The organism is Lentilactobacillus otakiensis DSM 19908 = JCM 15040 (assembly GCF_001434145.1).
GTDB classification, from domain to species: Bacteria; Bacillota; Bacilli; order Lactobacillales; family Lactobacillaceae; genus Lentilactobacillus; species Lentilactobacillus otakiensis.
In genome coordinates, this window is the sequence record NZ_AZED01000014.1 from 57,672 (window position 1) to 173,014 (window position 115,343).

At 41.8% G+C, this 115,343-nt stretch carries 121 protein-coding genes, 2 tRNA genes, 1 other RNA gene and 1 other annotated feature (2 of these 125 cut by a window edge); of the genes, 103 read left to right on the plus strand and 21 right to left on the minus strand.

Annotated elements, in window-relative coordinates; translation table 11 throughout:
• Both FD05_RS07780 and FD05_RS07785 read left to right on the plus strand, forming a co-directional pair.
• Positions 1–1,234, plus strand: the 3' portion of a protein-coding gene (locus tag FD05_RS07780) for a S53 family peptidase (RefSeq protein WP_039932438.1). The gene continues 611 nt to the left of window position 1, outside the view; the window shows 1,234 of its 1,845 coding nt (coding positions 612–1,845); its start codon lies off the left edge, out of view; it ends in the stop codon at positions 1,232–1,234.
• A 20-nt stretch (positions 1,235–1,254) separates the two neighbouring features.
• Positions 1,255–3,078 carry a S53 family peptidase gene (locus FD05_RS07785; RefSeq protein ID WP_020280509.1) on the plus strand — a complete coding sequence of 608 codons (1,824 nt, stop codon included), beginning with the start codon at positions 1,255–1,257 and terminating at the stop codon, positions 3,076–3,078.
• Positions 3,079–3,149: 71 nt separating this feature from the next.
• Here FD05_RS07785 and FD05_RS07790 read toward each other — a convergent pair whose 3' ends face one another.
• From FD05_RS07790 to FD05_RS07805, 5 genes are all read right to left on the minus strand, one after another.
• Positions 3,150–3,647 (minus strand): DUF5067 domain-containing protein, encoded by a 498-nt coding sequence (locus FD05_RS07790; RefSeq protein ID WP_020280508.1) that lies wholly within the window; start codon positions 3,645–3,647, stop codon positions 3,150–3,152.
• Between the two features lie 236 nt (positions 3,648–3,883).
• Positions 3,884–4,366 carry a hypothetical protein gene (locus FD05_RS07795; RefSeq protein WP_020280507.1) on the minus strand — a complete coding sequence of 161 codons (483 nt, stop codon included), beginning with the start codon at positions 4,364–4,366 and terminating at the stop codon, positions 3,884–3,886.
• A gap of 1,088 nt (positions 4,367–5,454) precedes the next feature.
• A complete protein-coding gene (locus FD05_RS07800; RefSeq protein ID WP_020280503.1) occupies positions 5,455–5,868 on the minus strand; it encodes a hypothetical protein in 414 nt (137 codons plus the stop codon).
• A 111-nt stretch (positions 5,869–5,979) separates the two neighbouring features.
• Positions 5,980–6,346, minus strand: a transfer-messenger RNA (tmRNA) gene (gene ssrA / locus FD05_RS11545).
• 51 nt (positions 6,347–6,397) lie between these two features.
• Complete coding sequence (locus tag FD05_RS07805; RefSeq protein ID WP_020280502.1) at positions 6,398–7,171, minus strand: Cof-type HAD-IIB family hydrolase; 774 nt, start codon at positions 7,169–7,171, stop codon at positions 6,398–6,400.
• Positions 7,172–7,294: 123 nt separating this feature from the next.
• Between FD05_RS07805 and FD05_RS07810 the strand changes: the two genes are divergently transcribed.
• The 3 genes from FD05_RS07810 to FD05_RS07820 are packed head-to-tail and all read left to right on the plus strand — an operon-like array spanning position 7,295 to position 10,197.
• Positions 7,295–7,993 (plus strand): cysteine peptidase family C39 domain-containing protein, encoded by a 699-nt coding sequence (locus FD05_RS07810; RefSeq protein ID WP_191980510.1) that lies wholly within the window; start codon positions 7,295–7,297, stop codon positions 7,991–7,993.
• 15 nt (positions 7,994–8,008) lie between these two features.
• On the plus strand, positions 8,009–8,737 hold the full coding sequence (locus FD05_RS07815; RefSeq protein ID WP_039932436.1) for a response regulator transcription factor: 729 nt from the start codon (positions 8,009–8,011) through the stop codon (positions 8,735–8,737).
• Positions 8,734–10,197 (plus strand): sensor histidine kinase, encoded by a 1,464-nt coding sequence (locus FD05_RS07820; RefSeq protein ID WP_020280499.1) that lies wholly within the window; start codon positions 8,734–8,736, stop codon positions 10,195–10,197. The genes FD05_RS07815 and FD05_RS07820 overlap by 4 nt, the downstream gene beginning before the upstream one ends.
• A gap of 69 nt (positions 10,198–10,266) precedes the next feature.
• Here FD05_RS07820 and FD05_RS07825 read toward each other — a convergent pair whose 3' ends face one another.
• Together FD05_RS07825 and FD05_RS07830 are read right to left on the minus strand one after the other, a co-directional pair.
• On the minus strand, positions 10,267–10,500 hold the full coding sequence (locus FD05_RS07825; protein WP_020280498.1) for a hypothetical protein: 234 nt from the start codon (positions 10,498–10,500) through the stop codon (positions 10,267–10,269).
• A 191-nt stretch (positions 10,501–10,691) separates the two neighbouring features.
• Positions 10,692–10,765, minus strand: a tRNA-Glu gene (locus FD05_RS07830).
• A gap of 121 nt (positions 10,766–10,886) precedes the next feature.
• Here FD05_RS07830 and FD05_RS07835 point away from each other — a divergent pair.
• Positions 10,887–10,958, plus strand: a tRNA-Gln gene (locus FD05_RS07835).
• Between the two features lie 190 nt (positions 10,959–11,148).
• Here the strand turns inward: FD05_RS07835 and FD05_RS07840 are convergent.
• Together FD05_RS07840 and FD05_RS07845 are read right to left on the minus strand one after the other, a co-directional pair.
• On the minus strand, positions 11,149–11,607 hold the full coding sequence (locus FD05_RS07840; protein WP_020280497.1) for an Ltp family lipoprotein: 459 nt from the start codon (positions 11,605–11,607) through the stop codon (positions 11,149–11,151).
• Between the two features lie 21 nt (positions 11,608–11,628).
• Complete coding sequence (locus FD05_RS07845) at positions 11,629–12,045, minus strand: TM2 domain-containing protein (protein WP_020280496.1); 417 nt, start codon at positions 12,043–12,045, stop codon at positions 11,629–11,631.
• 233 nt (positions 12,046–12,278) lie between these two features.
• Here FD05_RS07845 and FD05_RS07850 point away from each other — a divergent pair, with 233 nt between their 5' ends.
• Positions 12,279–12,632: an MmcQ/YjbR family DNA-binding protein gene (locus FD05_RS07850; protein WP_020280495.1), complete on the plus strand. Its 354-nt coding sequence runs from the start codon at positions 12,279–12,281 to the stop codon at positions 12,630–12,632.
• Between the two features lie 38 nt (positions 12,633–12,670).
• On the opposite strand, the gene FD05_RS07855 is transcribed toward FD05_RS07850, so the two are convergent.
• Both FD05_RS07855 and FD05_RS07860 read right to left on the minus strand, forming a co-directional pair.
• Positions 12,671–13,294 (minus strand): hypothetical protein, encoded by a 624-nt coding sequence (locus tag FD05_RS07855; RefSeq protein ID WP_020280494.1) that lies wholly within the window; start codon positions 13,292–13,294, stop codon positions 12,671–12,673.
• A 27-nt stretch (positions 13,295–13,321) separates the two neighbouring features.
• A complete protein-coding gene (locus tag FD05_RS07860) occupies positions 13,322–13,651 on the minus strand; it encodes a hypothetical protein (RefSeq protein WP_020280493.1) in 330 nt (109 codons plus the stop codon).
• Between the two features lie 165 nt (positions 13,652–13,816).
• Here FD05_RS07860 and FD05_RS07865 point away from each other — a divergent pair, with 165 nt between their 5' ends.
• Positions 13,817–14,833 carry a serine hydrolase domain-containing protein gene (locus tag FD05_RS07865; RefSeq protein WP_020280492.1) on the plus strand — a complete coding sequence of 339 codons (1,017 nt, stop codon included), beginning with the start codon at positions 13,817–13,819 and terminating at the stop codon, positions 14,831–14,833.
• A 54-nt stretch (positions 14,834–14,887) separates the two neighbouring features.
• Here FD05_RS07865 and FD05_RS07870 read toward each other — a convergent pair whose 3' ends face one another.
• Together FD05_RS07870 and FD05_RS07875 are read right to left on the minus strand one after the other, a co-directional pair.
• Entirely contained in the window at positions 14,888–15,592 is a 705-nt protein-coding gene (locus FD05_RS07870) for a type 1 glutamine amidotransferase (RefSeq protein WP_020280491.1), read from the minus strand.
• Complete coding sequence (locus FD05_RS07875) at positions 15,592–16,938, minus strand: Mur ligase family protein (protein ID WP_020280490.1); 1,347 nt, start codon at positions 16,936–16,938, stop codon at positions 15,592–15,594. Before FD05_RS07875 ends, FD05_RS07870 begins: the two co-directional genes overlap by 1 nt.
• Before the next feature lie 220 nt (positions 16,939–17,158).
• On the opposite strand from FD05_RS07875, the gene FD05_RS07880 reads away from it, so the two are divergent.
• The 34 genes from FD05_RS07880 (at position 17,159) to FD05_RS08045 (ending at position 47,686) form a co-directional block, all read left to right on the plus strand.
• On the plus strand, positions 17,159–17,731 hold the full coding sequence (locus FD05_RS07880) for a thymidine kinase (RefSeq protein ID WP_152436150.1): 573 nt from the start codon (positions 17,159–17,161) through the stop codon (positions 17,729–17,731).
• An 18-nt stretch (positions 17,732–17,749) separates the two neighbouring features.
• Complete coding sequence (gene prfA / locus FD05_RS07885) at positions 17,750–18,832, plus strand: peptide chain release factor 1 (RefSeq protein ID WP_020280488.1); 1,083 nt, start codon at positions 17,750–17,752, stop codon at positions 18,830–18,832.
• Entirely contained in the window at positions 18,825–19,673 is an 849-nt protein-coding gene (gene prmC, locus FD05_RS07890) for a peptide chain release factor N(5)-glutamine methyltransferase (protein WP_039932433.1), read from the plus strand. Before prfA ends, prmC begins: the two co-directional genes overlap by 8 nt.
• Positions 19,674–19,685: 12 nt before the next feature.
• On the plus strand, positions 19,686–20,708 hold the full coding sequence (locus FD05_RS07895) for an L-threonylcarbamoyladenylate synthase (protein ID WP_020280486.1): 1,023 nt from the start codon (positions 19,686–19,688) through the stop codon (positions 20,706–20,708).
• Positions 20,709–20,735: 27 nt separating this feature from the next.
• Entirely contained in the window at positions 20,736–21,986 is a 1,251-nt protein-coding gene (gene glyA / locus FD05_RS07900; protein ID WP_039932432.1) for a serine hydroxymethyltransferase, read from the plus strand.
• Between the two features lie 107 nt (positions 21,987–22,093).
• Entirely contained in the window at positions 22,094–22,723 is a 630-nt protein-coding gene (gene upp / locus FD05_RS07905; protein WP_020280484.1) for a uracil phosphoribosyltransferase, read from the plus strand.
• Between the two features lie 333 nt (positions 22,724–23,056).
• A complete protein-coding gene (atpB, locus tag FD05_RS07910) occupies positions 23,057–23,767 on the plus strand; it encodes a F0F1 ATP synthase subunit A (RefSeq protein WP_039932428.1) in 711 nt (236 codons plus the stop codon).
• 38 nt (positions 23,768–23,805) lie between these two features.
• A complete protein-coding gene (gene atpE, locus FD05_RS07915; RefSeq protein WP_013727677.1) occupies positions 23,806–24,018 on the plus strand; it encodes a F0F1 ATP synthase subunit C in 213 nt (70 codons plus the stop codon).
• Between the two features lie 42 nt (positions 24,019–24,060).
• Positions 24,061–24,570, plus strand: a complete 510-nt coding sequence (atpF, locus tag FD05_RS07920; protein ID WP_020280480.1) for a F0F1 ATP synthase subunit B — start codon at positions 24,061–24,063, stop codon at positions 24,568–24,570.
• Entirely contained in the window at positions 24,567–25,109 is a 543-nt protein-coding gene (gene atpH, locus FD05_RS07925) for an ATP synthase F1 subunit delta (RefSeq protein WP_020280479.1), read from the plus strand. Before atpF ends, atpH begins: the two co-directional genes overlap by 4 nt.
• A gap of 27 nt (positions 25,110–25,136) precedes the next feature.
• Positions 25,137–26,693: a F0F1 ATP synthase subunit alpha gene (gene atpA, locus FD05_RS07930; protein ID WP_020280478.1), complete on the plus strand. Its 1,557-nt coding sequence runs from the start codon at positions 25,137–25,139 to the stop codon at positions 26,691–26,693.
• Between the two features lie 21 nt (positions 26,694–26,714).
• Positions 26,715–27,626, plus strand: a complete 912-nt coding sequence (locus FD05_RS07935; RefSeq protein WP_020280477.1) for a F0F1 ATP synthase subunit gamma — start codon at positions 26,715–26,717, stop codon at positions 27,624–27,626.
• A gap of 29 nt (positions 27,627–27,655) precedes the next feature.
• Entirely contained in the window at positions 27,656–29,092 is a 1,437-nt protein-coding gene (gene atpD, locus FD05_RS07940) for a F0F1 ATP synthase subunit beta (RefSeq protein WP_020280476.1), read from the plus strand.
• Positions 29,093–29,105: 13 nt separating this feature from the next.
• Complete coding sequence (locus FD05_RS07945; RefSeq protein WP_020280475.1) at positions 29,106–29,522, plus strand: F0F1 ATP synthase subunit epsilon; 417 nt, start codon at positions 29,106–29,108, stop codon at positions 29,520–29,522.
• Between the two features lie 327 nt (positions 29,523–29,849).
• Positions 29,850–30,080, plus strand: a complete 231-nt coding sequence (locus FD05_RS07950; protein ID WP_039932425.1) for a DUF1146 family protein — start codon at positions 29,850–29,852, stop codon at positions 30,078–30,080.
• 16 nt (positions 30,081–30,096) lie between these two features.
• Positions 30,097–31,407, plus strand: coding sequence for a UDP-N-acetylglucosamine 1-carboxyvinyltransferase (gene murA / locus FD05_RS07955; RefSeq protein WP_020280474.1), 1,311 nt, complete (start codon positions 30,097–30,099; stop codon positions 31,405–31,407).
• A gap of 124 nt (positions 31,408–31,531) precedes the next feature.
• A complete protein-coding gene (gene mreB / locus FD05_RS07960; RefSeq protein WP_020280473.1) occupies positions 31,532–32,542 on the plus strand; it encodes a rod shape-determining protein in 1,011 nt (336 codons plus the stop codon).
• A gap of 11 nt (positions 32,543–32,553) precedes the next feature.
• Positions 32,554–32,829 carry a membrane protein insertion efficiency factor YidD gene (yidD, locus tag FD05_RS07965; protein ID WP_039932423.1) on the plus strand — a complete coding sequence of 92 codons (276 nt, stop codon included), beginning with the start codon at positions 32,554–32,556 and terminating at the stop codon, positions 32,827–32,829.
• Between the two features lie 21 nt (positions 32,830–32,850).
• Positions 32,851–33,075, plus strand: a complete 225-nt coding sequence (locus tag FD05_RS07970; RefSeq protein ID WP_020280471.1) for a DUF2969 domain-containing protein — start codon at positions 32,851–32,853, stop codon at positions 33,073–33,075.
• Between the two features lie 30 nt (positions 33,076–33,105).
• Positions 33,106–34,308, plus strand: a complete 1,203-nt coding sequence (locus FD05_RS07975) for an FtsW/RodA/SpoVE family cell cycle protein (protein WP_020280470.1) — start codon at positions 33,106–33,108, stop codon at positions 34,306–34,308.
• Between the two features lie 24 nt (positions 34,309–34,332).
• Entirely contained in the window at positions 34,333–34,626 is a 294-nt protein-coding gene (locus tag FD05_RS07980) for a glycine cleavage system H family protein (RefSeq protein ID WP_020280469.1), read from the plus strand.
• 344 nt (positions 34,627–34,970) lie between these two features.
• The gene (locus FD05_RS07985; protein ID WP_020280468.1) at positions 34,971–36,005 is read left to right on the plus strand and encodes a methionine ABC transporter ATP-binding protein; all 1,035 of its coding nucleotides are present in this window, start codon (positions 34,971–34,973) and stop codon (positions 36,003–36,005) included.
• Positions 35,998–36,693 carry a methionine ABC transporter permease gene (locus FD05_RS07990; protein ID WP_020280467.1) on the plus strand — a complete coding sequence of 232 codons (696 nt, stop codon included), beginning with the start codon at positions 35,998–36,000 and terminating at the stop codon, positions 36,691–36,693. Before FD05_RS07985 ends, FD05_RS07990 begins: the two co-directional genes overlap by 8 nt.
• 18 nt (positions 36,694–36,711) lie before the next feature.
• The gene (locus FD05_RS07995) at positions 36,712–37,542 is read left to right on the plus strand and encodes a MetQ/NlpA family ABC transporter substrate-binding protein (protein WP_020280466.1); all 831 of its coding nucleotides are present in this window, start codon (positions 36,712–36,714) and stop codon (positions 37,540–37,542) included.
• A gap of 81 nt (positions 37,543–37,623) precedes the next feature.
• Positions 37,624–38,493, plus strand: coding sequence for an SPFH domain-containing protein (locus tag FD05_RS08000; RefSeq protein ID WP_020280465.1), 870 nt, complete (start codon positions 37,624–37,626; stop codon positions 38,491–38,493).
• 123 nt (positions 38,494–38,616) lie between these two features.
• The gene (locus FD05_RS08005; RefSeq protein WP_020280464.1) at positions 38,617–39,369 is read left to right on the plus strand and encodes an ABC transporter ATP-binding protein; all 753 of its coding nucleotides are present in this window, start codon (positions 38,617–38,619) and stop codon (positions 39,367–39,369) included.
• Between the two features lie 20 nt (positions 39,370–39,389).
• Positions 39,390–41,216, plus strand: coding sequence for an FtsX-like permease family protein (locus tag FD05_RS08010; RefSeq protein ID WP_020280463.1), 1,827 nt, complete (start codon positions 39,390–39,392; stop codon positions 41,214–41,216).
• 31 nt (positions 41,217–41,247) lie between these two features.
• The gene (locus FD05_RS08015; protein ID WP_020280462.1) at positions 41,248–41,616 is read left to right on the plus strand and encodes a GntR family transcriptional regulator; all 369 of its coding nucleotides are present in this window, start codon (positions 41,248–41,250) and stop codon (positions 41,614–41,616) included.
• Positions 41,613–42,494: an ATP-binding cassette domain-containing protein gene (locus FD05_RS08020; RefSeq protein ID WP_039932420.1), complete on the plus strand. Its 882-nt coding sequence runs from the start codon at positions 41,613–41,615 to the stop codon at positions 42,492–42,494. The genes FD05_RS08015 and FD05_RS08020 overlap by 4 nt, the downstream gene beginning before the upstream one ends.
• Positions 42,481–43,254 (plus strand): hypothetical protein, encoded by a 774-nt coding sequence (locus tag FD05_RS08025; RefSeq protein ID WP_020280460.1) that lies wholly within the window; start codon positions 42,481–42,483, stop codon positions 43,252–43,254. Before FD05_RS08020 ends, FD05_RS08025 begins: the two co-directional genes overlap by 14 nt.
• A 124-nt stretch (positions 43,255–43,378) precedes the next feature.
• Positions 43,379–44,515, plus strand: a complete 1,137-nt coding sequence (locus tag FD05_RS08030; protein WP_020280459.1) for a D-alanine--D-alanine ligase family protein — start codon at positions 43,379–43,381, stop codon at positions 44,513–44,515.
• 60 nt (positions 44,516–44,575) lie between these two features.
• On the plus strand, positions 44,576–46,093 hold the full coding sequence (locus FD05_RS08035; protein ID WP_051990578.1) for a glycerophosphodiester phosphodiesterase family protein: 1,518 nt from the start codon (positions 44,576–44,578) through the stop codon (positions 46,091–46,093).
• Positions 46,094–46,125: 32 nt separating this feature from the next.
• The gene (locus FD05_RS08040; protein WP_020280457.1) at positions 46,126–46,704 is read left to right on the plus strand and encodes a DNA-3-methyladenine glycosylase I; all 579 of its coding nucleotides are present in this window, start codon (positions 46,126–46,128) and stop codon (positions 46,702–46,704) included.
• 70 nt (positions 46,705–46,774) lie between these two features.
• Complete coding sequence (locus tag FD05_RS08045; RefSeq protein ID WP_020280456.1) at positions 46,775–47,686, plus strand: helix-turn-helix transcriptional regulator; 912 nt, start codon at positions 46,775–46,777, stop codon at positions 47,684–47,686.
• A 171-nt stretch (positions 47,687–47,857) separates the two neighbouring features.
• Here FD05_RS08045 and FD05_RS08050 read toward each other — a convergent pair whose 3' ends face one another.
• The 5 genes from FD05_RS08050 to FD05_RS08070 all read right to left on the minus strand — a co-directional run bounded on the left by FD05_RS08050 (position 47,858) and on the right by FD05_RS08070 (position 51,378).
• The gene (locus FD05_RS08050; RefSeq protein WP_020280455.1) at positions 47,858–48,340 is read right to left on the minus strand and encodes a universal stress protein; all 483 of its coding nucleotides are present in this window, start codon (positions 48,338–48,340) and stop codon (positions 47,858–47,860) included.
• Positions 48,341–48,411: 71 nt separating this feature from the next.
• Positions 48,412–48,705, minus strand: coding sequence for a M48 family metalloprotease (locus tag FD05_RS08055; RefSeq protein WP_039932418.1), 294 nt, complete (start codon positions 48,703–48,705; stop codon positions 48,412–48,414).
• Positions 48,706–48,720: 15 nt separating this feature from the next.
• Positions 48,721–49,998: a replication-associated recombination protein A gene (locus FD05_RS08060; RefSeq protein WP_020280453.1), complete on the minus strand. Its 1,278-nt coding sequence runs from the start codon at positions 49,996–49,998 to the stop codon at positions 48,721–48,723.
• A 112-nt stretch (positions 49,999–50,110) separates the two neighbouring features.
• Positions 50,111–50,722: a 30S ribosomal protein S4 gene (gene rpsD, locus FD05_RS08065; protein ID WP_013727707.1), complete on the minus strand. Its 612-nt coding sequence runs from the start codon at positions 50,720–50,722 to the stop codon at positions 50,111–50,113.
• A gap of 191 nt (positions 50,723–50,913) precedes the next feature.
• Positions 50,914–51,378 carry a GAF domain-containing protein gene (locus FD05_RS08070; protein ID WP_020280452.1) on the minus strand — a complete coding sequence of 155 codons (465 nt, stop codon included), beginning with the start codon at positions 51,376–51,378 and terminating at the stop codon, positions 50,914–50,916.
• A gap of 164 nt (positions 51,379–51,542) precedes the next feature.
• Between FD05_RS08070 and ezrA the strand changes: the two genes are divergently transcribed.
• From ezrA to trxA, 40 genes are all read left to right on the plus strand, one after another.
• Positions 51,543–53,279, plus strand: a complete 1,737-nt coding sequence (gene ezrA / locus FD05_RS08075) for a septation ring formation regulator EzrA (RefSeq protein ID WP_020280451.1) — start codon at positions 51,543–51,545, stop codon at positions 53,277–53,279.
• Positions 53,280–53,444: 165 nt separating this feature from the next.
• Positions 53,445–54,590 (plus strand): cysteine desulfurase family protein, encoded by a 1,146-nt coding sequence (locus FD05_RS08080; protein WP_020280450.1) that lies wholly within the window; start codon positions 53,445–53,447, stop codon positions 54,588–54,590.
• Between the two features lie 8 nt (positions 54,591–54,598).
• Positions 54,599–55,816: a tRNA uracil 4-sulfurtransferase ThiI gene (gene thiI / locus FD05_RS08085; protein ID WP_020280449.1), complete on the plus strand. Its 1,218-nt coding sequence runs from the start codon at positions 54,599–54,601 to the stop codon at positions 55,814–55,816.
• A gap of 75 nt (positions 55,817–55,891) precedes the next feature.
• The gene (tpx, locus tag FD05_RS08090; RefSeq protein WP_020280448.1) at positions 55,892–56,401 is read left to right on the plus strand and encodes a thiol peroxidase; all 510 of its coding nucleotides are present in this window, start codon (positions 55,892–55,894) and stop codon (positions 56,399–56,401) included.
• A gap of 27 nt (positions 56,402–56,428) precedes the next feature.
• Positions 56,429–56,636, plus strand: a binding site (T-box leader).
• 61 nt (positions 56,637–56,697) lie between these two features.
• The gene (locus tag FD05_RS08095; RefSeq protein ID WP_020280447.1) at positions 56,698–59,358 is read left to right on the plus strand and encodes a valine--tRNA ligase; all 2,661 of its coding nucleotides are present in this window, start codon (positions 56,698–56,700) and stop codon (positions 59,356–59,358) included.
• 113 nt (positions 59,359–59,471) lie between these two features.
• On the plus strand, positions 59,472–60,803 hold the full coding sequence (locus tag FD05_RS08100; protein ID WP_020280446.1) for a bifunctional folylpolyglutamate synthase/dihydrofolate synthase: 1,332 nt from the start codon (positions 59,472–59,474) through the stop codon (positions 60,801–60,803).
• A 140-nt stretch (positions 60,804–60,943) separates the two neighbouring features.
• On the plus strand, positions 60,944–61,951 hold the full coding sequence (locus FD05_RS08105; RefSeq protein ID WP_275452782.1) for a rod shape-determining protein: 1,008 nt from the start codon (positions 60,944–60,946) through the stop codon (positions 61,949–61,951).
• 46 nt (positions 61,952–61,997) lie between these two features.
• Positions 61,998–62,846, plus strand: a complete 849-nt coding sequence (gene mreC, locus FD05_RS08110; protein ID WP_191980509.1) for a rod shape-determining protein MreC — start codon at positions 61,998–62,000, stop codon at positions 62,844–62,846.
• A 16-nt stretch (positions 62,847–62,862) separates the two neighbouring features.
• Positions 62,863–63,387 (plus strand): rod shape-determining protein MreD, encoded by a 525-nt coding sequence (gene mreD, locus FD05_RS08115; RefSeq protein WP_020280443.1) that lies wholly within the window; start codon positions 62,863–62,865, stop codon positions 63,385–63,387.
• A 15-nt stretch (positions 63,388–63,402) separates the two neighbouring features.
• Positions 63,403–64,086 (plus strand): septum site-determining protein MinC, encoded by a 684-nt coding sequence (locus FD05_RS08120; protein WP_020280442.1) that lies wholly within the window; start codon positions 63,403–63,405, stop codon positions 64,084–64,086.
• On the plus strand, positions 64,079–64,885 hold the full coding sequence (gene minD, locus FD05_RS08125) for a septum site-determining protein MinD (protein WP_020280441.1): 807 nt from the start codon (positions 64,079–64,081) through the stop codon (positions 64,883–64,885). Before FD05_RS08120 ends, minD begins: the two co-directional genes overlap by 8 nt.
• A 459-nt stretch (positions 64,886–65,344) precedes the next feature.
• The gene (locus tag FD05_RS08130) at positions 65,345–65,989 is read left to right on the plus strand and encodes an amino acid ABC transporter permease (RefSeq protein ID WP_013727720.1); all 645 of its coding nucleotides are present in this window, start codon (positions 65,345–65,347) and stop codon (positions 65,987–65,989) included.
• 12 nt (positions 65,990–66,001) lie between these two features.
• Complete coding sequence (locus FD05_RS08135; RefSeq protein WP_020280440.1) at positions 66,002–66,637, plus strand: amino acid ABC transporter ATP-binding protein; 636 nt, start codon at positions 66,002–66,004, stop codon at positions 66,635–66,637.
• A 10-nt stretch (positions 66,638–66,647) separates the two neighbouring features.
• Positions 66,648–67,511: an amino acid ABC transporter substrate-binding protein gene (locus FD05_RS08140; protein WP_020280439.1), complete on the plus strand. Its 864-nt coding sequence runs from the start codon at positions 66,648–66,650 to the stop codon at positions 67,509–67,511.
• 167 nt (positions 67,512–67,678) lie between these two features.
• Positions 67,679–68,944, plus strand: coding sequence for an EF-P 5-aminopentanol modification-associated protein YfmF (gene yfmF, locus FD05_RS08145; protein WP_020280438.1), 1,266 nt, complete (start codon positions 67,679–67,681; stop codon positions 68,942–68,944).
• Between the two features lie 2 nt (positions 68,945–68,946).
• Positions 68,947–70,245: an EF-P 5-aminopentanol modification-associated protein YfmH gene (gene yfmH, locus FD05_RS08150; RefSeq protein ID WP_020280437.1), complete on the plus strand. Its 1,299-nt coding sequence runs from the start codon at positions 68,947–68,949 to the stop codon at positions 70,243–70,245.
• An 88-nt stretch (positions 70,246–70,333) separates the two neighbouring features.
• Positions 70,334–71,407 carry a helix-turn-helix domain-containing protein gene (locus tag FD05_RS08155; protein ID WP_020280436.1) on the plus strand — a complete coding sequence of 358 codons (1,074 nt, stop codon included), beginning with the start codon at positions 70,334–70,336 and terminating at the stop codon, positions 71,405–71,407.
• Between the two features lie 17 nt (positions 71,408–71,424).
• A complete protein-coding gene (pgsA, locus tag FD05_RS08160; RefSeq protein ID WP_020280435.1) occupies positions 71,425–72,006 on the plus strand; it encodes a CDP-diacylglycerol--glycerol-3-phosphate 3-phosphatidyltransferase in 582 nt (193 codons plus the stop codon).
• A gap of 116 nt (positions 72,007–72,122) precedes the next feature.
• Positions 72,123–72,596, plus strand: coding sequence for a CinA family protein (locus tag FD05_RS08165; RefSeq protein WP_020280434.1), 474 nt, complete (start codon positions 72,123–72,125; stop codon positions 72,594–72,596).
• Between the two features lie 101 nt (positions 72,597–72,697).
• On the plus strand, positions 72,698–73,840 hold the full coding sequence (recA, locus tag FD05_RS08170) for a recombinase RecA (protein WP_020280433.1): 1,143 nt from the start codon (positions 72,698–72,700) through the stop codon (positions 73,838–73,840).
• A gap of 280 nt (positions 73,841–74,120) precedes the next feature.
• Entirely contained in the window at positions 74,121–75,701 is a 1,581-nt protein-coding gene (gene rny, locus FD05_RS08175; protein WP_020280432.1) for a ribonuclease Y, read from the plus strand.
• A gap of 81 nt (positions 75,702–75,782) precedes the next feature.
• Complete coding sequence (locus tag FD05_RS08180) at positions 75,783–76,577, plus strand: TIGR00282 family metallophosphoesterase (protein ID WP_020280431.1); 795 nt, start codon at positions 75,783–75,785, stop codon at positions 76,575–76,577.
• A 65-nt stretch (positions 76,578–76,642) separates the two neighbouring features.
• On the plus strand, positions 76,643–79,231 hold the full coding sequence (gene mutS / locus FD05_RS08185; RefSeq protein WP_020280430.1) for a DNA mismatch repair protein MutS: 2,589 nt from the start codon (positions 76,643–76,645) through the stop codon (positions 79,229–79,231).
• Position 79,232: 1 nt separating this feature from the next.
• Complete coding sequence (gene mutL, locus FD05_RS08190) at positions 79,233–81,164, plus strand: DNA mismatch repair endonuclease MutL (protein WP_039932490.1); 1,932 nt, start codon at positions 79,233–79,235, stop codon at positions 81,162–81,164.
• Positions 81,165–81,238: 74 nt separating this feature from the next.
• Positions 81,239–81,838 (plus strand): Holliday junction branch migration protein RuvA, encoded by a 600-nt coding sequence (gene ruvA / locus FD05_RS08195; RefSeq protein WP_020280428.1) that lies wholly within the window; start codon positions 81,239–81,241, stop codon positions 81,836–81,838.
• 18 nt (positions 81,839–81,856) lie between these two features.
• Entirely contained in the window at positions 81,857–82,885 is a 1,029-nt protein-coding gene (gene ruvB, locus FD05_RS08200) for a Holliday junction branch migration DNA helicase RuvB (protein WP_020280427.1), read from the plus strand.
• A gap of 4 nt (positions 82,886–82,889) precedes the next feature.
• Positions 82,890–83,930, plus strand: coding sequence for a tRNA preQ1(34) S-adenosylmethionine ribosyltransferase-isomerase QueA (gene queA / locus FD05_RS08205; RefSeq protein ID WP_020280426.1), 1,041 nt, complete (start codon positions 82,890–82,892; stop codon positions 83,928–83,930).
• A 12-nt stretch (positions 83,931–83,942) separates the two neighbouring features.
• Complete coding sequence (tgt, locus tag FD05_RS08210; RefSeq protein ID WP_020280425.1) at positions 83,943–85,085, plus strand: tRNA guanosine(34) transglycosylase Tgt; 1,143 nt, start codon at positions 83,943–83,945, stop codon at positions 85,083–85,085.
• A gap of 88 nt (positions 85,086–85,173) precedes the next feature.
• The gene (yajC, locus tag FD05_RS08215) at positions 85,174–85,560 is read left to right on the plus strand and encodes a preprotein translocase subunit YajC (protein ID WP_020280424.1); all 387 of its coding nucleotides are present in this window, start codon (positions 85,174–85,176) and stop codon (positions 85,558–85,560) included.
• Positions 85,561–85,652: 92 nt separating this feature from the next.
• A complete protein-coding gene (gene dinB, locus FD05_RS08220) occupies positions 85,653–86,741 on the plus strand; it encodes a DNA polymerase IV (RefSeq protein ID WP_020280423.1) in 1,089 nt (362 codons plus the stop codon).
• A gap of 82 nt (positions 86,742–86,823) precedes the next feature.
• Entirely contained in the window at positions 86,824–87,771 is a 948-nt protein-coding gene (locus FD05_RS08225) for a DHH family phosphoesterase (RefSeq protein ID WP_020280422.1), read from the plus strand.
• 8 nt (positions 87,772–87,779) lie between these two features.
• Positions 87,780–89,141: a DEAD/DEAH box helicase gene (locus tag FD05_RS08230; RefSeq protein ID WP_020280421.1), complete on the plus strand. Its 1,362-nt coding sequence runs from the start codon at positions 87,780–87,782 to the stop codon at positions 89,139–89,141.
• A gap of 269 nt (positions 89,142–89,410) precedes the next feature.
• Positions 89,411–92,053 carry an alanine--tRNA ligase gene (alaS, locus tag FD05_RS08235; protein ID WP_020280420.1) on the plus strand — a complete coding sequence of 881 codons (2,643 nt, stop codon included), beginning with the start codon at positions 89,411–89,413 and terminating at the stop codon, positions 92,051–92,053.
• Between the two features lie 108 nt (positions 92,054–92,161).
• A complete protein-coding gene (locus FD05_RS08240; protein WP_020280419.1) occupies positions 92,162–92,443 on the plus strand; it encodes an IreB family regulatory phosphoprotein in 282 nt (93 codons plus the stop codon).
• Positions 92,440–92,874, plus strand: coding sequence for a Holliday junction resolvase RuvX (gene ruvX / locus FD05_RS08245; protein WP_039932414.1), 435 nt, complete (start codon positions 92,440–92,442; stop codon positions 92,872–92,874). Before FD05_RS08240 ends, ruvX begins: the two co-directional genes overlap by 4 nt.
• 14 nt (positions 92,875–92,888) lie before the next feature.
• Positions 92,889–93,215 carry a DUF1292 domain-containing protein gene (locus FD05_RS08250; protein WP_020280417.1) on the plus strand — a complete coding sequence of 109 codons (327 nt, stop codon included), beginning with the start codon at positions 92,889–92,891 and terminating at the stop codon, positions 93,213–93,215.
• A gap of 91 nt (positions 93,216–93,306) precedes the next feature.
• Positions 93,307–93,549: a cell division protein ZapA gene (locus tag FD05_RS08255; protein WP_020280416.1), complete on the plus strand. Its 243-nt coding sequence runs from the start codon at positions 93,307–93,309 to the stop codon at positions 93,547–93,549.
• The gene (locus tag FD05_RS08260) at positions 93,550–94,068 is read left to right on the plus strand and encodes a CvpA family protein (protein ID WP_020280415.1); all 519 of its coding nucleotides are present in this window, start codon (positions 93,550–93,552) and stop codon (positions 94,066–94,068) included.
• Positions 94,065–96,431 (plus strand): endonuclease MutS2, encoded by a 2,367-nt coding sequence (locus FD05_RS08265; protein ID WP_020280414.1) that lies wholly within the window; start codon positions 94,065–94,067, stop codon positions 96,429–96,431. The genes FD05_RS08260 and FD05_RS08265 overlap by 4 nt, the downstream gene beginning before the upstream one ends.
• An 80-nt stretch (positions 96,432–96,511) precedes the next feature.
• Positions 96,512–96,823 (plus strand): thioredoxin, encoded by a 312-nt coding sequence (gene trxA, locus FD05_RS08270; protein ID WP_020280413.1) that lies wholly within the window; start codon positions 96,512–96,514, stop codon positions 96,821–96,823.
• Between the two features lie 182 nt (positions 96,824–97,005).
• On the opposite strand, the gene FD05_RS08275 is transcribed toward trxA, so the two are convergent.
• Positions 97,006–97,527, minus strand: a complete 522-nt coding sequence (locus FD05_RS08275; protein WP_020280412.1) for a DUF2507 domain-containing protein — start codon at positions 97,525–97,527, stop codon at positions 97,006–97,008.
• 157 nt (positions 97,528–97,684) lie between these two features.
• Between FD05_RS08275 and murI the strand changes: the two genes are divergently transcribed.
• The 4 genes from murI to cbpB are packed head-to-tail and all read left to right on the plus strand — an operon-like array spanning position 97,685 to position 100,134.
• Positions 97,685–98,455: a glutamate racemase gene (gene murI, locus FD05_RS08280; RefSeq protein ID WP_039932489.1), complete on the plus strand. Its 771-nt coding sequence runs from the start codon at positions 97,685–97,687 to the stop codon at positions 98,453–98,455.
• A gap of 14 nt (positions 98,456–98,469) precedes the next feature.
• On the plus strand, positions 98,470–99,066 hold the full coding sequence (locus FD05_RS08285) for an XTP/dITP diphosphatase (protein ID WP_020280410.1): 597 nt from the start codon (positions 98,470–98,472) through the stop codon (positions 99,064–99,066).
• Positions 99,066–99,581: a metallophosphoesterase gene (locus FD05_RS08290; protein WP_020280409.1), complete on the plus strand. Its 516-nt coding sequence runs from the start codon at positions 99,066–99,068 to the stop codon at positions 99,579–99,581. Before FD05_RS08285 ends, FD05_RS08290 begins: the two co-directional genes overlap by 1 nt.
• 22 nt (positions 99,582–99,603) lie before the next feature.
• Positions 99,604–100,134: a cyclic-di-AMP-binding protein CbpB gene (cbpB, locus tag FD05_RS08295; protein WP_020280408.1), complete on the plus strand. Its 531-nt coding sequence runs from the start codon at positions 99,604–99,606 to the stop codon at positions 100,132–100,134.
• Positions 100,135–100,199: 65 nt separating this feature from the next.
• Here cbpB and FD05_RS08300 read toward each other — a convergent pair whose 3' ends face one another.
• Positions 100,200–101,081, minus strand: coding sequence for a mechanosensitive ion channel family protein (locus FD05_RS08300; protein WP_020280407.1), 882 nt, complete (start codon positions 101,079–101,081; stop codon positions 100,200–100,202).
• 136 nt (positions 101,082–101,217) lie between these two features.
• Here FD05_RS08300 and FD05_RS08305 point away from each other — a divergent pair, with 136 nt between their 5' ends.
• Together FD05_RS08305 and FD05_RS08310 are read left to right on the plus strand one after the other, a co-directional pair.
• Entirely contained in the window at positions 101,218–101,634 is a 417-nt protein-coding gene (locus FD05_RS08305; RefSeq protein ID WP_020280406.1) for a DUF948 domain-containing protein, read from the plus strand.
• 21 nt (positions 101,635–101,655) lie between these two features.
• Positions 101,656–102,120, plus strand: coding sequence for a YtxH domain-containing protein (locus FD05_RS08310; RefSeq protein WP_020280405.1), 465 nt, complete (start codon positions 101,656–101,658; stop codon positions 102,118–102,120).
• A gap of 40 nt (positions 102,121–102,160) precedes the next feature.
• Here the strand turns inward: FD05_RS08310 and FD05_RS08315 are convergent, their stop codons facing one another.
• On the minus strand, positions 102,161–103,261 hold the full coding sequence (locus tag FD05_RS08315) for a M24 family metallopeptidase (protein WP_020280404.1): 1,101 nt from the start codon (positions 103,259–103,261) through the stop codon (positions 102,161–102,163).
• A 217-nt stretch (positions 103,262–103,478) separates the two neighbouring features.
• Here FD05_RS08315 and ccpA point away from each other — a divergent pair, with 217 nt between their 5' ends.
• The 15 genes from ccpA to FD05_RS08385 form a co-directional block, all read left to right on the plus strand.
• Positions 103,479–104,480 (plus strand): catabolite control protein A, encoded by a 1,002-nt coding sequence (ccpA, locus tag FD05_RS08320; protein ID WP_020280402.1) that lies wholly within the window; start codon positions 103,479–103,481, stop codon positions 104,478–104,480.
• Between the two features lie 177 nt (positions 104,481–104,657).
• Positions 104,658–105,389, plus strand: coding sequence for a YebC/PmpR family DNA-binding transcriptional regulator (locus tag FD05_RS08325; RefSeq protein ID WP_020280401.1), 732 nt, complete (start codon positions 104,658–104,660; stop codon positions 105,387–105,389).
• A gap of 224 nt (positions 105,390–105,613) precedes the next feature.
• Positions 105,614–106,585 carry a competence type IV pilus ATPase ComGA gene (gene comGA, locus FD05_RS08330; protein WP_020280400.1) on the plus strand — a complete coding sequence of 324 codons (972 nt, stop codon included), beginning with the start codon at positions 105,614–105,616 and terminating at the stop codon, positions 106,583–106,585.
• The gene (locus FD05_RS08335) at positions 106,515–107,576 is read left to right on the plus strand and encodes a type II secretion system F family protein (RefSeq protein ID WP_039932409.1); all 1,062 of its coding nucleotides are present in this window, start codon (positions 106,515–106,517) and stop codon (positions 107,574–107,576) included. The genes comGA and FD05_RS08335 overlap by 71 nt, the downstream gene beginning before the upstream one ends.
• A gap of 1 nt (position 107,577) precedes the next feature.
• Positions 107,578–107,892, plus strand: a complete 315-nt coding sequence (gene comGC / locus FD05_RS08340) for a competence type IV pilus major pilin ComGC (RefSeq protein WP_020280398.1) — start codon at positions 107,578–107,580, stop codon at positions 107,890–107,892.
• Positions 107,876–108,331 carry a hypothetical protein gene (locus tag FD05_RS08345; protein ID WP_039932407.1) on the plus strand — a complete coding sequence of 152 codons (456 nt, stop codon included), beginning with the start codon at positions 107,876–107,878 and terminating at the stop codon, positions 108,329–108,331. The genes comGC and FD05_RS08345 overlap by 17 nt, the downstream gene beginning before the upstream one ends.
• Positions 108,315–108,500, plus strand: a complete 186-nt coding sequence (locus FD05_RS08350) for a hypothetical protein (RefSeq protein WP_020280396.1) — start codon at positions 108,315–108,317, stop codon at positions 108,498–108,500. The genes FD05_RS08345 and FD05_RS08350 overlap by 17 nt, the downstream gene beginning before the upstream one ends.
• 85 nt (positions 108,501–108,585) lie before the next feature.
• Positions 108,586–108,918, plus strand: a complete 333-nt coding sequence (locus FD05_RS08355) for a ComGF family competence protein (protein ID WP_223602365.1) — start codon at positions 108,586–108,588, stop codon at positions 108,916–108,918.
• Positions 108,857–109,126 carry a hypothetical protein gene (locus FD05_RS11685; protein ID WP_152436148.1) on the plus strand — a complete coding sequence of 90 codons (270 nt, stop codon included), beginning with the start codon at positions 108,857–108,859 and terminating at the stop codon, positions 109,124–109,126. Before FD05_RS08355 ends, FD05_RS11685 begins: the two co-directional genes overlap by 62 nt.
• A 93-nt stretch (positions 109,127–109,219) precedes the next feature.
• Positions 109,220–110,230, plus strand: a complete 1,011-nt coding sequence (locus FD05_RS08360) for a class I SAM-dependent methyltransferase (RefSeq protein WP_020280393.1) — start codon at positions 109,220–109,222, stop codon at positions 110,228–110,230.
• A gap of 47 nt (positions 110,231–110,277) precedes the next feature.
• Positions 110,278–111,477 carry an acetate/propionate family kinase gene (locus tag FD05_RS08365; RefSeq protein ID WP_020280392.1) on the plus strand — a complete coding sequence of 400 codons (1,200 nt, stop codon included), beginning with the start codon at positions 110,278–110,280 and terminating at the stop codon, positions 111,475–111,477.
• Positions 111,478–111,581: 104 nt separating this feature from the next.
• Positions 111,582–112,961 (plus strand): amino acid permease, encoded by a 1,380-nt coding sequence (locus tag FD05_RS08370; protein WP_020280391.1) that lies wholly within the window; start codon positions 111,582–111,584, stop codon positions 112,959–112,961.
• Between the two features lie 134 nt (positions 112,962–113,095).
• Positions 113,096–113,704 carry a metallophosphoesterase family protein gene (locus FD05_RS08375; protein WP_020280390.1) on the plus strand — a complete coding sequence of 203 codons (609 nt, stop codon included), beginning with the start codon at positions 113,096–113,098 and terminating at the stop codon, positions 113,702–113,704.
• A gap of 22 nt (positions 113,705–113,726) precedes the next feature.
• Positions 113,727–115,118: a bifunctional metallophosphatase/5'-nucleotidase gene (locus tag FD05_RS08380; RefSeq protein WP_020280389.1), complete on the plus strand. Its 1,392-nt coding sequence runs from the start codon at positions 113,727–113,729 to the stop codon at positions 115,116–115,118.
• Positions 115,119–115,131: 13 nt separating this feature from the next.
• Positions 115,132–115,343, plus strand: the beginning of a protein-coding gene (locus FD05_RS08385; protein WP_020280388.1) for a YutD family protein. It continues 370 nt past the right edge of the window; the window shows 212 of its 582 coding nt (coding positions 1–212); its start codon is at positions 115,132–115,134; the stop codon falls past the right edge of the window.

Consider the following 115,343-nt stretch of genomic DNA (forward strand, 5'->3'; position numbering starts at 1 on the left):
TCTGAACAAATTGTATGATAAGAAATTGGATGGAACCGGTCAACGGATTGGCATTATTGATTTGGCTGATTTTCCGATGGACAGTGTCAGTAAATACCTTGAGCAAAATGGCATGAATGGCGACACCAGTCGGGTCCATAAGATTTATACCAACGATGGGGCATATAATCAGAAACTCTCAGTTGACATTTTGGTCAGTCAGACTGAATCTTCTCTTGATGCTCAGCAGGCAGCTTCGGTTGCCCCAGGTGCTCAAGTTGACAACTATATTGCCATCTCTAAGGGTGATACTACAATTGCGGATGCCTTATTCTTGAACGCCTTCGCCCATGCTGTTGGTGATAACCAGGATAAACAGTTGTCAACCAGTTTTAACGTTGGCTACGAAGTGCGTAAGTTGATCCAACCTGGTATGAGTGAAACTGCTAAACAATATAGTGATGCGATGAACCTCGTGTTTGAACAAGCTGCTATCCAAGGAATTTCGATTTTTAATGCGAGTGGTGATTATGGTCCTCACGAGGTCTTTAATAAGAAGCCCAATCTCTCAATTCCGACTTCCGCATACGTTGTTCAAGTTGGTGGGACATCGCTACCATTAGCAAGTATCATCAAGGGCCAAAAGGTTGATTTCCCTAAAGAACGGGCTTGGAACGATTTGTATTGGCGAGCATCTACCAAACCAACTTTGTATCAAGGCAGCGGTGGCGGTTTTGCTAAATTCAATGCCACCCCCGATTATCAACTTGGCTTCTCGGGCGTAAACACCTTCCGAGCAATCGAATGGCTGAAGTATAATCCTAAAGGCTACTTGGTCAATCTCCATCCCAAGACGATCACAGGAACCGGCACTGGTCGGAACGTGCCCGATGTCTCAGCTAACTCAGATAGTAAAACCGGCTACGCAACATATATGAATTATGGTCCAGGCAATAAAAGCACCGGTAATTGGGTCGTTTCTGGTGGTACCAGTTATGCAGCCCCACAGATGGCCGCAGCCAATGCAGTTATCAATAGTGGCTTATCTGAATCGGTTGGCTTCTGGAATCCACAAATTTACAAGTGGGCTGCTGAACCCGACACGCCGTTCACGGTGTTGGATGATGCTGATAACAACAGCAACTTGTACTATACAGGTCAACCAGGAAAGCTCTATAACCAGGCAACTGGCTTAGGAACGGTTAACTTTGAGAAGCTCTATAATAAATTTGAGACTCAAAACAGCTCGAATTAATCTGAGGGGAGTCATTGATTATGGTAAAATGGAAAATCGCATTACTTAGTTTGACTGGGTTCTTAACTTTGGGGGCAGCATCGACAACCGCTTCTGCCAAGACATCTAAAACGCCGGTGACGGTCAATCTTGTTTTTAATGTGCGTGATCAAAATGGCATGAACGATTATGTTAATCAAACAGTGGATCCAACTTCGCCGAATTATCATCAATATTTAACACCGGATCAGGTTGCTGATAAATATGGAAGAAGTAGTTCCCAAATTTCAGAATTCACGAAGTATTTTAGCAAGTATCATTTGAAATCAGCTGCTTATCCCGGCAACTTTGTCATGAAGGTTCAGGGTTCTCAAACTAATTTGGTGAAGGCGTTTAAAGCCAAGCCTGCTAAAACCGATAAGAATGGGGATGTGTCTCGAACTAGATTGCCCGGCAAATTATCCAGTCAGGTAGCGTCAGTTCTTGGACTGTATATAGAGAACAAAAAAACCAGTAGCAAGACTGATAAAAAAGCACTCAAGTTTACCCATCACTTGGTCAAGGATGACGCACCAATCGTTGCAAACACTAAAAATCAGTTTGCCAAGAAATATGGGTCAGTCAAGTTTTCTGATGCATATGGCGTCAACAAACTATATGACCAGAATTTGCATGGGCAAGGGCAACGCATTGGGGTCATTGTGACCTATGAATTCAATCCAAAGGATGTCGCTGAGTACTGGAAACAAATGGGTGTCAACAGTGATGTTTCAAGAATTCATAAGATTTACACGACTGATAAAACCGATGGCCCAAATCCAAAGACCAATGATGATGTGACTTCACAAGAAGAAGCCAGCTTGGATGTTGAACAAGCTGGTAGCGTTGCGGACCAAGCACATATTGATGCTTACGTTGGGGTTTCCAAAGATGACGTTTCAACCCCAGATGTCCAATATTTGGATGCTTTCGCGACAGCGGTTGGTGACAATCAAGATAAGCAACTCACTACCAGTTCCTCATTTGGGAATGAGTTAACCGGTTTTGGAGCCGGTGGCTTGAGTGAAACGCCAGCTGAATTTAACGATGCAATTAATTTGGTGTTTGAACAAGCTGCGATTCAAGGAACCGTTATTTTCAACGCTGCCGGGGATGCCGGCCCTTACGAAATTCCCAGCAAGACTCGCAGCTTATCATTCCCAACTTCCCCATATGCGGTTCAAGTCGGTGGGACGACATTACCGTATACTAAGATTATTGGTTCTCGATTGGTTCAAATTCCTAAAGAACGAACTTGGGGCGATTCCTACTCACAAGGGATCGTTAAAAAGCCAACCATCTTCCCTGGTGGCGGTGGCGGATTCTCCAATCTTAATCCAACTCCTTCATATCAACTCGGTGTTCCAGGTGTGAACACATATAATGCGTTTAACATGGTTAAATACACGAAGGGCGGCTACTTGAACAATCCAAATCCTGGAATGGTTTCTGGAACTGCTTCTGGTAGAAATCTTCCTGATATTTCCGGAAACGCTGATGAGAAGACTGGTTATGCTGCTTACATGTCATACAAGAACTCTTCAATTTGGGTCAATGCTGGTGGTACCAGCTTTGTGGCCCCTCAAATGGCGGGTGCCAGTGCCGTGATCAATAGTGGCTTAAAGACTTCAGCTGGATTCTGGAACCCACAATTGTATAAGTTCGCGGTTCAACCCGATACACCATTCCATGTTTTGGATGATGCGACGGTTAATAACACCAATTTGTATTACACGGGTCAACCGGGTAAGGTTTACAACCAGGCTAGTGGTTTGGGAACCGTTGATTTTAGTAAATTGTTTAACAAGTTCAATACACAGGGATAAACTCTGATAAAAAATAGCAGGACTCATACATGCGATGATAAATGCATGTGTGGGCTCTGCTATTTTTTGACTTATTTGATACTATATGTTTGGACGCCGATGGTTTGGTTGGTCCCATATTTGACACCATGAATTTTGATTGATGACTTGGTGTCATAGAGATTCCAGGCCATCGATCCTTTGGCTGATTGATTTTTCTTAATATTGATTTTGTATTTGGCAGCTAGGCTTTGATCAGGGAGTGGAGCGGCAACCAACTGCTTTTTTGATTTGGCAGGTTGGTAAGCCCTCAACACTGACGCGGCACTGACCGGTGAAACCTTTTTGCCACTGGTGTTTGTAATTGTGTACCAAATTGCAAAAATTGGCTTCTTACCAAACTCATTCCCACTTGTCCCAGCAGGAATCACGGCTGTTTTGGTGATTTTGAGATGAAAGTTTTTCACTTTGAGTGAATTCTTGCTGAAGTTTTGCGAGTTTGCTGAATTTTTGCTCTGTCCCAGCATGCCACAACCTGACAAAGAAATGAGGGCGGTTAAGGTCAGTAGAAATAACAATGTTTTTTTCATTTTCCGGTCTCCAATATTTATGTATTGAGTAAAAATGATACTTGGTTAATATTTTACATGATTATTGCAGAAAAGGAACATAAAAGTATTTGTGTGAGTGGCGATAGTTCAATTTTCTCAGGATTGGATTTCAATATACAAAAAGCAGCGCCATGAGTCGGCTCTGCTCGAAATTTGATTTGGATGAATTATCTTTTGTCAGTTGGCACTCAATGCGTTTGAGTTCCACAAGCAAACTATTGATCGGAATTACTCAACGCCCGCAACTCTGAAATAATATCCATCAACTTGGCATGATAAATGTCTGATCTCAAAGCATTATTTTGCTGGCTGAACCAGTATTGTTTAGCAGGGGCCACATAACTTTCCGGCACTTGATATTTATTGGCGATTTGCTGGAACAGTGCTGGATTATCCGCTGCTTGCTGAATCCGATAGAGCGGTTCCTCTTGGATAATCTTGACGACTTGCGGCCGGACTTCTTCAGGTAATTTTGGCTGAACAATTTTGACGACAGTATTTTTGATTGGTTTATCCAAAATGGTGTTGGTCTGGCGTTGTGCATCAGTTAGTTCATGAACTTGGTGGCCAACATATAAAAAGCCACCCAAGACAATGACAAGGATACTGATCCAGACAATTAGTTTGGTGTGCTTCGATTTCTTTTGTTCATGTTTAGTTTGTTTTTGTTCCACCCGCGATGGTGTTTGATTTTGCATTATCTGTTCCCCCTCGAACAATTTACGAGACGAGTATAACATTTCTGATTATGAATCAGTGCAGGGGACGCGCGAAGAACAGCATTTTAAAAGTTTCTTTAAACAAAAAAATGGCAAGCAGCTTCGACCTTCTGAACGCTTGCGCGCCGATCGTTACTTACTCACCGTGGTTTGGCACCAAAAAGAATTGTAGCATGAAAACTGAAATGCAGCAAGTTTCAGCAAATCTTTTCCATGTTCGTTCACTCTATGACAGAAAGCCAGACTAATGTATAATCATTTTTCATGAATTTTTTTGACTGTAGGAGAAAATAATGAGATCACTTAAAGCTCAAAGCTTTATCCTAATTTCAATTGGATTTATTTTGGGGATGAACGAATTTATTATCGTCGGTATTATTAATGATTCGGCAGGCACGTTTCAAATATTGGCTTTTGGGTGACCGTGTTTACAATTTCCAACGTGATGACGGCGGTGACTGCAACTGGTGGCATTTTGGTTAATCACTTAGGGTTGAAATCTTTGGGGTATAGCGGCGCTGTTTATACGGCCGTTGCCTTGGGAATATTATTGGTTTTGAACAAGGTACGAAAAGGGTTTGATTGATATTTGACTACGAATTTTTGAATTGTAATTAAAATAAAGAAGACAGTCACCACAACGGTTATAAAAGTTGTAGTGACTGTCTTCTTTTTTACTTGATTTTGCGTTGAAAGTAATGAAATCGATAAGGCAATAAAGTAATGCCGCTCTGGGATTGGGCAGAATTTAAAGAACGAAAGAAGCCAACCAGCAGATTGCCCAATGGTTAACTTCTTAATAACTAACTTAGGTTAGCGAACGATCGAATCGTTCTTTCCTTACTCCCAAGCTTTCCTGCTAATACGCGAAGCCTGGGCTCTGATACTGACTGTTTACTTTTGAAAAATTCTTTCGATAAGATGTCAACTCGAAATAATAGTTCTTTTGTTAAAGTGTCAGCTTAGGTTGTTGTTCACTGGCGATTTTAAATGTAAAGCCCTTTTCTTTCATGAGTGATCCAAACAGCATGCTAGCTTTTAACATCCTTTAGGAATGGGCGGAATGTTTAACGATAGTACACTCTGGAGAAATGTTTATCTGCATAGTTTGGAGTAATGATACGTTCTTTTAATTTGTAATGAGTTGCTCTTAATTTAACGTAATTCCATTTATGTGAGTACACATACTCCACTCCCCGCAATAGGTAGGTATAACGTCCGTAGTGTTTATAACTAACTCGATTCATGGAAAACGGATCGCCTAACCCGAAAGCTGTGTATGTTCTTCGAGTCATTTGCACGCCTTCTTTATAATTGAAGGCATATTTACCTCCGACATGTCGAGTCACTTTGTAAGTTCCTCTCAGTATCTTTGGTGTGCCATAGTGCCAGACGGCTGCGTGACTTTGGACTGTGTTTGCAGTTGTCGCAAATGTGATGCTAGATAATGCTAATAAACCATATTTTGTAATTCTGTTCATAGTTACATCCCCTCAAAAGACTGAATACCAATCAGTGAAATTTGCGAACTGATTGTAAAAAAATCAGTCATATCATCGCGTTAAGCGATAACATGACTAAATATTTGTTACTAATGGAGTCGGCGGGAGTTGAACCCGCGTCCGAGCATATCGCCACCTAGATATCTACGTTCATAGATCTATTATTTAAATTTCACCAACTGAAACGCCATAAATCAAGGCACCCACAGCAGGCTAACCTGATTAGTCTCTTCAGTCCGCTTCAGGTGGGAGCAAACTGCGTGAGCCCATTAAATTTAAGACCCAGATCTAACCCATGGGCGAAGTTAGGAGGATCTACGTTAAGCGCTTATTAGGCAGCTAAAGCGTAAGAATTGTTATTATTTTTTGCAGTTATAATAAACTGGGCGGTTTTACGTGGCGCTGCACGAAACGCAATCCAGACTCAACCTATACCCGTCGAATCCATAACGACCCCGATACATATAATATCTTATCATAAACTATCTAAACTTAGAAGGATTCTGTCTTACAGCAGGTCAAAATGCTTCAGACCATTGACAATTCCATGGTCGATATTCTTGGTAGTGATGAATTCTGCATATTCTTTGACTTGCGGCAAGCCATTTTCCATCACAACTGGGTGATCGACAAAGTCCAGCATCGGGATGTCATTGTTGCCATCACCAAATGCATATGTTGGAATGCCTTGCAATTTTGCGTTGGCAATTAATTCTTGAATACCTTTTTTCTTGGAACTGCCAGAATGGACAATATCCATACTGAAGGGCGTGTTTCTGAAAAACGTGAGAGTATCCTTGAAGCGATCAATATACTTTTCGTCTGGCCCCTTGGTGTTGATTAACATCATGACAACTTCCTGTTTTTCAATGAAGTCATCAACACCCAGGTTTGGCATCCGTGAGTTGATAAAGTTGTAATTTCCGCGAACAATATCGTTAATAAAATTAATTCTGGCTCCGGTGCTGTTCATGACGGTTGTGGCTTCATGATTGGATTTGGCGAATTCTACGAAGTCTTTGACCACTTGTTTGTCCAGCAAGGCTTTATAAACCGGCTTGCCTTCAAAGATCACGTAGCTTCCGTTTGCGGACACGACGGTATCAATGCCAGTTTGACGCATGGTGTTTGGAATTTCAAATAAATTTCGGCCCGTTGAGATAACAGGTAAGATATTGTTTCTTTTTAATTGGTGCATCGCATCGGCCACTTCGGGATCGACACGAGTTTGTTCGTTATACAAAGTATGGTCAAGGTCAAAGAACGCAATTCCTTTATACATAGTAAGCCATCCTTTTCGTTATTAATTTGATAATCATATACTTTACTATCATAACAATATTGCGAGTTTCCAAGCAAGTTTCTGCAATTATTGGTAAAATGGAGTATATATGGGGTGAGACGATTGGAAAAGACAACCATTGCGAATGAAAAAACCAGCCGATTCTTTGTCCGGCTACGCAGAATTCCCGGCGAACATTGGTACTTGGCAAACGGTAACGAAAAAAATGTTAATCCAAAAAATAAAATTAAAGTTCCTGATAGCATTAAGGCCCAAGATTTCTTAATTGATGAAATTAGTTTCTTCAATAAATTAGTCTGGTATCACTTCACATGTGGTGATCTTGAAGGTTGGCTGCCCAAGCGTAATATTCGAAAGACATTTAGGCGATTGGATGTTGAACCAATCAAGCAGGCAACCCAATCCGACATTGATAATCAGTGCACGGCGATTTTAATGATGCTCAAGAGTTCTGGAGCGGACGTGACCACTGATGATATCAAAGAAGCCGTTGAAAAATGGCACAATGAATCAGGAACGTTGATGGACTTAACGGAACTAATTATTTCGCAAACCCACTCAATTCGCGATTTAAATAGCGTTGATTTTAGAAAGTTAGATAAACAATTAATCCGTAGACGGCCTATTTTAGTAAAGGTTTCAGGAATTGATAATTTAAAATCAAGTCTGATTTTATTGACCGGATTTAACCGGAAAATATATTACTACAATGATCCATGGACTGGACGACTCGAATCAATTTCCCAAAACCATTTAAGAAAGCATTGGAAACGTGGGAACTTAGAAGCAATTAGTTATTGAAGGCGGGGCTTTATAATGAAACTGTTAATGATTGAAGATAACAAATCAGTATCAGAAATGATGCAGATGTTTTTCCAGAAGGAAGGGTGGGACGTCACCTTTGCTTATGACGGCATTGAAGCAATGGACAAGTTCAACGAAGATCCTGAAAGCTGGGATATGATAACGTTGGATCTCAATTTACCCAAAAAAGACGGTATGGAAGTCGCCAAGGAAATTCGAGCAAAATCACAAACTGTGCCGATTATCATGTTAACGGCGCGAGATTCTGATAGTGATCAAGTGTTGGGATTTGAAATGGGTGCTGATGATTATGTCACCAAACCATTTTCCCCAATCACCTTGGTTGCGCGAATTAAGGCACTTCAAAGGCGTGCTCACACTGAAAGTGATGAAGAAGAAACTGAGGAAAACGCAAAAAACGTCTTTGATATTCAAACTGACCATTTTAAATTGAATTCAAGCACCCGTGAAGTGTATTTGGATGACAAGCGGCTTTCTGATCTGACGCCGAAGGAGTTTGAACTCTTGAAAACGTTGGCCCAAAAGCCACGCCAGGTCTTTTCACGTGAGCAGTTGTTGGAAACCGTTTGGAACTATGAATATTATGGAGACGAACGAACCGTTGATGCGCACGTCAAAAAGTTGCGTCAGAAGATTGAACAGATTGGCCCCCAAGTGATCCAAACAGTTTGGGGTGTCGGTTACAAATTTGATGATAGTGAAGTGGACAAGAAGAAATGAAAATGATTTATCAGCAGCTATTGGCATTCTTTTTGGTAATTGCCTGCACCATCCTTCTGCTTGGATTTTCATTCGGACGGATGTCGAAAACGTTTGTTTACGATACGACGTGGCATAATTTAGAGAAGTATTCCGATAGTTTGATTCAACAATCATTGACAATTAGTTCAAAGAATAAGGCTAAGGTCACTTTTGATGAAGAAAAACTGAAAAATTCTGAAGCATTGTTAGAAAATCAGGCCGTCCATTTCACGGTTTTTAGTCCCCAAGATCAAGTCATTTATCCTAACAATGGCGTTGCCCCGCGGATCACTCAGAATGATTGGAAACATTTGCGACGCAACCAAATTGTCCGAAAAGTGAATAACAAGAACTTTAAGATGAGTAACGGCAAGACGCGGCCAGCAATGATTGAAGTTCTTAAGCCGTATTACTATAAGAAAAAATTAGTCGCTGCTGTAACAGTGGGGGCGTTTATTTCGGATGTTAACTCAAACGTTAAGCGAATTAATCGTGATTTGTTGAAGGCATTATTTGTTGCCTTAATTATTTCGATGTTTGTCAGTTACTTTATCGCTAGGAGATTGAACCGACGGATTAGTAAGCTGCGAAGCGCAGCCAATCAGGTTTCCAACGGGAATTACAAAATTCGTTTGAAACCGGGTGGTAAGGATGAGATTGGTGAGTTGATTGTTGATTTCAATCATATGACCCGATCACTTCAACAGGCTAATAACGAAATTCAGCGACAAGAGGAACGACGGCAAGAGTTTTTGGCTAATGCCGCCCATGAGATGCGGACGCCATTGACAACTATTTCAGGAATTCTTGAAGGCATTAAGTACGACGTCATTCCTCAGGAGTCTCGAGCAAAGAGTATTGACTTGATGAGCAGTGAAACGCAACGGCTCATTCGGCTGGTAAATGAGAACTTGGATTATGAAAAGATCCGATCGAACTCCATTCAGCTCGACAAGCGCCATTTTAACGCTGCTAAGGTTCTTGAAAACGTCATCGACCAATTAGGCAGTAAGGCAGAAGAATCGCAAGACAAGCTTGTTTTGAACGCTCCTAAGGACTTGTCAATTTATGCTGATTACGATCGATTTGTTCAAATTGTTTTTAACATTGTGACCAACGCTATTCAATTCACCAACAAAGGGACCATTACGGTTGTTGGTGAGCGGGGGTACAATGAAACGATCATTAAGGTTTCCGATACCGGAATTGGCATGTCTGACGATCAACAGAAAAACATCTTTGAACGGTATTACAAAGCTGATGCTTCCCGGAGAACCGGTAAGTACGGCGAATCAGGGTTGGGGCTCGCAATTGTCCATCAGTTGGTCAAATCACATGGTGGTAAGATTACAGTTTCATCCAAGCTGGGTAAAGGAACAACGTTTACAGTCATTATTCCCGATGCAACAGCTGCCGAAAAAGATCAGGAAAATAATTAAATTAAAAGCCATCACTTTGTATGATTGGGAATTTCCCAATTTCATCCAAAATGATGGCTTTATTTGTGTCTAGTTACTCGATTCTTTAGCGGCATGCTCTTCATAGGCTTTCGTGCCCTTGTCGGTCAAGCCGTTGATTTCGTTATGGTCAGTTACAATGTAGCCTGCATCCACCAATGGCTTTGGGTTGCCGCCAATCACGTTGTCACAATAATCAACAAAGTGGTTGACAGGTGTGCCGGATGATACTCGGCCAGTGTAAATTGCTTTTAAAATTTCATAGTCAGTTGAAGTTAATTCCATTTTGAAACCTCCTAATCTTGATGATTTAATGATACCACCTAGAATGAGATAGGCGTTTAAATTTGTTTCAATGAAATTTATCTAGACAATTTATCGAAACTGTCTAACGAATTTGTGGAAATTTTTGGATAAAAAAAGATGTTGGCTAAATTAACCAACATCCTCGCTTATCATTGTCGTATCAACGATTATCACCCGCACGGGGCTCGAACCCGTAACTCCGCCTTGAGAGGGCGACGTCTTAAACCAGTTTGACCAGCGGGCAATGCTATCAAACTCACTATAATAGTTTATCTAACTCAGACCTGTTTGTCAACAAGGGAAACTTAAATATAAAGTTGACAAAACGCCGAAAAATCTTTAATATATTTAGTTGTGATATTCATTGGGTATTCGCCAAATGGTAAGGCAACGGACTCTGAATCCGTAATTTACTGGTTCGACCCCAGTATACCCAATATCGAAGCTTTGCCCGGTTGCATAGGTTGTTTTAAAGCCTGTGATGCCGGGCTTTTTTTGTTTTTCGAGTTTTATTGATTGAAACTAAGCGTTAGCCAAGTACAGTGGAACAGTAGTGAAGAAAATCATTCTTCACCGCTGGTATGTACAACAGGCACATCCTCCGGGCAAAGGATGTGCCTGTTTAGCTTAGTCTAAATGATTAATTGCATATTGTGCCTGTGAGGCAGTAAAACTTTCACCATAACTCGAAGTTAATTGGTCATAAATAGCATTTTTTGACATTGACATGTCATCTCGGTATGATTTCGCTTTTTCTAAAGCATTTTGATTCCAATTAATGCCTGACAAATGTGTTGCTGCCCAGTAGGCAACTTTTGGCGAAAAATTTTCGCCTGATGCGGACTTCAATTGATCATAGATACCTCGTTTGGACATCGACATGGTTCTCGCATAGCTGTCAGCTTTATTGAGAGCTGCCTGATACTCAGCCGGAATTTTTTTGGCAGACTCCGAAGTAGCGGCAGCACTCGTGTGAGATGTCTGTTCACTGGGACTACCACTCTCAGTGGATGAACTGTCAGTTCCACAACCGGATAGCAGTAGTGTTGCTGCCAATCCGATGCTAATCAATGCAATTCGTCTCATATGGAAATTCCTCCGGTAAAATTAGTCTTTTTGATCTTCATTGACAACGTCTTCAATTATTTGGTCATGGCCATTTTGATCATCACCAACTTGTTCTGGTGCTGATTCTTTTAATTTTCGCCGGCCAAAGATTGTTTGTGCGGCTTCAGATTCAATGGTTTTAAGATCCTCTTGTAACCAGCCGTTAATTAAAAATAAATCAACAAGCGCCCAAATCCCAGTGATACCGATTCCAAGCCCCAATGTCAAAACGGTGATTAAAGTCATTGCAACTGCACTACCGGTTTTTCCCATGTAATACCGGTGACCACCAACAAATCCGGCAAAAAGGGCAAGCAGATACGCAACAGCAGGTGACTTCTGTCGTTTCTCGACTTCGGAATTAACCAACATCATCTCCTCAGTGGTCAATTGACTCACAAAATAATCATTATTCATAAACATCCTCCAATAATTTCAGCTTTTAATGACATCAGTATTTGGTCAGACCGTTTAACGTCACAATAATTAAATACGCAAAAATAAGCAGAAATTCCTTAAAATATTTGAACTAAATTAGTCGACGACTGCACAGGTTGATTTTTCACCCATGAGAACTTGCACCTTTTATTTTTTCTATCACAAATGTTATTGTGAATATTAAAGGAAGTTTGCAAAGGGAAAATTAGAAAATGGATTGTAAAGAAGTCGTCAAGTACGTGGACCACAAGTATCAGACACAACCAGAATATCTTTGGAAAAAATACCCGACTTACGCAGTGCTTAGGCATGCTGACAACCGCAAATGGTATGGATTGATTATGACTGTCGAAAAAGCCCAACTCGGATTGGACGGTAATGGTACTGAAGAGATCATGGATGTGAAACTCGATCCCAAGGAAGTTGAGTTCAGGCAGTCCACCCCAGGCTTCTTACCTGCATACCATATGAACAAAAACAGCTGGTTGTCGATTCGACTCGCTTTAGTTGATTCAAAGCAGATTCATGATCTGATCGACACCAGTTATCAATTAACTGAAAAATAAAAAGCAGCCGCGAATTTTCGCAGCTGCTTTTAAAGTCTTTATTTATTTTCGTAATAATGATCTGCTTTGGATTTTAATTGAGTGGTTTCCAGTTTGTTCAAATTTAATTTCTTTAAATTCTGTTTGGTAAACGTGCTTCTGACAATCGTCTGTTTTTTCCCGTTACCAACATTTCGATTAAAGATTATATTAAACCTCTCATACTGGTCATATTTAGAATCCTTGATGGCCTTCAAAATGGCCACGGTGGTTAATTTAAATGACTCGGTAGTATCCCGTTTATCGGTTACTTGAACCGTGAAAGCTGATTTCGATGACCGCAATTGATCTTGATGGTCGAACAGCAAAGCATGTGTGGTATCCAATTTGTGCTTAACCGCCGATTCAGTGGACTTCGTTGGCACTTTGGTTGGTTTCTTGACTGACTTTTCTGTGCGTTCAGCCTGTTCAGCGTTTCCTTTGCGGATCACTTCTTTACCTTTAGGAGAGTTAAAGAATAAGGTGCCAAAGACTGCCATTAAGACCAGAGAAATTAGAGCATATTTGCCATAAGGGTACTTGCCGTGTTTGCCGGTAACCTTAAAATACACAAACATGGCGAAAAAAATCACCATCGCATATGACGACAGTTTGGTGATCACATCAAACAACGTGCTAATCAAAGTGTATGTCTCCTTTAACCCTGGCCATTATTCAAATGACAGGTCGACTAAGTATTTGTGTTGATCCACCAAATGTGAGGTGGTAATCCACAACTCGTGATAATTGGCGTCCTTAACTTGGGTCATGTCATGGAAATAGTCCAGCAAATCACTATACATCGACATGAAATCAGACGACATCCGGTTAACCTCAAGTTTTTGCTGTGGGAAATAAATTTCTGGATTACCTAACTTGACTGTATCATCCAAATACATTTCGACAACGTTGTCGTAGGCGTCAGGCTTGGTGAGGACCTTGTCTGGGTGTGCTTTAATATATGATAGAACATGATAAATTGTATCTGAGTTACTTGCCACTTGAGTTTCCTCCGATCTTAAAAGTCTTACGTGTCCTATTGTAACAAATCTGGACTCACTAGGCAGAAAGTTTTGGAACCATTGAGGTTGGATAGATTCTTTAAACCACCAATTTTTAGCGGTACAATTAATTCAATTCATGTACATAATGAGAGGAAGCTGTCGATGGAATATTTAAAAACAGTTGCGAAGATGCATCAATTTGTGGATGCCGGGATCGTTCCCGGAGTGAGTTATGCGATTATTGATGACGATGGCATTCAAACCGATGTTTTCGGCAAACAAGAATTGCTTCCAGAACGGCTGGCACTTCACAAAGGCGAGTTGTATGATCTGGCGTCGCTAACCAAAGTCGTCGGGACAACTAATTTGATTTTGAAACTACTTGTATTAGGCGAAATTTCCTTGGACGATTCTTTTAGCAAATATTTTCCTGAGTGGCACTCTCCCCAAGTCACTATTAGGCATTTACTGACACATACCTCTGATATTGTTGGGTACATCCCCAACAGGAATCAACTTCCTAAATCCGAACTCATGGCAGCTATCCTAAGTTTAAAAAGTGGGCCTGACCTTGGTAAAGTGGTTCACTATCAAGATTATAACTTCATCTTCTTGGGCTGGGTCGCTTCTCGAATCATGGGGGAGCCGGTTCAACAATTGATTAGTAAGCTGGTTCTTCGGCCGCTGGAACTCCAACATGCCACGTTCACCCCAGATCAGATCGATAATGTTGTCCCAACCGAATTGATCCCCAGCAAGGGACTAATTCGCGGAACAGTTCATGATCCTAAAGCCAGAATTCTAGGGGCTGACTGTGGTTCTGCCGGCCTGTTTGCAACGCTTGATGACTTGATTCATTTTTCTCAGTGGCTTTTGGGGGATGTTAAGTATCCCGAATTTTTACCAAATGACTGGCTAGACCAGCTATTTGTTGATCAAACGCCAGGCCACATGAAGAATCGTTCATTTGGCTGGATTCTTAGACATTTCGACGGCCATCCGTATATTCTGCATACTGGATATACCGGAACGCTAATTGTCGTGGATCGAGTGACGCATAAAGCGCTCATCTTCTTGTCAAATCGCGTTCATCCGGATCCGAGTAACAAATTATTTTTACCGAACCGAAGTGAGCTGATTCGGACGTTCGTAACTGAAAATAGTCGTACAGTTAATTAATTGTCAATACCAAAAAGGGAGCCGCAACTGATGTTGTGACTCCCTTTAATATTCTTAAAATGTAGCACCAACTTTAAGTTCTTCTTGCGGTTCCAAATCTGCATCGGGATATTTTCGTTTTAAAGCATTGACCAAAACGTGTTTAGCGATGTCATTGTTTCTTGCTAGAATTGGGCCGTGAAAATATGTGCAGTAAACGTTCTTGTAAATGGCACCTTCGGTTTTATCCTGCCCATTGTTGCCGTGGCCTTCTAAAACTTTACCGAGTGGCCGTTCGCCTTTACCCAAGAACGTAATTCCCTGGTGATTTTCGAAACCGTGGTATTTTTCACCGGTTTCTTCATTTTCAATGACCACGTTGCCGATAAACCGATGATCCTTTTGCTTATCGGTGTAATGATCCAACGCACCAATGCCCATGAGTTTTTCGCCATTGGCACCGATGTAGTAATGACCCAAAAGTTGATAGCCACCACAAATTGCAACGACCGAGCCATTATCTTCGATGAAATCAGTTAATGCTTGTTTTTTAGATTGGATATCTTTTGAAATAATGGACTGTTCAAAATCCTGACCACCGCCAAATACGACAATGTCATATTTATCCGGGTCAAATTTCTGGTCCAAACTAATAACCTCAGAGGTTAATTCGACGCCCATTTTGTTAGCCAAATACTTGAGCACTAAAATATTTCCAAGGTCACCATAAGTGTTCATCAAATCACCATACAGGTGACAAACCTTTAACGAATATGCCATTAGCCCATGCCTCCTTTGATGAAGCCCTTTGCTGCAAATACTTTTCTTAAGTGTAGCATAGCTGTGTAAGTTGCGAGGATATAAACCTTTTTGGTTGGTGCTTGTGGGATCATCTCAACAACCTTGTCCAAATCTGGTTCGACTAAATGCTTACTTGGGTCCACACCGGCTACCTGTAAACGGTAGGTGATGTCTTTGTAACGCTCGCCTCCGGTAATAAATTGTTTGATGTTCATCTTCGGCAGTCGTTCAAAGTCGCCATCCCAGATCCAACTGGTGTCGATCCCATCAGCATAGTTGGCATTCAGCAAGCCGATAAATGTGAATGGATCTTTGTCGGTTGAAATCATGTCGATGACTTGGTTTAAACCGACCGGATTCTTCACTAAAATTAAGGTGACTTGTTTTCCGTCAACGTTAATTTCTTCTTGCCGGCCAAAAATCCGCTTACCTTTTTCAAATGCTTTCTTTGTCTGAGCAGGGGAGACACCCATGAAACGACCAACCGAATAGGCTGCTAACGCGTTGTATATGTTATAAACGCCGCCAATGCCAATCTTGATCGGCTCACCATCAATTTCAAATGTGGATGACTTGGGGGTCAGTTCGCTGATCTTGTTCAAGGCGAAGTTTAGCTCTGGGCGTTCAAAGCCACAGTTGGGGCAGAAGTATTTGCCCAGATTTGAATAACTAATGAAGTGATAGTGCAATACATGTTGGCATTGGGGACATAAGACGCCGTCGGTATTAGGAGTGGCCTTGATGTCGCCATCTTTTTGGTTATCGAATCCGTAATAGACGATTGGATTTGGCAACTGCTTTGAATGGAAAATTGGCGCATCACCATTGGCGATAATCGTGGCGTTGGGTGCCAGTGCCACACCATTTAAAATTTTATTGTAGGTTGTGTAAATTTCACCGTAGCGATCCATCTGATCACGGAAGATGTTGGTGAAGACAAATGCTTTGGGCTTGATATATTTGGTGACCATGATCACGTTGGCTTCATCAACTTCCAAAACAGCCAATGGCCGTTTACCTTTTGACTTTGGCGCGTGGAGGAAGGTCGTGATGATTCCCTGCTCCATGTTCGAGCCGGTGGGGTTGGTCAAAATGTTATCGTATTTTTCTTTGAGGACTTGAACGGTCAACGCCGTGGTCAACGTCTTACCATTAGTTCCGGTAATCACGATGACATCATAGTCACGCCCAAGAGTGGCTAAAATTTCTGGATCGAGTCGCTTGGTAATTTTACCGGGAAGCGAACTGCCGCCCTTGAAAAATGTATGCAGAAACCAATAAGAAGACTTACCGGCTGCAGTAGCAATTGAACTTTTTAATGACATAAGCTTTACTCCCTTAAATGAAGTACATAATGGTACTAATCAATCATTAAGTTTAGCATACGCCAAACCGTTTGAACATACATACGCTCACAGCTTAAGGCTTCGATAAAAAATTGGATTCCGAAAAATGTGTGATCGTGACAATTTTCTCATTATTATCGATTTTCAAAACTTTTTCTGTATAATAGAAGAGAAGCTCTTAAGGAAAAAGGTGGATATTTTGGCTCAACTATTTTATCGGTACGGCGCAATGAATAGCGGCAAAACAATCGAAATTATTAAGGTTGCTCACAATTATGAGGAGCAAAACAAAAGTGTTATTATTATGACCAGTGCGTTGGACACCCGCGAGAAGCAGGGGATGATCGAATCGCGAATTGGCCTGGAACGCAAAGCCGAACCAATTCACGAAGACACCAATGTTTATGACCTGGTGCAAGAACTCAATCCACATGCCAGCTGCATCTTAATTGATGAGGCCCAGTTTTTGAAGAAAAAACATGTCATGGAGTTGGCAAAGATTGTCGATGAGCTCAACGTGCCGGTCATGGCATTTGGCTTGAAGAATGATTTTCAGAACAATCTATTCGAAGGCTCCAAATACCTATTGCTGTATGCTGATAAGATAGAAGAAATGAAGACAATTTGCTGGTTCTGTGGCAAGAAAGCCATCATGAACCTGCGTTTCCATGACGGTGAGCCGGTATACGAAGGCGAACAAATTCAAATGGGCGGCAATGAATCCTATTACCCCGTCTGCAGAAAGCACTATTACAATCCACCTATTAAGTAACAAAGTGAGGAATATTAAATGGACGAAATTTTCGATAAATTACAATCGGTCGTTGATCGATATGATGAATTAAATGAGTTAATCAGTGATCCTGAAGTGATAGCTGATACCCAGAAGTTCATGAAACTCTCTAAGGAAGAAGCCGATCTTCGAGATACCGTGGCTGCCTTTAAGAAATACCAAAAAGTCAGTAAACAGCTCGACGATGATAAGGAAATGCTTCGCGAAAAGATCGATGCAGATCTTGAAACCATGGTTAAAGATGAAATTTCCAGCTTAACTGACGAAAAGCAAAAACTGGAAGACCAGATGAAGGTAATGTTGCTGCCAAAGGATCCCAATGACGAAAAAAACATTATTATGGAAATTCATGGTGCCGCTGGTGGAGACGAAGGAAGCTTATTTGCTGCCGATTTATTCAGCATGTACTCCAAATACGCCGAGCGTCAGGGATGGAAAGTTGAAATCATTGATAAGAACGAAACCGAAGTTGGTGGTTTCAAAGAAATCGTCTTGATGATTACTGGCGATAAGGTCTTTTCAAAGCTGAAGTACGAAAATGGTGCCCATCGTGTTCAACGGGTGCCAGTTACCGAATCAGCCGGGCGGGTTCACACTTCTACTGCGACAGTCGGTGTGATGCCTGAAGAAGAGGACGTTGATATTGATATTGATCCAAAAGACATCCGGGTTGACGTTTACCGTTCATCCGGAGCCGGTGGTCAGCATATTAACAAGACCTCTTCAGCTGTTCGAATGACTCATTTACCAACTGGAATCGTGGTTGCCATGCAGGATGAACGTTCCCAGCAACAAAACCGTCAAAAGGCCATGAAGATTTTGAAGGCCCGGGTTTACGATTATTATGCACAACAAGAACAGGACCAGTATAATGCTGAACGAAAATCAGCAATTGGAACTGGTGATCGGTCCGAACGAATCAGAACGTATAATTATCCTCAAAACCGGGTAACCGATCATCGAATTGGGTTAACCTTGAATAAATTGGATCGAATTATGAACGGTGAATTAGACGAAATTATTGATGCATTGATTGTGTCTGATCAAGCTAAGAAACTCGAGAATTTGACTAATGCTTAACGAAAAAAACGTCACCTACTTTGAAGCCCGGAAGTGGGCTTCTTTTCGTATTAAGGATTCAGCGGACTTAGATATGTACGCAGTGGACTTTTTACTGGAGAAGTTGTTTGGTTTATCGCCAACTGAGCTTTTGATCAATTACCAAACTAAAATGTCTGATGCGCAGTGGCAACAATTTCAAGCAGCCATCCAACAGTTACTGAAGGGTGTTCCACCCCAATATATTGCTGGCAAGGCTGATTTTTACGGTTTGACAATCGAGGTAACCCCGGCAGTTTTGATCCCACGGGTCGAAACTGAGGAACTGGTGGATTGGATTCTTGCAGAGAACTCACCGACTCATTTGACTGTCTTGGATATTGGCACCGGTAGTGGGGCAATCGCAATTGCATTGAAGAAGCAGCGACCAGATTGGGCAATTACCGCCAGTGACATTTCAGGGGCAGCAATTGACATTGCCCGTCAAAATGCAGAAGCTAATCACACACAGATCAGCTTTGTTCTCAGCGACATTTTTGACAATATCGACGATACTTATGACATCATCGTGTCCAATCCGCCATATATCGCCAAAGATGAGAAGGCAGATATGGACCAAAGTGTCATCAATAACGAGCCTGATCTCGCTTTGTATGCTGAAGATCAGGGACTTGCTATCTACAAACGAATTGCTGTGGGGGCATCTGAACACCTAAATTCATCAGGGAAATTATTTTTGGAAATCGGGTTTCATCAGGAAAAGCCTGTGACTCAGATTTTCCAACAAGCACTTCCGGAGGCTCAAGTAGTTCCAAAACACGATGTCTCTGGGCATCAACGAATGATTCAAGTAAAGAAATGAAGGTTATATAATATGGAAACTTTAATCTTAAAAGGGAATCAACTAGATAAGGCTGCTCAATTTATTCGCCAAGGTGAACTGGTTGCCTTTCCAACGGAAACTGTCTACGGGCTTGGAGCTGACGCGACGAACGAGGCTGCCGTCAAAAAAGTGTACGCAGCTAAGGGACGTCCAAGTGACAATCCTTTGATCGTGACTGTCTCTGACATTGCCATGGTTGAGAAGTACACGCAACCATTTTCAGATGAGGCTAAAGCATTAATGAAAAAGTTCTGGCCGGGTTCTTTGACCATGATTTTTAAATTAAAACCCAATGCTCTGTCGAAAACGGTCACCGGTGGTTTGGACACGGCTGCATTTAGATTTCCCAACAATCAGATGACACTTGATCTCATTTCGAAGGCAGGCGTACCAATTGTTGGCCCATCCGCGAATACGTCTGGCAAACCCAGCCCGACCACAGCCAAGCATGTTTATCATGACTTGAACGGAAAAATTGCGGCAATCGTCGATGATGGACCAACCACAGTTGGCGTGGAGTCAACCATTCTTGACATGTCCGTGGCAACACCGTCTATTTTGCGTCCAGGGGCCGTTACCAAAGAAGATATTGAAGCAGTGATTCATCGTCCGGTAATCGATGAACTTCATCACGTTGGCGCTAAACAGACTCCTAAGGCACCAGGAATGAAGTATAAGCATTATGCGCCCAACGCCCAAGTTTACATTGTGGATCCTGATGATGATTGGCACGATGTGGTCGCTTGGATTAAGCAGCATCCACAACCAATTGGCATCATGGCATTTGACGATGTAATCAAATCCATCAACTGGCCTGATGACGTTGATGTTATTTCGCTTGGAAAGGATGCGCAAACTGCTGCTCATGATTTATTTGCCGAGTTACGGGATTTTGATAACCACCCTGCATATAAAATTATTTTTACTCAAGGAATTGATCCAAAGGGAATTGGTGAGGCTTACATGAATCGGCTGAATAAATCAGCTGGGCAAATGCATTTCAAGCAGTTATGATTTATTTGTACCAAATAAATTAGTGAGGTGTTGCAGTTGAACTACGATTATAAACAGCAGGATCCAGAACTTTGGGATGCCATTGCCAACGAAGAGAACCGTCAGGAACATAATATCGAACTGATTGCGTCTGAGAATATCGTATCAAACGCTGTTCGAGCCGCTCAGGGTTCCGTGCTTACCAACAAGTACGCTGAAGGATATCCTGGCCGTAGATATTATGGCGGTTGTGAATATATTGATGTCGTTGAACAATTGGCGATTGACCGTGCCAAGGAATTATTTGGTGCCGAATATGCTAACGTGCAGCCTCACTCAGGTTCACAAGCGAATCAAGAGGTTTACGCAGCATTGCTGAAGCCTGGTGACCGAATTTTAGGAATGGGACTAGATGCCGGTGGCCATTTAAGCCACGGTGCCAAAGTTAGCTTCTCCGGTAAGCTGTATGATTCATTCTCATACGGTCTTGATCCAAAGACCCAATTGATTGACTACGATGAGGTCGCAAGAATTGCCCAAATCGTTCAACCAAAACTGATCATTGCGGGTGCTTCTGCATACAGTCGAATTATCGACTGGCAAAAGTTCCGCGACATTGCTGATTCTGTCGGTGCTTATCTGATGGTCGACATGGCTCACATTGCCGGTTTAGTGGCAGTTGGTCTTCATCCAAGCCCAGTGCCGGTTGCCGATGTTGTGACCACGACGACCCACAAGACTTTGCGTGGACCACGTGGTGGATTAATCCTGGCTAAAGAAAAATACGCCAAGAAACTTAATTCAGCTGTCTTCCCAGGTAGTCAGGGTGGTCCATTGGAGCATGTGATTGCCGGAAAAGCCGCTGCCTTTTATGAAGATTTACAACCTGCATTCAAAGAATACGGCGAGCAAATCATCAAGAATGCCAAAGCAATGGCAGAAGTATTCCAGAATTCTGGAACTGTTTCTGTTTTAACTGGCGGAACTGACAATCATTTGATGACTCTGAACTTAACCAAGACGTCTTTGAACGGAAAAGATTTGCAAAACGTTTTGGATTCGGTTCACATTACCACTAATAAAGAGTCCATTCCAAATGATCCTTTGCCACCTTCAAAGACCAGCGGATTGCGGTTGGGAACGCCAGCTATTACAACCCGTGGCTTTAAGGAAGACGATGCCAAAGCAGTTGCTAATTTGATTTTGCAAGTAATCGCTAATCCAACTGATGAGAATAACTTAAAAGATGTTTCTGCTAAAGTTGAACAACTGACTGAAGAACATCCAATTAATAAATAATTATCTTAAGGCTTGAAACTAATTGTGGTTTCAAGCCTTTTTGTGTGATTTTACATGCCTCATATGTGATACAATTATTCTGGAATATAAAAAGGAGTTGGAAGATAATGGGTAAGTTTCAAGTTATGGATCATCCGTTGATTCAACACAAGTTATCGTTGATTAGAGATAAGAATTGTGGAACAAAAGAGTTTCGGGAAATTGTGAACGAAATTGCCACATTGATGGCCTTTGAAGTTTCTCGTGACATGCCTCTGGAAGATGTTGATATCGAGACACCTGAAGGCATTGCTCACGCTAAACAGATTTCCGGGAAAAAGGTTGCCATTGTTCCTATCTTACGTGCCGGTATCGGAATGGTTGATGGAATTTTGGATTTAATTCCTGCAGCCAAAGTTGGCCATATCGGGATGTATCGTGACGAAATGACATTGGAACCTCATGAATATTTTGTCAAACTGCCTTCCGACATTGATCAACGTCAGATTTTTGTTGTTGACCCAATGCTTGCAACCGGTGGTTCTTCCATTATGGCAATTGATGCTTTGAAGAAGCGGGGCGCATCAAACATCAAATTTGTTTGTTTAGTTGCCGCACCAGAGGGTGTCAAAGCACTTCAAAAAGCTCATCCTGATGTCGACATCTATACTGCTGCACTCGATGAGAAATTAAACGATAAGGGTTATATCGTCCCTGGACTCGGTGACGCTGGTGACCGTTTGTTTGGAACAAAATAATTAATGACAGGCTGAGGCAAATGAAAAATTTGCCATCAGCTTTTTATTTTATTTACCAGAAGATTCTAGTTTTGATGATGAATAGATTAAGTCACATCAAAGAAACATGGCTCGCATTCATCCAACATGCCGTTCAACACTACTAATCATAGGCAGTTGCCTTGTCAATATTGCTTTGAATTTTGTAATGATTGGTGGTATGATTTCAATTGTATTTGAACACTGCTCTGTGTTCAGTACCATCGCAATGTTTCACTTTGGTATTAATGTCTTCTGGACCAAAACCAGATTGATTTGCATGCGTGATTATGTCGAGGAAAGAGGTGAGATTTTGTGGGAGAACCTGCTTCTACTTTTAAATTCTTAGGACTAACGTTTAACGTGGGTAATATGATTTCTATATTATTGGCTTGTTGTGTCGTGTTAGCCCTAGTATATGCGTTGTCCAGGCATCTAACTTTGAAGCCAGGCAAGGCACAAAACGTTTTAGAATATGCGGTGGACTTTACTAATGGTATTGTCCGAAGCTCAATTTCCGGTGAAACAAGTAGAACTCTAGGTTTATGGGGCTTTACACTGTTTATGTTCATCATTATTGCGAACTTGCAAGGACTCTTCTTGCATATCGATATTTCTGGTGTAACATATGTCAAAAGTCCAACTTCTGATCCGGTTATTACTATGACTTTGTCTCTTATGACTCTAACGCTTGCCCAATTCCTGGGAATCCGTCAATTAGGGTATAAGGGACATTTTGAGAATTATCTGAAGCCATTCGTATTTTTCCTACCAATCAATTTATTCGAAGAGTTTACTAATTTCTTAACGTTAGGTTTGCGACTATTTGGGAACATCCTTTCAGGTGAAATGCTTCTCGGAATCATTATTGGTATGTCGCATGGTGGAGCAGTTATGTGGATTGTTTCATTCATCCTTGAGCTGGTCTGGACAGGTTTCTCGGTCTTTATTGGATGTATTCAAGCCTATGTTTTCGTCACTTTATCATCCGTTTATATTTCACGAAAACTAGAGCTGGAAGATTAGCAAAAAATTTTGGAGACTATTAAGGAGGATTTTTAATTATGGGAGCAATTGCTGCAGGTATTGCAATGGCCGGTGCCGCTATCGGTGGAGCTGTTGGTGATGGTATTTTAATTTCAAAGATGTTGGAAGGTATGGCACGTCAGCCAGAATTATCCGGACAACTGCGTAGTAACATGTTCATTGGTGTTGGTTTGGTTGAAGCTATGCCTATCATCGCCTTCGTTGTTGCTTTACTAGTTATGAACAAGTAATAACTGGTTTAGTCAAATATACAAAGAAGGAGGTGCCAATTGATGTTTTCATATTCAGTAGTTGGAGCTCAGCTTTACGTTGGTGATATGCTGTTTGTCATGATCACATTCCTTGTATTAATGTGGTTGGTCAAAATCATTGCATGGAAGCCAATTACGAAGATGATGCAAGACCGTTCAGATAAAATTGTTAATGATATTGATTCTGCTAAGGAATCACGAACAAAGGCAGCTGAACTTGCACAAAAACGTCAGGCTGAATTAGACAAGACTCGTGATGACGCGAACAGCATTATTAACAATGCAAAACAGAATGGACAAAGACAACAAGAACAAATTGTTGAAGATGCTCGAAATGAAGCATCTAATCTTAAGAGTTCTGCTGAAAAGGATATTGAACAACAGCGACAAGAAGCTTTGGCTAATTCTCGAAAAGATGTGGCAAGTCTTTCTATTGAAATTGCATCCAAGATTATTTCAAAAGAATTAAACGAAGATGATCAAAAAGGACTTGTAGATTCTTACATTGAAGGGTTGGGTAAGCAGAAATGACATTAGATGATATTAGCGCTTCAAAAAAATATGCAAAAGCCATGTTTGAAGTTCTAAGCGACTCTAATGAACTTGAAACTGGTTACGCTGATTTGCTTGAACTACGTAAGATTTTTGCTGCTAATCCGAAGTTGATTGATATTCTCGATGATATGCGAGTTGCAGATGACGAAAAGAAGTCACTACTGGCTCCAATCACCAAAGATGCATCAGATTTTATTAATAACTTTTTAAAGGTTGTTACCAGCTATCGGCGTTTTCCAGAGATTCTGGACATTATTGATCAGTTCCAGAAGGTCTACGAAGACGATAAGAAGATTGTCCGGGCACAGGTTGTTTCAGCAACCCCGCTTGATGACGATCAACTTGATCGGTTGGCAAAAGCTTTTGAAAAACGAGTTGGTGCGGTTAAAGCCATTTTTGATACCAAAGTTGATAAATCATTGATCGGTGGTATTGTCATTCGATCATCAGATGTGATTATTGATGGTAGTGTTCAAACTCGAATTAATAAAGTTAAAGAATTATTGTTGAATTAACGATATCTATTTAAAGAGGTGAAACTTATGAGCATTAAAGCTGAGGAAATCAGTGCTCTTATTAAGCAACAATTACAAGGCTATAAGAACGAGCTCGACGTTCAAGAAACAGGTATCGTTACATATGTTGGTGATGGTATTGCTCGTGCTCATGGGCTCGAAAATGCGTTGTCTGGAGAGTTGCTCGACTTCGGTCACGGAATTTATGGAATGGTACAAAACCTTGAAGCTAATGATGTTGGTATCATGATTTTAGGTGATGACACCGGTATTCGTGAAGGTGATTCTGTAAAAAGAACCGGCCGAATTATGGAAGTTCCCGTTGGGGACGAAATGATTGGACGAGTTGTTAATTCACTCGGTGAACCAATCGATGGTAAAGGCCCTATTAAGGCCGACGATCACAAAGCTATTGAACATAAGGCTCCAGGTGTTATGGATCGTCAATCCGTTTTCGAACCATTACAAACTGGTATTAAAGCGATCGATTCTTTGATTCCAATTGGTAGAGGTCAGCGTGAGTTGATCATTGGAGACCGTAAAACTGGTAAGACTTCAATCGCCATCGATACGATCTTGAACCAAAAGGATCAGAATATGAAGTGTATTTACGTAGCAATTGGACAGAAACAATCAACTGTTCGTACTGCCGTAAGTACCCTTGAAAAGTATGGTGCAATGGATTATACGACTGTTATTTCAGCCGGACCATCCGAACCTGCATCATTACTTTACATCGCACCTTATGCCGGCGCTACGATGGGTGAATACTTCATGCACAAGGGTCAACATGTTTTGATTATCTATGATGATTTATCAAAACAGGCCGATGCTTATCGTGAACTTTCATTGATCCTTCGTCGTCCTCCAGGTCGTGAAGCTTATCCTGGTGACATTTTCTATACCCATTCACGTTTGTTGGAACGGGCTGCTAAGTTAAGTGACAAGTTGGGTGGCGGTTCAATGACTGCTATGCCAATTGTTGAGACCCAAGCCGGAGATGTTTCAGCTTATATTCCAACCAACGTTATTTCCATTACCGATGGACAGATCTTCTTGGATGCCGATAGTTTCTATTCTGGTGTTCGTCCAGCCGTTGATGCTGGTACTTCTGTTTCTCGTGTTGGTGGTGATGCGCAGGTTAAGGCTATGAAGAAAGTTTCTGGTACATTACGTCTTGATTTGGCTTCATATCATGAATTGGAATCATTTGCACAATTTGGTTCTGATCTTGATGAAGCAACTCAAAGCAAGTTAAATCGTGGTGCCAGAACTGTTGAAGTTTTGAAGCAACCGCTTCATTCTCCAATTTCCGTTGAAAAACAGGTTGTCATTCTTTATTGCTTGACCCATGGATTCTTGGATAAAATTGCAATTGATGATATTTTAAGATATCAAACTGAGATCTTTGATTTCTTCGATCAAAACCACAAAAATTTGTTGGATGAAATCGCTAAGACCGGTCAATTGCCTGATACAAGTAAGATGGATGCTGCAATTAAGGAATTTGACCAAACTTTCCAACCAAGCAAGCACGATGATCAACAATCAAATGATGATCAATCAGCTGCTTCAAATGACTAGTTTTAAGGAGGGTGAGATTACATGGGTGCTTCGCTAAACGATGTTAAACATCGGATTACTTCTACTAAGAAGACGCGACAAATTACCAATGCGATGGAAATGGTTTCTCAGGCAAAACTGAACCAGATCCAAAAGCATACGGTTAGTTATGCCGAATATGCAAGCCAAATCAAATCTGTTGTATTGCATTTAGCCCAATCTCACATTTTAGATGGGCTAAACAAAACCTCAGGTCATTCAGCTGACAAAGATCAGTCTAAGACTAAGAGAAGCGCATATTTAATTATCACCTCTGATCGTGGAATGGTTGGTAGTTACAATAGTAACGTTATCCGTGAAGCCAATGAGTTTATTGAAAAGCATTCGGGTTCGAATGATTATCAAATTCTCGCCGTTGGTGGAACTGGATCTGATTTTTATAAGAAGCGTGGCGATAACGTTGCTTATGAATACCGGGGTGTCAGCGATGTGCCAACCTTTAACGAGGTTCGTCAAATCGTCAAGATGGTTACATCAATGTATGATAAGGACCAATTCGATGAATTGTACGTTTGCTATGAGCATTTCGTTAACCGCCTGATTTCACGATTCAGAGCTGAAAAAATGCTTCCAATCGATGACGAAGCTATTGCATCTGCTGCCAGTCAAGACATTGTTGTGAAGCCAATGAGTGCTGAATACGATGTTGAACCTTCTGAAAAAGAAGTTCTGGATGTTGTGTTACCTCAATACTCTGAAAGTTTGGTTTATGGTGCAATTCTTGATGCCAAGACTTCAGAACATGCTTCAAGTTCTACCGCAATGAAGTCAGCATCTGATAATGCTGATGATTTGATTTCATCGTTGGAATTGAAGTACAACCGTGCACGACAGGCTGCAATTACCACTGAAATTACTGAAATCACTGGTGGTCAAGAGGCTCTTAGTCATTAGAAAAGATTTGAATGGAGGAATTAACTAACATGAGTTCTACTGGTAAAGTTATACAAGTTATTGGACCAGTTGTTGATGTTGAATTCTCCTTGGACGATAAATTACCAGAAATTAACACTGCTTTAAATATTCACGTATCAGATGACAAAATTCTTGTTGTCGAGGTTGCCCTTGATTTAGGTGACGGTGTCGTGCGTACTATTGCGATGGATGGAACAGACGGCCTTCGTCGTGGGATGACAGTAGATAATACTGAAGCATCTATCAGTGTTCCTGTTGGTAAGGATACTCTTGGTCGAGTATTCAACGTTCTTGGAGATCCAATTGATGGCGGCCCAGAATTTGGCCCTGACGCAGAGCGTTGGCCAATTCACCGCGATGCTCCAAAGTATGACCAATTAAATCCTTCAACTGAAATTCTTGAAACAGGAATTAAGGTTATTGATTTATTGGAACCATACACTCGTGGTGGTAAAGTTGGATTGTTCGGTGGTGCCGGAGTTGGTAAAACCGTTTTGATTCAGGAGTTAATTCATAACATCGCTCAAGGACACAATGGTATTTCTGTGTTTACCGGTGTTGGTGAACGAACTCGTGAAGGTAATGATATGTACTTCGAAATGAAGGGTTCAGGAGTTCTTGAGAAGACGGCCATGGTTTATGGTCAGATGAACGAGCCTCCTGGTGCACGTATGCGTGTTGCCCTGACTGGTTTGACAATTGCGGAATACTTCCGTGACGAAGCAGGCCAAGATGTTCTGTTGTTCATTGATAATATCTTCCGATTCACTCAGGCTGGTTCTGAAGTTTCTGCCTTGCTTGGCCGTATTCCATCAGCCGTTGGTTATCAGCCAACGTTGGCTACTGAAATGGGTCAATTACAGGAACGAATTACTTCAACCAAAAAGGGTGCCATTACATCTATCCAGGCCGTTTATGTGCCTGCCGATGATTATACCGACCCCGCTCCAGCTACAACATTTGCCCATTTGGATGCCACTACCAACTTGGAACGTTCATTGACTCAACAAGGTATTTATCCAGCCGTTGATCCTTTAGCTTCAACATCATCAGCTTTGGATCCTGCAATTGTTGGTCAAGAACATTACGAAGTTGCTACTGAAGTCCAACATGTGCTTCAACGATATCGTGAACTTCAAGATATCATTTCAATTCTTGGTATGGATGAATTGTCAGACGAAGAGAAAACGATTGTTAACCGTGCTCGTCGTATCCAATTCTTCTTATCTCAAAGCTTCTCAGTTGCTGAACAGTTTACTGGTTTACCTGGTAAATATGTTTCAGTTCAAGATACTGTTAAAGGCTTTAAGGAAATCCTTGAAGGTAAATATGATGATATCCCAGAAGATGCGTTCCGTAACTGTGGACCAATCGAAGATGTTGTTGAAAAAGCCAAGGCTATGAAGCAGGAATCAGAAAATGAAAAGCAGAGTGCTGCAAACTAAGGAGGGATTCTAATTGGCTGATAATTCAGTTATTACCGTTAGTATCGTTACTCCCGATGGAAAAGTTTACGAGCATACTGCTAGTATGATAGTTGTTTCAACTCAGTCGGGACAACTAGGAATCATGGCAAATCACGTTCCGATTATTGCAACACTTGACGTTGATGAGACGAGAGTCAAATATGACGACAAGGAAGACGATATTGCCGTCAACGGTGGCTTTATCGAATTCTCCAACAACGTTGCAACAATTGTTGCTGATAGTGCCGAAACTCAAAATGATATTGATATCGCTCGTGCTGAAAAAGCAAAGAAGAACGCGCAACAGAGAATTGCTGATGCCCGTCAACGACAGGATAAAGCTGCTCTTGATCGTGCTCAAGTTGCTCTTCGCCGTGCGGTTAACCGTATCAATGTTGCTGGAAAATAGTCGATCACTTTTGATCGTGGTTTCCGGAAACTTATCAAGATACTTCAAAAGCTGCAGCCTCAATCAGGTTGCAGCTTTTTTGATTGGTGAGAGTTATTCCTTGAAATCTTAGGTGAATCGGGTTAAGATTCCATTATCGTTATTTGTGAATGATGTATTTATGTTTCCACTTTGCCCCAATTTATTGGTTCTTTATGTGCTCTTAATTATGCAATTGCCTAAATACTATAGCAATTCATACTTATAATTTGGTAAAAGAAACCGAAAAGTTAAGACAAGTTCGCGTCTTTATGATATAGTTGTCTGTGAATTGGGGGAAGACTCAAAATGAATACAATTGGCATTCAAGCGCTGATTACATTGATTACATATTTTTTGTTTATCGCGATGGCGTTTTGGACAGTTCAAGAAATCCACATCGAGCGTTATATCCCATTGAGGGCAATGCCGGGGAAGTTGCTAATCGTGCTCGTTTCAATCGCAATCGGGTATGCATGCAGTTCATTTTTCCTCTCAGTAATATTTAACATTCAGAATTTGATGTACCTAATTAAGTGATGTAGGAGGCGTTCTTGTGGAAAAAATTATTGTACATGGTGGGAAACCACTGCGCGGAACAGTACATATTGATGGGGCTAAGAATGCCGTTTTACCGATTCAGGCTGCAACGATCCTTGCGGGCGAGGGAAAGACGGTTATTTCCAACGTACCATTATTGTCTGACGTGTATACCATGAATAAAGTATTGCGTTTCTTGAATTTAAAAGTCGACTTTGATGAAGCAAACAACCAAATTACGTTTGACGCTTCCAAAGATATCTCGAGTGAAGCGCCTTTTGAATACGTATCAAAAATGCGGGCTTCAATTGTCGTTATGGGACCACTTTTGGCCAGACTAGGCCACGCAAAGGTTGCTTTACCCGGTGGGTGTGCGATTGGTTCGCGACCAATTGATTTACATCTCAAGGGATTTGAAGCTTTAGGTGCCAAGATTGAGCAACACGATGGCTACGTCGAAGCCTATGCCCCAGATGGATTGACAGGTGCTGAAATATACTTGGACTTCCCAAGCGTTGGCGCAACTCAAAATATCATGATGGCTGCTACTTTAGCTCAAGGTAGAACTGTTATTCAAAACGCAGCTCGAGAACCTGAAATCGTTGATTTAGCAAACGTCTTAAACAAGATGGGCGGTAAAGTTGTCGGTGCCGGAACCGAACAAATCCGGATCGAAGGAGTCCCAGAACTTCATGGGACTGAGCACGCCGTTGTCCAAGACCGGATTGAAGCCGGAACCTTTATGATCGCTGCCGCCGTTACTCGTGGCGACGTCATGATTGATGGTGCAATTCCTGAACACAACAAGCCACTTATCCTTAAAATGCGTGAGATGGGTGTGACAATTGACGAAAGTGATGATGGCGTCCGCGTGATCGGCCATGACAACCTCAAACCGGTTGATGTTAAGACCATGCCTCATCCAGGTTTCCCAACTGATATGCAGCCACAGATGACAATTCTTCAGTTAACTGCCAATGGCAGTAGCTCAATGACTGAAACCGTCTTTGAAAACCGCTTCATGCATATGGAAGAATTACGTCGGATGAATGCCCAATACACCATTTCCGGCCGAACAGTTGTGATGGATGGACCGACAGATTTCAATGGCGCTGAAGTTGCTGCTACTGATTTACGTGCTGCTGCTTCATTAGTGATTGCCGGTTTGGCTGCCAGCGGGTACACCACCGTTACAAACCTTCAATACTTGGATCGTGGTTACCACGATTTCCACAAAAAGCTTGCAGGCTTAGGTGCAGAAATTAAACGCGTTAACGTTGAGGATGATTCAATCGTCTTAAACGAATCGCTCAAGAATCGTTCATAATTTTTCGGGGTTGGGATCGTTACTTGATCTCAACCTTTTATTGTTTGGAGTCTTATTAGAAACGCAAACTTTATGTGGTATAATTATTTTTTGAGATTAAAGTTTTTCAGGAGGAAGTACACAGATGGCAAAAGACATTGGAATTGATTTAGGAACTGCCAACGTACTCATTTACGTTGCCGGGAAGGGAATTGTATTAAACGAACCATCAGTTGTTGCGGTCGATACTCGGACTGGTAAGGTCTTGGCGGTCGGTTCAGAAGCATACCGGATGGTTGGTCGGACACCAAGCAACATACGTGCGATCCGTCCATTAAAAGACGGTGTTATTTCAGATTTTGATATTACTGAAGAAATGCTGACATACTTCATCAACAAGCTGGATGTTAAAGGATTCATGTCCAAGCCTAAAATTATGATCTGTGCACCTACAAACGTTACCGAGATCGAACGAAACGCCATCATGCAAGCTGCTGAAAAAGCCGGTGGTGGCCAAGTTTACCTCGAGGAAGAACCTAAAGTTGCTGCTGTTGGTGCCGGGATGGACATTTTCCAGCCTCGCGGTAACATGGTCATTGATATGGGTGGTGGAACTAGTGATATCGCGATCATTTCCTTAGGTGATATCGTTGCCAGCAAGTCAATTCGAGTTGCCGGTGATAAGATGAATACCGAAATTGCCAGTTATATCAAGCAAAAACACAACTTGATTATTGGTGAGCATACCGCTGAAAAGATTAAAATTGAAATTGGAACTGCCAAAAAAGATGATTCAGACGTTAAGACTATGGAAGTTCGTGGTCGTGATGCGGTTTCTGGTATGCCCCGTGCTGTCACAATTGACAGCAATGAGATTGCCGAAGCCATTCACGATACCGTTCAACTGATTATCAGCGGTGCTAAAGAAGTGTTGGAAGTCATTCCACCTGAATTAGCCTCAGATATCGTTGACAGAGGGATTATGTTAACCGGTGGTGGTGCCTTATTACGCAACATTGATCAAGTTGTTGCCGATGCACTAACTGTCCCTGTCATTATTTCAGAAAATCCTTTGGATAATGTTGCCAAAGGTGCCGGAATTCTTCTGGAACACTATATTAAGAATCCTAAATTGAAGGCCAAAGATCAAAAATAACAGGAGTCAAAGTGAAAAACATTCTGATTAGTCTTGTTCATGGTTATCAGCGGTTTATTTCGCCCTTATTTCCACCCACGTGCCGTTATTATCCAACTTGCAGTAGTTATATGGTAACTGCACTCAAAAAGCATGGCGCGTTTAAGGGAGCCATTATGGGCATCGCCCGGATTTTACGCTGTCACCCATTTGTTAAGGGGGGCTATGATCCGGTTCCTGATCACTTCACGATTTTTAGAAATAAAGATGCCCGTGATGAGTATCGAAAATCCATGCATCTAAAATGATCTTTGAACAAGGAGAATACAATGAGTAAAGCAAATAAAAGTATTAATGTTGAAATTAAGGACCGAACAGATTCAAATGGAGATAGCATCTCCGAATTATTTATCGGCAAAAAATTGATTGGCTCAATCAAACAATTGAGTGACGATAAATTTCAAGCCGTTAACACCCACGATGAAGAATTTCACATCAAGACTTTTGATGAGGGTGTCACACAATTAATCAAAGATTTTCATCTTCACCATTAATTTGGCGATCATGAACGAGGAGGATCTATTTTGGATACCAGTCGCAGAACCTCTAAAGACGACCAATCACGAATCGACTGGGGAATTATTTTCTGTGTCCTAATGCTGGCGTTGATTGGTTTAGCATCAATTTACGTTGCAGCCACGCATGATTCCAGCTCTACTAGTGTCTTGAGACAGGTAGTTTCTCAATTGGTCTGGTATGTGATCGGAATTATCGCCGTCGTGATTATCATGCAGTTTGACTCAGAGCAATTATGGAAAGTGGCTCCGATTACCTATTGGTTGGGGATTGCGCTGCTAGCCAGTGTTTTGGTGTTGTACAGTCGAACCTATTATCTTAATACGGGTGCCAAAAGTTGGTTCTCATTATTTGGACTCACGTTTCAGCCGTCTGAGGTGATGAAGCCGGCATACATTTTGATGATGGGCAGAGTGATCGTTCAACACAATGATACTTATCCGATCCGGACAGTCCGAAGTGATTTTCTTTTGATTGGGAAAATGCTTCTGTGGACGATTCCAGTGGCCGTCTTATTAAAGTTACAAAATGATTTTGGAACAATGTTGGTTTTCTTCGCTATTTTAGGCGGACTGATCATTGTTTCTGGCGTGACTTGGAAAATTATATTGCCATCGGTGGTTACCATATTTGGATTAGCGGGTACTGTTTTGGCGCTGGTTATTCCAGAATCCGGGCGGCATTTACTGGAAAAGTTTGGTTTCCAAGCTTATCAGTTTGCTCGAGTGGATACCTGGCTGAACCCATCGGCTGACACTTCCAACCAAGGATATCAGTTGTGGCAAAGTATGAAAGCAATCGGGTCAGGTGGTATTTTTGGAACCGGATTTGACCAGTCACATGTGTATGTGCCAGTTCGTGAATCTGATATGATCTTCTCTGTCATTGGGGAGAATTTCGGATTTATTGGCAGCTGTATTTTGATTTTGCTGTATTTTTTGTTGATTTATCAAATGATAAAGGTTACATTCGATACGAGAAATGTTTTTTACGCTTACATTTCAACCGGCGTCATTATGATGATTTTGTTTCATGTTTTTGAAAATGTCGGTATGAGTATTGGTCTGTTACCATTAACCGGTATTCCATTACCATTTGTCAGCGCCGGAGGATCGGCACTGATTGGGAACATGATTGGGATTGGTTTAATTATGTCGATGCAGTATCATAATAAGAGTTACATGTTTGGAGAAGACAAAGAATTCTCCTAAAAAATACAAAAGGTGGAATTAATGATGGATACAAAATATTATTGGACTGAAGACAACAACGGGGAAGTTACAGTTGGTTTGACCGAAGCAGGCAAAAACGAATTGGGCAACATCACTTTTGTTTCTCTTCCTAAAGTCGGCGCCCAATTAACTACCAGCGATACTTTATTGAATGTTGAAGCTGATAAAGCTGTCTCTGACATTCCCAGCCCAGTTGCTGGAAAAGTCACCGCAGTAAACAGCAACGCAGTCAATGATCCTTCAGTTTTGAACGGTGCCGACAAAGCAACTTCATGGATTGCTAAAATCCAAAAGTAAAAGCCCTTGACGGTTGAGCCGTTTTTAGGTAAACTATCTAATAGTTTGATGATAGAAAAATTACAAGATGAGTAGACAATTAGAGGTTGTCAAGAGAGCCCGGATGGTGTGAAAGGGTGAATTAAATTTGTCGAAGATGGTCTTGATTAAAAATGTATCGGTGAGCTAATGTAAGCCGATAATGGGTAACGACCATTATTTCGTTGAGTATAAACATACTCATGAGGTTATTATTGAAAAATAATAACGAATAAAGGTGGTACCGCGAGCTTTTCGTCCTTTATAAGTCGTTTACGATTTATAAAAGGATGAAAAGCTTTTTTGTATATTAAGGGGTGAAAAGATTGATTCGATTTAAAAATGTATCCAAGCAATACAGCACCAAAGACGGTGGTCTAACTGCCGTCAATGACGTTAATATTGAAATTAACGATGGCGAGATTTTTGGAATCGTCGGTTATTCCGGTGCTGGGAAAAGCACCTTGGTGAGAATGCTCGACGGACTGGAAGCACCATCTACCGGTGAAATTGATATTAATGGGACCGATGTCGCCAAGCTGCAAGGCAGTCAGTTACGTAAACAGCGTCAAAAGATCGGAATGATCTTCCAACATTTCAATTTATTGTGGTCCAGGACCGTTTTGGACAACATTGCATTACCACTTGAGATCGCTAAAGTTCCCAAGGCCAAGCGAAAGCAGCGGGCTGAAGAACTAATCAAATTAGTCGGTTTACAAGGACGTGAGCATTCTTATCCTTCAGAATTATCTGGTGGTCAGAAACAACGGGTTGGGATTGCCAGAGCATTGGCCAACGAACCAACTATCTTAATTTCTGATGAAGCAACTAGTGCTTTGGATCCCGATACTACTAATGAAGTGCTGGATTTACTGTTGAAGATCAACAAAGAAATGAACTTGACAATTTTGCTCATTACCCACGAAATGCACGCGATCGCTAAAGTTTGTGAGCGCGTGGCTGTCATGGATAGCGGCAGTGTGGTTGAGACTGGTTCGGTGTTTGAAGTCTTTCGTCATCCACAACAAGAGATCACCAAGAAATTTGTTAGCGAAGAATTCACACCGCAACAAAGTGACAACACAATGACGTTGGATGAATTAGTTCAGAAATATCCGGAAGGCCAAATTATTCGGTTGGTCTTTCATGGCCCACAGGCCGAATTGCCAATTGTTTCAGATGTTGTGAAACGTTTTCCAGACTTAACCGTCAGCATTATTTCCGGAGCGATTCATCAAACTCAGGAAGGGGCTCTGGGATCGTTGGATCTTCAATTTGTTGGTGATGAGGGCCAAATCAATGACGCCCTGGCATATCTTAAAAAGATGCGTGTTGGAACCGAGGTGATTCATCATGGGTAATACAACCGGATTTAAATCATATTTCCAATTTAATAATGTGGATTGGGGTTCGATGATGTCGGCGACTTGGGAAACAGTTTGGATGACCCTGCTATCAATGGTTGCAATTGTTATTTTAGGGATTATTCTTGGGCTCATCTTATACGAAACTCGCAATAAGCCTGGAATTGGCTATCGGATTTTGAACTGGATTGTCGGATTATTTGTCAACATTTTCCGGTCAATTCCATTTATCATTCTGATTATCTTGTTGCTGCCAATTACCATGAAACTGGCTGGAACGATTATTGGTCCGCGGGCCGCATTACCATCGTTGATCATTTCTGCTGCACCATTTTACGCACGGATGGTTGAATCTTACTTCCGAGAAGTCGATTCAGGCGTTTTGGAAGCTGCTGAATCCATGGGTGCTACTACCTGGGGAATTATTACCAAGGTGCTGCTACCGGAGAGTAAGCCGGCGTTGATTGCCGGTGCGACGGTGACCACGATTTCACTGATTGGGTACACCGCTATGGCTGGTGCTATCGGAGCCGGTGGCTTGGGAAACTTAGCGTATCAAGATGGCTTCCAAGCCAGTAACAATACCGTGACTCTGGTCGCAACTGTCATCATTTGTTTATTTGTCTTTATCGTTCAGTTTATCGGCGATGTTTTTGTTAAGATCACTGATAAACGGACACTATAATATTTGGGAGGGTTTCAAATGAAGAAGAAATTATTGAGTTTATTCGCAGTTGTCTTTACGGCCTTTTTGCTGGTTGGCTGTTCATCATCATCAAATTCTGGTAAAAAGATGACCACTTTAAAGATTGGTGCTTCCGCTGTTCCACACGCCCAGATTTTACGGCATGTTGCTCCTGAACTGAAAAAGGAAGGGGTTAACCTTAAAATCACCACGTTCCAAGATTACGTAATGCCTAACAAGGCACTTGCCAATGGTGAACTGGATGCCAACTACTTCCAGCACGTTCCTTTCTTGGAACAATGGAATAAGCAAAATCATGGTACCTTAGTTAATGCCGGTGGCGTTCATTTGGAACCAATCGCTGTATTTTCGAAGAAGGTTAAGAAGCTTCAAGACCTCAAGAAGGGTGCTACCATTATTGTCAGCAGCAACGTTCCTGACTATGGCCGAATCCTCCAGATCTTCAAGGATGCAGGCTTGATCACACTGAAGAAGGGCATTGATATTACGACAGCCAACTTTAGTGATATCGCTTCAAACCCACGTGACTTGAAGTTCAAGCATAGTTACGAGCCAAAACTTTTACCAACCATTTACAAGAACGGTGAAGGTGATGCGGTCGTCATTAACGCCAACTATGCTGTTGGTGCTGGCTTGAACCCAATCAAGCAATCAATTGCCATTGAAAAACGAGACTCACCATACGTCAACATTATTGCAACTCGCAAAGGTGACCAGAAGAAGCCAGCTATTAAGAAGCTAGTTAAAGTTCTCCAATCAACCAAGACACAAAAATGGATCTTGCATCACTACAAGGGTGCTGTGCTTCCAGAAAAGAATGTTAAGTAATTAATATCAATTAAAGGCTGTCCGCTATATACTTGAGTTAGTAGAACCATTACTAATTCGCTTATATAGGGGGCGGCTTTTTTGAAAGAAAAAAATGTATTTCATGTGAATGGTTATCTCGGATTAATTGCGGTCATCATATTATTGGGTGTTGGAGGTTATCTGCTCTGGGCCGGTAGTGAGAGTGGCTCGGTCATGTCCATTGTTTTGGGGAGTGTCATCATTATCCTTGATTTGTTGTTTGCCAGTTCTCTGACAATTATTCAACCCAACGAAGCCAAGGTGCTTACTTTCTTTGGTAACTATATTGGTACCATTCGGGCACCGGGTTTGTTTATGACTGTGCCATTGACCAGCAAACAAACAATCTCATTGCGAGTTCGAAACTTTAACAGTCAGATTATCAAGGTTAATGATTCAAAAGGTAATCCTGTCGAAATTGCGGCTGTGATTGTCTACAAGGTTGTTGATTCAGCCAAAGCCATTTTTAACGTGGAAGATTATGAACAATTTGTCGAGATTCAAAGTGAATCAGCAATTCGACATATTGCCAGTCAATATCCATACGATAGTTTTGATGAAAAAACCGATATTTTGACGTTGAGAGGTAATGCGACAGAGGTATCGGAAGCGCTGACTGCTGAACTGCAGGATCGACTTGAAGTTGCTGGATTGACTATCTTGGAGACTCGACTAACCCATTTGGCATATGCAACCGAAATTGCCAGTGCCATGCTTCAGCGTCAACAAGCAACGGCGATCTTGTCCGCTCGTAAAATAATTGTCCAAGGAGCCGTCGAGATATCCAAGGCAGCTGTTTCCCAGCTGCAGCACGATATCAGTATCGATATTCCAGACGAAAAAAAGATTCAAATGATTAACAATGTGCTAGTTTCGATTATTACCGAACGGGGAACCCAGAATGTGATTAACACGGACAATATCAAATAAATTAGAAATTGGCACCTACTAAAACCAGCAACTTCAAAATGTTGCTGGTTTTTTCTTGACAATTTGATTAGTTACTCATATAGTTAGTTACACAAGTAATTAACTAACACACGGAGGAAAACAATGACAACTAAAATCGTCCAAACAGAAGATTTACACAAAACATATGACAAAGACAGTGCCAAGCCTTACGAAGCTTTGAAGGGCATTAGCTTGTCGGTTAACGAAGGGGAGTTTGTTGGTATTATGGGTGCGTCTGGGTCCGGTAAGACCACTTTGTTGAATATTCTGGCCACTCTTGACCAACCAACCAGTGGTTCTGTTGAAATTGATGGTCAAGATGTCACTCATTTGACTGCTAACCAGATGGCCGATTTCCGTTCAAAAAAACTGGGCTTTATTTTCCAAGACTTCAACTTACTTGAAACCTTGACTGCCCAAGAAAACATTGCCTTGCCGCTATCATTACAGAATGCCAAGGCTGCCACTATTCAGACAGCAGTTAAAACCGCCGCCGGCAAGTTGGGGATTGAAGACCTGCTTGGAAAATACCCAACCCAATTATCTGGCGGCCAAAAGCAACGAGTCGCTGCTGCCAGAGCACTGGTGTCCAATCCGTCGATTATCTTTGGTGACGAACCAACTGGAGCTTTGGATTCGACAAATGCTCGCGAACTGCTTGATACTTTAACGAATATCAATCAGCAGGGCGTTTCTATTTTACTGGTAACCCACGATCCGTTCTCTGCCAGTTTCTGTAAGCGAATTTTGTTCATTAAGGATGGCAAAATTGGGGATGAAATCGACGCTGGTGACAAGAGTCGAAACGAATTCTACCAGGAAATTCTTGAAAAATTAGGAACGTTTGAACAGTAGTCAATCAAAGGAGCTTAGTGATGTTATTTAAAATTTCAATTTCAGGAATCAAGGCTCGTTGGAAAGATTATCTGGTGTTATTTTCTGGGATGATCATCACCACCGCCATTTTTTATATGTTTGAAGCCATTTCGACTAATGATAAGTTCACCACCAGCAGTCCGGTCGGGCAAAATGCCAAGATTGTTTTCATCTTCGGCTCAATTTTGTTGGCAATCATTACGTTGGTGTACGTGTTTTATGCCAACAATTTTCTGATGAGCATGCGGAAACACGACTATGGCTTGTTTATGATGCTGGGTGCCAAATCTGGCATCATCAGCAAGTTGATCATATTGGAAACAATTGCAATTGGTTTAATCTCATCAGTTGTTGGAATTATTATTGGCATTGGTTTCACTCAGGTTCTCAGTCATTTTCTAGCAAAACTGATTCACATGTCATTAACTAATTTCTCGGCATTCTACATGCCGGCAGTTTGGACAACGATCATCATGTTCTTGGTGCTGTTCATTGTCGCTGGCTTCTTGAACGCTAGAACTTTCGTCAAGACATCAGCTCTTGAACTATTACATTCTGGCCAGCAGAGTGATTGGAAGCAGCCTAAGTCACTGACCCTTTGGATTCAAGCAATCTTAGGAGTGGGCTTATTAGCTGGTGGTTACTATGCGATGTACGACATTCAACGCCTTAAATTAATGGCGATTGCGATTGGCTTGTTCACAATTGTTTTAGGAACTTACTTCGTGTTCAACTCATTTTTTGTGATGTTACTACAGGCATTCCAGCGTTCAAGCCTGAGTACCAAAGGGTTGAATAGTTTTACCCTGGCACAACTCAAATTTAGAATTCGGGATTACACCAAAATTCTCTCAGTTGTCTCACTGCTGTTTGCGTTGGCACTTGGAGCAATTACCGTTGGAACCGGTTTTCAAAACATGGTTCCCAAATTAGCCTCCGGGAATGGTTACTATTCAGTCGCCATTACTAATCCCAACGACCGGATGAACTCATTGGTCAATCAAATTAAAGATAAATCAACGATCACTTATCAACAAAAAGTTGATCCACAGGCCAAGCGAGTCTATTACCGTGCCGATCAGCTGCAACAACAACCTTTGAAGTATTCTGAGTTTGTCGATCGGGCAGCTCTGAAATCTAAAGTATCCACTTCAAAGCTTGCCGAATTTAAGCACGTTGATTCAGAGGCCTATCAGGAACTATCGAGTTTGCAGATACCTAAGGTAAAAGCCTACCAAATTAAGGTTGTGAGCGCCCAGACCTTTAACCAAATCAACACCCGAACCAACAAATTGCTGCTGGTTCGCGCAAATAACATGGACGCTGCCGCAACGCCATTGACTAAAATCACTAACATTCAATCTAAACAATATGGTGATCAAAACGGCCAATTGGTTGGTGGTTCATTCACGATGTACCAATTGTTAAAGAGTGTCTTCGGAAGTCTTGAGTTTATGGGGATTTTCTTGGGGATTGCCTTTCTTGCCATGCTTGCCAGCTGCTTGATGTTTAAGATTTTGAGTGGGGCAGCTAGTGATAAGGTTCGTTTTGACATGTTAAACAAGATTGGAACCCGGCGGGCAGTCTTGAATCGTTCAATTATTGTTCAGATTCTTGGCTTGTTTGCCCTTCCAGGAATTTTGGGGATCATCGATGTTGCCTTTGGCCTTCAAATGTTTTCACGTGGTGGATTACTGGTGGGTGGTGCTTACCAAACCTTTGGCATTACCACACTTGGTTTCTTGATTCTTTACCTGATTTATTTTGCGGTCACTGTATTGATCTATTCAAGAATTGTCGTCCCAAAGACAAAGGTGGAGCGTTAAATGAAAGAAATTATAGAATGGGTTGATAAATATGAAATTTGAATTTAACAGTTCGGAGCCCATCTACCGCCAAGTTGCTGAACAAATTGAGGACGCAATTGCTTCGGGCGGATTCGCTGAGGGCGATCAAATTCCATCTACAACCGAAATCTCGAAAGAATTTCACATTAATCCGGCGACCGTTTTGAAGGGTATGAACATTGTCGTTTCAAAGAATTTAATTGAAAAACGTCGTGGTCTGGGGATGTTTGTTCAAGCTGGGGCTCAAAAACGGATTCTGGCTGAGAAACGTGATACCTTTTTTGATGAATTTGTTGAAAATTTAGTTCGGGAAGCCCAGAACTTGGATATTTCTGAGGATGAGTTGTTAACATTAGTGAAAAGAGGGTACCAGCAATGAGTGTATTGGAAGTGAACCACATCTCAAAATCTTTTGGATCAAAACATGTCTTATCAGACATTAATTTGACCTTTGAAGATAACAAAATCTATGGGTTGCTCGGTCGAAACGGTGCCGGTAAAAGCACGTTATTGAGCATTATGACCAACCGGAATTTTGCCGACAACGGCGAAGTTAAAATTGATTCAGAAGATGTTAGCGATAATGACTCCAAGCTGGGCCTGATGTATTTGATGAGTGAAGTAAATCTGTATGCCGATGGCTGGAAATTGACGCAGATCATGAAAGATTCCGAATCATTATATGGCGGCTTTGATCATCAATTGGCCGATCATTTGATTCAGGAGTTTGGATTGGATGTTAATCAGAAGTTCGGTAAGTTATCTACCGGGTATAATTCAATTTTTAAATTAATTTTGGCATTGTGCCTTCCGGTGCGGTTTGTTCTTTTGGACGAACCGGTGTTGGGATTGGATGCAAATCATCGCGAGCTGTTTTATAGCGAGTTGATTCAGTCATATTCAGATAATCCACGGACCTTTATCATCTCGACTCATCTGATTGAGGAAGTTGCCAATATCATTAGCGACGTTATTGTCCTTGACCAGGGACGGGTGATTTTAAACCAGCCGGTAGAGGATGTCTTGGCAAAGACTCATTCAGTGGTTGGCCCACAAAAAGATGTTGAGCAGTATACCAAGGGCTTGAATGTCATTGGTCACGATATGATGGGCACAATCCGGGCCAACTATGTCTATGGCGATTTGGACGACCGCATTCTTCCCGACACCGTTCAGCTGTCAAACTTTGATTTACAAAAGTTGTTTATTTTCCTAACCAATCAATATGAGGGGAGTGGCAAGAATGAAAACAAATAAAGTTACTAAATTTTTGTTTCGCCGACAAGTCATCGGTTTGGCAGAAATGTACTTATTCTTGTTTGCTGCCTTCTTAATCCTGCCGTTTCTCTTTTCCGCTATTTCAGGCTCTTTAGACGACTATTCATTGTCACAACAGATGCAGGGATCTTGGGTGACAGCCGCCTTTGGTGTGTATATGTTTGCCATTTCAACACTTTCCTACGAAAACTTTAAATTCTTAATTCAAAACGGCATATCACGGCCGACGTTCTTTAATGCTCAAATTGTTGTCAATGGTTTGCTGATTTTGATTGGAAATACGTTTAACCTGGTCTACCAGTATTTGGTATTGATGCCGCTGGTTCACGCCCGCAACACCAACATTTTTATGTCTTCGTACTCTGGATACATTCATAATTCAATTCTGGACTTTATCGCAAACTTCATTTTTAGCGGCCTCTTATTAGTGGTGGGGGCGCTCTTTGGAATGGTAATCGGTAATTTCTTAACGCTTTTTTCAAAGTTTGTCCAACGGATTATCCTGATCGCCACACCGGTAATCGGCTATATTACATTGATGTATACTGCCTCCAGAGTGATTTTAGACCGTAATTTTCAAATGACCTGGGTCGCTAATTTTGCCAAATTTATTCTAGGCTATCGGGCCACAGGATCCTATGATCCATTTCCAATGATTGTTGCAATGGTTGTGATCGCAGTGGTCATGCTGCTGATTACCCGCTATCTGTTCAGTAAGAAGCAGTTAAAACGTGAATAATTGGTAACTATGAGGTCAAACTAAAAAAGCAATGAGAAGCGTTTGCAAATGTTTTCAACTATGAACTTCCGTGATATACTTAAGTTTCTGGAAACTATACGAATTTATAAAAGGATGAGAATTCATGGAAAAAAACAAAAAGCTTCACATTGGCTTAATCTTTGGTGGTAACTCCTCAGAACATGATGTCTCCAAACGTTCTGCCCATAACATTTACGATGCAATGGACAAAGATCGCTACGATGTCAGCTTGTTTTTGATGACTAAGAACGGCTACTTTTTGGACCATGACGCTTCTTCTCGCGTTTTCGACGGAGAACCTGAAGACGAAGTTGCCAAACAAGAATTAGCCAAACTGGATACCAAAAATCCGCTGGCTCGAATCATTAATTTAGCGGAAGAATCTGATATTGACGTTTTCTTCCCAATCATTCATGGTAACTTTGGTGAAGATGGGACGATTCAAGGGCTATTGCGCTTGCTGCACAAGCCATATGTTGGGACGGCTATTTTAGGCTCAGCAATGTCATTTGATAAAGACATTACCAAGAAAATTGTGAAGTTGGCCGGTGTGCCGACAACTCGTTATGAGGTTGTGACCCCTCTGACTGCAGAACAGTATTCATATGAAGGCCTCAGTGATGAATTGGGGAAGATCCTGTTCATCAAACCCGCCAACCAGGGGTCCTCAGTCGGTATTCATAAAGTTGAAAACGCTGAAGAATACGCTGAAGGACTTCGAGACGCCTTTCGATACGACAGCAAAGTGTTAATCGAAGAAGCAATTGAAGGCCCAGAAGAGTTGGAGATTTCAATTCTCGGTAACGATCATCCAATCGCTTCAAAGATTGGTGCCATCAGAGTACCTGCTGATGATGCCTTCTATACTTATGACAATAAGTTTGTCGATGCCAGCCAAGTTCAGTTTGACGTGCCGGTTGATATTTCAGACGCCTTGGCTCAACAGATTACCGAGATGGGCTTAACGACATACCGGGCTCTTGGATTAAAGGGGATGGCACGAATTGATTATCTGGTTTCAAAAGATGACAAGCCATACATGAGCGAGGTCAACACTTTACCCGGATTTACCAATATCAGTCTGTACCCACAATTGTTTGCAGCTTCCGGCATTTCATATTCGGAATTGATTGATCGATTGATTCAGTTGGCAATTGACGAGTTTGAGCGTCAATCAAAGATTTTATATGACTTCAAGCCATTGCCACCACGTGATCAGAACATTAATAAAAATAAATAAACACAATTAGACTGGGGCAGAATTCTGCTGCCGGTCTTTTTGCATACAGGGAAGTATATGATGGGGAAAAACGAAACCAAACTTTATTATTATCTGACAGGTGCACTGATTTGTCTGATTCTATTGATGAGAAGATTTTTGAGCACCTACCAACAATTCGCAGTCGTTGTATTTTGCTCACTGATGATGTTTTTACTGTTAGTGGCACTCTTTTACTATGGGCTGACACGGACGGCTCACAAGACAATTCAGGGCCGACTGTGGTCGTTGATGGCATCGCTTGGAAGTGGGATCTATTTATTTGTCCTGATGCTGCCGTTGGGGTTATTTGGTTTTTCAAATTACATCAAGTTTTCGGTGCCGATTTCAGGCGCTCAGTTTACTTGGATCACTGTGAACCGTTACCCAATTGCGATCTCGGCCGTTATCGTTTATTTTGTGTTGGCGATGATTGGTATTTATTTTTCCGGCTATGCTCGTCAGGTGATTGAAGCTGACGGTGATCGGCCAATTCAAGTTTTGAGAGACACCGTCATGACAATGACCGGCAAAGCTTTTTTCTTGAAGGTTGTCATGGTATTAGGGATGCTCTTTGGGGTCTGCATCCTGATTCTTGGCTTGGGATGGCTGAATCAATCTGTTCAAAACGATGTCGTATTCTTTTTGTCCCAAGGAATTATTGATATTGTCGCGCCTTTTGCCGAAATCGTGATCATCAGTCGATTGTTGAACATCGAATTTGACCATCTGGGACGTGACTATTTGTTCGGGGGCTTTGCCATGCTGTTGATCGTTTTTGCTGGGCTAATTGCTGGTCTAAATCCCAGTTTTTATCATCAACCAACTGACAAACCAACAATTATCGTCCATCGAGGAGTGATCAATCAGAATGCCCAAGCGAACACGATTGCCGCTTTGAAGCGTAATAGTCAATACCACTTTCCATTTATTGAAATGGATATTCAAGAAACCAAGGATCACCATTTTATTTGTGCTCATGATGATGATGTTCATATTCCAGGGCAGGGAGAACGAGAAATTAATCAGCTGGACCTTTCGACCATTCGAAAATATCATCATGTGGATATGTTCGGGGATTACCTTTCTACTGCTAATCAGCTGAAGCAGCCCTTAATCATTGAGTTAAAAGTGACCAACAGCAGTGATCGATTAATGGGTACTAGATTTGCAAATCAATTCCATTCTCAACTAACCGTTTTACCTGATCGCGTTCATTCGGTTGGCTATCCTTATCTCAGACAAATCAAGCAGCAGGTGCCGCAAGTGAAAGTCGGTTTGGTGACGATGCTTAATTTTGGTAATATCGGTCGATACCACGTTGATTTTTACACCCTGCAACATTTAACTGCCAATCCATTTTTGATTGCCTCGGTGGGCAAAACCGGCAGACCAGTCTATTCCTGGACCGATGATAGCAAGTTGGCAATGATTCGGATGGAGATGCTGGGAACCACTGGCCAAGTGACCGATCAAGCATTTCGATTGCAACGGCTTCACGTGAACCCACGACGTGATCGCTGGATTTTGCTGCTAAATTCGTTGCAGAATTATTTGTAGCTTATCGTATGTTTAAGGTAGGAGGTGCAGATATGGTTAAACGATGTGCGTGGGCAACTGACAGTCCGGAATTATTAGTCTATCATGATACGATTTGGGGTCGGCCGGAAAAAGATCCCCATAAATTATTTAAGGCTTTATGTCTGGAAACGATGCAGGCAGGATTATCGTTTTCGACGGTTCTAAAATTTGAAGACGGGATGGATCAAGTGTTTCATCACTTCTCCATCGACTATTTAGCAAAATGTGGACCAGCCGATGTAGAAAGGTTTTGTAATGACAAACGAATTATTCGCAATCATGCGAAAGTTGCTGCAGTCATTGCCAATGCCAAGGTTCTCCAACCGGATCCCACGGCTTTGGTAAAAGCAACTTGGGCGCCTGTGAATTATGTCCAAATGGATCATTTGCTGACAGAGGCACCGAAGCCAGCAACTTATAAAAAGTTTACCGAAAAGTTTGTGAACAGCTTTAAAAATATGGGGCTGAAACGGGTTGGCCCAATCACTGTATACAGTTATTTGCAAGCGGTTGGCGTAGTTAATGATCACTTGATAACTTGTGAATTTCATGAGGAATTACCCGTGAAAAATGAGGAAGAATCTTCTTGATTGTTTATTACGGATATAATATGATACTCGAGTTGTATGTTAAGCAGGTTAACTATAGGGGAGTAGTTGTATGGCAATGGTGATTACTGGGTCTTTGATCCGGAATGCAAGAAAAAATAAAGGGATGTCCCAAGTTCAGCTCGCTGACGGGATTTGTACCCAAGCAACCATCAGTTCAATTGAAAATCAAAATGCGTGCACGAGTGTCGAAATTTTATTTGCAATTTGTAAAAAGTTGGACGTGAAAATTACTGACGTTACCAAAAATACTCGGTATGGTGACAAAGTGTTTTCGTATATTGAAGAAGATATGCGCAACCATCTATATGCGGATGCTAACAAGCATATTGATCAAATTGATTGTAAGAAATTAAATACCCGCTACTTGAAGGGGAAATATCATTGTTACCGCGGCTTTATTGAGCTGTATATCAACGATGATATCAACGAAGCAATTTACAATTTTAATCTTCAATTGACTCAATATGCTGCTGAAGAATTCACGTTTTATCAAGCTTGGTCGAACCTTGGGATCCGTTTGGCATACCAGAAGTTGGGAAAATTGAATCGTGCGGAAGGCTTTATTGACTCCAGCGCCAAGATTTTAGCGAAAGTCAAAAAAGCCGGTAAGCACGACATGATCGTGATTGTCGACTTATATGTGGATATCATTGCAGCATATGCAGAATTGGAAAAATATGATCGCGCCTTGATGCTGATTCATGAGATTTTACATGAACTGACTCAACGGGATTTAATTTACAAGGTCGATGTCTTGGCAGAATTGGAATCTAAATGTTTGTACGCCAAGGGTGAGGTCGTTCAAGGAACCATGAAGCAGTTTGCGGCGATGTTTATTGCTGAACTGCGTGGGAATACCGAATTAGCGGAGAAAATTCTGAAACGAAACCAGGTCCACATTGTGGAAATGGTGAAAAATGAGTTGGCCAAAAATGAGGGCCATCCAACCTTTGTTAAGTAGTTTCTAGTCAGCCAATTTAATTTTGATACATAAAAACCAAAGATTAGCTGAAAGGCTTTTCTTTGGTTTTTTGTTGGAAACAAAACAGCAGTAATCGCTAAAACTGCGGTTACTGCTGTTTATGGATTAAAGTAATGTTCAGAATCACCCAAGGGCTTTCCGTTCACTATTTTAGACGTGTTTACTAGGATTTACTGCTGGTTTGTTATCCAAGTCGGTTCTAACAACTAAGACATCACAAACCGCTGTTCTGGTTACGTACTCAGTAACCGAACCAATTAATAGTCGTTCTACGGCATTTAAACCAGTAGCACCAATCATGATTAAGTCGATGTTGAGATTTTGTGGAATATCTCTTGCGATTACCGTCTTTGGTGCCCCGTATTCGATTGAATAATCAACGTCGTTAAGGCCTGCACTCTTAGCATCCTCGATGTATTTATCTAAAGTTTCCTTCGCGGTATCGGTTACTTGTTCAACCATTGATGTGTCAAAGCTTGAAATATTTTGAAATGCTCGAGTATCAACAACGTGAACTAAGTGAAGAGATGCATTATTACGGATTGCAACTGCGACACCTTTTTTGAAAGCTAATTCAGCCTCGTAGGAACCATCAACCGGCACCAAAATTTGTTTATATTGTTGTTGTAACATTATGCCCACCCTCATTTCTATCTGTTTAACTTAATTGTACTTTACTTTCCATAAAATACAAAGAAATAAATTCACCGCTGTTTATGATTGATGACATTGAGAATTGCAAACTCAACGACCAATCCATGTGCAGTCATCCACAAAAGAACGGCCAAAATTAGAATGTCGTTTTGAATGATGAGGGCAACGATTCCTAAAATTGCTAAGATGATGAACATTATCCCACCATTTTTGGCAGCGCCTTTCAAACGAGGATCGTCTTGAACGGAAATGTTGAACATTATTTTGTGAAGATGTGACAGCAGGTAGTAGCCGATGTATAGGGCGATTAAGACGGCTACGCCCACCAAAATATTAATTATCATAGTTATACTCCAATATTATTTATGACCGGCAGATTTTCTGAGCTTGTCATACTGTGCCTTAAGTGCAGTTTCAATCCGGCCGTTTTCTTTCGGGTGGTAATACTGTGCATTTTTGATTTTATCAGGTAAATACTGTTGTTTGACCCAATCATTTGGAAAGTCGTGAGGGTATTTGTATGTGACGCCCCGGCCCAGCTTCTTGGCACCTTTATAGTGGGCATCCTTGAGATGTAAGGGGACATCGCCATAATTACCGGTCCGGATATCACTTAACGCGCCATCAATGGCGGTCATTGCGGAGTTGGACTTTGGACTTAAGCAAAGTTCAATAATCGCATTTGCAAGTGGAATTCGGGCTTCCGGAAGGCCCAACTGGCGGGCGGCGTCAACCGCTGCAACCGTCCGTTGGCAAGCACTGGGGTTGGCCAAGCCTACATCTTCATACGCAATTACCAACAAGCGGCGCATGATTGAGACCAGATCGCCAGATTCAATAAGCCGTCCGGCATAATGTAAGGCGGCGTCTGTATCCGAGCCTCGAATTGATTTCTGGAAAGCTGAGATGACATCATAATGGGCATCGCCATCTTTATCTGAATTTAAGGCTTTTCGTTGGAGGCATTCTTCCACAATTGCTTGGTTGACTTCGATTTTGCCCTGGTCATTTTTCGGTGTTGATTTAACAGCCAATTCCAAGGCATTCAGTGACGAACGTAAATCACCGTTGGTAGCAGTTGCCAGAAAGTTTATGGCAGCATCGGAAATAGCCACAGGATAGCTGCCCAAACCTTTTTCCTTGTCAGTTAACGCACGGGTAAGGGCTTTTTTGATATCATCTGCTGATAGGGGATGAACCTCAAAAATCTGGGTTCGTGATCGAATGGCAGGATTGATATTAATGTATGGATTCTCAGTGGTGGCACCAATCAAGATAATTGTGCCACTTTCAAGCAGTGGCAACAGAAAATCCTGTTTCGTTTTATCGAGTCGATGAATTTCATCCAGCAACAAAACGACAGTACCACTCATCTTGGCTTCCTCAGCAACGACCTGTAAGTCCTTCTTAGTATCAGTCGCAGCGTTAAGCATTCTAAACGCATATTTGGTTGAACCGGCAATCGCACTGGCAATACTGGTTTTCCCAGTGCCAGGTGGACCGTAGAGGATCATTGACGATAGCATCTTTGCACGCACCATTCGGTCAATAATCTTTCCGTGCCCAACCAAATTTTGCTGGCCAACAATTTCTTCAAGCTTAGTTGGTCGCATTCTGTAGGCAAGGGGTTGTTGCATGTTGCGCCTCCTTTCAAATCGATTTGCTAAAAATTTAAACCTCATAAATTATAACATGATAATTGAGGGTACAAAAAAAGCGCTTTGCATAAGCAAAACGCTCGCTGAATGATTAACCCAACTTGTTGTAGTATTCAACAATAAGTGATTCGTCAATATCAGCATCAAGTTCTTCACGTTGTGGAAGACGTACCAATGAACCTTCAAGCTTGTCTGCATCGAAGCTAACGTATTGTGGACGACCCACAACAGCTTCAACAGCATCCTTGATAACTTGGAGATCTTTGGACTTCTCACGAACAGAGATTACTTGACCAGGTTGTACTTCATATGATGGAATATCAACACGTTTGCCATCAACAGTGATGTGACCATGATTTACTAATTGACGAGCTTGACGACGAGTAGTAGCCAAACCTAAACGATAAACCATGTTATCCAAACGCTCTTCAAGTAAGATCATGAAGTTAACACCATGCTTACCTTCACGGATCTTACCGGCACGAACGAACAAGTTACTGAATTGACGTTCAGTAAGTCCGTACATGTAACGAAGCTTTTGCTTTTCGTGTAATTGCAAACCATATTCTGAAAGTTTTGAACGACGGCCTTGACCGTGATCACCAGGAGCATAAGGACGACGTGAGAGTTCTTTACCAGTACCTGATAAAGAGATACCCAAACGACGTGAAATTCTCCAACTTGGACCTGTATATCTTGACATAAGTAATCCTCCAATATTTTTTTGGAGTAAAATAAGCCATTGCAGACTTAGTATTCGTGCATGTTGCTTTGCTCTTTCGCTCAAGCAGCCGATTGAGTTACTTGCAGAACCAATTGAATGGCAACAACATGTTGACGAGCTTACCGTCTACTGCTGCGTTATTTTACACAAACACCATTGTATAAAGATTTCTACACTAAGTCAACATGTTTAACGAAGATATTGGCAAACTCATTTAGAATTTGTTCGTCTTCTTCGGAAAAACGACCCAATGTAGGGGAGTCAATATCCAAAACACCAATTGCTTGACCGTCCTTAAATAGTGGGACAACCAGTTCGGAATTTGAATTGGCATCGCAGGCAATATGGCCTGCAAATTGATGAACGTCAGCGACCCTTAATGAATGTTGCTGTTTAAGTGCTGTACCACAAACCCCGTCACCATTTTTGATGTGCATGCAGGCAACATTTCCTTGAAAGGGCCCCAAGATTAATTCGTCGTTAGCCGGTACATAACGGTAAAAGCCAACCCAGTTAATATCTTCCAAACTAACTTGTAACAACGCAGCTGCATTAGCCATGTTTGAAATCAAATCAGTTTCACCTTCCAAGAGGGCATCGAGTTGTTGATTCACTAAATTAGTAACGTTTTGCATAATTGTTTTCCTCACTTCAAAAATAATATGGTCAAAGGGACCTACTATGATATAATTCAACTTAGAGCACATTAATTGACTATTCATACATATTAAATTGTTTTGGGCAATTTTACTACAATAATGTACAATTTTATATCTTTATTTCTGAAGGATGGGATCGAATGCTTACTTTGTTGATTGGAATTATCGTGTTGGTTGGGGCGGGTTACCTCGGATTTGTTTTCTATCAAAGAAGAACGATCAAGATGGCAACCGATGTATATGAGAACAAGCGGGATTTAAACAAAATTCCACTGGATGATGAGTTTGCACTGGCCAAGAAAATGAACTTAACCGGGGAATCTCACAAGAAGTATGACCAGTTGTACAACAAGTACCAGCACTACAAAAATCAGATGCTGCCAAATATCGATGAGGGGATCGAGGCAGTTAAAGAAGATGGCAAGGGAATCAACTTTTTGAAGACTAAGAGTGATTGGCAAACCGCCAACCAGGCCATTTCCGATGCCGATTCAACTTTAAAAGAGATTCAAGCCGGCTTGGCACAGCTTTATGATCTCAATAAGCAGCATAAGTTAGCTCTTGAAGAATTGGAAAAGAAATACAAACGTTTGCGAGAAGATATTCTCAACAAGAACCAATCCTTTGGGCCAAGTATTGATAATTTGGAAAAAATGTTATCTGATATTGAAGGTACTTTTGATGAATTTACCCAGCTTACCAAAAGTGGTGATCCCAACAGTGCCGAAGATGTTTTGAGTGATTTAAACACTTCAACGAACAAATTGGAATCATACATGGATCGGATTCCCAAGTTGTATCAATTATTATCCAAGGAATTCGTTGATCAGGTCAATGAAATTGAAGCCGGCTATCAAGAACTTAAAGGTAAGCAGTACAACTTTCCAAACGATAAATTTGCTGAGAACATTCAAGGCCTTCGCGACCAGCTCAAAGTCAACACAAATAAACTGAAGACTTTAGAAGTGGATTCAGTTGAGAAAGCCACAAAGGACATTGCTGATCGAATCGACAAACTCTACGATGCGATCGACAACGAGTTTAAGGCGCGCCCCAACGTTGAGAAAAACACCCAAGTTATTGGCGAGTATGTTGAACATGTTCGTAAGCAGAACAATGACTTGCAGCTCAGATTGGAATCCCTTAACAAAAGTTATGTTCTAAATCACCAGGAAATTGAAAATAATCATCAATTTGATCAACAAATTTCGACAATCGAAAAGAAATATCAAGATGAAGTGACCGCAATCCAAAACGGAGCAGCCATCTTTTCTAAGATTGACGCTGATCAAAAACAGATGATCAAGGATCTGGGCCAGATCGAGTCAGAGCAAAAGAACCTCTTTCAGGCAACTGTGAAGCTGCCCCAACAGGAACAGTCTGCTCGAAATGCGTTGGCTAAGTTTGACCTGGAAATGCGTAATAAGAAGCGCAGAATCGATAACCATAATTTGCCAGGTTTGTCAGACGACTACCAAGATGCGTTTACGGCAGTGATTCGTGAAATTAACCACTTGGATGATGCCATGAACCAGCCGCAGATTGATATTGACGACATCTCCAAGCAACTGATTATTATTCAATCTGACATGGATACTCTGGAAGAAAAGACTGACCAATTGATTGACGATGCAACGTTAGCTGAGCAGACAATTCAATATGCCAATCGATTTATCGGCAGCAACTCTGAAATTGCCGCTGCCAGCAAAACCGCGCAGATGTATTTTGACCAAAAGTACGATTATGAACAAAGTTTGAGTATTATTTCCAAGGCATTGGAAAAGCAATCATCAGGGATGTTTACCAAAATTAAGGACGATTACTTCAATGCCAAAAAACGTTTCAAGTCGGAAAAATCCGATGCAGACGACCAATAATTTTATTCATTAGACGAGGCTGAACGATTTATATCAGCTTCGCCTTTTGTTTTCTCATCAACGGCCCTGGTCCACAATGCTTGTGAGACACATGGTTTGGGTGTATCATCATGAGAGTTATATTTGTTGGAGTCGAACCAATAAATTTAGAGAAGAAGGTTTCAAATGATTTATTTTGATAATAGTGCCACCACAAAAGTCTTACCAGAAGTTCTTGACACTTATAATAAAGTGAGTGAGCAGATTTGGGGCAACCCCTCAAGCCTGCACAATTTTGGTGAACAGGCATTTAATTTACTGGAACAGTCCAGAAAGCAAATTGCCGGTTTATTAAATGTGCATCCGGACGAAATCTACTTTACGAGCGGTGGAACAGAGGGTGACAACTGGGTCATTAAGGGTACCGCAATTGAAAAACGTGAGTTTGGGAAACATTTGATCACGACTTCGGTCGAACATGCCGCTGTTCGAAATTCGTTTGAGCAGCTCAAACAATTGGGATATGAAGTGACCTACCTGCCAGTTGATAATGAAGGCCGAATTTCAATTGCTGATTTGAAAGCTGCCATTCGTCCCGACACAACGTTAGTTTCCATTATGGCCGTGAACAATGAAATCGGTACGATTCAGCCGATCCAGGAAGCTGCCGAATTATTAAAGAACTATCCGAAAATTCATTTCCATGTTGACGCGGTTCAAGGGCTTGGTAAAGGTATTCAAGATCAGATTTTTAATGATCGAACTGATTTTGCCGCCTTTTCCGGCCATAAGTTCCATGCACCTCGCGGGACTGGGTTCATCTATGGTCGCCGTGGTCGCCGGATTGCACCATTAATGAATGGTGGCGGTCAGGAAAAGAACCAGCGTTCAGGAACAGAAAATCTACCAGGAATTGCCGCAATGGCTAAAGCGATTCGGCTGGTGCTTGAAAAAGAGCCCAGTGCCGTCGAAACTGAACGCCAGATTAAACAGTTAATTATGGATCACATTAGTAAGTTTGATAAAGTGACGATTTTCTCAAAGAATGATGACACCTTTGCACCACACATCCTTTGTTTTGCAATTAAGGGTGTCCGTGGTGAGACGATCGTTCATGCCTTTGAAAAACAGGGGATTTATATTTCTACCACCAGTGCTTGTTCATCAAAAGATCATGCAGAATCCGGTACGTTAAATGCCATGCAGGTTCCAGATGATATCGCCACCAGCGCAGTTCGAATTTCACTTGGAGATCACAATACACTTGATGAAGCCAAACAATTCGTAAAAGTATTTGACACGTTGTATGAAGAATTTGACAAATTAAGTTAGGAGCAACTATGCACTATACAGAAATCATGGTTCGTTACGGCGAACTGTCCACAAAGGGCAAAAATAAAAAAGACTTTATTAAGCAGTTGGGTAAGAACGTCCGCGCTGTCCTTCATCCATTTCCCAAGTTGGAAGTCAAAGCTCAGCGTGACCGCCTTCACGTTGCTTTAAATGGTGAAGATGACAAACAGGTGATTGAAACTTTAAAGGGTGTTTTCGGAATTGAAAACTTTTACCCTTCTGTTCAGCTTGACAAGGATATGGACGTCATTAAACAAACTGCCTTGGAAATGGTCAAGGAACAGTATCACGATGGGGCAACCTTTAAGATCAACACTCGCCGCCAGGATAAACATTTTGAATACGATACCAACCAGATCAACAATATGTTGGGTGATTATATCCTTGAAAATGTTGACGGCATTACGGTTGACGTTAAGAACCCGGATATCTCAATTCGAGTTGAAATTCGAATGAACGGGGCTTTCTTATCTTCTGAGAAGATTCACGGTGCCGGGGGTCTGCCAGTTGGTACTGGTGGTCGGGCAACAATGATGCTTTCGGGTGGAATTGACTCACCCGTGGCGACTTACCTGGCAATGAAACGTGGCGTCAAAATTGATATGATTCATTTTTATAGCCCGCCATATACAGGTGAACAGGCTTTGAATAAAGCCAAGCAGTTAACGGCTGTCCTGGGTAAATATTCAGGCAACATTCAATTCATCCAAGTACCGTTTACTGAAATTCAAGAAACCATCAAGGAGAAAGTGCCTGAGGGTTATTTGATGACGATTCAACGGCGGATGATGTTGAGAATTGCTGCCCAAATCACCAAGAATCGTCACTGTGATGGTGTCTTTACCGGAGAAGCATTAGGTCAGGTCGCTTCACAGACGCTGGAAAGTATGATGGCAATTAACGACGTGACGACGATGCCAGTCCTGCGGCCACTCGTGTCGATGGATAAGACCGAGATCATCAAGATTTCTGAAAAGATTCATACTTATGATCTGTCAATCCTGCCATTTGAAGACTGTTGTACCATTTTCACCCCGCCAGCACCGAAGACCCGTCCTAATTTGGAAAAATCTCGTAAATTTGAACAATATATCGACGTTGAAGGACTCATGAAAAAAGCAATCGACAACATCGAAATCACTAATATCAAACCTGGTGAAGAATTTTTGAACCAAAATCAAGATGTTTTTGCGGAACTGCTTTAATCATTTGGATACTTGCGTATTTTGCTGGTTTAGGCTACATTATGTATAAAGTCGTTAGACCAAGGGAGTGCTTTTATGAAAATCACTATCAATGGTAAAGAAGAAAGTATGTTTGGTAATCCACCCGAAGTTGGGGAACAATTGCCAAAGTTTAAGCTTGAGGATGCAGATGGCAACAAAGTGAAAACTGCTGACATTATTGGCAGAATCACATTGATTTCAACTGTACCTGATATTGATACACCGGTTTGTTCTGTTGAGACCCGCAAATTCAATCAAGAAGCTGACAAGTTTCCAGATGTCCGTTTCTTAACGATTTCTAACAACACCATTGAACAGCAAAAGAATTGGTGTGCGGCTCAAGGCGTTGAAAATCTCCAAATGCTTTCCGATGAAAATCTGTCGTTAGGTTACGCAATGAAACTTTACCTGCCTAACTTTGGTGCTTTGGCACGGACAATTTTTATTGTGGATGCGACTGGTAAGATCATTTATCGCCAGGTTGTTCCAGAAATTGGCAACGAACCAGATTACGACGATGCACTGAATGCTTTAAAAAAAGTTGCTCAGCGTATTGACGATTAGCCAATATTTGGTTAAGATTAAAATTAAATTAAAGTGTTGAGCAAGAGAGTAACCGGTCAGTTGATTTCAGAAAGAAAATCATTGCTGTGAGATTTTTATCACTGATTGTGTGAAGGTAGCTTGTGAGCTGCTCGTTCGAATCTGAGAGCGAGTCGGTATTATCAGACCGTTATTATGATATTAAGTGGGGCTTTTAGCCCAATTTAGGTGGTACCGCGAACACTTCGTCCTAATTTATAGGATGGAGTGTTTTTTTGTTACATAAAATCGATTAGACCTTTGAAAGGGGCGACGTCATGTCAGACAAGAAGCAAGAAATGTCAACGAAGTATGATCCAACTGCTGTTGAAAAGGGCAGGTATAACGAATGGCTGGATGAAGGGGTATTTTCACCCAGTGGGGATAAGAAAGCCAAACCATTTTCAATCGTTCTGCCACCGCCAAATGTTACTGGTAAGCTGCATTTAGGCCATGCCTGGGATACCACGCTCCAGGATATGATTATTCGGCGTAAACGGATGCAGGGATACGACACACTTTGGTTGCCAGGGATGGACCATGCTGGTATTGCTACCCAAGCAAAAGTTGAAGCCAAATTACGCAAGCAGGGCATTTCCCGCTATGATCTAGGTCGCGAAAAGTTTGTTGAAAAGGTTTGGGAATGGAAAGATGATTTTGCCCGAACTATCAAGGAGCAATGGGCCAAGCTTGGCTTATCACTGGATTACAGTCGTGAACGATTTACCTTGGATAAAGGCCTTTCGAAAGCTGTACGTAAAGTCTTTGTGAGTCTGTACAACAAGGGTTTGATTTACCGTGGTGAATATATTATCAACTGGGATCCCCAAGCGCGAACGGCTTTGTCTGATATTGAAGTTATCCATAAGGATGATAAAGGTGCGTTTTATCACGTCAAATATCCATTTACTGACGGCTCAACTTTCAATGGTAAAGATTACATTGAAATTGCCACTACCCGTCCTGAAACGATGATGGGTGATACTGCGGTTGCCGTTAATCCTTCTGACAAACGATATAAGGACATCGTCGGCAAGAAGGTCTTAGTACCTTTGATCAACCGTGAAGTCCCAATTATTGCCGATCAATACGTTGATCCTGACTTTGGAACTGGAATGGTAAAGATTACCCCAGCCCATGACCCTAACGATTTTAAAGTTGGAAACCGTCATGATCTCAAACGGATCAATACGATGAATGAAGACGCAACCATGAACGAAAATGCTGGCAAATACAAAGGCATGGATCGTTTCGAAGCGCGTAAAGCGATGGTTAAGGATCTTGAAGATGAGGGCTTGATGCTTTCAATCGATCCCATCGTCCATTCAGTTGGTCATTCCGAACGGACCGGTGTCCAAGTTGAAGCCCGGTTATCAACTCAGTGGTTTGTTAAGATGAAGCCACTCGCTGAACAAGCAATTAAGAATCAAGATACCAATGACAAAGTCAACTTCTTCCCAGACCGATTTGAAGGGACCTTTGAGCAATGGATGGGAAACGTTCATGACTGGGTTATTTCCCGTCAGCTCTGGTGGGGACATCAAATTCCTGCCTGGTATAACAAAAAGACCGGCGAAACTTATGTTGGCATGGAAGCACCTAAAGATGCCGAAAATTGGGAACAAGATCCCGATGTTTTGGATACTTGGTTCTCATCTGCCCTCTGGCCATTTTCAACGATGGGTTGGCCTGATGATACTGAAGATATGAAACGTTACTTCCCAACCGATACACTGGTTACCGGCTATGACATTATTTTCTTCTGGGTTTCTCGAATGATTTTCCAAAGTTTGGAATTCACTAAAGAACGCCCATTTAAAGATGTTTTACTGCATGGCCTTATTCGAGATTCCCAAGGCCGGAAGATGTCCAAGTCACTTGGAAATGGAATTGATCCAATGGATGTCATTGACAAGTATGGTGCCGATGCCCTTAGATGGTTCCTTTCAATTGGTGGGACACCAGGTCAAGATCTGAAGTTCAGTTACGACAAGATGGATTCGGCTTGGAACTTTATTAATAAGATCTGGAATGCCAGTCGTTACGTTATCATGAATCTCGATGGCATCGACAAGCCGCAATTACCTGATCAGTCTGAATGGCAATTATCTGACAAATGGATTTTGAGCCGGTTGAACTCGACGATTAACCGTGTTTCAGAGTTGTTTGAAAAGTACAACTTCGGTGAAGCCGACCGCTACTTGTATGATTTTATTTGGAATGACTTCTGTGACTGGTACATCGAAATGAGTAAGGAAGCTTTGAACAGTGATGATGAGAAGCTGAAGAAGAACACCCAAAATATTTTGGCTTATGTTTTGGATCAAACACTTCGTTTACTCCAACCAATCATGCCATTTGTGACCGAATATATTTGGCAGATGATGCCTCATGAAGGTAAGTCATTGGTAACTGCAGCCTATCCAGTAGATCACAAAGAATTTGACGACCCAACATCTGAGCATCAGATGCAGTCATTAATTGATCTGATTACGGCTGTTCGAAACATTCGAAATGAAGCGAATGCACCATTGTCTTCACCAATTGATATGTTAATTCAAACGGATAATGATACGCTTAAAGACATTTTCGAATCTAATCGTGAATACATTGATCGCTTCTGTCATACACAGGAGCTTAAAATTGGCAAAGACATTGAAGCGCCAAAACTATCAATGTCAGCTGTAATCACTGATGCCACGATCTATGTACCATTGGCAGAATTGGTTGATTTGAAGGATGAACAAGCTCGAGTTCAAAAAGACGTTGATAAATTTGAATCCGAGGTTGCCCGTTCAGATAAGAAGCTTGCTAACAAACGCTTCGTGGATAATGCACCAGAGGCCGTGGTTGAAGAAGAAAAGACCAAACAGGCTGATTACCAATCCAAACTGGATGCAGCTAAGGAACGGCTTCAACAAATTTCCAGTGAGATGTAAAGGTGAATGATTAGACTGACTTTAATTTAAAAAAACGTGGGACGAAATGCTGTTTCCTAGCGAAGGTTAGGATCCGAACCGCATTTTTGCCCACGTTTTTTAAGGAGAAAAAGATGATTAACACATACGATGAAGCCTTGAGTTTTATTCATGGCCGGACCAAATTCAAGAAAATTCCAACCTTGAAGCGAATGCGGCGATTCTTAGATGAGCTTGGTGCGCCAGACAAACAGATCAATGCCATTCATATTGCCGGCACAAATGGCAAGGGCTCAACTTTGGCATTTTTGCGCAATATTTTTCAAGCAGAAGGGAAAACCGTCGGCAGTTTCACCTCGCCATTCTTGATCAAATTCAACGAACGGATCAGTGTCAATGGAGAAGGAATTTCCGACAATGAGATTTTACGACTGACGCAAGCAATCTATCCCACAATTATGAAACTTGATGCTGAGCTTCCTGAGGGTGGGCCGACAGAGTTTGAAATTGTAACCGCAATGATGTTCAAATACTTTGCTGAAGGACATGCGGATATTGTTTTGATCGAAGTGGGCCTTGGTGGGCTGTTTGATTCCACCAATGTTGTGATGCCGAAAGTGTCGGTGATCACATCGATTGGCTGGGATCACATGCACATTTTAGGTGATACCCTGCCCAAAATTGCTTTTCAAAAGGCTGGCATTATCAAGTCAGGCGTTCCAGTTGTTGTCGGCGGGGTTGACCCGGAACCGTTAGCAGTCATTGTTAAGCAAGCCCAAAAGAAACACAGCCCAATTAAGATTCTTGATCAGGATTTCAAGGCGGTCGATCTTGGCGAAAAAGACTGGCAGCAACATTTCGATTTCACATCAGATGATCTTCATCTTAAGGATGTGTCGACGGCCTTAATTGGTGATTACCAGGTTCATAACGCCGCTTTGGCGATCCAAGCGTATATTGAGTATCAGCAGCTTAATGAGCAGCACGTGGACGCGAGTGTGGTTCAAAACGGTATTCAGGCCACTAGGTGGGCTGGAAGATTTGAACGAATTTCCACTCATCCGACGATCGTACTGGATGGTGCTCATAATATTTCTGCAGTTAACTTGATTGTTGATACCTTGGAAAATGATTTTTCTACCGGACACGTCTACATTCTCATGGGGATTTTGGCCGACAAACAAGCGGATAGGATGGTTGAAAAAATTGCAACCGTTCCAAATGCATCAATTGTGTTAACTCAGTTTGCCGGACCGGGTAAACGGGCAGCAGCCAATCCGGAAACGTTGGAAAACAAACTGGAAACTCGACCGAAAAATGTGTCCGCAGTTGATGATTGGCAAGATGCTATTCAACAACTCAAACGGAAACTAACGGACGCTGATATATTATTAATTACTGGATCGTTATTTTTTATTTCGGATGTTCGAAAATATCTGAAGAATCAAAATCATAATTTCAAATAATCTATTAAATCAGCTTACGTTTCTCTTGATTTTATTTATTTTTGGACGCGTTATGATATACTTGTTTCGTTAAACAATAATAAATTAATCAATAAAAATCGAACTAAATTAAATTGATAGACAACGAAGGGATGGATAACGTGTTTGGATTTGGGGAAAAAAACATAGGAATTGATCTTGGAACCGCTAATACGATCGTTTACGTCGAAGGCAAGGGCATTGTACTTCGCGAACCTTCAGTGGTTGCTAAGAGCATTAAAAGTGGCGAGGTAATCGCTGTTGGTGCGGAAGCTCGTGCGATGATCGGACGGACACCAGCCAGCATTCAAGCCGTTCGGCCAATGAAGGACGGTGTGATTGCCGATTACGACACCACTGTTGCAATGATGAAATACTTTATCCAAAAGGCCCTTGGCCATTCATCCGGCAAACCGTATGTGATGGTTTGTGTGCCAACTGGCATTACTGCTGTTGAAAAGCGGGCTGTTATCGATGCCACTCGAGTAGCTGGTGCCCGTGACGCATACGTCATTGAGGAGCCCTTTGCGGCCGCAATTGGTGCCGGCCTTCCAGTCATGGATCCAACCGGTAGCATGGTCGTTGATATTGGTGGTGGGACAACAGATGTTGCCACCATCTCTTTGGGCGGCATCGTTTCGAGCCGTTCCGTTCGAATGGCCGGAGACAAGCTCAACGAAGCCATTGCGCAATACGTCCGTCAAAAGTACAATCTTTTGATTGGTGAGCGGACTTCAGAGCAACTCAAAATTGATATTGGTTCAGCTTCTGCCAAAGAAGCTAAAGAAATTAAAGCCGTTCCGGTTCGCGGTCGTGATTTGGTAACCGGTTTACCAACGACCGTTGAAATTAGCGGTACAGACGTCAATAAAGCCATCAATGAATCAGTGTTGGCAATTATTGCAACCATTAAGGAAACTCTTGAAGAAACATCGCCTGAAATTGCAGCCGATGTGATTGATCATGGAATCGTGTTGACTGGTGGCGGTGCTTTGCTCAGAAACATCACAGACGTGATTGCCGAGGCGACCCAAGTGCCGGTTTCAATTGCCTCAGACCCACTTGATTGTGTTGCCATTGGTACTGGAGAATCATTGAAGAGTATTAACGTAATGAAGAAAAAACAATAATCAATTGTTTGACAGTTCGATTATTGAATAACGAATGGAGGCAATTATGCAAAAATTTTTCTCCAGTCGAAAGCTTGTAATTGTCGTTGTGTGTTTGATTGTGAGTTTTGGTTTAATGTCATTATCGGTGGCCATTCGAGACCGGCGCAGCACACCACCGTTAGTCCAACAATTCGGAAACGATATTGTTGGTTTTGCTGACAGAATTGTGGCAGCACCAATGAATGGGATTCATCACGGATTTGTTTCAACTAAAAATCTGCTAAACACATACCAAGAGAACGAACGCCTTAAGTCAAAGGTTGATCAGTTAACGCAAACACAAGTTAAGGATCAGGTTTTGTCACGTGAAAACAAACAATTAAAGCGTCAGTTAAATGTCGGCAGTACTTTGACGGGATATGAAAAAATTAACGCAGCTGTGATTACCCGGACACCATCGTCATGGGCAAGTCAAATCATTATTAATAAGGGCCAAGCATCCGGAATTAAGAAAAATATGCCGGTAATTGCTGGACCTGGTTTGATTGGAACAGTTGCTGAAGTCAACAAAACCAACAGTAAGGTTGTTTTAGTTTCAAATACGGCTGAAAATTCCAACCGATTTGCGATTCAAGTTCTCGGTGATAATTCGAAGGTTGTCAACGGGATTATTACCTCATATGACTCATCTTCCAACCGAATCATTATGGGAAACATTACTTCAAAAGCAAAACTGTCAGTGGGTAACCGGGTAACTACGAGTGGACTCGGCGGCGTAATTCCTAAAGGGATTTATGTCGGGACAGTTTCTAAAGTTACTCAAGATGATTATGGCCTTGCTAAAAAAGTATATATTAAACCAGCTGCTAATTTAAATGACATCGAAGTTGTTTCAGTAGCGGTTAGAGATTGATGGGAGGGACAATTAGGTGAAACGAAAAGTTCCCATTGCAATATATTTTGTAATCGGTCAATTCATTGCGTTCTTTCTTGATGGCTCTCTCAGCCAAGCCATGTCTGGGGTCCTATTCAAGTATCCCAATTCAATGGTGCCGTATTTAACAGTTCTCTGGCTGATTTTAGCGGCATTCTTTGGCAACGTTAAGAAACTGCACTTGTACACGTGGGCTGCAATCATTGGCTTTATATTTGATATGTACTATACAGGCTTGCTTGGCGTATATGTTTTTATTTTTCCATTAGTTGTTTATTTATGCCAAATGGTATACCAAATTTTGCCACCAAACTTTATGAGTGGTTTTTTGGTGTATTTTTTAGGAATTACAGTTTTAGTTAGCCTAGGATACATGGCCAATGCGTTTATTGGGGAAACAGATTCATCTGTCGCTCAATTTTTAGTTAACACGTTGGCACCTACACTGGCTCTCAATCTGGTGTTACTTGCAATTGCATACTTTCCGATTGAGGCACTCTATAGGACTCATAGGCAATAAGAAGGGGAGTAGACAATGCAAGATGCAGCCGTTTTAAAGGGCACAAAGGATGGCTATGAAATCATTCTGGATGAAAATGCCAATCTAAAGGATATTTTCTCCTCACTTCGAAAGCTTCTGGACAATTTGAAAACCCAGACAGCTTCAACCAATCCACAAACCATCGCTTTTGATATTTATACTGGTATGCGCTTATGGCCAGCAGATGATCGATCAGAACTTGAAAAGATTTTTTCCGATTATTCATACTTTTCAGTTCACAAGATTACTTCTGATGTGATCACCAAGGAAGAATCCAATCGGATCATTGAACAATCAAGTGTCCATATCGTTGATAAGGTGATTCGAAATGGTCAAGAAGAGCATATTCAAGGTGATGTGTTATTTCTCGGAACGGTTCATGAAGGCGGCAAGTTATTTGTCGGTGGTAACATTTTCGTCCTTGGCAATGTTGAGGGAATCATTCAAGCTGGTGCGCCTGATCTTGAGGACAAGATGATTATTGGGGATGTACATAATGCTCAGCAGGTTCGGATCGGTGAGCAATTTGAAATTCTGGCAGATAGCAAACATGAGATGAACAGTGGCACAGTGATCTATGTCAATGATCTACATGTGTTGGACTATGGCAAAGTTGAGGATCTCAAACAGATTAATCCCAAGTTTTACAATCAGATAGGAGGAGTCATCAATGGGTAAGGCTTACGTTATAACATCAGGTAAAGGGGGAGTTGGTAAGACAACTTCGTCAGCTAATATTGGGACTGCACTTGCCATGCTTGGTAAGAAAGTGTGTCTCCTCGATCTTGATATTGGTCTGCGTAACTTGGACGTTGTGTTGGGACTCGACAACCGGATCATGTACGATATTGTTGACGTTGCAGCCGGTCGGGCAAAACTTAGCCAAGCGCTTGTTAAGGATAAGCGGTTTGATGATTTACTTTATCTATTACCAGCAGCTCAAAATACTGACAAGACCGCTTTAAACGAAGACCAGGTCCGCGAGATCGTTGATGAATTGAAGCCTGACTTTGACTTCATTCTGATTGATTGTCCAGCTGGAATTGAACAAGGATTTATGAACGCCATTGCTGGTGCTGACAGTGCGATTATTGTCACCACACCAGAAATTTCGGCTGTTCGTGATGCCGATCGCGTGGTTGGATTGCTGGAACAACATCCACTCCAAGAACAACCACATTTAATTATTAACCGAATTCGTCAGCATATGATGAAGGATGGATCGGTCATGGATGTCGATGAAATTACGCATCATCTAGGTGTCGAATTGCTGGGGATTGTGTTCGATGACGATGCTGTCATCACGACTTCCAACAACGGTGAGCCGGTGGTGCTTCAAGCGGAAAATCCTGCTGGTCAGGGTTATCGCGACATTGCTCGTCGGTTAGTTGGCGAATCGGTTCCTTTGATGGAAATCAAGGATGAACAGCAGCCATCATTCTGGCAAAAAGTAACCCATTGGTTCCGTAAAGGATAAAAAGCCTTGACGTGAAGCCAAATTAATATTATTATAAATTTAACTTAATTAAAGATTTTTAAAGACGTTGATCAGAACCGGTTATTCATTCAAATTACAGAGAGCTCATCAAGGTGGAAGTTGGGCATTTGATGATTAATCGTCACATCTGTGAGTCATTTTTCTGAATTTAGTAGGAAAAAGCGGTAAGCACGTTATTGCTGAAGTTTAGTGTTATCGAATACTAAACCCATTGAGGCTTTTCATGTGAGTGGAGAGCAAATCAGAGGTGGAACCGCGAAATAGTCGTCCTCTTAAGTCATTTATGGCTTAAGAGGATTTTTTATTTCTAAGAGGTAATTCTAAACTTCATGAGGCGGCGGGTGTGAACCTGTTGCGAATTGAGGTGGAACCGCGAAAACCATCGTCCTCTTGAGTAGTTAGAGTACTCAAGGGGATTTTTTTATGGAGGGATGTCAAATGATTCAATATATTCAAGAAATTTTACCTGCTTTATTGTCCGGAACCAAGATGACTTTATCAATTTTCTTCTGGACACTGATTTGTTCGATTCCATTAGGTGCTTTAGTCGGATTAGGACTGATTCAAAAGTTCAAACCGCTGACTTGGCTGTTGAACTTTTACGTTTGGATCATGCGTGGAACGCCATTGTTACTGCAATTAATCTTTGTCTTTTACGGCCTGCCAATTATTCATATTGTGTTCCAACGTTATGATGCTGCGATGTTTGCCTTTATTTTGAATTACACGGCTTACTTCGGTGAGATTTTTCGGGGCGGCTTCCAGTCAGTTCCAAAAGGTCAGTTTGAAAGTGCCAAGGTGTTGCGGCTGAGTTATGGTCAAACAATTCGCAAGATTGTGATTCCCCAAGTTTTCAAGATTGTCTTACCCTCAATTGGGAATGAGGTCATTAACTTGGTAAAGGATTCATCCTTGGTATACGTTATCGGTTTAGGTGATCTGCTAAGAGCCGGAAATGTTGCCACTGCACGTGATGTGACGCTGCTTCCGTTGATCTTAGTTGGAATTATTTACCTTGCACTGACGGCGGTATGTACGATTGTGTTGAAACTGATTGAAAAACGCGAAAATGTTTGGCGATAGGAGGGGATTACAATGTTAGAAATTAGGAATTTAACGAAACGTTTTGGCAGTCGGACCATTATTGATGATCTGTCAATGACCGTCAAAGACAACGAAATTGTGGCAATTGTTGGTCCTTCTGGAGCTGGTAAAACGACACTTTTGAGATGTATCACTGGGCTGGAATCCGTTAATACCGGCGAATTTTACTGGAATGGGACTCAGTTTGATCCAACTAATACCACACAAAAAGATACCATCATCGGGGTTGTCTTTCAGGATTATCAGCTTTTCCCTAATTTAACCGTTCTGGGAAATATTACCTTGGCACCAACGATGGTTAAAAAAGAACCAATGACTGAAGTCAAAAAATACGCTCGTGAATTATTGAGTCGTTTGGGATTGGAAGGTAAGGAAGATCTTTACCCCTACCAACTTTCCGGTGGCCAAAAGCAACGGGTAGCGATTGTTCGGGCACTTGCGATGCGACCAAAGATTCTTTGTTATGACGAACCAACTTCTGCCCTTGATCCCGCATTACGAGACGAAGTTGCCCAAATTATTCTTGACCTCAAGAAACAGGAAATGACTCAGATTGTCGTCACTCATGATATGGACTTTGCCAAAAATGTTGCTGACGAAATCCAACAGGTTAAACAAATTCAGTAGGAGGGGTAAAATGTTAAAATCATTTAAACGTTTATTATTGATTGCCAGTCTCCTACTGGTAACAATTGGCCTTTCGGGATGCGGCGTGCGGTACGTCAGCCGTCAGGGCTCTCAAGAAAATCCTGACACATGGTCGACTGTTTCTAAACAAAAAAAGATTGTCGTCGGTCTGGATGACAGTTTTGTGCCAATGGGTTTTCAAACCAAAAGCGGTAAAATTGTCGGGTATGATGTTGACCTTGCTCGAGCAGTATTCAAGCAATATGGTATTAAAGTCGATTTCCAGCCAATTGACTGGTCCATGAACGTCACTGAGTTGAGAAATGGCACTATCGATTTGATTTGGAATGGTTTTTCAGTTAATCCCCAAAGAGCTAAGAAAATTACGTTCAGCGAACCTTATCTCATTAACGACCAAGTGTTGGTTTCTAAAAAGAGTCAGCATATTAAGAGTTTTGCCGACATGAAGGGGAAGGTCGCCGGCGTTCAAAATGGTTCGGCCGGTGCGATGGATATTGATAACCAGCCAAAGCTCCTTAAAGATCGGATTAAGGGCCATGAACCGATTTTGTATGATACATTTACCGATGCATTTATCGATTTGAATGCCAATCGAATTCAGGGGCTCTTAATTGATAGCATTTATGCCGGTTATTATTTGGAGCATCAATCCAACCAATCAAGCTTTACTTCGGTTCCAAGTGAATTTCCTAAGGAGCAATATGGTGTTGGTATGCGAAAAGGTGACACCGTTTTGAAGAAAAAGATTGACCAAGGTTTAAACCGATTGGCTAAAAATGGTGAACTTCACAAAATTAACATGAAGTGGTTTGGAACCGATCGAGATAGTCCTTTAATGAAAAATGCTAAATAATTTTTTTGAAAACTCTCACTGAATTTGAGAGTTTTTTTATTTGAAGTTTTTGGTGGGCGCAAAGTGGGAAACAAATCTCTATTTTTCCTTATTATTCCCGGATTATATTGAGATTTTAATGATTTTATTTTATGATAAAATTTGTGACTAATTGAGGAGGAAACTCAGTGAAATACGAGATTGCAAAAGGGATTCGCTTGACGACGATCCCGACAACCAAATTTAAGAATACTAAAATAGTAATCAACTTTACTTTTCCGGCTCAACATCAGAATTATGCCAAGCTGGCGCTGCTAGCTGAACTACTTGAAAATTGTTCAGCTCAATATAACAGTGAGCTGCTGGTTTCCCGCCAACTCTCCAAGATGTATGGGGCAAGCTTTGGCGTCACCGTTTTGCGGTATGGAAATCAACATACACTTCAAGTTTCGATTACTTTTCCGAATGACAAATATTTGCCTCCCAAAAGTGAATTAACCAACGAGGTCTTAGCGTTTCTGAAGGAAATGATTGAGGATCCATTTGTTGATGGTGATCAATTTGATCAAGAATATTTCCGCATTCATCAAAGTAATATGGTTAATTATCTGGATTCTATTCAGGACAACAAAGAATTTTTCTCGACCCTTGAATTACAACGTTTGTACTACCCAAATGATCCAGACCATGGGGACTTTTTAATGGGAAACCAGCAGGAGATGGGGCAGATTTCATCTCCAGAATTGTATACCTTCTATCGACACGTCTTGGCGACTGCTAAAATTTCGATTTTAGTTGGTGGTGATTTGCCTGAAGCTGATGTTCTCAAAGGATTCAAACAATTCGAATCGTTTAATGATCGAACCCCAGCTGATTACCAGCTTCGGGTTCATCCGGCTCCCATCGCTGAGGTACAGCGCGGTGCTAAAAACATTGAAGGGTCTCAATCTGTCTTAAGCATTGCTTATGAACTGCCAATCTATTTTGGCGATGAAGATTACTTCCCCGCTGTGATTTTTAATCAATTATTTGGTGGTTCAAGTAGATCTTTGCTATTTACAAATGTCCGTGAAAAGCACAGTTTAGCCTATGACATTCACAGCAGTTACAATTCACTGGTGGGAATGGACTCAGTTCAGGCCGGAATCGATTTTCAGAATGAAGAGCAGGTGACGCAGATGGTTGCCGATCAATTGCAACAGATGGTTGATGGACATTATTCAGATGAATTGCTGGATGGTGTCAAGCATGCTTTGATTAACCAACATCGTTCCGAAGCCGACCACTTGGGCTCACTGATTGAAAAACAGTATATTCAACAAATCATGGGATTTAGTTTAAGTGACTCTGATTGGGAAACTCAAGTTGCCAATGTCACCCGTAGCCAAATTTCCGCAGTGGCCAAGCAGATGTCATTAAGGGCGATCTATCAGTTGAACAGTAGGGGGCATTAAAGATGGAATTAATTGACTATCCGAATTATGGTGAAAAGTTATACGTACAGACCCTTGCCAATGGTTTGACAGTTTATCTCCAGCCTAAAGCCGGCTTTAATAAAACGACCGCAGTCCTTGGGGTTAACTATGGTTCGGTTGACAGCGCATTTATGCTGAACGGCGAAAAAGTTGTTCAGCCTGCTGGAATTGCTCATTTTCTAGAACACAAAATGTTCGATAAAAAAGATTATGACGTTTTCGAACTGTTCAATAAAACCGGTGCCCGTTCGAATGCGTTCACCAGTTTTACCAAAACCAATTACCTATTTTCGACCGCAGAATCACTCAAAGAGAATTTGGATATTTTGTTAAACTTTGTCCAGATTCCATATTTCACCAAAGAAAAGGTTCAGCGAGAAAAAGGCATTATTGACCAGGAAATTAATATGTACAAAAACGACCCTGACAACCAGGGCTATTTTGAAACGATTGCCAGTCTTTACCCCAACTCAGTGTTGGCAAATGACATCGCCGGAGATGTCGCCTCAGTGGACAAAATTTCTCTTGACGACGTTGAATTGGCCTACCGGACCTTTTATCGTCCCGAGAACATGAGCTTGTTTATTACAGGCAAACTGGATCCTGATGAAACATTGGGGTGGATTGAGGCAAACCAGGCACATAAGGATGCGCCTGTTCCCGTTGAGGTCAAAAGACTAATGGTCTTACCACAGACCTCTTCTGAAACAATCAAACATGTTGAAATGGACGTTTCACGGCCCAAAGTAGCCTTAGGACTCCGGGGTAATGACCCAGTTCCTGTTGGTCGTGAAGGCTTGAAGTACGAAATCGCAATATCTATCATGTTTGACTTGTTTCTAAGTGAAAACGCCGTCGAGTATGATAAACTATATCATGATGAAATCATTGACGACTCGTTTTCATGGGAGTTTGAAAATGAACGGGGCTTTCACTTTGCAGTCATTAGTTGTGATACTGCAAAACCGTCAGAATTAATTCAGCGGCTTAAACAGATTATCGCAGAGATTCCTAACAAAATTAATGACCTGGCTGCAGAATTTCAATTGCAGAAGAATGAATTGTTCGGTAATTACATTGAGATGATGGATTCAGAAGAGGCAATTAGTGGCCAATTTGACGGGTTCTTAGGGGAACCTGTTACAATATATGATGAAGTCGAGATATTGAAATCGATGACTTTGACAGATGTGGCAACGATTGCGGACAGCTTTTTAGCACATGCAACTGTTCAATCAGTCATGATTCAAAATCGTCAACAATTTCCAATCGATTCATAATACTGACTTTATGAATTACTTAAAATAATTGCGGTTTACCTTATGATATACTTTATAGAGAATATAAAAAATTCAATGGAGAATGAGTATGAGCGACGAAAAAGATAATTTAACAATTGGACAAAAGCTGCATGACGCCCGAGTAGCAAAGGGCTATACATTAGATGATTTACAAAAGAACACTAAAATTCAAAAACGTTATTTGATTGCTATTGAAGATAATGACTTTGATGCGCTCCCCGGGGAATTTTATGTCCGGGCTTTTGTGAAGCAATATGCTGATTCGGTCGGCTTGGACGGCAGTGAGCTGTTGAGCCAGTTTGACACCAAATTGCCAGACACTGAAGATCCTGAGTATGTTGACAGGGTGAATAGTGATAATCCGGAAACTCGTTCGGCACAACGCAAAGTTGAAGAGCGTAATGATAAGCTGAAACGATATATTCCGATTATTTCAGTTTCTGTGGTTGTCTTAATCATTTTGATTGCCATTTGGGTTGCTGCAGCTAGAAGCACCCGAAACACTGCAAAGACTCAGATTGAGACCAGCAAAGTGTCTGTTTCTGGCGACAAATCAAGCAGTTCAAAGTCATCCAGCACTAAGAAAGCCAAATCACCTAAAAAGACTAAAGGGATTACTTTCAAGAAAGTGACTGCTTCAGGCAGTAATATTACTTATCAGGTAACCGGGACTTCTGGTAAGACACCATTGAAGATTGCAGCAACCGGAACTGGCAGCGCTTGGACATCTGTATCCGCTGATGGGACTTCGTTGTGGCAAGCTTCCTTGACGGGTGGCAATTCACACACAATTTCGCTTCCAAGTACAACCAGTACAGTTACCATCAATACTGGAAATGCGCAAGCAACCCAGATTACAGTCGGTGGTAAGAAATTAACTTTGGCAGCCCCACTTAACGGCGGCTCGACTCAGGTGCGTGTCGTAACCCTTCAGTTCGGCAAATCAAGTTCTTCGGCTTCTTCAAGCTCAAGTTCAACCACAACTGGTTCGTCAACAACCACATCATCTACAACCGGAACCACTGGGACATCCTCAACCACAGGAACTACTGGCACAACTGGTACGACAGGGACGACTAATGACACAACTGGCAGTACTGGTACGGATAACAGTAATACCGGCACCACCAATGGTTACTAGTCAGCTGGAGGTTGAACATGAATTTACCTAATAAATTAACGATGTTTCGAATTATCCTAATCCCGTTTTTCATTCTGATTCTGGCTGTGCCGATTTTTCATGGCGATGTCGTTTGGGCTGGGACGTCGATTAGCATGACCAGGCTAATTGCGACAGTGATATTTGTGGTGGCATCTCTAACCGATTTTCTAGATGGGCAAATTGCTCGCAGAAATCATTTAGTGACCAACTTCGGCAAATTTGCTGATCCGCTGGCTGACAAAATGCTGGTGATGACAGCTTTCCTATTTTTAGTTGGATTAGGCGATGTTCCAGCTTGGGTTGCCGCAATTATTGTCTGTCGCGAGCTGGCCGTGACTGGATTACGATTAATCATTGTCGAAAACGAAGGCCAAGTTATCGCTGCGGCATGGCCTGGCAAAATCAAGACCACGACCCAAATGTTGGCGATTATCTTGTTGTTTTTGAATAATGTTTTGTTTGATGCAATCAACATTCCAATGGGAATGATTTTGCTATACACCTGCTTATTCTTTACAATCTACTCAGGTGCGGACTACTTTATCAAAAATCGTTCAGTATTTTCAGATTCATTTTAAGTACAGCTGCCGGAAGGTTCATGAAAATGAGTCTTCCGGTATTTCTGTCTGAGCAAAGAAAAAAAGAAACTATTATGTGTATTTACCGTAGTTAAAACATAGAGGGAGCAGTCAAGATGACACTAGAAGAAACATTAGTAAATGAACTTTTATCCCGACACATTACGATCACTGCTGCAGAGAGCTTGACAGCAGGTGAATTTCAAAGCACTCTCGGTAATGTGCCTGGAGTTTCAGAAGTTTTTGAGGGGGGATTTGTCACATACTCAAATCAGGTGAAGGAACAACTGCTGCATATTCCACATGAAGTGATTGAAGAAAACGGCGTTGTCAGCGAACAGACAGCGATTTGGATGGCCAATCAAGCCAGAAGTATTATGGATAAGGACCTGGGAGTGTCATTTACGGGCGTTGCCGGGCCAGACACCCTTGAAGGGGATCCAGCCGGAACCGTGTGGATTGGCATTGCTTATGGGACGCAGCACACATACGCCAAGAAATTCCAATTCAAAGGCGAACGCAACGACATCAGAGCTGCGTCGGTTCAGGCCGGATTGCAGATGGCTTTGGATATGATTCATAAAAACTAGAAATAAGTCGAACTTTTGTTCGCATTTTGATTGCTTTTTTGGAAAATCATTAGTATAGTTAATTAGTAAACTTTTCCGTTTAGGATAGTGGGAGGAATTTAATGGCTGACCAAAGAAAAGTAGCTTTAGATAAAGCCTTAAAAAATATTGAAAAAGAATTTGGTAAGGGATCCATCATGAGAATGGGCGACAAAGCCGATACTCAAATTTCAACGATTCCATCAGGCTCACTGGCGTTAGATGATGCATTAGGAGTAGGTGGCTACCCACGAGGCAGAATCGTGGAAGTGTATGGTCCTGAAAGTTCAGGTAAGACGACCGTTGCTTTACATGCAGTTGCCGAAGTTCAAAAGCGTGGCGGTACAGCTGCCTACATCGATGCTGAAAACGCATTGGATCCCGTTTATGCAACCCATCTTGGTGTTAATATTGATGATTTGCTATTGTCGCAACCTGATACAGGTGAACAGGGGCTGCAAATTACCGACGCACTGGTTACCAGTGGTGCAATTGACATTGTGGTCATTGACTCAGTTGCCGCATTAGTTCCCCGTGCCGAAATTGAAGGCGAAATGGGAGATGCCCACGTGGGTCTTCAGGCTCGTTTGATGTCACAAGCACTGCGGAAATTATCGGGTACAATTAGCAAAACCAAAACGATTGCGATCTTTATCAACCAGATTCGTGAAAAAGTTGGTGTGATGTTTGGTAACCCAGAAACCACTCCTGGTGGTCGGGCACTGAAGTTCTATGCCACAATTCGATTAGAGATTCGTCGGGCCGAACAGATTAAGGACGGGACGAATATCATTGGTAACCGAGTTCGAATCAAAGTTGTTAAGAATAAGGTTGCACCGCCATTCAAGCGTGCTGAAGTTGATATCATGTACGGTAAGGGAATTTCTCAATCCGGTGAATTGGTTGATATGGCCGTAGATAAGGACATTATCGATAAATCTGGTTCATGGTATTCATATGGTGAGGAACGAATTGGCCAAGGCCGTGAAAATGCCAAGACTTATCTGGAAGAGCACAAGGATATGTATGATGAAATCATGAAGAAAGTTCGTGATGCATATGATATTCCAGACGATACCGAACCAGATAAATCAGATACCAGCAAAAAGAGCAGCGACAAGAAAGCAGACAAAAAAACCGATAAAAAGGATTCTAAGAAGGAATCTGCCTCTGGTTCTGCCAAAGAAACCAAGGTTGACAGCATTGATCTTGATATCGGAAAATAATTTGGTTGTACCAAATGTAAATAGATTTTCTAAATGGGCATTCAATCGAATGCTCATTTTTTGTAGGTTGAACACCGGACTATCGGCATTTGTGAAACATTCTGAAACAAATTTGTTTCCAGAAAAAATCTTGTTATATACAAATGCAATTCTGCGGCACGCAAAGATGATTGACACTAGTGTTAACAAACATTAAAATAAGAATTGTGTCAATAATCAAATAACATCTATTAACTGGTTTACAAATAATCATTTTTTGATGATTTGGAGGTGAAAAGCCATGACCATGGCTGGGATAATCCTCGCAATCATCGCTATAATTGTTGTTGGTTTTGTTGGTATTTTAAGCTTTGTAATCGGCAAGTCTGCACAAAAGAAGATCCACGAGAAAGATCTTGACTCCGCTAATGGGTCTGCCAAGAATATTTTGGCAGAAGCTAAGAAAAAGGCTGAAACTGTCGTGAAAGAAGCGACCTTATCAGCTCAGGAGAAGAATCATCGTTATCGCTCATCAGTTGAAAAAGAACTGAAGACTCGACGTGCGGAGATTCAAAAGCAAGAGGATCGTTTGTTGCAGCGTGAAGAGGCTCTTGACCGTAAAGACAGTGCTTTCGAACGTAGAGAAAGCTCACTGAACAGAAAAGAGCAGAAGATTAATCGTGAACAACAGAATTTAGTTACACAACAAGAAGAAGCAAACTCACTTATCGCAAAACGCCAAGCTGAAGTTGAGAAAGTTGCCGCTTTAACTCAAGAAGAAGCTCGGGACCTGATTTTAAAAGAAACTAGCGAGAAATTAGCTGACGAAAAGGCACGGATGGTAAAAGAAAGTTACTATCAAGCCCAGACTGAAGCCGATGAAAATGCTAAGAATCTGATAATTGAAGCAATTCAACAAAGCTCAGCGGACGTTGTCTCAGAGACAACCGTTTCCGTTGTCAGTCTTCCGAATGAAGATATGAAAGGTCGAATTATTGGTCGTGAAGGCCGAAATATTCGAACCTTTGAAACTTTGACTGGAATTGACTTAATCATTGATGATACGCCACAAGCAGTTGTACTGAGCGGCTTTGATCCAATTCGGAGAGAAGTTGCCAAAATGACACTTGAAAAGTTAATCAAAGATGGCCGAATCCATCCGGCACGGATTGAAGAAATGGTCGAAAAGAGCCGTAAAGAGCTTGACGAACGGATCCAAGAAATTGGTGAAGAGACCTTGTTCGATCTTGGTATTCATTCCATGAGTCCAGATATGATCAAATTAGTTGGGCAACTTAACTTTAAGATTGATCATGGACAGAATTTGTTGAGTCACTCGATTGAGGTTGCCAAGTTGGCAGGTGCTTTTGCAGCAGAATTAGGTGAGGATGTTACTTTAGCTAAACGCGCAGGATTATTACACGATATCGGTAAAGCTGCGAATAATGGTGTTGAGGGATCGCATGTACAAGTTGGTGTTGATTATGCCAAGAAGTATCATGAGAGTCCTGTTGTTATCGATGCTATTAAGGGGTATGAAGAAGGTCACAGTCCAGAAACGATTATTTCTGAATTGGTTGCTGTTGCTGAAAAGATTGCGATTTCGCGTCCTGGTGCACACAGTGAATCACTTGAAAGCTTTGTTCATCGCCTTGATAGTCTTGAGAAGATCACTGACAGCTTTAACGAAGTACAAAAGAGTTACGCAATTCAAGCCGGTCGAGAGATCCGAGTAATTGCAAAGCCCGAAGATATAACGGATACGCAAGCGATTGTGCTTGCCCGTCAGATCAAACAAAAGATTGAAACTGAAATGAAGTACCCTGGTCACATTAAAGTAACGGTTATTAGGGAAGTTCGTTCAGTCGAATACGCAAGATAAAAGATCAGAGTCTCTGGTCTTTTTTCTTTTATAAATGTTAGAATTATTTTATATAAATTAGAAAGTATCGAGGAAAAATAAATGCGAATTCTTTTTATCGGCGATGTCGTTGGCGACAAAGGCGTTTCAATGATTGGTGATTACCTACCAAAGCTCAAACAGGAGATCAAACCCCAGGTAACCATTGTAAATGGTGAAAATGCGACGGCAATGGGTCGTGGAATTACTTTGAGTATCTATAAGCAATTGATGAGTGATGGGGTTGACGTGGTCACCCTTGGTAATCATGCTTGGAGTAATAATGAAATTTTAGACTTCATCGACGATACGAAGCGCCTCATTCGACCATACAATTTTCCGCGACGGACGACTCCTGGTAAGGGATACACCATGGTAAATGTCAATGGCAAACAGCTGGCAGTCATGAATTTTCAAGGCCGAGTTTTCATGGACAACCTTGATGATCCGTTTGCATTGGCAGATGAACTGGTTGACAAAATCAGCAAAACCACCAATTGTATTTTCATGGATTTCCATGCCGAAGCGACGAGTGAAAAATTGGCTATGGCCCGATATTTGGATGGTCGGATTTCTGCAGTTGTCGGTACCCATACCCATGTGCAAACCAACGACGCCCGCATTCTTGAAGGGAAGACCGCATTCTTAACCGATGCCGGCATGACGGGACCTGCAGATGGCATGCTGGGAATGCAGCCGGAGAGCGTGATCCAACGTTTCTTGAATCAGCGTCCTGCCAGGTTCAAAGTGATGGAAACCGGCCGTGGAATCATTTCAGGCTGCTTCATTGATATTGATGATAAAACAGGTCATGCCACCCATATTGAAACGGTATCGATGACTGACGATCAAATTTAAAAATATTTTGTGCAATGCATGATATGCTGAAGCAAAATTCAGTTGGAATTTAAGGGGACTTTCAGTTGGCAAAAAAAGAATTAACTCCAATGATGGTACAGTATCAAAAAATCAAGGATCAGTATCCTGATGCGTTTTTGTTCTACCGTCTCGGCGACTTTTACGAGATGTTCAACGAAGATGCCATCAAGGGGTCACAATTATTGGAATTAACCTTAACAAATCGCAGTCGGAATGCGGATAATCCGGTTCCAATGTGTGGGGTGCCCCACAAAGCGGTTCAAAACTATATTGACATCTTAGTTGACCAGGGATATAAGGTCGCTATTTGTGAGCAGATGGAAGATCCACGATTGGCTAAAGGAATGGTCAAACGAGAAGTGATTCAGCTGGTCACCCCCGGAACTCAAGTGGATGTCGGCAGTGAAAATGCCAAGACGAACAATTATTTAACTGCCGTGGTCTATGATAGCGACAATCAGGAATTCGCATTTTCGTATGCTGATTTATCAACTGGTGAACTTAAAGTTGCCAAATTAACCACTCAAGCGGAATTTGTTAATGAGCTGGTTTCTTTGCAGACCAAAGAAATTGTTGTTGCCAAAGATCTGCCACAGAGCATTCAAGAAACCGTTAAGAAGTTAGGGATTCTGATTTCGAATCAATCAGATTTACCGGTCAACTCTTCGGTCAGTTATTTGAGTCAAGATGTTGATGATGAATTGATGAAGCGGGTTTTGAAACTTCTATTGGATTATATTCAGGAGACTCAAAAGCGTAGCCTTCAGCATTTAAAGCGGGCGGTGGTGTACGAGCCGTCGGACTTCTTGGAACTTGACCATAATTCTCAATATAATTTGGAATTGATCAGAAACATCCGAACTGGTAAAAAGGCCGGGACTTTGTTGTGGCTATTGGACCAAACCAAAACTGCAATGGGTGGCCGGAAACTTAAACAATGGATTGAACGCCCCTTAGTTAATCGCAATATGATCAATAAACGTCATGATGCGGTGGGGGTTTTACTGGAACATTATTTTGAACGCAACCAGCTGCAGGACGAGTTAATCAAAGTCTATGATTTGGAGCGTCTAGCCGGTCGAATTGCTTTTGGCAGTGTTAATGGGCGTGATTTGATCCAATTAAAGACCTCCTTAAAACAGGTTCCCAAGATCAAATACATTTTGGAACAGATTGCAGATAAAAGTTTTGAAGAAATGCTCAAAAACCTGGTCCCCCTCGATGATATTGTGGATGAAATTGATTCCGCAATTGTCGAGGAACCGCCAATTTCAGTCACTGATGGTGGCGTGATCAAGGACGGCCACGATGAGCAATTAGATAGGTATCGTGATGCCACCAATAACGGTCAAAAATGGTTGGCTGAATTAGAGGTCAAGGAAAGAAAAGTGACCGGGATCAATAATCTGAAGGTGGGCTTTAACCACGTCTTTGGTTATTACATCGAAGTCACTAAAGTCAATTTGGATAAGATCCCTGCAAACCGTTATCAACGCAAGCAGACTTTGGCCAATGCAGAACGGTTCTCGACGCCTGAATTGAAGGAAAAGGAAGCTCTGATTCTGGAAGCCCAGGAACAAAGTAAGACGTTGGAATATAAGCTATTTGTTAAAATTCGTGATGATATTAAGAAATCGATCAAGCGAATTCAAGACTTGGCCGATTCTGTGGCATCCATTGATGTTTTGCAGAGTTTTGCAGCTGTCAGTGAAGAATACCGATTTGTGCGACCAACGCTGACCACCAAACACGTTGTTGATGTTAAGGATGGGCGACATCCGGTTGTTGAAAAAGTTTTGGGACACCAACAATACGTTCCTAACGATGTTAATTTGGGTGAAGATACCAGTATCTTGCTGATCACGGGTCCCAACATGTCCGGTAAAAGTACCTACATGCGCCAGATGGCCTTGTGTGTCATCATGAATCAGATGGGTTGTTTTGTCCCCGCTAAAGAAGCTAAGCTGCCGGTGTTTGACAAAATATTCACTCGAATTGGCGCTGCCGACGATTTAATTTCCGGCCAGAGTACTTTCATGGTTGAAATGAAGGAAGCCAACGATGCCATTGAGAATGCAACGCCAAACAGTCTGATCTTATTTGATGAAATTGGTCGTGGAACTGCCACTTACGATGGAATGGCTTTAGCCCAGGCAATTATTGAGTATGTTCATAATAATATCGGTGCCAAGACACTCTTTTCCACCCATTATCACGAACTGACTGTCTTGGATGAGTCTCTCAAACGCCTGCAGAACGTTCATGTTGGGGCGACTGAGTCTAACGGTGAACTGGTCTTCTTGCATAAGATCCAACCGGGACCCGCAGATAAGTCATACGGGATCCATGTTGCAAAGCTGGCTGGTCTACCTGATGGCCTTTTACACCGTGCTAACGACATTTTGACCCACTTGGAACAACAGGCTGAGGAACAGCATCAAAAGCCTTCTACGCCCAAAGAAGTGGTTCCACAGGAAGCTGAGCAGCAGACCTCGCTATTTCCGCTTGAGCAAATTGATGATAAACAAGCCGAAGTTGTGTCACAATTAAAGAAATTAGATTTGATGTCCGAGACACCAATGCAAATTATGAATCAAGTATACAAATGGCAGCAGAAGATAAATGGAGATTAAGGTGATTGATTTGAACGAAATTCATAAGCTACCAACAATCCTTTCTAACCAAATTGCTGCCGGTGAAGTTGTTGAACGGCCGGCATCGGTGGTCAAAGAATTAGTTGAAAATTCAATAGATGCACAGAGTTCTGAAATTGACGTCACTGTAGAGAATTCTGGCCTGAAATTGATTCGGGTGGTGGATGACGGTAACGGGATTGACGCTTCCCAAGTTCAGACTGCTTTCTTGCGTCACGCCACCAGTAAGATTTCTGAGCAGCGGGATTTATTTCGCGTTCGGACGTTGGGATTTCGTGGCGAAGCACTTCCTAGTATCAGTTCAGTTGCCAATGTGCGGATGAAAACTTCAACTGGCGCCATCGGCACTGAAGTTGAATATAAAGGTGGCAAACTGGTTGGCCAAAAGGCATCCGAATCACGGAAGGGAACCACCGTTGAAGTGGCTTCGCTCTTCTATAACACACCAGCCCGATTGAAATATTTGAGTTCACCAAATACGGAATTAGCTAAAATATCCGATATTGTTAACCGGCTTGCTTTAAGCCATCCTGAAATTGCCTTTTCATTTATCAGTAATGGCCGTGAACTGTTGAGGACTTCAGGCCGGGGTGATTTGCTGCAAGTTCTGGGAGCCATCTATGGTGTTAAAACCGTCTCTAAAATGCAGCCAATCAAAGGTAAAGACCTGGATATCAAGGTTAGCGGCTATGTGAGCTTGCCTGAATTGACCCGATCCAGCCGCAATTATATTTCGCTGATTTTGAATGGTCGGTTCATCCGCAATTTCCCATTAACCAAGGCTGTCATTGCTGGTTACGGTTCCAAGCTCATGATTGGCCGTTTTCCAATTGCGGTGATTAAAATTGATGCTGATCCAGCTTTGATTGATGTGAATGTGCATCCAACCAAACAGGAAGTCCGAATTAGTGACGAACCAATGATTGGCAAACTGATTTCCGACGCAATCTATGATATGCTGCGCGAAAAGCAGCTGATTCCAGATGCGACTCGAGATTTCAAGAAGCCTTTCACGGCAACGCCCAAACAATTTAATGTCTCGACTGCCGATCAAGTGGCGACTAATCCACCGCTGTTTGCCGTGGATACGCAATCCATGTCTTCTATTTCACAGCCGGAAGTGACGCCGGTGGTGGTTAAATCAAGGGATGACCTTGACAGTGAACAAGTCAATCAATTCGATGAACTGCTTAAAAATGAGCCGAGTTCGGTTCCGGTATTCGAAAGTGAAGTCACGTCAATCGATGAACCTGAGCCAAACAGCACCAAGCCGGAACAATCTGAATTGGTTGTTGAAACCGGCTTTCCTCATTTGAATTACATTGGTCAGGTGCATGGCACTTATTTAGTTGCCGAGACCGCTGACAATATGTATCTGGTGGATCAACATGCTGCCCAAGAACGGATTAACTATGAATTTTATCGCAAACAGATTGGTGAAGTATCTGATGACCAACAAAAATTGTTGGTACCAATCGTCCTTGACTATTCCACTTCCGACTTCCTGTTGATTAGTGACCACATGGATTTATTGAACCAACTTGGCATTCACTTGGAACAATTTGGTCAAAATAGTTTTATTGTCCGTGAGCACCCGATGTGGTTTAAGGCTGGTCAAGAAGAAGATACGATCAAAGAAATGATTGATTGGATCTTATCCGATCATAAAATCTCAGTGGCCGCTTTTCGTGAGAAGGCCGCGATTATGATGAGCTGTAAGCGGGCGATCAAGGCCAACCATCATTTGGATGAACTGCAGGCTAAAGCATTGCTCAAACGTCTGCCCGAATGTGAAAACCCATATAATTGCCCACACGGTCGACCAGTTTTGGTGAAATTTACCAATGCCGACATTGAAAAAATGTTCAAACGAATTCAAGATCCTCATCACACAGACGAAGAAATCATTTAGATTGTTGCCCAGCACCAAGTGAGATATGGTACAATTTAAAGGCAAACATACGTTTTAGTGAAGAGGAGAAGCTGATGTTCGAATTTTTAGAAGGGTCGGTTGTAGACATTACACCGACTCACATTGTGTTGTTGGTGGGTGGCGTTGGTTATTTAATTAATACAGCTGATCCCTATCGATTTAAGGTTGATGAAACCAAAGTTGTCAGAGTTTACATTTATCAATCGGTGAGCGATACCGCAATTTTGCTATTTGGTTTTCCGACAATTGAAGACAAACAAATTTTTGAAAAATTAATTTCGGTTTCCGGGATTGGTCCGAAGAGCGCTTTGGCAATTTTAGCCGGTAATGATCGGGATGGCCTAATCTCGGCAATTAATAATGAGGATGTCAAATTTCTCACGAAGTTTCCCGGCGTTGGCAAGAAAACGGCTCGCCAGATTATTTTGGATATGCAGGGCAAGTTGGATGATATCTCATCGAATACCCCTGGATTACCCAAAGACAATCCTCGGATGGAGAAGTCGCCAGAGCTTGCCGATGCCTTGTCTGCTCTGGCCGCACTGGGTTATGGTGCCAAACAAATTGACGGCATTGAACCGGACCTTACGAAAAAGACCGGTTTATCGACTGATGAATATTTAAGTTTAGGATTAAAGTTACTAATGCACTAGGAATGAGGAGATGATCCATTGGCCAATGAAAAAGATGATCGACTAGTTTCTCCAGAGAATGTGGATGCCGATGAGAACAGCATTGAAAAATCGCTTCGTCCCCAAGTTTTGCGTGAATACATTGGACAAGATGACGTTAAAAACGAATTAAAGGTCTATATTAAGGCAGCTAAGCAGCGGGAGGAATCATTAGACCATGTACTGCTTTATGGGCCTCCTGGCCTTGGTAAGACCACTTTAGCGATGGTGATTGCCAACGAGATGGGCGTCAATATCAGAACCACCAGTGGTCCCGCAATTGATAAACCAGGTGATTTGCTGTCACTTCTAAATGAGCTTCAACCTGGCGATGTCTTGTTTATTGATGAAATTCATCGACTTCCCAAAGTGGTAGAAGAAATGCTGTATTCTGCTATGGAAGATTTCTTTGTGGATATTATTGTTGGACAGGGATCCGGTGCCCATCCGATCCATTTTCCATTGCCGCCATTCACATTGATTGGGGCAACAACTCAAGCAGGGATGCTGTCGGCACCGCTGAGAGATCGGTTTGGCATCGTTGAACACATGAACTACTACAAGACTTCCGATTTGGAGGACATTGTTCGTCGAACTGCAGACATTTTTCAAATTGATATTCAAGAATCAGGCGCCCATGAAATTGCGCTTAGATCCCGCGGAACGCCGCGAGTTGCCAACCGATTATTAAAACGGGTTCGTGATTTCGCACAGGTTTCAGACAAGGATAGTGTTGATTTGGACATTGTCAGATACGCGCTGTCACGGTTAAAAGTTGATGATTTGGGCTTGGATGCGACCGACATTAAGTTGTTAAAGACCATGATCAAGTATTATGATGGCGGCCCGGTTGGTTTAAATACATTAGCAGCCAATATCGGCGAAGAAACTGACACAATTGCCGAAATGTATGAGCCATACTTATTGCAAATTGGTTTGATTAAGCGGACTGCCCGAGGTCGAATTGTCACGCCAAAAGGATATGCGCATTTGAGCTATCCGATGCCACCGAAGGACGAAAGGAATTAGCATTTTGAAAACAAACTATACCCTTGAAGATTTTGACTATAATCTTCCTCATGAGTTAATTGCCCAAACGCCAATTAAAGATCGTGATGAATCCCGACTATTGGTTTTGGACAAAGATACCGGAGATATGCAGGATCGCCATTTTTACAATATCATCGACTACTTGAATCCTGGGGATGCTTTGGTGATGAACGATTCCAAAGTGATGCCTGCTAGAATTTATGGTGTCAAAGAAGACACCGGCGGCCACATGGAAGTCTTGTTACTTCATAATATTGAGGGCGACCGCTGGGAGACCTTGATGAAACCTGCCAAAAAAGCCAAAGTCGGCACTGTGATCAATTTTGGCGAAGGTCAGTTGAAGGCCGTGGTCACCAAAGAACTTGAACATGGTGGCCGTGAAATCGAATTCAAATATGACGGCATTTTCATTGAGATCCTCGAAAGACTTGGAGAAACCCCACTGCCACCGTATATCAAAGAAAAATTAGACGATCCGAACCGTTACCAAACAGTTTATGCGAAGGAAATGGGTTCCGCAGCAGCGCCAACTGCCGGGTTGCACTGGACAAAAGAGCTGTTGCAAAAGGTTGAAGATAAGGGTGTCCACTTGGTTTATTTGACACTTCATGTCGGGTTAGGAACTTTTCGACCCGTGGATGAGGAAAACATTGAAGACCATAAGATGCATAGCGAATTTTATCGCCTATCCGAAGAATCTGCTGAAACTTTGAATGCCGTTCGCAAAAATGGCGGTAAAATTGTTGCGACTGGGACGACTTCCATTCGGACGTTGGAAACAGTTGGCACTAAATTTAACGGTGAGATTCATCCGGATTCTGGCTGGACAGATATTTTCATTAAGCCGGGATATCAATGGAAAGTGGTTGATTCATTTATTACCAATTTCCATTTGCCAAAATCGACCCTGGTCATGTTGGTTGCATCATTTACTGGCCGCGACAACATTTTAAATGCCTACCAGCATGCAATTGACGAAAAGTATCGCTTCTTTAGTTTTGGCGATGCGATGTACATTCATTAGGAGGATTATTATATGCAACCAGCGATAACTTATCGCTTGATCAAAACAGAGAAGCACACTGGTGCCCGATTAGGGGAAATCACTACGCCCCATGGCACTTTTAAGACCCCGATGTTTATGCCGGTGGGAACCCAAGCAACAGTCAAAACGTTGGCGCCAGAAGAATTGGATCAAATGGGTTCAACAATCATTTTGGCCAATACTTATCACCTGTGGCTGCGGCCCGGCGAAGATATTGTTAAAGAAGCTGGCGGTCTCCACAAATTTATGAATTGGCACAAAGGAATTTTGACTGATTCCGGTGGGTTTCAAGTGTTTTCACTTGCCAAGAACCGTGATATCACTGAAGAAGGAGTAACCTTCAAAAATGAAATCAACGGTTCGAAGATGTTCTTATCACCTGAAAAAGCAATGCAAATTGAAAACGATCTCGGCCCCGACATTATGATGAGTCTCGATGAATGTCCGCCGTTCTTTGAATCCTATGATTACGTCAAGAAATCAGTTGAACGAACCAGCCGTTGGGCAGAACGTGGTTTAAAAGCCCACAAGAATCCTGATTGGCAGGCATTGTTTGGAATTGTTCAAGGCGCTGGTTTTGAAGATTTGAGAAAACAATCAGCTCAAGACTTGGTAAGCCTTGATTTTCCCGGTTATTCAATTGGTGGGCTTTCAGTTGGTGAATCAAAGCAGGAAATGAATCGAATCTTGGAGTCAACTACACCGTTATTACCCGAGAACAAGCCACGTTACCTAATGGGCGTTGGGACAACTGATTCATTAATTGATGGTGTGATTCGGGGAATTGATATGTTTGATTGTGTTCTGCCAACGCGAATTGCCCGCAACGGAACGGTCATGACCTCACATGGACGATTAGTCGTGAAGAATGCCAAGTATGCTCGTGACTTTACCCCATTGGATGATCAATGCAACTGCTATACCTGCCGAAACTATACGCGGGCCTACATTCGTCATTTGATCAAAACAGACGAGTCTTTCGGTATGCGTTTATGCAGCTATCACAATTTGTATTATTTGATTCACCTCATGAAACGTGTTCAACAAGCAATCATGGATGACAACTTGTTGGATTTACGTGCAGAAGTTTTTGAACAGTATGGTTATAACAAACCAAATCCCAAAAACTTTTAGGTATAGACTATTAAGGGCTTATTTGGTAAAGTATTCTTATGGAAAGCGTGGGTGAAAAATTTTGAATCAACAGTATTTATCAATATTAATGATTGTTGCTTTGTTTGCAGTAATGTATTTCGTGATGGTTCGTCCTCAACGAAAACAGCAGCAGAAGCGTCGTGAACAACTTTCAAAGATCAAGACAGGCGACCAAGTCATTACAATTGGCCGTTTGCATGGGGTTGTCGACGAGATTAATGAAGCTGACAAGACAGTTACATTAGATTGTGATGGTATTTACCTGGTATTCGACTTGAGCGCCATTGCTTCAGTCAAACAACCTGCTGTGACTGCTCCCGCAGCTGACAGCAACGCAAATACCACTGCAGCAACTGATGATCATAAAGATGATGCAGCTTCATCTGATAGTGACCAGAATGCTAGTACGGATTCTGATGCCGCTAAAGACGAAACAAAATCAGCAGACAAATAGTTCGACCAGATCGGTTGGGAAGATGAGCATATTGACTCCCAGCCATTTTTTTACATTACGCAAGAACATACGTTTGATTAAGAGTGATAATTATGAAAACCCAAGAACGCAAGATAATTCATGTGGATATGGATGCTTTTTACGCTTCCATTGAGGAACGCGAAGACCCCAGTTTGAAAACCAAACCCTTGATTGTGGCCAAAGATCCCCGAAAAACAGGTGGTAGAGGTGTCGTTTCGACGGCTAATTACAACGCCCGCAAGTTTGGTGTGCATTCGGCGATGAGTGCTATGAAAGCACTGGAGCTTTGCCCAAATGCCGTTTTTCGATTCTCAGGATTTGAGCTCTATCGGTCCGTCTCCAATCAAATTCACGAGATTTTCCACGAATACACAGAAGTGATTGAATACGTTGCTTTGGATGAGGCTTATTTGGATGTGACCGATAACAAAAAGCACATTTCAGACCCGATTCAAGTTGCTAGAATGATTCAAAATGAAATTTGGCAAGCAACTCATCTTACCTGTTCAGTGGGGGTTTCTTATAATAAATTTCTGGCTAAAGAAGCCTCTGATTATGCTAAGCCAGTTGGCATTACCGTTATTGAACAACGAGATGCCCTCGAATTTTTGGAAAAACTGCCAATTGAAAAGTTTCGGGGCGTTGGCAAGAAAACAGTTCCCAAGATGCACGAACTCAACATCAATAACGGCCAAGACCTTTTGCAGTGGTCCCAAATGGACTTGATCAAACATTTTGGTAAGTTTGGCTATGTTCTTTTTGAAAGGGCGCGCGGGATTGATGAACGGCCGGTTGAGTACCAACGAGTTCGAAAATCCATTGGTAAAGAGCGAACGTTTGGCCCGGCTATTGACAACCAGACTGAAGTTGACGATGAACTGCAGCGAATTGCGGGCATGGTTGTTAAGGCAATGGATGATAAAAAGAAGCATGGCAAAACTTTGGTTCTTAAGATCCGCTATGCAGATTTTTCGACTTTTACCAAACGAGTGACGTTGGATAATTACATCAAAAACAATTCAGAAGAATACTTTGCACTGGCGAATGATTTGTTGGTAGAAATGCCGGATATTTCCAAAGGGGTTCGCTTGTTGGGAATTACCATCACGAATTTGGATGATTTAAGTTATGAAAATATCGTTTTGCATTTGTTTAATTAGTTCATTTTTTGAGAATGGTTTATCTTATTTACAAAGTAATGTATACTGAAGTGTTCAACAATAAAGTAATGGAGCAATAAATATGTCAATTCAAGATCAAATTTTTAACGAAATTAAGAAATTTAAAACGATTATTATTCATCGACACAAACGTCCGGATCCCGATGCTATTGGTTCACAAATGGGATTAGCACAGCTAATCAAGGGGTCATTTCCAGACAAAACAGTCCTGTGTGCTGGCAAACAATATGAAAGTTTTGCCTGGTTGGGCACAACTGATGAAATTAAAGATGAGCAGTACAAAGATGCTCTGGTAATTGTTGTGGATACTGCCAATCAGCCCAGAGTTGATGATGAACGGTATACAACCGGTAAAGAACTGATCAAAATTGATCATCATCCAAATGATGACCAATTTGGTGACATTATGTGGGTTGAACCGGAATCATCCAGTACTTCTGAACTTATTTACGACTTTTATGATGCCAACAAGTCTCAATTAACCTTGCCCGATGAAGGTGCTCGTTTGTTATATGCCGGCATTGTTGGAGATACTGGAAGATTTATGTATCCTTCAACCTCACCTCATACATTGGAAGTGGCTTCAAAATTGGCCACTTACAACTTCTCGACGAGTGATGTTAACAAGATTGAAGACGAAATTGATATTCCACTGGCCCGGTTGTCAGCATACGTCTACGAGAATTTGAATATTCTTGACAGCGGTGCTGCTTACCTGGTCTTATCCAACAAGGTATTGGAGCCATTTAAGCTTGGAGACGAAAGTACTTCCGCTGTGGTACCGTTACCAGGAAAAATTAAGCAGGTCGTCTCCTGGGCAATCTTTGTCGAGCAAAAGGACGGATCGTTTCGAATTCGCTTAAGATCCAAAGGACCAGAAATTAATGAACTTGCCAAGCACTACGGCGGTGGGGGTCACCCATTAGCCAGTGGCGCGGTCGTTGAAGACGAAGATCATATCAAAGACTTTGTGAAAGATTTAAACGATCTTGTCGCCAAAAACAAGTAGGAGATTATATGAGTAATTTTTCAGAATTTAATTTAAAACCATTTTTACTGGATGCAGTCAAGGAGCTTAACTTCACGCAACCGACTCCGGTTCAGGAAAAAGTGATGCCTGTGATTATGCAGGGAAGAGACGTTGTGGGTCAATCAGCCACTGGTAGTGGTAAGACCCATGCGTTTTTATTGCCAATTTTCAATCAATTGGATCCCGATAAGGATGAGGTCCAAGCTGTGATTACCACCCCTAGTCGGGAACTCGCTTACCAAATTATTGACGCCGCCAAACAGCTGGCCAAACATTGCGATAAGCCAATTTCCACCGGAGCGTATGTCGGTGGAACTGACAAAGCTCGCCAGGAAAAGAAAATTCACCATGAACAGCCTCAATTAGTGATTGGGACGCCCGGCCGAATTTGGGATTTGATTCAAAATGGTGGCTTGGATGTTCATACCGCTTCACAATTAGTGATTGATGAAGCTGATATGACTCTGGACATGGGATTTCTTGACGTTGTTGATAACATTGCTGCCAGCTTTGGTAAGCATGTTCAAATGATGGTCTTTTCAGCTACTATTCCACAAAAGATCAATGTTTTCTTAAAGAAATACATGGTCAACCCATTTATTGAAGAGATTCCTGTTTCAACCATTATCAGCCCAACAATTGATAACTGGCTGATTTCAACGAAGGGACAAGACAAGAATCAACTGATCTATAAATTATTGACGATCGGTGAGCCCTATTTAGTTCTGATCTTCGCCAACACTAGAAAACGGGTTGTCGAACTTGCTGACTATTTGAAAGGGCAAGGCTTGAAAGTTGCGATGATTCATGGGGGCATGAAACCTCGTGAACGCAAGCAGGTTATGAAACGAGTTAAGAATCTCGATTTTCAGTTTGTGGTGGCCACTGATTTAGCAGCCCGTGGAATTGATATCGAAGGGGTTTCTGACGTTATTAACGACGATATTCCAACCGAAGATTTGGAATTCTTTATTCACCGAGTCGGCCGAACGGGTCGAAATGGCATGTCTGGAACTTCAATCACGTTGTATTCCCCAGATGAAGAAAAAGAAGTCGAAGAACTTGAGGACATGGGAATTCATTTCAAACCCAAAGCACTTAAGAACGGCGAAATTGTTGATTCTTATGACCGAAACCGTCGGAAGACTCACCGTAAGAAACACGACAAACTTGATCCAACGATGATTGGAATGATCAAGAAGAAAAAGAAGAAGATCAAACCTGGTTACAAACGTCGAATCAAGAATACGATTGCCCGCAAAGATGAGATGGATCGACGAGTTGCCAAACGTGAGGAAGCAAGAGCGAAGCGAAAGCAGCGTAAGAGTAGTTCATCAAGATATAAGTAGGTCTGTATTGACACCATATTCACAAAAAAGTATACTTTGAGATGTGTTAAGAACATGCCGTTTAATTTTATGTTTCAGAGACGTTTTGGTTGGTGAGAAAAACGACTGAAATTATTCGGTGCTCTCTTAAAATTCAAATTGTAATACGCAACTCTACGTTATAGAGATCAAGTGGTTAACGATAAACATCGTTGCAATCAGAGTGGTACCGCGTCAATGGGCGTCTCTGTGAGCAACGGTGTTTTAATTTTGTCAGAGGAGAAAATAGCATGAAACAGTTAAGTAGCGGTCAAATTAGACAAATGTACTTAGATTTTTTCCAAGAAAAAGGGCACACGATTGAACCAAGTGCCTCACTGATTCCAGTGGATGATCCAACTTTGCTTTGGATCAACTCAGGTGTTGCAACCATGAAAAAGTACTTCGATGGTTCAGTTGTTCCTAAGAATCCCCGGATGACCAGTTCACAAAAAAGTATTCGGACCAACGATATTGAAAACGTTGGTAAAACCCCACGTCATCACACGTTATTTGAAATGTTGGGTAACTTTTCTGTTGGTGATTATTTTAAGAAAGAAGCCATTACCTGGGCATTTGAATTATTAACTTCCCCAAAGTGGTTTGGTTGGGATAAGGATAAACTCTATATGACTGTTTACCCGAAGGATACTGACGCCAAGATGTATTGGGAAAAAGTCGGTGTTGCTCCTGATCACATTATCGAAATTGAGGATAATTTCTGGGATATTGGCCAAGGACCATCCGGCCCTGATTCAGAAATCTTTTACGATCGTGGAAAGGATTTCGATAATCTGGCCGATGACGATCCTGAAAACTATCCTGGTGGTGAAAATGATCGCTGGCTGGAAGTCTGGAATATCGTCTTTTCACAATTTAACCATACCCCACAGGACACATACGAGCCACTTCCTCGGAAGAACATTGATACCGGAATGGGGCTTGAACGAGTGGTTTCCATTTTTCAAAACGCTCGAACCAATTTTGAAACCGATCTCTTCTTACCAATGATTCACAAGACCGAAGAATTAAGTGACAACAAGAAATATGATACCAACAAGCGAGACAATGAAGCCTTCAGAATTATTGCCGATCATGCACGGGCAATTACCGTTGCAATTGGCGACGGTGCTTTGCCTTCCAACGTCGGCCGTGGCTACGTTATTCGTCGACTGATTCGTCGTGCAATTGTTAATGGGCAACGTTTAGGCATTAACGAGGCATTCTTGTACAAACTGGTCCCAGTGGTTGGCCAAACCTTGGAATCCTACTATCCTGACGTCCTCAAGCAAAAAGATTACATCGCCAAGGTTGTGCGCTCTGAAGAGGACCGTTTCAACGAAACATTGGCAGATGGATTAAAACTGTTTAACCAAGTTGTCAGAGATGCCAAAGCCAACAATCAAACAGTGATTGATGGCCCAACTGCTTTCAAACTATATGATACTTATGGTTTCCCCGTTGAACTGACTGAAGAAGAAGCCAGCGATGCCGGTCTATCTGTTGACAAGCCGGGCTTTGAGGCCGAAATGCAGAAACAAAAAGATCGGGCTCGGAAAGCTCGAAGTGGCGCCAAATCAATGGGCGTTCAACGAGACCTTCTGATTGAAATCAAAGATCCAAGTGAATACGTTGGTTATGACACTTTAGACGTTGATAATGCCGAACTCCTTGCAATTGTCGAAAACGAAAAGTTGGTTGAAACCTCAAAGGGCGGCACGGTTGAAGTCATTTTCGATAAAACACCATTCTATGCAGAAATGGGTGGTCAAGTGGCCGACCGTGGCGTTGTCCTCGATGAAGAGGGTGACAAGGTTGCGGATGTTGTTGACGTCCAACACGCACCTAATGGCCAGAACCTTCACACTTTGAAGACACAAGAACCACTTGAAAAGGGCAAGAAGTACCATTTGATTGTTGATAAACTATTCCACAGTCGGGTTGAAAAGAACCATACCGCCACTCATTTACTTGACCAGTCATTGAGAAATGTTTTAGGCGGCCATACTCAACAAGCCGGTTCGTTAGTTGAACCAAACTACCTGCGTTTTGACTTTAATCACTTTGGTCAAGTAACTGATGAGGATTTGCAAAAAGTTGAGGACATGGTTAACCGTCAAATCTTCAATGAAATTGACGTCAATACGGTTGTGACCGATCCTAAGACTGGTAAAAAAATGGGTGCGATTGCTTTATTCAGTGAAAAATATGGTGACAAAGTCCGAGTTGTCAGCATTGGTGATTTCTCAGTTGAATTTTGTGGCGGAACTCACGTGACTAATACGCGTGATATCGGCCTCTTCAAGATTGTTTCTGAATCTGGTGTTGGTGCCGGTGTCCGTCGAATCGAAGCCGTGACTGCCAAAGATGCTTTTAAGATGTTAAACGATCATGAAAAAGAATTAAAGCAAATTGCCAGTGATTTGAAAGTCACCCAGATTAAAGATACGCCTAAACGAGTTGGTCAATTGCAGACTGAAATTAAGGATCTTACTCAGAACCAACAATCCCTTGAAGCCAAGTTGGCTGGCCAACAGGCACAAAACGTCTTTGCCGACAAGAAGACTGCTGGCAAATACACAATTATTACCGGTGTGATCAAGGATGCTGGAATGGATCAACTTCGTCAATTAGCTGATACATGGCGTTCAAAGCAATTGTCCGATGTCTTGGTTCTGGGTACTGGTAGTGGTGAGAAAGCTAACTTGATTGTCGCTGTTACCGATGATCAGATTAAGGCAGGGATCAAGGCTGGTGATTTAATCAAGTCGATTGCAGGCAACATCAAAGGTGGCGGCGGTGGTCGTCCCAACATGGCTCAAGCCGGCGGGAAAGATCCTGCAGGCCTCGACAAAGCGATGAGTGCAGCGGTTGACTGGTTAACTAACAAATAATTATTACACCACGGTTACATGTCCGTTACATTGGCTTACTTGATTGTAGTTTCACTTATAATCAGTTAAAATTAATACAAATGACCTTATGTCATAGAGGTGAATTGTATGAGTTCGTTAGATAAAACCATGTTTTTTAATTTTAATGAAGATCAGCCAAAAGACGTTCGTGAGACATTACTGACTGTGTACGCAGCACTTGAAGAGAAGGGTTACAATCCCTACAATCAAATTGTTGGATATCTAATTTCCGGCGATCCTGCATACATTCCACGTAATCTTGATGCACGGAATCTTATTCGCAGACATGAACGTGATGAAATAATCGAGGAATTAGTTCGTTTCTATTTGGATAATCATCCAACTGAAACGAAAAAAGGTGAAAAATGAGATTAATGGGTTTAGATGTTGGTTCAAAAACCGTCGGGGTTGCTGTCAGTGACCAGTTAGGTTGGACCTCACAAGGTGTTGAAATAATTCGGATCGATGAAGATAACCAGGAATTTGGTTTAGACCGGGTATCTGAATTGGTGGACAAGTTTCAAGTTGACGGATTTGTGCTTGGCCTGCCTAAAAACATGAACAATTCTATAGGGCCAAGGGCTGAAGCTTCTGAACAGTATGGCAAACGACTTGAAGACAAGTTTCACCTGCCAGTTGATTTTGAAGATGAACGATTAACAACTGTTGAAGCCCAGCGAATGCTGATCGAAGAAGCAGATGTTTCCAGAGCCAAGCGGAAAAAAGTGATTGACAAACTGGCCGCTGGCTTGATACTTCAGAATTATTTGGACCGCAAAGGCAAATTAACTAAAATATAGCGAGGTAAACAATTATGGCAGATCAAGAACCAGTACAACAACAAATTACATTAGTCGATGAAAACGGCGATGAAACTTTATACGATGTATTATTTACTTTCAAGTCGGAAGACTTTGATCGTTCATACATTTTAATTTATCCAGACGGCAAGGGTGAAGACGAAGAAGTTGAAATCCAAGCATACGCATTGCCAAAGGGTGACGATCCCAGTGATCCTCAAGGCGGCGAACTTCAAGCAATCGAAACTGACAAGGAATGGGATATGATTGAATCAGTTTTGAACACTTTCTTGGGTAAAGATGGCGACGATCAGGATGATGACAGCAAAGATAATCAATAATTAAAATATTGTCATTGTTACGAAAGGATTGAGGCGAAGCAGTTGTTTAGTCTCAGTCCTTTTTAATTGAAAGAATTTAGGATGTGATGTAATGTCTAATAACGAAAAACGTCGGTTCAAGGCGACCATTGATGGTAAAGACTATGTATTGGTCGGTAAGGGAACCGTTGACCACATGCAAGCTGTGACTGACTTACTGAATGAACAGCTCAAGCAGCTGCATGAAGCAATGCCAACTTCGACAGAAGAACAGCGGGCAATTTTGATCGCATTTAATGCGATTTCCAAACAATTTGAAGTGGAAGAAAACGCCCACAATAAAGAGGTTCGTTAAATGATTTTTAGTATTGGGATCATTTTGATTTTAATATTTGGCTTTCTTCGCGGATTGCACCGTGGTTTTGTCAACGAAATTTTAAGTTTAATTGGTTTCTTGGCAGCCACCTTTGTCAGTATTGTTGGGACAAGTCCAATTGCTGGCTGGATTAATCAGGCAATTTTCCAGAGTGGCCAAAATGAAACTGCACAGTTGATCATCAAATGGGTAATCTTTGCGGTCCTTTTTGGGCTGGTTTGGCGAATTGTTCGCCTGCTCAGCGATCTTTTGGCGCCAATCACACGGTTGCCTTTACTGCACCAGTTGAATTCTTTGCTGGGTGGGATCGCTGACTTCATCATCAAGTATTTGTTTATCTTCATTTTGCTGAATTTCTTGTTGATGTTCCCCAGCCAAAGCATCCGTGATCAGTATGAACAATCCGATGTTTCTCAATGGATTGTGAAGAAAACACCGATTCTCTCCGATGAAATGATTCAGATTTGGGATCAGCATTCTAGTGAGGTTAATGTATGAACGAAAAAGTTTTAGAAACATTAGAATATGGAAAAATTAAAGAGCAGCTGGGCAAGTACCTAACGACTGACCGTGGGTTAGAAATTGTCGATTTACTAACGCCAAGTTCATCGTTTGAAACTGTAACCAAGCGGCTGGAACAGACTGCCGATGGGGCAGACATTGTCCGCTTGAAGGGTGAAATCCCGATTCCCAAGTTGACGGAAATTTCACCTTATATGAAACGCCTAAGAATCGAGAACGCTTCTTTAAGCGGCACGGAGCTTTCTCACATCACTAAATTGCTGAGAGCAGTTCAAGTTGTGACTGAATTCTTTCATGATTTGGAAGCAGAAGAAGTGACGTTGAAATCGATCCCGTCAATTGTTAACCAATTAACGTTGATGCCTGATGTTACCAAGCGAATGGTCACATCTGTGGACGATGATGGCCGAATCCTTGATGGGGCTTCATCGGAGTTACGATCAATTCGCCGGACCATCGTTGCCACCCAGAGCAACATTCGCTCCAAAATGGGCAAGTTCATTAAGGGATCTGACGCTAAATATCTCTCTGAGCCGATCATCACAGTCCGTGATGGTCGATTTGTGTTGCCAATTAAAGCTGAATACAAGCAACGGTTCGGCGGCATTATTCATGATCAAAGTGCATCCGGCCAAACTTTATACGTTGAGCCAAACAATGTAGTTGAAATGAATAATCAGTTGAGACGGGACCAGTTGTCAGAACGTGCTGAGGTGCGTAGAATTTTAGCAGAATTGACGAACCTTATCCGACCACATCGGGATGAATTACTTGCCAACATGGATTTAGTCGGTCAATTGGACTTCGTGAACGCCAAAGCAAAATTCGCCCACGAAACCGGAAGCGTATTGCCGAAGGTTTCACGCGAAAATGTGATTAACCTTAGAAAAGCGCGCCATCCATTGATTCCTAAAGAAAAAGTCGTTGCCAACGACATTGAAATTGGTGATCAATACAATACGATTATTGTGACTGGACCCAATACCGGTGGTAAAACCATTACGATTAAGACCGTCGGCCTACTTCAATTAATGGGGCAGTCAGGGTTGTTTATTACTGCCAACGAAGATTCCCAAATTGGTGTTTTTGACAACGTCTTTGCCGATATCGGTGATGAACAATCCATTGAAGCCAATTTGAGTACTTTTTCGTCTCACATGGACAATATCATTTCCATTTTGAAGCAAACCAGCAAGAACAGTTTGGTATTGCTTGATGAATTGGGTGCCGGAACTGATCCAAAAGAAGGAGCTGCTCTGGCGATGGCGATTATCGATGCTTTCCACAAAATTGGCGGTGAATTAATTGCCACAACTCACTATCCGGAATTAAAGGCTTTTGCCTATAATCGGCCTGGGATTATCAATGCTTCGATGGAATTTGACGTCGAAACCCTGCAACCAACTTATCGATTCCTGTTAGGAATTCCTGGTCAAAGTAACGCGTTGAACATTGCTAGCAAATTAGGGATGTCAAAGGCCATTATTGACCAGGCACGGTCATTTACCGATTCCGAGAACCAAGATATCAATAACATGATTGAAGAGCTTACAGCGCAAACTAAGCGGGCTCACGACGAAGCTGATGAACTGGCTCAGCAATTGAAGGAATCCACTAAAATTCATAATGAATTGCAGGATAAATTTACCAAGTATGAGAATCAAAAAGAACGTCTAACTGAGCAAGCCAAAGAACAAGCCAATCAGGTGGTCGAGGATGCTAAAAAGAAAGCCGATCAAATCATTAACGACTTGCATAAAAAACAAGCTCAGATCGGGAAGGTCGCCGTTAAAGAAAATGAGTTGATTGATGCCAAAGGTGCATTAAATAAGTTGGAAACCGCCCCTAATTTGACTAAAAATAAAGTATTGAAAAAAGAAAAGGCTAAGCACGATTTTCATCCTGGTGATGATGTCCTTGTAAAGTCTTATGGACAACAGGGAACTTTGTTACGCAAGGATAAACACAATACTTGGGACGTTCAAATTGGGATTTTGAAGATGCAGATTGAAGAATCTGATTTGGAGAAATCCGGTCCAACTAAGCAAGACAAGAATCAATACCAGACACACGTCTCCAGAACTCGGTCGACTGGCATGTCACCAACTTTGGACTTACGAGGCCATCGTTATGAAGAAGCCATGACCGAAGTCGATCGGTACATTGATTCTGCGTTGCTGGCAGGGTATCCGTCTGTCACCATCATTCATGGCAAGGGAACTGGGGCACTTCGAAAAGGGGTTACCGAGTATTTAAAGCGTAATCCACGGGTCAAGAGCTTTGGTTATTCCGCTCCAAATGCGGGTGGCGATGGTTCGACGGTTGTTAAATTAAAATAAGAATGATTGTGTGCAATCTGTTTGCTTTTTGCTAAAAAATTGTTAGTATGAATATATTAAAAGATTGGAGTGTTTTGAATATGCTTAAAGAAACCACAGATCAAACTTTTGAAAAAGACACTGCTGATGGTGTTACTTTAACTGATGTTTGGGCAACTTGGTGTGGCCCATGTCGCATGCAGACACCTGTCATTGAAGAATTGGCAGAAGAAATGGATAACGTTAAGTTCACGAAGATGGACGCAGACAAGAATCCAGAAACTTTATCAAAATTCGGCATTATGAGCATTCCAACTTTGCTCGTTAAAAAAGACGGCAAAGTAGTTGATACCATTGTTGGTTATCATCCTAAGGCTCAGGTTAAGAAGGTATTGGATCAGTATGCTGAGTAAAAGAGTGTGACGAGGGCTGGGTGACGCGGTTTCTAAGGCAGGATTGATAAAAATCCTGGTTTTGGATTTATATCAATTTTGACTTAGAAGTTAGCGTCAAGCCCGTCGGAACACGTTTTCTCTTTGTAACAGCAACCCAAAAAGCCCACGACACAATTTGTCGTGGGCTTTTAATTTCCAAATTATTTCACATCATCGCCTGAACTGCCTTCTTGATCAGGTTCAACGATCTCAAATATTGAAGAGGCTTCCTCGCCATCAGCAGGCTTATCAGGGCTTAGATAGGTGCTGAGCAGTACGAAACCTTTATTAACATTCGCTTTTTCCAACTCAGCTTCGGCTTGCTGGTTAAGGATGTACTGACAGCTTTGAGCAATGAATCCTGATTCCAGATAGAAATCCGGATCATCAAATGATTTTAACCGAGCAGCGACCACTTTGCCGCTTAACTGCCAGCTGATTTGGTTACCAGCGCGTTTAAGTAGCTTCAGATCACCAAATTTAAATTGTTTGAAAAAGGTTTCCAAGTCCTCATAGGTTGCCAAACGGTGGTTTCTTGCCAAATGTTTGCCAGCCCAATAAGAAATTTCGTGGGAATCTTTGCCTAGAATTTCCGGGATCAGTGAATCTCTGATCAGTTCCTGTCCCAGTAAGTCTTTCATCGTGTCATCGTTGATAAACTGTTTGTATACTTCGTTATCCATTTTTTAATCTCCATCAATGCAAAATGTAATAAATTAATTATACAATACAATCATTAATCTTGTTTTGTAAGTTGAAGTAAAGATTCTTTTGCAAGATAATAATGTTATTGAAACAAGGGAAGAAGGAATTTTGTTGGATAATCGGCCGATTGGCGTTATGGACTCGGGGGTCGGCGGGCTTACCGTCTTAAAGGAAATTACGAAAATCCTTCCAAATGAATCGTACATCTTTATTGGGGACCAAGCCAATTTACCTTACGGGCAAAAGAGTTCTGAAACTGTCAGAAAATTAACTAAAAGAATTGCGGATTATATGGTTGAACAAGACGTTAAAATGTTTGTTATTGCCTGCAATACCGCAACTGCTGCTGCTTATGAGTACTTAAAAGATATTTTACCAATTCCGGTGATTGGCGTGATCGAACCAGGGGCTGAAATGGCTGTCTCAGCATCCAAATCCGGCCAAATCGGTGTTATCGCCACTAATGGAACGGTCCGTTCGGGAGATTATGAACGATTAATCAAACAGCACAACCCCCAGGCAGTGGTCTCATCGCTGGGCTGTCCGGAATTTGTCACAATGGTTGAAGAAGGACTTGCTGGAACCGTTGAGGCCCAAGTTGCTGTTAATAATCGTTTGGCTTGGTTTATGGATAAGCCAATTGACACTCTTGTGATGGGCTGCACCCATTTTCCAATCATTCAAGAAGAGATTAAAAACGTGATGGGGGATGGCGTGACTTTGATTGACCCGGGGGTTGCCACTGCGCGGCAGGTTCGTGATTATTTAACTGCCCATGATGCATTGGCTGCTGCTGAGCATAAAAGCCAACGTGAATTTAACACTACCGGGAGCCCAACAAATTTCGCCAAAATTGCGGATAAATTACTTGGCACCCCGATTTCTGCAGCTAAGCTAAACATTTAAAGGAGTTTGATAACGTGAAAAGACCAGAATCAATTGTGATTGCTTCACAGAATGCACACAAAATCATCGAGTTTGAAGATGCCTTTAAACAAACCGGTATCAACATCAAATCACTCAAACATTTTGAGAATGTTCCTAAAATTGCTGAAACGGGTACCACCTTTGAAGAAAACGCGACTTTGAAAGCCACAGGCATCATGAACTTTACTCATCAGGCTGTGATTGCCGACGATTCCGGATTAGTTGTCAAGGCTTTAAACGGCCAACCCGGGGTGCATTCTGCCCGCTACGCTGGCGATCATGATGATGATGCGAATAATAATAAATTACTGAAGGAAATGCAAAACAAACAGGACCGATCAGCTTATTTTGAGTCAGTCTTGGTTTACATGACCCCTGAAGGAGACAAGGTCGTGGCAAGTGGTCGAATTGATGGTCAAATTTTAACAGAACGCCATGGAAATAACGATTTTGGTTACGATCCGTTGTTCTATGTTCCCGGACAACAAAAGGCTTTGGCTGAAATGTCGACCCATGATAAAAATATGATCAGCCATCGGGGAAATGCCATTCGCAATCTGCTTAACAAACTACTGGGGTTGTGGGACTAATGAAAATTCTGGTTGTGAGCGATAGTCATGGGGATCGAAAAATTATCCAACAGCTGGTTGATCGGTATGACGGTCAAGTTGATGGCATTTTTCATTGTGGTGATTCTGAGCTGTCATTGGACGATCCGCTGATTGCTAAAATGCACATCGTTCAAGGAAATATGGATTTTGCTGAATTTCCAGACCATGAGCTTGAAAAGATCGATCATCAAACGATCCTGGTTACTCACGGACATCACCAAAATGTTAACGGTGGCCTGCTCAATCTTGAGTTGTACGCCCGTAGTTTATCGGCCAATATCGTCTTATTTGGTCACACCCATCAACTGGGTGTCACCTTTGATGACAATATCTTGTTTGTAAATCCTGGAAGCATTTCTCAACCCCGCGGTGAATATGCACCACTTGGCGGGACTTATGCAATGGTCAGTTCAAACGATCAGCAATATACCATTCAATATTATAATCGTGAGTTCCAACCCATAGACAATCTAAAGTTCAGTTTTACGTCTTAACAGAAAAGGAGTCTACTATTACATGATCGACAAACCGATTGAGACCGTCATGCGAGAGAGCAACCGGGATATCTTAATTCCGGCTGACTTGGTTGCAACCGTCAATCAAGACAACAATCTCCAACATGTTTTTATGGTTTTGACCAAAGTTAAATATGCCAAGATTCCGGTTTTAGATAACGATAATCATTTTAAAGGTCTTGTGTCATTGCCAATGATTACCGAATTAATGATGCAAGATACCGGCATTACCAGTCGGCCGTTGGAAGCGATCAAAGTCAAACAAATCATGCAAAAAGATGTTCCTACGATCTATGAGCGCGACAATCTTGAAGCCATCTTACGGTATTTGGTGGATGAAAATTTCCTGGTGTTTGTCGATTCTGACACTCATTTTAAAGGGATTATCACCCGTCGTGAGTTATTTAAGGAAATTAATTATCTTGCACATAATTTCAACAAACGGTATATTGCATTACCGGTTTACAATCACAAATCGAAAAGTGAGACTAAGAATGCCAAAGTTCATGGATCAAAGGGCATGATTAATTGATCAAACAAAAACAGCAGGTATCAGCGATTCTCAAAAGGCTTTGAGAGGTCGGATAACTGCTGTTTTTAATTTGGTTGATTACCAACCATGGTGGGACTTGCCGGCAATTCAATGCCTGCTTTGTTAATCTCAGTTAGATAAAGTGCCAGAAAGTTATGAGAAACTTCATACTGGCTGCCGTTTTTGGTGGTGATATTAACCTGAATCACCAATTTACCATTGGGTAAGCTGATCGTGCCTAAAATTTTGGGTTGGCCGACAATATCGGGATAGTTTGGCAATTCTCTTTCGTTGACTTTTCGGATAATCTCAGTAACTTTATCCACCGGAGTCTGTGGGAAAATGCCGACTTGGATCATTGCGGTCATATTGTTTCGTGACATGTTGGCGATGGTGGTGATTGTTCGGTTAGGGATGAAGTTCAACGTGCCATCGTCACCAACAACTTGAGTGGTTCGGATGCCGACTGCAGTAACGGTTCCCCGAATCGTACCAATTTGAACGTATTCGCCAACTTCAATTTCTTTTTCCAATAAGATAAAGAAACCACTGACGATGTCGGTCACAAATCCTTGAGCACCAAGGCCAATTGCCAGACTGAAGATACCAGCTGAAGCCACCAGTGTGCCAACTGGAACACCAACCGTTGAAAGGATTGAGTAAATCCAGAAGAACCACAGGCAGTAGTTCAGAATGTTAATTGTTAGGGTGTGAAAAGTTTTGATGCGCTTTTCAGCAACCGTATTCTGATATTTTTGGCGATAGCGCTTGAAGAAGTGGTTAATCAAACTTTTACCGACTCTTCTAAGAACTAAGAATAGGATACTGAAGAGGATCAGGAGCCCGATTTTTTCCAAGATGGTCATTGCCATCTGGTCCCAATCGACCATTTTAAAATATTTCTGCCAATTAATTGCTAAAACTGTAAAATTCAGGGTATTTGTCATTGCCATTCCTCACTTTGTGTATAATATCATCTTAGCAAATTGATTCCGCAAAAGAAACCATTCTCCGTTCATTTTCATTGTCAAACCATTGTTGGAATGCTATTCTTAAGTAAATGCTGCACAAGGAGGAAGATCAATGACTGCTGGACAAATAGCTGGCCTTATCGCCGCAATTGCGTTTTTGCTTTTAGTAATCTTTATTGGATTATTCTTAATGAAGGTAAGCAGAACAATTTCTGAAGTGAACCATACAATTAAGACAATGACAAGTAACGTGGACGTTATTGCCAAACAAACTGATAAAATCATGTCAACTTCAAACGACTTGGTCAAAGATGTTGATGAAAAATTAAATATCGTCACACCAGTATTCCAAGCGGCTGCTGATTTGGGTGAAAGTGTTTCAAGCTTGAACAGTGCTACTCAGAATCTGACTAAACGAGTTAAAGATACTGGTAAGAAGGGTGTTTCTGCCGGACTTGCCGGTAAGTTTGGCAAGGGCGCTTGGAATATGTACCGCAATCGTCACAACTCGAAGAATACCACAAAATAATATTTTGAAGGGATGATTATAATGGGCAAAAAATTAGCTTTAGGTTTATTCGCTGGCGCATTGGGTGCCGGCTTGTATGCTGCATATCAAAAATTAGATGAAGAAAAGAAAGATCGTTTAAAGCGAGAGGCTCGTGATAAGGCTGACGAATTAAGAGATCGAGCTGTTGATTACGCATTTTACGCAAATGACGCTGTCAGTGATCTGAAAGATGTCATTCGTGATGAAATGGAAAATACCAAGGGCACTGTCAATGATGCCAAGTCTCAATTTGCAGATAAAGCGAAGGGCTTTGCTTCAAGTCAAACCGATGAAGATGACAATGTTGAAGATGATCAAGACGATATCGTTGTTGATGCCAAGGATGCCTTTAAAGATAGCGGCATTCCCAGTGCAGCTGACGATTTGGATCCTCAGCCACATAAAGACGACGATTCCAATGAGATTCCAATTACCGATGATAATGATAACGATGATAACAAATAAAAAAACAACCTCATTCGGGGTTGTTTTTTTATGACCTGATTTATTGTTCGATATAACGCAATTCTTTAGTTGTGTGAGTGAAGGGCTCACAGCCATCATCAGTAATATGAACACAATCTTCAATCCGGACGCCGGCAACGTTGGGGATGTAAATGCCGGGTTCAATTGAGAAACACATGCCCGGTTGTAATTCCATCTTGTTACCTTCCATGATGGATGGAAATTCGTGTTCGCTCATACCCATTCCATGACCCAAACGATGAATGAAGTACTCACCATATCCTGCTTTAGAGATCACATCTCGGGCAATTTTATCGAGTTCTTCAGCAGTAACACCAGGTTTGGCAGCATCTTGAGCAGCTAACTGTGCTTCTAGACAAACCTTGTAGATATCCATCGATTTTTCATCAGGCTTGCCAACTGCAATGGTTCTGGAAGCATCACTGATGTAACCATCCCAGACAGTTCCGAGGTCAAATAAAACCAGTTGGTTATTTTGGACTTTGTTTTCACTGGTTGCGCCGTGTGGTTCGGCTGCATGGGCACCAGCTTGAACTAGCGAGGGGAAGCTGAGCTCCATGATCCCGCGTTGCATCAAAGCATATTGCAAGTCAGCCGCAATCTGGTCTTCAGTTTTACCAACTTGAACCGCTTCAAAGCCGGTTTGGAGGGCAAAGTCATCCCATTTGCCCGCAATCTTCAACTTTTCAATTTCATCATCTGATTTGATTAAGCGCATTTGTTCAACAAAAGGTGTTAAATTTGCTGAAAAGTCAGCATTTGGGAAGACTTGTTGGAGGGCTTCCAAGCGATTAACAGCCAACTGTGATTTTTCGATAGCAAAATGGTTATCGTCAGTGTTTCTGGCATGAACCTGGTCGGCAATCATGACCCAAGGGTCTTCATGGTCGAGGTAGCCGTAAACTGGTGATGACCATCCAGTATCTTTGATCGCTTCAGTTTCAAGGGCTGGGCCAAAGATAAATGGTTCCTGGTCTTTAAAGATGACCAGCATTAAAACACGCTCAACCGGATCACTGTAGAAAGTTGTCAGGTACTGAATGGTTTTGGGATCAGTCACCAACGCAATGTTTTGGCCGTTGTCAGCTAGCCACTGTTGAATTTTTTCGATTTTGTTCATGGGATCACTCCTTAGTTATTTTATCCACAGTATATCATATGGAAATATTTTCGATTATCGCCGTAAAGTTCCGTTTTCACTTGAATTTTCAGCAATCTTAGTTTATGATTTAAGTGAAAACGTTTTCAATTTGCTGAAAACCTTTTTATTTGTTATATTAGATGATGTTTTGAAAATCGATGAAAACATATTCTAACGAGAAAGAAAGGGCTATCTTATGGATAAACAAACAATCACAATTTATGACGTTGCCAGAGAAGCAAGCGTGTCGATGGCAACCGTTTCTCGGGTAGTGAATGGAAATGCCAATGTAAAGCCGGCAACCCGGAAGAAAGTTTTGGATGTAATCGAAAAATTGGACTACAGACCTAACGCTGTTGCCAGAGGATTAGCAAGCAAGAAAACAACGACTGTTGGTGTGATCGTGCCAGATGTGACCAACATGTATTTTGCTCAGTTGGCACGAGGAATTGATGACGTTGCGACGATGTACAAGTACAACATTATTCTGACCAACTCAGACTCTAACAATGAAAAAGAAGTTAAGGTGCTGAACACACTGCTGTCAAAACAAGTTGACGGTATTATTTTCATGGGTAATGAAATTAATGGCAAGCTCCGTGAAGAATTCAAACGGACGAAGACACCAATCGTTTTTGCTGGCTCCGTTGATGAAGAAGATTTATATGCCAGAGTGAACATTGATTATGTCGCTGCTGTCCAAGAAGAGGTCAAAAACTTAATTGATCGTGGAAACCGCCGGGTTGCATTTGTTTGTGGACCATTGGAGCAAGCCATTAATGGTAAGTTCCGTTTGAAGGGCTACAAGCAGGCACTTAAGAGCGCCGGAATTCCGTACGATGAGAAGCTGGTCTTCGAAACTGATGATACATACAAGACTGGGACCTTACTGCAACCTGCATTGATGGCTGTCAACGCCACCGCTGCCATGGTTACCGATGATGAGTTGGCTGCTGGCATTATGAACGGTATGTCAGATGCCGACGTGAAAGTACCAGATGACTTTGAAATCATCACCAGTAATGACACTAAGTTGACTGAAATGGTTCGTCCAAAGATGTCATCAATTACTCAGCCTCTGTATGATATCGGTGCGGTTGCAATGCGTTTGTTGACTAAATTGATGCATAATGAACCGGTTGACGAAAAGAACGTTTTGTTACCTTATGGTTTGATGAAACGTGAATCAACTAAATGAAGTGAATCATAGAATTAAGATGAGTGGATCCGTTGTGGACACTCATTTTGTTCTGTCAAATTCAGTGAAAATACCCGACTTATTTGACCACGCTTTCTTGAAAGAGGGGGGCGTATCTGGTAAAATATTGTCGTATGTTTGTAACTAGCTAATAAATTTTAGAAAAGAGGAGTTATTATGTCAGGACATTCAAAATGGCATAACATTCAAGGGCGTAAAAACGCTCAGGATGCTAAACGTGGAAAAATTTTCCAAAAAATATCACGTGACTTGTATCAAGCCGCTAAAAAAGGTGATCCTGATCCAGAAAATAATCCTCAATTACGTCTAGTGATGGAAAAAGCACGTGCCGCCAACATGCCAAAGGATAACGTTCAACGTGCAATCGATAAGGCTTCAGGTATTGGTGGAGCTAAGTTCGAAGAAATTACTTACGAGGGTTACGGTCCCGGTGGTACAGCCATCATGGTTTCAGCTTTGACTGATAACAAGAACCGAACTGCAGCTGCAATTCGTTCTGCATTCACTCACCATGGTGGAACCCTTGGAACAAGTGGATCAGTTTCATATATGTTTGATCGTAAGGGATATATTGTGATTCTCCGCGACGGTCTCGATACCGACGAGGATACAATGTTAATGGACGCACTTGACGCAGGTGCCGATGATATGAAGACCAGTGATGAAGAATACGAGATTTTCACTGATCCTAAGTCAATGGATGCAGTTCGTGATGCTTTGCAAGAAAAGGGTTACGATTTGGATACTGCCGAAGTTCGTTTATTCCCAGAAAACACAACTGAAGTCCCAGAAGATAAAATTCCTCAATATACCGGTTTGATTGACGAACTTGAAGAAAATGACGATGTTCAAGACGTTTATGAAGCTGCTACTTTACCTGAGGAATAAAATAACGGAGCTGTGACAAAACAAGTGTTTTGTTCATAGCTTTTTCTATCCTGAAGTTTTTTAAAAAATAAAATGGGCGAGGCCTCAACGTTTTCGTTGTCACTTCAACCAAATATCATGTCCAAATTGGAAAGATGACTAGTCGTTTGATTAGCCATCTTTTTTTGTACAAAAAAATAAAATTTGATTTTCTTCACGTATGTATTAAATGTGAGGTGAAAACAATGGAAATCAGTCAACAGATCAACAGGCTCTTAAACGAAGCCATCAAAACCCGAGCAAGTGACATTTATTTTTTGCCAGATGGCGACGACTATCTGGTTAAAATTCGCAACCAAAATGAAGTCATTGTTTGGGATAAATTGGGCTATCTTCAGGCCCGCCGGATGATGAATTATTGCAAGTATATTGCCGATATGGCGTTGAGCGAACAACGCAGGCCGCAAATTGGCTCAATGGATTGGAATGTTGGAGATGACAGGTACTTCCTTCGCTTGTCTTCCGTGGGGAATTTTACCGGATTGGAATCATTAGTGATTCGAATTATCTATCAGCTTAAGGACGTCAAAACAGCATTTTTTAATGAAAATCAAGTGCAGTTTATTTCCGAAATGAGTCGCAAGCGCGGGCTGATTGTCTTTTCTGGTCCGACTGGGTCTGGGAAAACAACTACCATTTATAACTTGGTCAAACAAATGGTCACCGATCAGTTTGTTATGACAATAGAGGACCCAATTGAAATTAAGGAACCACGTTTTTTGCAGCTGCAGGTGAATCATGACGCTGGGATGGACTACACAGATTTGATCAAAGTTGGCCTTCGTCATCGACCAGACGTGTTTATTGTCGGTGAAATTCGGGATGCAATGACCGCGGAAGCAGCGATTAAAGCCGCCTTGAGTGGACACTTGGTATATACAACTGTTCATGCCCAGGATCCGTTAGGCGTAATTGACCGACTGAAACAATTGGGAATTAGTGACGAGTTTATTTCCCAAGCATTGACCGGCGTCGCTTATCAACGGTTGATTCCCACTGTAGAGGGGAATCAACGGGCGATGCTGATGGCCCACGAGTATTTCGAGCTTGAGGACTTGAAAAAATACGATTGGAGTGAATGGCAGGGTGGACTCTCAACAGCCGTTAAAGACCAGCTGGTTACGCCAACAGTTGCGAAAAAGTTCGAACTCGGTTAGGAAATGGCCGGTGACTACTCAGGCGAACTTCTTTGATTTGCTGGCAAATTTATTGTCGATTGGATTTTCATTAACAGAAGCACTGAAATTTATCGCCGATACGGATAAGCAATTATCACGTGGTGTTTTGGTGGTGATTGCGTCTCTGAAATCAGGAAAAGCCTTTTCGGAAAGTGTTCAACCGTTGATCGAGACGCAAGCATATCATCAATTGTTGATCGCAGAAAAGCATGGTCAACTGAGCGAAATTCTAAATGAACTTGCCAGGTTTGACCGGCTGCGGCTAAAGCAGTTGAAAAAGATTAAGGCGATGCTCGTGTACCCATTATTTCTATGCTTGATTTTAGGGACGTTAATCCTGATGATCCGACTTTACGTTTTCCCACAAATTCAGGATTTGATGCCCAACATTGATTCACACCCCCAGACTTCTATGTGGTCACAAGTTTTTAAGTTACTGCCGATTCCAATTTTCATCGGTATTGTGGGGGCACTCATTTGCCTGACCCGCCAAGATGCCATCACAAGAGTTCAGTTAATTGTCAAAATACCGTTTATTGGGCAATTATTCAGAAAGTACATCGCCTATTATTTGGCAAGTAATTTGGCAATCTTATTAAAGAACGGGCTGAGTGTCAAAGAAATTTATGTCACTTTGTCAGAATTCAAACCGGGCTCGTTGGTTCATTTGCTGGGCGAAAAACTTCATTCCACGTTATTGCAGGGACAGTCGGTCAAGCAATTGGTCGATCGGCATAACTTTATTCCAAATGAAATCGTTAAATTCATGAGTTCAGGCAACACAATTCCAGAAATGGCCAACTCGATGACTGCCTATTCACGTTTAATGTTTGACGAAATGATCTTATCGACTGATAAAATGATCGGTTTTATTCAGCCGGCAATGTTTGTCGTGATCGGCGTCACCATTGTCTCAACGTATTTTCAGCTCCTGATCCCAATTTATAATTCAGTGAAAGGAATGTATTAAAGTGAAAAAACGAGTTAAAAACATGAGAGAGGGCTTTACCTTGATTGAGATGACGATTGTTTTGTTTATTATTTCATTGTTAATTTTAATCATTATCCCAAATCTATCCAACCAACGAAAGCATGCCCAGTCCGTCCATTCATCAGCCATGACTGAAGTCGTTCAAGCACAGATTGATGCCTACTTTAGCCAACATCCGACAGCTAAATCAGTCAGCTTTCCCGAACTGAGAAAGGGTGGCTACCTAACGGATAAACAAGTGAAGCAGGCTAAGGATGAGGGCTTGAAAATTGCACATAATGAAGTCCAAAAGTAGGGATGCATTCACTGTGATCGAACTGATCGTTTATCTGGGTGTGATCACTGGAATATTAATGATTAATTTAATGTTGATCAAGGTCGTTCAGACTGGGAACCCCAGCGAAAGGATCTTTTGGAATTCCTTTCAGAGTGCCTGGACGCGGATGACGTTAAATGCCAAGGCAAATAAGGTGTCATATCGAATATCAATTCGGAATAAAGACATTGTCTTTTTTCCAATGGAAACTCGCCTGTCTTCCAATTTCGATGAGGTTCACACCGAACGGATATCGGTCCCTGACTCAATTCATGTGCGTAGCTCAAGACATTTAATCGCTGATGACGATGGATTCAGTGCACCCACAACGATTGTCTGGTTAGATAAAGAAAACGACATTAAATATTATCAAAAAGTTCAAATGGGATGGAGTGGTTACCATGTCGAGCGAAAGTAAGCGTCAGGCTTTTACCGCGGTTGATTCACTTATTGGTCTGACGATTATCTGTACTTTCAGTTTATTTTATATTCAAACGATCCATCAGATGAATACAACAATCGCCACCAATGAACAAATCATGATTTCAGAGAGGCAACGTTATGAAGCGACAATTGCTGACAAATAAGCGTCTAAGTCGGCCCGGTTACTTGTTAATCGAAGGGTTAGTCAGTATTTTGATCAGCGTTTTTGCAGTCTGGACAATTATCACGATGATTTCATATGCTGGGAATGTTAAGCATGAAAATACTGTTAATTTTTATTCTTATTTGACACTTATAGAATCGGACCGTTATCAATTTAAAGTGTTGAAGCATTATCCAAATAAACTTATTTTATATAGCCCAGTTACAGACAAAAGATATCGTATTGAGGAATACAAGAATATGGTTAGATTAACAGGTGCATACAAAGGTCATGTGCCTGCAATTACGGACATCCAACATGTGGCGTGGCACAAAGACAGGGGGTGTCTTCGAACCGATGTTACTTTCGAAAATGGTCAGAAGTGTTCGGCTTATTCAAAATTACCGTTTAAAGACTGATAAATATAAGCAGGGATCCCTGACAGTAGTGGCCGTTATCTTTGTGGGCATTCTGCTGTCCTGCTTGATGTTCCAACTGGCTGCCTATAAACAGGAAATGGGATCAATTACGCGGATTACAGAACACGAACGGCGGATGCGTCAGGATGTTATCCAAATGAGACACAAAAATGATGTTCACTCAAAACACACAAGTGGTCACGAATAGTGGCCTTTTTTGGTTGTGAATTTACAATCTAACTTGAATTATTGACAGTTAATCTGGTAGTATTTAATAGTGTTCAAGTATTGAATAAAGGAGTTGAGAGTTCTGGCTGAAGGAAAAATTGAGCAGCTTTTTGGTGTTTTGGATCGTTCAACTGAATTGATTCAAAAGGCTAAGGATCAATCTTACCTTGATTCGCTTATCGAAACGCTCGGATTCATTCAAAGTGATGATGACGAGGATCCTGGATTGACCGAAGCTGACATTAAAAAGCTGACGAATATTTATGCAGGCTTTAATCCTGATGAATATACTGCCGAAACAATTCGTAAAGGGATTCAAATGGCAATTCTCAAAGCAATCCGGATTGACAAGATCCAAGCAAACTATCAGATAACTCCGGACACAATTGCCAATGTGATTGGTTATATTGTTTCCGGTATCTTTCACGGCAAAAAGGAATTGAGTCTTCTTGACCCCGCTATGGGAACGGGTAACCTGTTGACAACCATTTACCACCAGCTGGAGACAAGCATTGGGGTAACCCCAACCGTTTCTGGTATTGAGAATGACGATGCCATGTTTGAATTGGCGGCTGACTCAGTTGAACTGCAGAAGATTCACGCAGAGCTTTTCCATGAGGATACGATTCAAAATGTTTTGGCCCCGGTGGTTGACGCAGTCGTCAGTGATTTACCGATTGGTTATTATCCAATTGATGCCAATGCTAAGGGATTTGCGACCCACTCAGAGTCTGGTCATTCTTATGTTCATCATTTGATGATCGAATTTGGGATGAAGCACGTTAAGCCGGGTGGATTCGGTTTCTTCCTGGTTCCAAGTCAACTTTTCCAAACGAGCGAGGCCAAACAACTGCTTAAATGGATGCAGGGTAAGATTTATCTCCAGGGTTTGTTGAACCTGCCGAAGGAACTGTTTCAAAATAGTGCAGCTCAAAAGGCAATTTTAATTTTGCAGAACTCTGGCGAAGGTGCCAAGCAGGTTGATCCCGTAATGCTGGGAGAATTCCCATCATTTAAAGACCAACAAGCATTTACCAAGTTCTTAACCGAAATTGATGATTGGGAACAAAATGATTTATTATAAAATTGTTTATCTAGTATTTTAAAAAATGTAGAGGAGCATTACTTATTATGGGAAAATCTATTGCAATTAACGCTGGTAGTTCCACTTTGAAGTACAAATTATTCCAGATGCCTGAAGAAACGGTTCTTTCAAGCGGAGCTATTGACCGGATCGGTTTGGGTGCATCCGAAGTATCAATCAAATACGGCGATGGCAAGAAGTTCAAAGCCACTCAAGATATTGATAACCATGAACAAGCGATTCAATTGGTTCTTGATAAATTATTGAGTTTAGATATTATCAAAGATTACAGTGAAATCACTGGTGTTGGTCACCGAATCGTTGCTGGTGGTGAACTGTTCCCTGATTCAGTTGTAATTGATGATGAAGTTATCAAAAAAATTGAATCATTAACTGAATTTGCACCACTCCACGAACCTGCTGCGTTACTTGGCATCAAGGCGTTCAAGAAGATTCTTCCTAATACCATCAGTGTTGCTGTGTTTGATACTTCGTTCCACACGACACTTCCAGAAGTTAACTATATGTATAGTTTGCCCTACGAATATTACCAAAAGTACCAAGTTCGTAAGTATGGTGCTCACGGAACCAGTTATCGTTACGTTTCAGCAAGAGCTGCTGCTATCTTAGGCAAGCCTTTAAAGGATCTTAAGTTAATCGTGCTTCATTTAGGTGCCGGAGCTTCAATCGACGCAATCAAAGACGGCAAATCCTTTGATACCTCAATGGGCTTCTCACCCGTTGCTGGAATCACTATGGCCACTCGTTCAGGTGATGTCGACCCTTCAGCATTACAATATGTGATGCAAAAAGCCGGTATCAAGAACATGGATGACATGGTTGACATTTTGAACCATAAATCAGGATTAGTCGGTGTTTCAGGTGTATCAGCTGATATGCGTGAAATTGAAGGCGTTATGAAGACCAACCATCGTGCAATGTTAGCCCGTGAGATCTTCAAGAACCGAATTATTCGTTACATTGGGAGTTACATCGCTGAAATGGGCGGTATTGATGCATTGATCTTCACTGCCGGTATTGGTGAAAATGATATTATGATTCGTCAAGAAGTTACCGACAAATTAGGCTACTTCGGTATCAAAGTTGACCCAGAAAAGAACAATATTCGCGGTGAAGAACGTGATTTATCAGCTGCCGGTTCAACTGTCAAAACTTTGTTGATCCCAACTAATGAAGAATTAATGATTGTCCGTGATATTGAAAGATTACGTAAAACTCAAAAGTAATTTCAGATCGATAATCTATTACACAACCAGTAGCCGTGATAGCAAATCACGGCTATTGTTTTAGAAAAATGAGGATTTTGATTTAACAGAAACGGAGGCACATAGTGGAAAATCAAGAAGACGACAATCAACTATCCCGGGGCCTCAAAAATCGGCATGTTCAATTAATTGCCCTTGGTGGAACGATTGGAACCGGCCTGTTTCTGGGTGCCGGTCAATCAATTCACCTGGCAGGTCCTTCGATTATTCTAGCGTATGGGATTGCCGGCTTAGCCTGTTTTCTATTAATGCGGGCGCTCGGTGAATTATTGGTATCAGATGTGGAGAGCAATTCCTTTGTTTTTTTCATCAAAAAATATTTAGGCGAAAAAATGGGCTTCGTGATTGGCTGGACCTATTGGATGTGTTGGATCGCGATTGCCATGGCTGAGGTCACAGCGTCAGGCTTATACGTCCAGTTTTGGTTCCCGAAGATTCCAATTTGGCTAACCGGGTTAGTGTTGTTGCTGATTTTGTTCATCATCAATATTATTGCCGTATCGGCGTTTGGAGAAACCGAATTTTGGCTGGCAATTGTTAAAATTGTCGCGATCGTGGCCCTGATTTTGATTGGGATTGTGTTAGTTGCAATCCATTTTAAAACTCCATATGGTCATGCATCATTGATGAACGTCGTTGACGGGGGCTTCTTTGCAAACGGCGCAAAGGGCTTCGTATTATCCTTCCAGATGGTGCTGTTTAGTTTTGCCGGAATTGAAATGATTGGGATGACTGCATCAGAGACCCAAGATCCCTTAGCCACGATTCCAAAAAGTATTAATGAAGTGCCAACCAGAGTGCTGCTGTTCTACATTGGGTCATTGCTGGCACTCATGAGTATTTTCCCATGGCAGCATGTTTCGCCAACCTCCAGTCCCTTTGTTCAGGTTTTTGCTGGAGTGGGGATTCAATCAGCCGCTGTTATCATTAACTTTGTGGTCTTAACCGCAGCAATTTCTGCTTGTAACAGTTCGCTGTTTACAACAGGTCGAATGCTATTTTCACTCACATATAATGGCAAATCAAAATTCAGCCAAAAGGTGGGTCATTTATCACATCGACAGATTCCTTTCAACGCAATCTTGTTTTCAACATTGGTCATCGCGGTCATTGTATTGTTAAGTATCATGATGCCCGGGGACGTCTTTTCATTTATTTCAAGTGTGGCAACCACTTGTTTTCTGTTTGTTTGGGGAATGATTGTATTGGCGCATATTAAGTACCGAAATCAAGTCAAAAAAGCCGGCAAAGAAAAACAATTAAAATTCAAAATGCCGTTGTTCCCAATTGCCGATTATTTTGTGCTTATCTTTATGGCCTTTGTTGCCGTTGTCTTAACCTTGAAGACGGACACACTGATCGCTTTAGTCGGATCCATTATTTGGTTGATGGGACTGTTCATTTTCAAAAGTTTAACTGATAAAGTAAAAGAGATTGAGGAATAACCAAAGGTCGAGGCAAAAATAGTCCTCGACCTTTTTTGCACGCAAATTGGTCAGCAGTGGTACTTTCCCATTACTAAATCGTCGTTGGGTGGTATGATTAAAGGTATAATTTATGTACGAAAGAAGACCTGTTCATGCAATTCTTTACTGCTGACACTCATTTTTTTCATGAGCGGCTGCTTGGCATTAGTGAGTTTGCGCCACGACCGTTTCTGACGGTTGAAGATATGAATGAAACGATTATTAATAACTGGAATCGCCGGGTAGGGGAAAATGATGTCGTTTATCATCTGGGTGATATCGCCATTTTGCATACGCGACCTGAGAAAGTTGCCTTGGAAAAGATCTTTGAGGTTTTGGATCAACTTAATGGTCGGTTGGTTTTGATTAAAGGCAATCACGATTCCAGAGCGCTGTTCAAATATTTGGAACAGCACAACCATCCCATGGGTAATCATCAGAAATTTGAATTTCATGATGTTGGTGTGCTCATTAAGATGAACCATCGCCAATATTACATGACCCATTACCCGATGATGATGGGGATTGTCAAACAAATTATTAATTTACATGGTCACATTCATCACTATGCGGTACCCATTAAAGAAAATATTAATGTGGGCGTTGATACGCCTGAAACAGATTATTTGAAGAAGAAACCACCATTTGGGACGCCATTTTCTCAAGCCGAGATTGAAGAAATGGTGGCCGGCAAGGCTGAAGACTTTGCCAAACGACATTAATTAAAATAGATTGGATGATTTGATGACTGAGAAGCTAACAATTTTACACACGAATGACCTACATTCTCATTTTGAAAATTGGCCACGGATTCGAAAGTTTATTATCGAACGACGCAAAGAATTACAGGCCCAAGCCAACTCGTCTGTGATTACTGTTGATTTGGGTGATGCGGTTGACCGCGTGCATCCATTGACTGAGGTAACCAATGGTAAGGCAAACGTGGAATTGCTCAACCAGATTCATTATGATGCCGCAACCATTGGCAATAATGAAGGACTGACGAACAGCCATGAACAGTTGGACGAATTGTACAATGATGCTAATTTTGATGTTGTCTTAGGAAATATTTTGGATAACCAGACAAAAGCCTTGCCAAAATGGGCACAGCCAAGCAAGATTATCACGACTCCGCAACACACCAGAGTTCTTCTGATCGGCTTGACAGCACCTTATCTGTTAACGTACCCAATTTTAGGCTGGCAGCCACTCAAACCTGAGAATGTGTTACCTAAGATTCTCGCTGACAATGCCGGTAAATATGACATTTGCGTGCTTTTGTCCCATTTGGGGCTGCCCACTGATCGACTATTAGCTCGGAAGTTTCCCCAACTGAATGTAATTATCGGTTCTCATACCCATCATTTGTTAGTTCACGGTGAGAACATTAACAACTCACTGCTTGCTGCCGCTGAAAAATGGGGACATTACATTGGTGAGATTACACTGGAAATCAGTGATGACCATCAGATTGTTGCCAGCCAGGCAAAGGTGATTAAAACTGCTGAGCTGCCAGTTGAACCTGGCGATGAAGCAGAAATTCGTGAGTATCAAGAGCACGGTGAAAAGCTTTTAGCGAGAAATAAACTTGCCAGGATCAAAACACCCATGACCACCAATTTAATTGGTCATTCCAGGTTGGTAAATGAAGGCTTACATGCGATAATGGAAAAAGCCGATACGCAAGCGGCTATATTGAGTTCCGGATTATTTCTAACTGATTTGCCTAAGGGCATTGTAGATCGCAATCAGTTGCACCAGATGTTGCCTCACGCGATGCATGTGATGCGGGTAACGTTGGATGGCTACAATCTTTGGCGTCTAATCAAAGAAATGGAAAAAAATAAGAATTTTTTGACCAAGTTTCCTCAAAAAGGAATGGGATTTCGTGGTAAATATTTCGGCCAGCTGCATTACGAAGGATTGCGGTATGATCAAGACGCTGGGCAACTATTTTTCCACGAAGAGCTTGTGTCCCCGGCAAAGACTTATCAAATTGCGATGCCTGACCATTACTTGTTCATCCCATTCTTCCCAACGCTAGAGATTATTGGGCATAACGAAATTTTATATGATGAGAATTTAAGGGACGTGTTTGGTGATTATTTAGCCAAGCACTACCCATTAACAGAATGAAAGGAGGATTACCGTGGATAGAAAAACACTTGACGAATTGGTTGCCGAACAGGACGCTAAACGCAAGCCACTCGCACGGATTACACGGGTCACTGAGACCGAATTCTTGATTAATGACCATAAATACGAATTGGATACCGATCATACTGACGGTTTTGATTTTGATGAATTCGTCCGGCGCTACAATCCAGCACTGAGCCAATATGATTACATTGTTGGCGACTG

What these genes read in the sequence shown, in the direction of transcription:
- FD05_RS07970 (WP_020280471.1), top strand. Translation starts at nt 32,851, where the DNA reads ATGAGTAAAGCAAATAAAAGTATTAATGTTGAAATTAAGGACCGAACA.
- prfA (WP_020280488.1), top strand. Translation starts at nt 17,750, where the DNA reads ATGGACGAAATTTTCGATAAATTACAATCGGTCGTTGATCGATATGAT.
- FD05_RS08305 (WP_020280406.1), top strand. Translation starts at nt 101,218, where the DNA reads ATGACTGCTGGACAAATAGCTGGCCTTATCGCCGCAATTGCGTTTTTG.
- ccpA (WP_020280402.1), top strand. Translation starts at nt 103,479, where the DNA reads ATGGATAAACAAACAATCACAATTTATGACGTTGCCAGAGAAGCAAGC.
- FD05_RS08315 (WP_020280404.1), bottom strand. Translation starts at nt 103,261, where the DNA reads ATGAACAAAATCGAAAAAATTCAACAGTGGCTAGCTGACAACGGCCAA.
- FD05_RS07865 (WP_020280492.1), top strand. Translation starts at nt 13,817, where the DNA reads ATGGAATATTTAAAAACAGTTGCGAAGATGCATCAATTTGTGGATGCC.
- FD05_RS07990 (WP_020280467.1), top strand. Translation starts at nt 35,998, where the DNA reads ATGGGTAATACAACCGGATTTAAATCATATTTCCAATTTAATAATGTG.
- FD05_RS08035 (WP_051990578.1), top strand. Translation starts at nt 44,576, where the DNA reads ATGGGGAAAAACGAAACCAAACTTTATTATTATCTGACAGGTGCACTG.
- FD05_RS08380 (WP_020280389.1), top strand. Translation starts at nt 113,727, where the DNA reads ATGACTGAGAAGCTAACAATTTTACACACGAATGACCTACATTCTCAT.
- FD05_RS07785 (WP_020280509.1), top strand. Translation starts at nt 1,255, where the DNA reads ATGGTAAAATGGAAAATCGCATTACTTAGTTTGACTGGGTTCTTAACT.
- FD05_RS08045 (WP_020280456.1), top strand. Translation starts at nt 46,775, where the DNA reads ATGGCAATGGTGATTACTGGGTCTTTGATCCGGAATGCAAGAAAAAAT.
- FD05_RS08165 (WP_020280434.1), top strand. Translation starts at nt 72,123, where the DNA reads ATGACACTAGAAGAAACATTAGTAAATGAACTTTTATCCCGACACATT.
- FD05_RS07870 (WP_020280491.1), bottom strand. Translation starts at nt 15,592, where the DNA reads ATGGCATATTCGTTAAAGGTTTGTCACCTGTATGGTGATTTGATGAAC.
- thiI (WP_020280449.1), top strand. Translation starts at nt 54,599, where the DNA reads ATGCACTATACAGAAATCATGGTTCGTTACGGCGAACTGTCCACAAAG.
- FD05_RS08345 (WP_039932407.1), top strand. Translation starts at nt 107,876, where the DNA reads ATGAAGTCCAAAAGTAGGGATGCATTCACTGTGATCGAACTGATCGTT.
- tpx (WP_020280448.1), top strand. Translation starts at nt 55,892, where the DNA reads ATGAAAATCACTATCAATGGTAAAGAAGAAAGTATGTTTGGTAATCCA.
- FD05_RS08050 (WP_020280455.1), bottom strand. Translation starts at nt 48,340, where the DNA reads ATGTTACAACAACAATATAAACAAATTTTGGTGCCGGTTGATGGTTCC.
- FD05_RS08225 (WP_020280422.1), top strand. Translation starts at nt 86,824, where the DNA reads ATGTCAATTCAAGATCAAATTTTTAACGAAATTAAGAAATTTAAAACG.
- mreC (WP_191980509.1), top strand. Translation starts at nt 61,998, where the DNA reads ATGCAAAAATTTTTCTCCAGTCGAAAGCTTGTAATTGTCGTTGTGTGT.
- FD05_RS08255 (WP_020280416.1), top strand. Translation starts at nt 93,307, where the DNA reads ATGTCTAATAACGAAAAACGTCGGTTCAAGGCGACCATTGATGGTAAA.
- cbpB (WP_020280408.1), top strand. Translation starts at nt 99,604, where the DNA reads ATGATCGACAAACCGATTGAGACCGTCATGCGAGAGAGCAACCGGGAT.
- FD05_RS08290 (WP_020280409.1), top strand. Translation starts at nt 99,066, where the DNA reads ATGAAAATTCTGGTTGTGAGCGATAGTCATGGGGATCGAAAAATTATC.
- yfmH (WP_020280437.1), top strand. Translation starts at nt 68,947, where the DNA reads ATGGAATTAATTGACTATCCGAATTATGGTGAAAAGTTATACGTACAG.
- FD05_RS07815 (WP_039932436.1), top strand. Translation starts at nt 8,009, where the DNA reads ATGAAACTGTTAATGATTGAAGATAACAAATCAGTATCAGAAATGATG.
- minD (WP_020280441.1), top strand. Translation starts at nt 64,079, where the DNA reads ATGGGTAAGGCTTACGTTATAACATCAGGTAAAGGGGGAGTTGGTAAG.
- recA (WP_020280433.1), top strand. Translation starts at nt 72,698, where the DNA reads ATGGCTGACCAAAGAAAAGTAGCTTTAGATAAAGCCTTAAAAAATATT.
- FD05_RS08025 (WP_020280460.1), top strand. Translation starts at nt 42,481, where the DNA reads ATGAAAACAAATAAAGTTACTAAATTTTTGTTTCGCCGACAAGTCATC.
- FD05_RS08040 (WP_020280457.1), top strand. Translation starts at nt 46,126, where the DNA reads ATGGTTAAACGATGTGCGTGGGCAACTGACAGTCCGGAATTATTAGTC.
- rpsD (WP_013727707.1), bottom strand. Translation starts at nt 50,722, where the DNA reads ATGTCAAGATATACAGGTCCAAGTTGGAGAATTTCACGTCGTTTGGGT.
- FD05_RS08180 (WP_020280431.1), top strand. Translation starts at nt 75,783, where the DNA reads ATGCGAATTCTTTTTATCGGCGATGTCGTTGGCGACAAAGGCGTTTCA.
- FD05_RS08080 (WP_020280450.1), top strand. Translation starts at nt 53,445, where the DNA reads ATGATTTATTTTGATAATAGTGCCACCACAAAAGTCTTACCAGAAGTT.
- FD05_RS08130 (WP_013727720.1), top strand. Translation starts at nt 65,345, where the DNA reads ATGATTCAATATATTCAAGAAATTTTACCTGCTTTATTGTCCGGAACC.
- FD05_RS07875 (WP_020280490.1), bottom strand. Translation starts at nt 16,938, where the DNA reads ATGTCATTAAAAAGTTCAATTGCTACTGCAGCCGGTAAGTCTTCTTAT.
- FD05_RS11685 (WP_152436148.1), top strand. Translation starts at nt 108,857, where the DNA reads ATGTTACTTTCGAAAATGGTCAGAAGTGTTCGGCTTATTCAAAATTAC.
- FD05_RS08365 (WP_020280392.1), top strand. Translation starts at nt 110,278, where the DNA reads ATGGGAAAATCTATTGCAATTAACGCTGGTAGTTCCACTTTGAAGTAC.
- FD05_RS08020 (WP_039932420.1), top strand. Translation starts at nt 41,613, where the DNA reads ATGAGTGTATTGGAAGTGAACCACATCTCAAAATCTTTTGGATCAAAA.
- FD05_RS07845 (WP_020280496.1), bottom strand. Translation starts at nt 12,045, where the DNA reads ATGAATAATGATTATTTTGTGAGTCAATTGACCACTGAGGAGATGATG.
- FD05_RS08375 (WP_020280390.1), top strand. Translation starts at nt 113,096, where the DNA reads ATGCAATTCTTTACTGCTGACACTCATTTTTTTCATGAGCGGCTGCTT.
- FD05_RS08300 (WP_020280407.1), bottom strand. Translation starts at nt 101,081, where the DNA reads ATGACAAATACCCTGAATTTTACAGTTTTAGCAATTAATTGGCAGAAA.
- FD05_RS07995 (WP_020280466.1), top strand. Translation starts at nt 36,712, where the DNA reads ATGAAGAAGAAATTATTGAGTTTATTCGCAGTTGTCTTTACGGCCTTT.
- comGA (WP_020280400.1), top strand. Translation starts at nt 105,614, where the DNA reads ATGGAAATCAGTCAACAGATCAACAGGCTCTTAAACGAAGCCATCAAA.
- FD05_RS08030 (WP_020280459.1), top strand. Translation starts at nt 43,379, where the DNA reads ATGGAAAAAAACAAAAAGCTTCACATTGGCTTAATCTTTGGTGGTAAC.
- yajC (WP_020280424.1), top strand. Translation starts at nt 85,174, where the DNA reads ATGATTGTTGCTTTGTTTGCAGTAATGTATTTCGTGATGGTTCGTCCT.
- murI (WP_039932489.1), top strand. Translation starts at nt 97,685, where the DNA reads ATGGACTCGGGGGTCGGCGGGCTTACCGTCTTAAAGGAAATTACGAAA.
- FD05_RS08275 (WP_020280412.1), bottom strand. Translation starts at nt 97,527, where the DNA reads ATGGATAACGAAGTATACAAACAGTTTATCAACGATGACACGATGAAA.
- alaS (WP_020280420.1), top strand. Translation starts at nt 89,411, where the DNA reads ATGAAACAGTTAAGTAGCGGTCAAATTAGACAAATGTACTTAGATTTT.
- atpH (WP_020280479.1), top strand. Translation starts at nt 24,567, where the DNA reads ATGACATTAGATGATATTAGCGCTTCAAAAAAATATGCAAAAGCCATG.
- FD05_RS08005 (WP_020280464.1), top strand. Translation starts at nt 38,617, where the DNA reads ATGACAACTAAAATCGTCCAAACAGAAGATTTACACAAAACATATGAC.
- FD05_RS07895 (WP_020280486.1), top strand. Translation starts at nt 19,686, where the DNA reads ATGGAAACTTTAATCTTAAAAGGGAATCAACTAGATAAGGCTGCTCAA.
- FD05_RS08135 (WP_020280440.1), top strand. Translation starts at nt 66,002, where the DNA reads ATGTTAGAAATTAGGAATTTAACGAAACGTTTTGGCAGTCGGACCATT.
- FD05_RS08015 (WP_020280462.1), top strand. Translation starts at nt 41,248, where the DNA reads ATGAAATTTGAATTTAACAGTTCGGAGCCCATCTACCGCCAAGTTGCT.
- atpE (WP_013727677.1), top strand. Translation starts at nt 23,806, where the DNA reads ATGGGAGCAATTGCTGCAGGTATTGCAATGGCCGGTGCCGCTATCGGT.
- FD05_RS08310 (WP_020280405.1), top strand. Translation starts at nt 101,656, where the DNA reads ATGGGCAAAAAATTAGCTTTAGGTTTATTCGCTGGCGCATTGGGTGCC.
- FD05_RS08055 (WP_039932418.1), bottom strand. Translation starts at nt 48,705, where the DNA reads ATGATAATTAATATTTTGGTGGGCGTAGCCGTCTTAATCGCCCTATAC.
- ruvA (WP_020280428.1), top strand. Translation starts at nt 81,239, where the DNA reads ATGTTCGAATTTTTAGAAGGGTCGGTTGTAGACATTACACCGACTCAC.
- FD05_RS07800 (WP_020280503.1), bottom strand. Translation starts at nt 5,868, where the DNA reads ATGAACAGAATTACAAAATATGGTTTATTAGCATTATCTAGCATCACA.
- tgt (WP_020280425.1), top strand. Translation starts at nt 83,943, where the DNA reads ATGCAACCAGCGATAACTTATCGCTTGATCAAAACAGAGAAGCACACT.
- FD05_RS07935 (WP_020280477.1), top strand. Translation starts at nt 26,715, where the DNA reads ATGGGTGCTTCGCTAAACGATGTTAAACATCGGATTACTTCTACTAAG.
- FD05_RS08100 (WP_020280446.1), top strand. Translation starts at nt 59,472, where the DNA reads ATGATTAACACATACGATGAAGCCTTGAGTTTTATTCATGGCCGGACC.
- mreB (WP_020280473.1), top strand. Translation starts at nt 31,532, where the DNA reads ATGGCAAAAGACATTGGAATTGATTTAGGAACTGCCAACGTACTCATT.
- FD05_RS08010 (WP_020280463.1), top strand. Translation starts at nt 39,390, where the DNA reads ATGTTATTTAAAATTTCAATTTCAGGAATCAAGGCTCGTTGGAAAGAT.
- FD05_RS07840 (WP_020280497.1), bottom strand. Translation starts at nt 11,607, where the DNA reads ATGAGACGAATTGCATTGATTAGCATCGGATTGGCAGCAACACTACTG.
- FD05_RS07850 (WP_020280495.1), top strand. Translation starts at nt 12,279, where the DNA reads ATGGATTGTAAAGAAGTCGTCAAGTACGTGGACCACAAGTATCAGACA.
- FD05_RS08230 (WP_020280421.1), top strand. Translation starts at nt 87,780, where the DNA reads ATGAGTAATTTTTCAGAATTTAATTTAAAACCATTTTTACTGGATGCA.
- FD05_RS08325 (WP_020280401.1), top strand. Translation starts at nt 104,658, where the DNA reads ATGTCAGGACATTCAAAATGGCATAACATTCAAGGGCGTAAAAACGCT.
- rny (WP_020280432.1), top strand. Translation starts at nt 74,121, where the DNA reads ATGACCATGGCTGGGATAATCCTCGCAATCATCGCTATAATTGTTGTT.
- FD05_RS07820 (WP_020280499.1), top strand. Translation starts at nt 8,734, where the DNA reads ATGAAAATGATTTATCAGCAGCTATTGGCATTCTTTTTGGTAATTGCC.
- FD05_RS07805 (WP_020280502.1), bottom strand. Translation starts at nt 7,171, where the DNA reads ATGTATAAAGGAATTGCGTTCTTTGACCTTGACCATACTTTGTATAAC.
- FD05_RS08355 (WP_223602365.1), top strand. Translation starts at nt 108,586, where the DNA reads ATGATTTCATATGCTGGGAATGTTAAGCATGAAAATACTGTTAATTTT.
- FD05_RS07825 (WP_020280498.1), bottom strand. Translation starts at nt 10,500, where the DNA reads ATGGAATTAACTTCAACTGACTATGAAATTTTAAAAGCAATTTACACT.
- FD05_RS07790 (WP_020280508.1), bottom strand. Translation starts at nt 3,647, where the DNA reads ATGAAAAAAACATTGTTATTTCTACTGACCTTAACCGCCCTCATTTCT.
- atpF (WP_020280480.1), top strand. Translation starts at nt 24,061, where the DNA reads ATGTTTTCATATTCAGTAGTTGGAGCTCAGCTTTACGTTGGTGATATG.
- FD05_RS08095 (WP_020280447.1), top strand. Translation starts at nt 56,698, where the DNA reads ATGTCAGACAAGAAGCAAGAAATGTCAACGAAGTATGATCCAACTGCT.
- FD05_RS07795 (WP_020280507.1), bottom strand. Translation starts at nt 4,366, where the DNA reads ATGCAAAATCAAACACCATCGCGGGTGGAACAAAAACAAACTAAACAT.
- ezrA (WP_020280451.1), top strand. Translation starts at nt 51,543, where the DNA reads ATGCTTACTTTGTTGATTGGAATTATCGTGTTGGTTGGGGCGGGTTAC.
- FD05_RS07980 (WP_020280469.1), top strand. Translation starts at nt 34,333, where the DNA reads ATGGATACAAAATATTATTGGACTGAAGACAACAACGGGGAAGTTACA.
- FD05_RS08155 (WP_020280436.1), top strand. Translation starts at nt 70,334, where the DNA reads ATGAGCGACGAAAAAGATAATTTAACAATTGGACAAAAGCTGCATGAC.
- FD05_RS07950 (WP_039932425.1), top strand. Translation starts at nt 29,850, where the DNA reads ATGAATACAATTGGCATTCAAGCGCTGATTACATTGATTACATATTTT.
- FD05_RS08250 (WP_020280417.1), top strand. Translation starts at nt 92,889, where the DNA reads ATGGCAGATCAAGAACCAGTACAACAACAAATTACATTAGTCGATGAA.
- FD05_RS08070 (WP_020280452.1), bottom strand. Translation starts at nt 51,378, where the DNA reads ATGCAAAACGTTACTAATTTAGTGAATCAACAACTCGATGCCCTCTTG.
- upp (WP_020280484.1), top strand. Translation starts at nt 22,094, where the DNA reads ATGGGTAAGTTTCAAGTTATGGATCATCCGTTGATTCAACACAAGTTA.
- prmC (WP_039932433.1), top strand. Translation starts at nt 18,825, where the DNA reads ATGCTTAACGAAAAAAACGTCACCTACTTTGAAGCCCGGAAGTGGGCT.
- dinB (WP_020280423.1), top strand. Translation starts at nt 85,653, where the DNA reads ATGAAAACCCAAGAACGCAAGATAATTCATGTGGATATGGATGCTTTT.
- FD05_RS08350 (WP_020280396.1), top strand. Translation starts at nt 108,315, where the DNA reads ATGTCGAGCGAAAGTAAGCGTCAGGCTTTTACCGCGGTTGATTCACTT.
- FD05_RS08060 (WP_020280453.1), bottom strand. Translation starts at nt 49,998, where the DNA reads ATGCAACAACCCCTTGCCTACAGAATGCGACCAACTAAGCTTGAAGAA.
- atpA (WP_020280478.1), top strand. Translation starts at nt 25,137, where the DNA reads ATGAGCATTAAAGCTGAGGAAATCAGTGCTCTTATTAAGCAACAATTA.
- FD05_RS08120 (WP_020280442.1), top strand. Translation starts at nt 63,403, where the DNA reads ATGCAAGATGCAGCCGTTTTAAAGGGCACAAAGGATGGCTATGAAATC.
- FD05_RS08240 (WP_020280419.1), top strand. Translation starts at nt 92,162, where the DNA reads ATGAGTTCGTTAGATAAAACCATGTTTTTTAATTTTAATGAAGATCAG.
- FD05_RS08265 (WP_020280414.1), top strand. Translation starts at nt 94,065, where the DNA reads ATGAACGAAAAAGTTTTAGAAACATTAGAATATGGAAAAATTAAAGAG.
- trxA (WP_020280413.1), top strand. Translation starts at nt 96,512, where the DNA reads ATGCTTAAAGAAACCACAGATCAAACTTTTGAAAAAGACACTGCTGAT.
- pgsA (WP_020280435.1), top strand. Translation starts at nt 71,425, where the DNA reads ATGAATTTACCTAATAAATTAACGATGTTTCGAATTATCCTAATCCCG.
- ruvX (WP_039932414.1), top strand. Translation starts at nt 92,440, where the DNA reads ATGAGATTAATGGGTTTAGATGTTGGTTCAAAAACCGTCGGGGTTGCT.
- FD05_RS08140 (WP_020280439.1), top strand. Translation starts at nt 66,648, where the DNA reads ATGTTAAAATCATTTAAACGTTTATTATTGATTGCCAGTCTCCTACTG.
- atpD (WP_020280476.1), top strand. Translation starts at nt 27,656, where the DNA reads ATGAGTTCTACTGGTAAAGTTATACAAGTTATTGGACCAGTTGTTGAT.
- FD05_RS08260 (WP_020280415.1), top strand. Translation starts at nt 93,550, where the DNA reads ATGATTTTTAGTATTGGGATCATTTTGATTTTAATATTTGGCTTTCTT.